The following is a 113,636-nucleotide window of genomic DNA, read 5'->3' as shown; positions in this document are numbered from 1 at the left end:
CAGATAGGCGAATTTCTCGTCCTCGAAGGGCGCGTCGGCGCCTTTGAGCAGCTTATGGTCGCGCGAGCGGGCGAGCCGCACCGAGAAATGGCACCAGTCCGGCGGCTGCAGCGGGCAGGGCGCCGAATGCGGGCAGGGCAGGGAGACGCGCGCGCCCGCGGCGACGAGCCGCGCCCGCATCCGCATCAGCCGCGCATGATCGCGCGGCGTGCCGGGCTCGACGAGGACCAGCGCGCCGGAGCAATTCGCCCAGGCGGCGTCCACGGCGCGGTCGAGGCTGTTTTCCGCGATCTCGGTCAGCGCATAGCTGGCGACGACGAGATCGAAAGGCGCGCCGAGATCGGGCGGCGCGGACAGATCGCCGGCGACGATTCGCGCCTTCTCCAACGCTGCGCCGGCGAGCCGGCTGGCGAGCGCGAGAAAGGGCTCGCTGCGGTCGAGCAGCGCATTCTCGTCGATTTGCGGCCAGATCGCGCGCGCGGCGAGGCTCGCGGTCCCGAGGCCCGCGCCGAGGTCCAGCATGCGACGCGGCGAAAAATCCGGCGCCCGTTCGGCCAGCCGGCCGAGAATATGAATGGTCGCGGCATAGGTCGCCGGAAGCCGATAGAGGGCGTAGGCGAGAGCGTCGTCCTCGCAGAGAATCGCCTGCGCCGTCGTTCCGCCGGAGCGATAGAGCGCGGAGATGCGCGCCGCCCGCTCCGCCAGCGCTCGGCGAGAGCGCTCGTCCAATAGGCGTTCCAGCGCCGCCGTCAGCTCCTGTGGCGGCGCCGTCGATATTCGCGTCACGTCGAAGGGACCTCCCGCTGGGGCGTCGGCGAGATTACATGCTTCCAAGCCGCCCATGTTGCGAGTAGAACAGCCTACCCGGTTCGGTCGAGGCCGAATTACGGTTCTTTTTACGGCTCGGAGCAGGAACGAGACAAATGGCAGGACGCCCGCGCACGCTCTACGACAAGATCTGGGACGATCATGTGGTTCACGAGCAGGAGGACGGCGCGTCCCTCATCTACATCGATCGCCATTTGATCCATGAGGTGACGAGCCCGCAGGCCTTCGAGGGGCTGCGCACCTCCGGCCGCAAGGTCCGCGCGCCGGGCAAGACGCTGGCCGTCGTCGACCATAATGTGCCGACGACCGACCGCTCGCTGCCGATCACCGATCCCGAGAGCAAGGCGCAGGTCGAGCAGCTCGCCATCAACGCCGCGGAATTCGGCGTCGAATATTACAATGAGCATGATTCGCGTCAGGGCGTCGTGCATATCGTCGGCCCGGAGCAGGGCTTCACTCTGCCGGGCACGACGATCGTCTGCGGCGACAGCCACACCTCCACCCATGGCGCCTTCGGCGCGCTCGCCCATGGCATCGGCACCTCCGAGGTCGAGCATGTTCTGGCGACGCAGACGCTGATCCAGAAAAAGGCCGCCAACATGCTGGTGCGCGTCGACGGCAAGCTCGCCGAGGGCGCGACAGCGAAGGATATAATTCTCGCCATCATCGGCGAGATCGGCACCGCCGGCGGCACCGGCCATGTGATCGAATATGCCGGCGAGGCGATCCGCGACCTCTCGATCGAGGGCCGCATGACCGTTTGCAACATGTCGATCGAAGGCGGCGCCCGCGCCGGCCTCGTCGCGCCGGACGAGAAGACCTATGAATACCTCCGCGGCCGGCCCAAGGCCCCGCAGGGCGAGGTCTTCGACGCCGCCGTCCGCTATTGGGAGACGCTGCGCTCCGACGAGGGCGCGCATTACGACCGCGTGATCGTGCTCGACGCCGCGGCTCTGCCGCCGACCCTCACCTGGGGCACCTCGCCCGAGGATGTGATGCCGATCACCGGCCTGGTGCCGACGCCGGACAGCGTCGCCAATCCGGCCAAGCGTCAGGCCATCGCCCGCGCGCTCGAATATATGGGCCTCGAGGGCGGCGAGAAGGCCAGCGACATCGCCATCGACCGCGTCTTCATCGGCTCCTGCACCAATGGCCGCATCGAGGATTTGCGCGCCGCCGCGGCGGTCATCGCCGGCAAGACGATCAACGCCAAGGTCAACGCCATCGTCGTGCCGGGCTCCGGCCTCGTGAAGGCGCAGGCGGAGGCGGAGGGGCTGGACAAGGTGTTCACCGCCGCCGGCTTCGAATGGCGCGAGCCGGGCTGCTCCATGTGCCTCGCGATGAACCCGGACCGGCTCGCGCCGGGCGAGCGCTGCGCCTCGACCTCGAACCGCAATTTCGAGGGCCGCCAGGGCTTCAAGGGCCGCACCCATCTCGTTTCCCCCGCCATGGCGGCGGCGGCGGCGATCGCCGGCCATTTCGTGGACGTTCGCAGCTGGAGGTAAGTCTCGCATGGCCTCGCCTCTCGACGATAGCGCTCTCGCCCAGCTCCGCGCCCCTTCGCTCGAGGACCTCGAGGTGCTGGCCGATGCGGCTTTCGCCTCGCTGCCGTCGCGCTTCACGCGGCTCTGCGAAGGTCTCGTGATCCGTGTCGAGGATTTTCCGGACGAGGAAATCCTCGAGGATATGGAATGCGAGACCGAGTTCGACCTTTTGGGGCTGTTCCGCGGCCAGGGCCTCGCCCAGCGCGAGGCCTCGGCGCAAACCGGCGAGCCACCCAATATGATCTGGCTCTATCGCCGTCCGATCATCGATTATTGGGCGGATGGCGAGGACACGCTGCAGGAGATCATCACCCATGTCCTCGTGCATGAGATCGGCCACCACTTCGGCCTCTCCGACGAGGATATGGAGGAGATAGAGCAGAAGGCGGGGTGAAAGCTCACTCCGGCGGCGCTGGGAAGCGCAGCTCGCAGCGCAGGCCCCTGTCGGCGCCGGGCTCTATGACAGCGGCGCCGCCGAGCTGCTGGCCGAGCGAGCGCACCAGCTTGTGTCCCGAGCCGAGGCCCATCGCTTCCATCGAGGCGGGGCCGACGCCATCATCTTCTACGGTGAGGGCGAGATCGTCGCCGTCGCGCGTCAGCCGCACCTTCACCGTTCCCGCGCGCTCTTCGGGAAAGGCGTATTTCAGCGCATTGACGACGAGCTCGTTGACGATCAGCGCGACTGCGCGGGCCTCGTCCACCTCGAGAGCGCAATCGGCGACCTCGGTCCGCAGCGCGATCGGCCGCTCGCCGATGAGCGCCAGCCGAAGATTGGCGCAGAGATCGTCGAGGAGCGGCCGCATCCACACATCGCGCCCCCCGTCATGCTGGAGCAGCGCATAGACGCGGCTCACCACGGCGACGCGGCTCGACGCCGCGAGCAAAGAGGCGCGCGCATTGTCGTCGTCGAGCGCGCGCGCCTCGGTCTGCAGCATCGAGCAGACGAATTGCAGGTCGTTCTTCGTGCGATGCGCCATCTCTTGGAGATAGAGGTTCTTCAATCGCTCGGTCTTGGTCGCCAGCGTCTGGGCGGCGGCGGCCTCGTTGTCGCTGCGATCGATCACGCCCGAGAGCTCCTGCATCACGAAGACGATGGCGAGAGCGACGGCGATGAAGAGCACGAGAGCGAGAGCTTCCGCTGGATCAGAGACGGCGAAGCCTTCGCCCGGAAACAGAAAATAGGCGGCGAGCGCCGCGCTGAAGGCCGTCGACCAGCCACCCGCCTCGCCGCCGAAGAAAAGCGCCGAGAACATCACGGCGGGAATGAAAAGGAGCAGCTGTCCCGGCGGCAATCTCTCATGCAGCAATGTCTGCAGCGCGAACGCGCCCAGGGAGAGGCCGGACGCTCCGAGAAAGCGCGTCCAAATGGGCAGAGCCCGCGAGCGCGCGGCCAGCGCGAAAAGGTCATGCATGGATGCTCGACTCATTCGTGAGCGCGGCCGTCAGCTCGGCAGCCGCATCGTCAATTCGAATGTAGCGCCCTGTAGCGGCTGCGACCGTGCGGTCAGCGTCCAGCCGTGGCGATCGGCGATCGTTTTGCAAATGGCGAGCCCGATTCCGGTGCCCGGATATTCGGCCTTGCTGTGCAGCCGCTTGAACGGCTCGAAAATGGCGCTCGCATATTTCGCCTCGAAGCCGACGCCGTCATCGGAGACGGACAGGCGCAGCAAAGAGTCCTCGACATGAGCGTGGATGACGATGCGGGGCGTCTCGCCCGGCCGGCGAAATTTTATCGCATTGCTGACGAGATTATGCATGAGCCGTGCGAATTGCGGCGGGTCCGCCTCGAACTCCACGCAGGGGGCGTCGAGGCTGACATCGGCGCCCGATTCCTCGATCAGCTCGGAGAGATCGGTCAACGCGGATTGAATCTCGACGCGCAGATCACGCCGCTGCACTTTGAGCGGCGCCTCGACGATGCGCGAATAGACGAGCAGATCCTCGACCAGCTCGCGTGCGCGCAGCGCCGAGCCGCGCATCACCTCGCTCGCATAGGAGATGTCCTTCTGATCGGAGGAGGCGACGGCGGCGTCGAGCATTTGCGAGAAGGCGACGATCTTGCGCAGCGGCTCCTGCAGATCATGCGAGGCGACATAGGCGAAGCGGGCGAGCCGCTCATTGACGCGCTCGAGCTCGACGATGCGCTGCTCCAGCGCGCGCTCGGCCGCGAGCCGGGCGGCTTCCTCACGTCGGCGTTCGGTCACATCCTGCGAATAGCCGTGCCAGATGGTGGAGCCGTCGGCCTGTCGCACCGGCTGCGCCTGCGTCTCCAGCCAGATCGTTCCCTTGGAAGGATGATTATAGCGGAACTCCTCGCGCAGCAGCGTCATCTGCGCCGCCGAGCGCGCGAAGCTCGCGCGCATGCGCTCGGCGTCGTCGCCATGGATGCGGCGGAGCATGGGCGCGGCGTTAACGCAAATCTCCTCCGGCGCGACGCCGAAGACATTGCGCACATTCTCCGCGAGATAGGGGCAGGAGCTGAAGCCGCCGGTGTCGAGCCGGAAGGAGAAGACAACTCCGGGCGCCGCGAGCGCGACATTGCCGAACTGCTCGACGAGCCGCGCATTCTGCGCCGCGAGCCGCTCCATCGCATGGCGCGTCTCCAGATTGTCGATATGGGTCAGCGTGCGTTGAAAGGCTTCGCCGCCGATGATGATGAACGCATCCGTCGTCAGAAAGGCGGAGAAGGCGAGCGCGTCCTCGAGGCCCTCGACGGGCGCGAGCCAGAATTGGATGACGGCGACGATGACGATGAGCGACGTCACGCCGGAAGCCGCGCCGCCGATGAAGGAGGCGACGAGCAGGGGAAGATGAAAGGTGACATAGAGATGGCCGCCGCTCTCGCCGGTGATGAGAATGCGCCAGACGATTGCGACCGCCGCGGCGAGAAGCCCGATGGCGATGCGCCAGGACAGCGGCGAGCGATACCAGCGCGCGACGCGCGGCGCGAGCGTGGCGATGAGCGCCCGCACGCGGCCATGCTCGGCGCGTGGGAGGTCGGAACTCGCCGCGGTCGGCGGCATTTTGAGGCTCGGCATGCTTCGGCTCGCTCGCATCCGCGGACATCGAAGCTCGCGCTTCGCTTTCGTGCGGGATGCGTCTTCGAGGGTCCTGCCGGGAATGGTGTTCCCGACGGAAAGGGCGCGGCGGGCGCCGGGCCTTCGCGCCCTATGCGCGCGCTCTCCGGCTCATTTATGACCGAAAGCGGCGCATGGAAGGTCCTGCGACGATAAGCGCGTCACACCGCGCGGCTTCCGGGCGTCTGGCCCTGCTCGTAATTGGTGCCGAAAACGTAATCCCACCAGATCGCATGGACGCCGAAGCCGCGCTCCGGATCGCGGAAATGATGCAGCATGTGAAGGCGGCGCACCAGATGGCCGAGCTTGGATTTGGGCTGGCCGTGATGCGTCCAATAATGCACGCAGTCATAGAGCACGTAGCCGGCGATGAAGCCCGCCAGCATGGGCCAGGCGAAATCGCCGCCGAAGACGAGGCGGATGAGCGAGAGCGCGATCAGCATGATCGGCGTCGACAGCAGCGGCGGCATGACGAGCCGCAGCGGATCGCTCGGATAGATGTGATGCACGCCATGGATGAGGAATTGGAAGCGCGGCCCGAGCCCGAAGGGCAGCGGAAACACCGTGTGGAACAGAAAGCGATGGCCGAAATATTCGGTCAGCGTCCAGGCCGCATAGCCGGCGACGAAGGCGAGGAGGATATAGCCCGCGCTCGCATAATTGCTCGCATAGGCGATGAGCCAGAGAATGATCGGCCCATAGACGAGCGGCGGGGTCAGATGATGGACGCGCGAATATTTGTCGAGAAGGTCGCTCTCGAAGAGGCGCGGCGATGCGTCGAGCGTCTCGTGTTCAGTGGCAGTCATGGGAAACTCTACTCCGCCGGGACGGGAACGAGCTGCGCGGCGCTGGCGGTCTCCACATTGGCGGAGCGCGTCTGCAGCGAATAGCGCGGGTCGAAGACGAAGGTGACGAGCAGGGCGAACCAGGAATAATGCGCGCCGAGCGGCTTGTAGAACTCGGGCGCCATCTCGGTGAGCTCCGGCAGGCGCCGCCAGGGAATCTCGTGAAAGTCGTGATGCTCGTTGTGATAGCCGATGTTGAGCGCGACCTTGTTGAGCGGGCCATAATAGTCGAACGTGCCCTGATTGGGGCCGAAGGCGAAATGCTCCTGCACCCAGCGCGCGCTCAGCGGATGCAGCCCGCCGACCGAGAACCAGAAGGACAGGATCAGATAGAGCAGCGCATTGGGGCCGAAGGCCCAGAGCACGAAGACGTCGAAGAGCAGGATGACGGCCGTGTTGATATAGGTCCATAGGCCCATGATCGGCACAGTGCCCTTCAGCCGCGAGAGGCGCGCCAGCTGGATCGCCGGGAAGAAGAACAGCCACAGCGCCTTGCGCCATGTGCTATTGCCCACCCACTCCACCTCCCAATGGCTCGGAATGTCGGCGTCGTAATCATAGGCCGACAGATGCGAGTGATGCTTGATGTGGTAGCAGCGAAAGCCCATCGCCGTCGGAAAGGCGTTGGGCAGATCGGCGAGCAGGGCGGTGAGCTTGTTGTAGAGCGTGTTCTCGAACACGCAATTATGGATCGCGTCGTGAATGGCGACGAAAGCCGCATGATTGGCGAAGGCGCCGACGCAAATGGCCAGCAGCAGGGTCAGCGGCCAATAGGAGAGGCCGAGCCAGCCGAGAATGGCGGCGATCGTCAGCTGGCCGGCGAATATGCCCGCGGTGATCTTGAAAGTGAGATCGTCCTTGCCGAACAGCGTCCTCACTTCCGGATGCGCCTCGAGAATGAGGCGGCGACGCTCGACATGCGAGCGATCGGCGGAGGACGTCGAAGAAATCGAGATGACATTCATGGCGTCGCCTCTTCTCTCACAGCCTCGGTTGCAGCGGGCGGCGCGCCCGCCACGCGCTTTTCATAGACGCGGTGAATCTTGTCGATCTTGCCGCCGAACATTTCGATCGGCTTGCGCATGCCCATATTGTCCTCGAGGACCCAGCCGGCCTCGAGGGCGACGATGCTGGCGTCGACGCAGCTGCGCCGGCGCATGTCCTCGATCAGCGACAGCAGGATCGCGCCGCCCGTGGCGCTGTTCTGCAGCGTCTTGCGCGTGCCGAGCAGCAGCAGGCGCGCGGTCGAGAATTTGTGCTTGCGAATGCGCGAGATCAGCTTGAGCCAATTGAAGGGCAGCAGCTTGCCGTCGAAATCGGCGGTGATTTCGTGCAGATTGGGCAGCGCCACCGCGAAGGAGACCGGCGCGCCGTCGAATTCGAGCACAATGCCGAATTCCGGCGGCATCACATATTTCATGAGGTCCGCGAAGCCGTCGAGCTCGTCCTTGCCGAGCGGCACGTAGCCCCAATTGCCGCGCCAGGCGTCGTTGAAGAGATCGGACATCAGCGCGGTTTCGCCCTGCTTCAGATGATCGCGATCGAGCTGGCGAATTTTCAAGCGGTTGCGCCATTCGGGGCGGTCGGCGATGCGGCGTTCCTTGCTGAGATCCTGCTCCGCGGAGAGATGCCGGTAGGAGATCAGATCCTTCGCCTTGTCATAGCCCAGCGCCTCGATGAGCCGCGACAGATAGGGAGGATGCCAGGGCATCAGAAACATCGGCGTCGCTTCGAAACCTTCGATCAGCATGCCGCTTTCGCCATTGATGTCCGGCGAGAAGGGGCCGACGATGGTCTCCGCGCCGCGCGCGCGCAGCCATTCCTCTGCGGCCTGCGTCAGCGCGCGCACCACCTCTATGTCGTCGATGGCGTCGAGCGAGCCGAACTGCCAGCGCGAGGTGGAGACGGGCTGAATCGTCTTATAGACCTGCGCGCCGATGCGGCCGACCCATTTGCCGTCCTTGCGCGCCAGGAACTCCTGCGCCTCGACATGCTGGAAATGTGGATTGAGCTTGTGGCTGAAGAGATTCCAGCGCTCGGCGTCGAGCGACGGCGCGAAGCCCTTGTGGCCCTTATAGATGAGACGCGGCAGCTTGCAGAAGGTCAGGAAGCGCAAAAGATTATCGACAGGAACAATCTCGATGCCGGCCATAGCGAACACCTATCGAGCTAGAGAAGCGAGCGAAAGCTGGCATATCGACGCGGGAGGGAAATGCGCGGGGAGCGGCCGTGGCTGCGCCCTCACAGGCTCGCGCCCGCCATCGCCTTTTTCACCAATTCATGCGCCTCCGCGGCCACCGGCGGCAGATCGCGCAGCGCGTCGAGCACGGCGCGAATCTCATCCTCGGAATGATTGGCGGAAAGGAAGAAACGCAGACGCGGCTGGTCCTTGGGCACGCCGATCTGCACGATCGGCGGCACATAGAAGCCGAGGCCGAGCAAATGCTGCGAGGCCCACATGGTCTCGACGCTGTCCTGGAACAGAATCGGCACCACGCCGCGGCCGATCGCCGGCCCGGTGCTCAGCCCATTGGCGTGGGCGTAATCGCGGAAGAATTCGGCATTGCGCGCCAGCTTGCCGACGCGCCAGCTCTCCTCCTGCATCAGCTGCAGGGCGGTGCGCGCCGAGGCGAGAATCACCGGCGACAGGCCGACGCTGTAGACGAAGCCCGGCAGAGTGTAGCGGAACCAGTCGATGACCGGCTTTTTCGCGCAGACGAAGCCGCCGCAGGAGGCGAGCGTCTTCGACATTGTGCCGACGACGAGATCGAGCCGGCCGGGATCGACGCCCTGCAGCTCGGCGAGGCCGCGGCCCGTCTCGCCCAGCACGCCGAGCGAATGCGCTTCATCGACCATCAGCCAAGCGTCGTGGCGGTCTTTCAGCTCCACGAGGCGCGGCAGATCGGCGGTGTCGCCGTCCATGCTGTATATGCCCTCGACGACGATGAGCACATGGCGGAAGTCCTCGCGCTTCTTGGCGAGGAGATGGTCCAGATGCTCGAAGTCGTTGTGGCGGAACTTGATGACCTCGGCCGGCGAGGCCTCGCAGCCGGCGACGATGCTGTTGTGGGCGAGCTCGTCGATGAACAGCGCATCGCGCTTGCCGAGCAGCCAGGAGATGGTCGTCACATTGGCGAGATAGCCGGAGACCAGCGTCAGCGCCGCCTCCATGCCGAGAAATTCGGCGATCTCCGCCTCGAAGGGCTTGTGAGTCGAGCGCTCGCCGCCGACGAGGCGCGAGGCCAGCGCGCCGACGCCGAGCCGATGCAGCTCGCGATCGGCCTCCTCCAGAATCTTGGGGTGATTGGCGAGGCCGAGATAGTCGTAATTGGCGAAGCTGACGAAATGCGTCCCCTTCGCCTCGAAATCGGCGCGAAGCCGATCGATCTGCGCGAAGAAGGGATCGTGATATTGGAGGAGCGCATTGCCGGCGAAACGAAATCGTCTCGATGCGTAGTCCGAAAGGCTGTTATGCTTCGCCACTTAGTGCGTCATCCCTCGAGTCTGCGGCCGCGCGCGCGTCTCGCGGCGCCGCATTGGAAGAGGACGCCCGATTCCTCGGAACGTCCGCGGTCGGCCCGCAGGCTTAGCACCCTTCGGCGCCAGAGCGCCAGCGAAAGCATCGTGGCGCGGGGGAAGTCCTCCTCCGCCGGCGCGCGGGAGGCGGGGATTTCCCCTGCCGCGGAGTTGCTCTATTGGCTCTGGCGATGACAGACATTCCGCATCCGCCCTCCCGTCCTCATGCCGAGCGCGCCTCCGCCCTGCGCCTGCGGGTGGAGGATCTCGCCGTCGCCCGCGGCGGGCGGCGCGTGCTCGCGGGCCTCGGCTTCTCCCTTTCGAGTGGCGAGGCGCTGATCGTCACCGGCCGCAATGGGGCCGGCAAATCGACGCTTTTGCGCGCGCTCGCCGGGCTTTTGCCGCGCCTTTCCGGCAGCGTCGCGATCGAGGGCGCCGCGGAGGCGGAGGAGCCGGCGACGCTGCTCCATTATCTCGCCCATGCCGATGGGCTGAAGGCGCCGCTCACCGCGCGTGAGAATCTGGAGTTCTGGGCGCAATTTCTGGGCGAGGAGCCGGATCGGCGCAGCCTCCCGCCGGCGGAGGCGCTGGAGCGCGTCGGGCTCGCCCATCTCTCCGAGACGCCGGTCGCCATGCTCTCCGCCGGGCAGAAACGCCGCATCGCGCTGGCCCGTCTGCTGGTGGTCTTCCGGCCGCTATGGCTGCTCGACGAGCCCACCAGTGCGCTCGACGCCGCCTCGCGGACGCGGCTCGCGCGGCTGATGACGGAGCATCGCGCGCTCGGCGGAATGATCATCGCCGCCACGCATGAGCCGCTCGGCCTCGAGGACGCGCGCGAGCTGGCGCTGGGAGCGAATTCGTGAATTCTCCGCTTGTCGCATTGTTCTTGCGCGATTTGCGCGTCGCCCGCCGCATCGGCGGCTCGGCGACCATGGGCGTCGTGTTTTTTCTGGTGATGGTGTCGATCGCGCCTTTCGCCATCGGACCGGACCCCAATCTTCTCGCCCGCATCGGCCCGGCGATCTTGTGGATCGCGGCGCTGCTGGCCAGCCTTCTCTGCCTCGATCGGCTGTTTCAGGCCGATCTCGAGGACGGCTCGCTCGATCTCTTTCACCTCGGCCGCGCGCCGCTCGAGCTGGCGGTTCTGGTGAAATGCGCCGCTCATTGGGTGACGACCGGCCTGCCGCTGACGCTGGCGGCCCCCTTTCTCGGCCTGATGCTGCAGCAGGAGGAGACGGCGCTCGCCGCCGTCACGATCACGCTTCTGGCCGGCACGCCGGCGCTGACGCTGATCGGCGCCATCGGCGCGGCGGCGACGGTGACGCTGCGCCGCGGCGGGCTACTGATGGCGTTGCTGGTGCTGCCGCTGACGATTCCGGTGCTGATTTTCGGAGTGTCGGCGGCGGAGGCGGCGACGGGCGGCACAGTGTCCTTCTTCGCGCCTTTCGCGATTCTATGCGCAATCAGCCTGGCGTCGCTGGCGCTGTGCCCATTCGCGGCGGCGGCGGCGTTGCGGAGCGCGGGGGAGTGACGATATAGCTGTTTCCGTTCGGCGGCTTCGTGATAGTCTTCGCGAATGGCGAAGCGAGACTATCCGATTGTCCGGCGCCGGTCCCTCATCTTGGGGCTGGCGGGCTTTTCGCGCATCAGCGCCGTCGAGGGCGTGCGTCTCGACGCCGACAGCAAGAGAATGTTCGCCGACTTCGAGCGTCGTGGCTTGACCGACGCGGAGCGTCGCCGCGCGATCTACGAAAAGCACGCGAAAAAAGCTTAAGGCGCCGTGTATCGCGCTATTGTCGATCCCTATTGCTATAGCGGAACGACCGTTCTCAAAAATCGCCTCGGACTTCGCACGCAGGCTGCTCTCGACGCATTCGAGGCCGAAGCGACGGCGCAACGGTTTTCTGAACCGTTGCCGATGGGACGCTTCGGCGTCCGACATTATTGCGCCATCCATCGCCATATTTTCGGAGACGTCTATCGCTGGGCCGGCTGTTTCCGTTCCGTGAGAATCGCCAAGGGCGCGAGCATGTTCTGCTACCCGGAGCATATCGCCGCCGAAATGGCGCGGATATTTGACGGGCTTCGAAACGACGGCCGTCTGCGGGACTTGCCCGTCGATCTCTTTGCCGCTCGATCGGCTCGTTTCTTGTCCGAGCTCAATGCCGTTCATCCGTTTCGAGACGGCAATGGCCGGGCGCAGCTCGCGTTTTTTGCGCTCCTCGCCGATCACGCGGGGCGCACGCCGAAGCTGCGCAGACTGAAGGCGGAGTCCTTCCTCGCCGCCATGATCGAAAGCTTTCATGGCCGTGAGGAGAAACTCATCGCCGAGATCGAGTGTCTGATATCCTGACGGAGCCCGCTTCAGTACAGCCCGCCGGTCCCGCTGCCCACCTGCTTGTCCACATCCTGCGCGGCGCCGGACTGGAGTCCACCGTCGCTGCCGGCCGGGGAATAGGAATCCGGCGGCGCAGTGCCGGGCTTGAAGGCCTCGAGGATGGAGCCGGACCCCTTCGAGCGCAGGCCCGAATGCGGATCGACCGAGATCAGCTTGATGCCCGGCGGCACACGGAAGGGCACGTCGGGCTTGTCCTTCAGCGCCACCGTCATGAAATCGCGGAAGATCGGCGCGGCATAGGTCGCCGCCTGCGCGCTCTTGCCCTCGCCGACGGGGCGGGGGCGATCGTAGCCGATATAGACGCCGACGGCGAGATCGGGCGAGAAGCCGACGAACCACAGGTCCTTGGCCTCGTTGGTGGTGCCGGTCTTGCCGGCGAGATGCTTGCCCACCGCCTTGATCGACTGGCCGGTGCCGCGCTCGATGACGCCTTCCATGATCGAGGTGATCTGATAGGCGGTCAGCGGATCGAGCACCTGCTCGCGCTTGTCGATCAGCTTGGGCTCGTTCTGGCTCTCCCATTTGGGGGCGTCGCAGCCCAGGCACTGGCGCTCGTCATGGCGATAGATCGTCTTGCCCCAGCGGTCCTGAATGCGGTCGATCAGCGTCGCCTTCACCCGCTTGCCGCCATTGCACAGCATGGAATAGGCGGTGACCATGCGCATCACCGTCGTCTCGCCGGCGCCGAGCGACATGGGCAGATAGAGCGGCATGTCGTCGTAAATGCCGAAGCGCTTGGCGTATTCGGCGATCAGCGGCATGCCGACGTCCTTGGCGAGGCGCACGGTCATCATATTCTTCGAGTGCTCGACGCCATAGCGCAGCGGATGCGCGCCAGTGCCATGGGCGCCTTCGAAATTCTCCGGCGTCCAGCTCTCGCCATTGGCCTGCACGATGGTGATCGGCTCGTCCAGAATGGAGGAGGAGGGCGTGTAGCCATTGTCGAGCGCCGTGGCGTAGACGAAGGGCTTGAAGGAGGAGCCCGGCTGGCGCAGCGCCTGCGTCGCGCGGTTGAACTCCGACTGATCGTAGGAGAAGCCGCCGACCATGGCGAAGACGCGGCCCGTATAAGGGTCCATCGCCACCATGGCGCCGGAGATTTCCGGGATTTGGCGCAGCCGATACTGCCCCGGCCGGCCGGCGAGCGGCTCGACATAGATGACGTCGCCCGGCGTCACCGCGGCGCGAATGCTGCGGCCGGCCCAGCGCATGCCCTCTTGCGCGAGCTGGCCGGTCTCGCGCTCGCGCGCCACCTCGCCGGATTTCTCGCGCCCGGGCTGCAGGCCGATGCGGGCGAAGCTGTCGTTCGTCTCCAGCACGACGGCGAGGCGCCAGGGCTTCACATCGCCGAGCGCGGGAATATCGGCGAGCGGCAGGCCCCAATCATAGGAGATGTCGATATGGCGCATCGGGCCGCGGAAGCCATGCGCCTCGTCGAAGCGCACCAGGCCGTCGGCCAGCGCCTTGCGCGTGATGGCCTGCATCTTGGGGTCGAGCGTCGAGCGCACGGAGAGGCCGCCCTCATAGAGCTTCTTATCCCCATATTTGTCGAGCAGCTCGCGGCGCACCTCCTCGGCGAAATAGCCGGCGACATAGGTGTTGGGCGAGGTCACGCGCGGATTGACGCCGAGCGGCTCGGTCTTGGCCTTGTCGCCGTCCTTCTGCGAGACGAAGCCGTCGGCGACCATGCGGTCGATGACGTAATTGCGGCGCTCGAGCGCGCGGTCGCGATGCTGGAACGGGTGGTAGTTGTTGGGCGCCTTGGGCAAGGCGGCGAGATAGGCCGCCTCCGGTATCGTCAGCTCATAGACCGATTTGTTGAAATAGTTCAGCGCCGCGGCGGCGACGCCGTAATTGCCGAGGCCGAGATAGATCTCGTTGAGATAGAGCTCGAGGATGCGGTCCTTGGGATAGGCCGCCTCTATGCGGAATGAGATCAGCGCCTCTCTGATCTTGCGCTCGAAGCTGCGCTCATTGCCGACGAGGAAGTTCTTGGCCACCTGCTGGGTGATGGTGGACGCGCCCTGCATATGGCGCCCGCCCTGGGCGAGGATCGAGGCCGCGCGGGCGATGCCCTCGAAATCGACGCCATTATGCGTGTAGAAATTCTTGTCCTCGGCCGAGATGAAGGCCTGCTTGACGAGCGGCGGAATCGCCGAGGTCGGCAGGAACAGCCGGCGCTCGCGCGAATATTCGGCGAGGATGGAGCCGTCATTGGCGTGGATGCGCGTCGTGACCGGCGGTTCGTAATTGCGCAATTGCGCCGTGTCCGGCAGATCCTTCGAGAATATGTAGACGACGCCGGCCGCCGCGGTCACGGCGATCAGGAAGACGATGGCGCCGGTCGCGAAGAGGAAGCCGAAGAACCGGACGAGCAGACGCATGAAGGATGATCCTCGAGGGAGACGCGTTGCTGTGAAATCTGGCGCGCTGCGCGCCGAAGGCGTCCCGTTTAGAGCATATTTTGTCGTGACGGAAACCGAATCGGCCTCCCGCCATCCCCATCCTTAGCCCAATTTTTATGTTTTATTGTGGGCGTTGCGTCGTGGCCACGGCCTGAGAGGGCGCGCTGGCCTGAAGCTGCGCCGGCTCCCGGCGCTCGTCGAAATAGCGCTCGATCGCCAGCGCCGTGGCGTCCGCGGCGCGCTCGCGCCATTCCGGCGACAGCATGCGCGAGAGATCGCGCGTGCTGGACAGATAGCCGAGCTCCAGCAGAACGGACGGAATATCGAAGGCTTTCAGCACGACGAAGCCGGCCGAGCGGCTCGGATTCTTGTTGAGATGGCCGACGGTCTGCCAATAGGCGATCAGCGTGCGGGCGAAGACATGGCTATAGGCGCGGGTCTCGCGGCGGGTGAGATCGTAGAGAATGTCGCCGACCTCGCCCGCCTCCTCGGATTTGCGCTCCAGCCCGGCGGCGCGATCGGCGAAATTCTCCTTCTCGGCGATCTTGGCGGCCTCCGAGTCGGAGGCGCGGGCGGAGACAGTGTAGACCGTCGCCCCCTCGACGCTGGTCTCTCCCAGCGTATCGGCGTGGATCGAAAGGAACAGCTCCGCCCCGGCCTGGCGCGCGACGCGCACGCGCTCGTCGAGCGCCATGAAGGCGTCCTCATTGCGGGTGAGCAGCACGCGCAGCTTGCCGTCTGCCTCGAGCTTGCCCTTCAGCGTGCGGGCGAATTCGAGGACGATGGTCTTCTCCTGCTCGCCATGCGGGCCGGCGGCGCCGACATCGACGCCGCCATGGCCGGGATCGATGACCAGCAGCGGCTTGGCGTCGGCCACGGGGGGCGGCGCTTCGGCCGCGGTTCTGGCGGCGGGGGCAGGGGCGAGCCGGGCCGCCTCGGCGGCGAAGCTCGCCGCATCCGTGGGCTCGAGCTCGATGACGAGGCGCGGGGTGTCGAGCTTCGCATCGCTCGCGGCGCGAATGATCTTGGCCGGCCGCGCGAGATCGATGACGATTCGCGAGCGTCCGGGCGCGAAATGGCCGAATCGGAAGGAGGTCACGAGATCGTCGCCGCCGCGCTTGTTCTTGGCCGGGCGGCCGACCTCCGGGTCGAGACGGAAGGCCATTTCGGGGAGATCAACGACGATTCGATAGGGGTCGGCGACCGGAAAGACCGTCGGATTGACCTCCGCCGTCGTCTCGAAGACGAGACGGGCTTGGCCCTTCTGCTGCTCCATGCGGACGGCGATGGCCGAAAGGGGCTCGGGCGCGGCCGATCCGGCCGCTGCGGGCGCGCCGGTGAGGGCGAGACAGAGGGCCGCCGCCGCAAATCGCCGCGCAGGCGCACGTCGCCCGCCTCTCCGCGAAGGCCCGGCCCCCGTCGGTCGCATCTCGTCCATGTCCTGAATCGCCCCGCTCGCGCGTTCGCCCGTTGATAATATGGCGCGGCTCGCGCATGCGCGCGACCCCGAAATCTTTCTGAGGATATCTGGTTAACGCGACGTTAGAGCGCGTTCCCATCGAACCGAATTCGTTCGATCGATCAGAATTCGCTCGACAAAGAGAAGGATGGCGCGTTCCAATCGAACGGGTTCGTTCGATAGATCGGAACTCGCGCCCCAAAAGCGATCGATGGCGCGGAATCGTCCGATCGGTCGGAATTCGCTTCGAAAAAAAGAGAATTGCGCGCTTTTTCGGCCATTTCGGGCGCCGGCCTGTGGGCGGAGCCTCCTGCCAACTTGCGGTGTCGCCTTCGAGACATTATGTATGGAAACGTTCCGTGGAAGGGTTCGAAATACGCCTCGCGCAATTTCGGCATTTTACGGCGCCGGGAACCGTCTCGGGACGGGCGGCGTTTTTTCCGCGGAACGAATTACGTTCGAATGCACGCCTCGCGCGCGGGTTCTGGACGGGCGGGCGCCGCCGTAAGGCGCTGTGACATAAGGTTTTTGTGACGAGCTCATGGCGAAGTCCATGACATGCCGCCAATCGAGGCCCCGCTCCGCGCGAGAGTATCGCGCGCCGGGGGGCGTATCGATTCGCGCTGTCGCGCCGAGCCGTCGTCACTTCGGCTCCTGGTCGGTCCCGCTTCGGCGGCCGGTCGGGCCTCTCGCCCAGTTCGCCGGCGGTCGCGCCGGTTCGCGTATCCGATGTTTCGCGATCGACACCAACTCCCAGAAGACACGCGTCGACGCTCCGACGCTTCGCCGGACCGCGGTCGCATCGTCCCTCACGGGACGTTCGCTCGAGACCGCCGGCGTCGCCTCGCGTCGCGCCGCAAAGAGTTTCTCATGGCCAACAAAATGCTCATCGACGCCTCCCACCCGGAGGAAACCCGCGTAGTCGTGCTACGTGGCAATCGCGTTCAGGAATTCGACTTCGAAGCCGCCGACAAAAGGCCCCTGCGCGGCAATATCTATCTCGCCAAGGTCACGCGTGTGGAGCCATCGCTCCAGGCCGCCTTCGTGGATTACGGCGGCAATCGCCACGGCTTTCTGGCCTTCGCCGAGATTCATCCCGATTATTATCAGATTCCCGTCGCCGATCGGATCGCTCTGCTCGAGGAGGAGAGCCGCGTCCATCAGCAGGAGGACGAGGAGCCGCGCTCCCATGGCGGTGGCGGAGGTCGTCGCCGCTCGCGCCGCCGCCATTCGGACGGCGCCGAGAAGCGCGCCAATTCCGACGAGGTGATTTCCGAGAGCGCTTCCGAGAGCGAGGAGACCGACGCCGCCGAGGCTGTGACGGCCGAGGCGCCGGCGGAAGAGATCCGCGCCGAGAGCGCGGAGCCCGAAGCGCTCGCCGAGAGCCCTTCTGCCGAGGCGAGCCCGCAGGAGGCCGTCGAGGCCGAGCCGATCTCCATCGATCCGCAGGGTTTCGGCGTCGTCGAGGCCGGCCATGCCGAGGAAGCGCCGGCCGAGCCGGCCGAGGCCGATCACGAGGTCAAGGCCCGTCGCCAGGACGAGCGCGATGAGGAGCATGAGGCCGAGCGCGAGGAGGCCGAGGCCCGCCGCCGCGACGACGACCATGACGACGAGGAAGAGCACGAGGACGAGGAAGAGCACGTCGAGCATATCGGCGGCGACGCGATGGAAGAGGTGCCGCACCGGCCCTCGCGCTCGCGCCGTCAATATAAGATCCAGGAGGTCATCAAGCGCCGCCAGGTTCTGCTCGTGCAGGTCGTCAAGGAGGAGCGCGGCAACAAGGGCGCGGCGCTCACCACCTATCTCTCGCTCGCCGGTCGTTATTCGGTGCTGATGCCCAACACCGCGCGCGGCGGCGGCATCTCCCGCAAGATCACCGACGGCGCCGATCGCAAGCGCCTGAAGGAGATCGTGCAGGAGCTCGAGGTGCCGGAGGGCATGGGCGTCATTCTGCGCACCGCCGGCGCCACACGCACCAAGGCCGAGGTCAAGCGCGACTTCGAATATCTGCTGCGCATGTGGGAGAGCGTGCGCGAATTGACGCTGCGCTCCAGCGCGCCGACCCTCGTCTATGAGGAAGGCTCGCTCATCAAGCGCGCCATTCGCGATCTCTATGGCCGCGACGTCGAGGAGGTCATCGTCTCCGGCGAGGAGTCCTATCGCGAGGCCAAGGACTTCATGCGCATGCTCATTCCGAGCCACGCCAAGAACGTCCGCCTCTATCGCGATCCCAATCCGATCTTCGCCTCGGCCGGCGCGGAGGCGCAGCTCGACGCGCTGTTCTCCAATCAGGTGACGCTGAAGTCGGGCGGCTATCTCGTCATCAATCAGACCGAGGCGCTGGTCGCCATCGACGTGAACTCGGGGCGCTCGACGCGCGAGCACAATATCGAGGACACGGCGCTGCGCACCAATCTGGAGGCGGCCGACGAGGTCGCCCGCCAGCTGCGCCTGCGCGATCTCGCCGGCCTCATCGTCGTCGATTTCATCGACATGGAGGAGAGCCGCAACAATCGCTCGGTCGAGCGCCGCCTCAAGGACGCGCTGAAGAACGATCGCGCCCGCATTCAGGTCGGCCGCATCTCGCATTTCGGCCTGCTCGAAATGTCGCGCCAGCGCATTCGCGCCGGCGTGCTCGAGGGCTCGACCGTGCCTTGCCCGCATTGCGCCGGCGCCGGCACGGTGCGCTCCACCGCCTCTATCGCGCTGCATGTGCTGCGCGTGCTCGAGGATGCGCTCATCAAGAGCGCGGCGCATGACATCATCCTGCGCACGCGCACCGTGGTGGCGCTCTATATTCTCAATCAGAAGCGCAACCATCTGCAGGCTTTGGAGCGCCGTTTCGGCGTCGCCATCACCGTCTCCGCCGACGACAGCCTGACCGGCACTTCCTATCATGCGCTGGAGCGCGGCGAGCCTGCCACCGGCGTGCGCGAGCTTCCGGCCCAGACCGCGCTGCGCGTCGATTCGCTCGCCGATCTCGAGGATGAGATCGAGGTCGAGGCCGAGGCGTCCGCCGAGGAAGACGAGATCGTCGAGCGCCGGCCCGAGGTCGCGCGTCGCGAGGAACGCTCGGCGCGTCCGCCTTTCGGCGAGGAAGAGGGCGAGGGCGAGGACCAGCCGCGGGCGCGCCGTCGGCGTCGTCGGCGCGGACGCGGCGGCGGGCTCTCCGGCGGAGAAGCGCCGGCGCCGGGCGCCGAGCAGCCGTCCGACGAAGGCCTCGCCATTGTCGCGGAAATCGACGGCGTTCCCACCGCGCCGGCCAATGAGGTTCCGCGTCCCGCCGAACGCGGCAGCCGCGGCGGACGCGGTCGCCGCGCCGGCCGTTGGACGCGCTCCTCGCCGCTGGCGCCCGAATTTCGCGAGCAGGGCGCTTTCCCGCTCGACGAGGGCGTCGCCGAGGCGGCCGTTTCCCCGGCCGAGGCGCATATCCCGCCTTATGAGGCGAGCGAGGCGGCTCCGGCTCCCGTATTGACGGAGGCGGCTCCCGCCGCTCCGATCGCCGAGGCTCCGGCGCCGGCCGAATCGGCTCCGTCGGCCGAGGCCGTCGCTCCGAGCGCGCCCGCGCCCGAGGCTCTTTCGGCGGCTCCCGCTCCTGCGGCTCCTGCTTCTGCCGCCCCTGCGCCGGAGCCGGCGGCTCCGCCTGCGCCCATCGTGCATGAGGCCGCCGCGCCGCCGCGCCAGCCGACCGAGACGATCATCACCGAGGCGGATCCCAATCGTCCCAAGAAGGGCGGCTGGTGGACGCGGGCCAAGGCCTCGCTCGGCGGCGAGTGACGAAAAGCACATGACAAAAAAGCGCGGCGGGTCGCCAGCCCGCCGCGCTTTTCCTTTTTAGATCTGCTGATTGCGGTCAGGTCGTCGGTCTCGGCGCGCCGAGCCATGCCGCGAGACGGTCGAGGCCGAGGCGCACCTCGCTCTCCGGCCCAGCGTAGGAGAAACGCAGCATGCGCTTGCCGCGCGCGCGATCGAAATCGATTCCGGGCGTGACGGCGACGCCGGCCTCCTCCAGCATGCGCTTGCAGAAGGCGGCCGAATCCGCGGAAAAGCGTGAGATGTCGGCGTAGATGTAGAAGGCGCCGTCCGGCGGCGCGAAATCGCTGAAGCCCAAGCGCGGCAGACGCTCCAGCAAGAGCGCGCGGCTTCGCGCATAGCCCGCCTTCACCGCCTCGAGCTCCGCCTTCGCCTCGAAGGCCTCGAGCGCGGCGATCTGCGCGAGCGTCGGCGCCGAAATCGCGAGCGATTGTTGCAGCCGCTCCATCGGCCGCACCAGGGATTCGGGCGCGACCAGCCAGCCGAGCCGCCAGCCGGTCATCGCATAATATTTGGAGAAGCTGTTCACGACGATGGCGTTGCGCGAATGCGCCAGCGCCGTCTCGCAAGCGCGCTCATAGGAGAGGCCGTGATAGATCTCGTCGGAGACGAAGAGAATTCCGGCGTCCGCGCAGAAGGCGCAGATTTTTTCGAATTCGTCGCTCGGAATCATCGCGCCGGTCGGATTGGCAGGGCTCGCCAGCAGCGCGCCATCGAGACGCTTTGCGCGATGCGCCGCCGCGAGCAGAGTGGCGGTCGGCGAATAGAGAGTCTCTGCGCCGACATCGATCAGAACGGGCTCGAGGCCGAGCGAGGCGAGAATATTCGCGTAGGCCGGATAGCCCGGCGCCGTCATGGCGATGCGCGCGCCCGGATCGAAACCGGCAAGAAAGGCCAAGAGAAATGCGCCCGACGATCCCGTCGTGACGATGACGCGCTCCGGCGAGACGTCGACGCCATAGGCCTCGCCATAATGGCGCGCGATGCGCTGGCGCAGCGCTGGGCGGCCGAGCGCCTCCGCATAGCCGATGGCGCCTTGGGCGAGCGCGCGCGCCGCGGCCTCGCGCACGGCGAGCGGCGCCGGCGCGCCGGGCTCGCCCAGCTCCATATGGACGATGCGGCGGCCCTGCCGTTCGAGCTCGCGCGTTTCGCTCAGCACATCCATCGCGATGAAGGGCGCGATGGCGCTGCGCTTGGAAGGGGATGGAGGCGTCGTCATGCGAACAGCATAGCGGCGACGAATATGACATTCGTGGGGCGCGCCGCTGCGCTCTCGTTCGGCTAACGCGCGAAGCCGCGCTGGCGCAGCAGCGCGTCGACATTCGGCATGCGGCCGCGAAAGGCCACATAGGCGTCCGCCGGGTCCTGCGTTCCGCCGGCGGCGTAGATGTGACGGCGCAAGCGCTCCGCAATGTCGGGCGCAAAAGGATCGCCGGCCTCGAGGAACGCCTCATAGGCGTCGGCGTCCAGCGTCTCCGCCCAGAGATAGGAGTAATAGCCGGCCGAATAGCCGTCGCCGGCGAAGACATGGGTGAAATGCGGCGTCCTGTGCCGCATGATGATCTCTTCCGGCATCGATATGCGCGCGAGGCTCGCGCGCTCGAAGGCAAGCGCGTCGAAGCTCTCGTCGATCGCGCTTTCGTGCAGATCGAGATCGACATAGGCGGAGGCGCAGAATTCGACGCTGGCGAAGCCCTGATTGAAGTGCCGCGACTTTTGGATGCGCTCGAGCAATTCCTCCGGCATTGGCGCGCCCGTCTCGGCGTGGCGCGCGAAGCCGCGGAGAATTTCCGGCTCCAGCAGCCAATGCTCATAGAGCTGCGAGGGCAGCTCGACGAAATCGCGCGCGACATTGGTGCCGGCGACGAGCGGATAGGTGACGTCCGACAACATGCCGTGCAGCGCATGGCCGAACTCGTGAAACAGCGTGCGCGCGTCGTCGAGGCTGAGCAGAGTCGGCGCGCCATCGGGCGCGCGCGAGAAGTTCAGCACATTGAAGATGATGGGACGAATGCGTTCGTCGAGATTCTCCTGGCCGCGAAACTCGGACATCCAGGCGCCGCCGCGCTTGGAGGGCCGCGCGAAATAATCGCCGAGGAAGAGCGCGACATGCTCGCCCTTCGCATCGCGAACGTCGAAGGCGCGCACGCTCGGGTGATAGAGATCGAGGCCTTCCACCTCGACGAAGGAGAGGCCGAACAGTCGTTTCGCGACATGGAAGGCGGCGGCGATCATCTGATCCAGCTGGAAATAGGGACGCAGCTCCGCCTGGTCGAGATCATAGCGCTCCTTGCGCACGCGCTCGGCGTAATGGCGCCAGTCGGCGGCGCCGATCGCGACATTGGCGCCGTCGCGTTCGGCGAGCGCTTGCAGATCGTCGCGCTCGGCCTTCGCCGCCGCGAGCGCCGGCGCCCAGACGCGATCCAAGAGCTCGCGCACCGCTGTCGGCGTCTTCGCCATCGTATCGTCGAGCTTATAGGCGGCGAAATTCGCAAAGCCATTGAGCCGCGCGCGCTCCTCGCGCAGGCGCAAGATCTCGGCGATCAGCGCGCGATTGTCGGTCGCGCCGCCCGTCTCGCCGCGGCCGGCCCAGGCGCGAAAGGCGGTCTCGCGCAGATCGCGGCGCGTCGAGCTCTGCAGAAAAATCTCGACGCTCGAGCGCGCGAGGGTGACGCCATATTTTCCCGGCGCGCCGCGCTCTTGCGCGACTTGCGCGGCCGAGGCGCGGAAGTCTTCCGACAGCCCGTCGAGATCGCTCTCGTCGAGCAGCAGCAGGTAATCGGCCTCGTCGGCGAGCACATTCTGCGCGAAGGATGTGGTGAGATTGGCGAGGCGCTCGGATATTTCCGCCATGCGCCGTTTCGCCGTCTCGTCGAGCTTGGCGCCCGCGCGCAGGAAGCGCTTATGCGTCAGCTCCAGCACGCGCGCCTGCTCGTCGGTCAGCGCCAGCGCGTCGCGGCGCTCATGGAGCGCATCGACGCGGGCAAACAGCGCGGCGTTCAGCAATATCTCATTCTCGTGCCGCGCCAGCGCGCCTGAGATGTCGCGCTCGATCTCCTGCAGCTCGGGCGTCGTGTCGGTCGCGGCGAGATTCCAGAAGACGCCGCCGACGCGCGCCAGAAGGCGGCCGGAGCGCTCGAGAGCGGCGATCGTGTTCTCGAAATCGGGCGGCGCGGGATCGTCGGCGATGCGCGCGATCTCCGCCAGATTTTCCGCCATGGCGGCCGCGAAGGCGGGGCGATAGTGCTCGGCCTTCAGCGCGCCGAAGGCCGGCAGGCCGAAAGCTCGGGTCGAGGCAAAGAGCAGCGGATTTTCGGTCGTCATCGGTTCCCTCGGTCTTCGCGGGAGATTTAAGGGCTCGGACGCCGCCGCGCCAGCCGACTCGGCGGTTGTCGTCGATCCTTTAGTAGTGTAGTAGATTTATAGACTGAATATAATGAGGCGACGGTCTCCGCCGCCTGTCGAAGGAGCGGCGCGGTGACGGAAGCAAAGCAGGGGCCGCATGCAGGAAACGGGTCCGAGCTCAGCGGCTTTCCGCAGCTCGGCCGTATCGTCGCGGAGCTCGGCGAATTGCGCCGCGCCTCGCAGAAGCGCCGCTATCGTGATGGCCGTCTGCCCGAGCTGCCCTCGCGCGACGCGACGATCGAGATTATCGAAGGGCTCGCGGCGAGCCTCTATCCGCGGCATTTCGGTCCGCCGGAGCTGACCACCGACAGCGCCGACGGCTTCGTGCTCTACACGCTGGACAAGAGCCTGCGCGCCCTGCGCGAGCAGGTGCGGCGCGAGCTGCAATTGCTGGCCAATGGCTCGGATGACGGAACCATCGACCATCGCCCGCGCGCGCATGAGATCGTCGACGCTTTCGCGCAGGCGCTGCCACTGATACGCGCGCTGCTCGACACCGATATTCGCGCCGCCTATGAAGGCGATCCTGCGGCCAAGAGCCTCGACGAGGTGGTGTTCTCCTATCCCGGCCTTTCGGCGATCATTCGCCACAGGCTCGCGCATCGTCTCTATCTGCTCGGCGCGCCCATGCTCGCGCGTCTCGTCTCGGAGATCGCGCATTCGGCGACGGGAATCGACATTCATCCGGGAGCGGAGATCGGCGAAGGCTTCTTTATCGATCACGGCACTGGCGTCGTCATCGGCGAGACCGCGGTCATCGGCAAGAATGTGCGGCTCTATCAGGCGGTGACGCTGGGCGCGAAGCGATTCGAGGTCGATGAGAATGGCGCGCTGGTGAAGGGCGGCGCGCGTCATCCGATCATAGAGGACGATGTGGTGATCTACGCCGGCGCCACAGTGCTCGGCCGCATCACCATAGGCCGCGGCTCGGTGATCGGCGGCAATGTCTGGCTGACGCATGGCGTGCCGGCGGGCAGCAATGTCACGCAGGCGAAGCCGCTGAGCGAATCCTTCACCTTCGGCGCCGGCATCTGATCGTCACGGCGTCAGCGCGGCGGCGCTCGCCGCCGGCGCCTCCTTCGCTTCTATGTCGCCCATCGGCGCGCGATTGCCGGAGAGCGCCGAGCACAGCGCCGCCGCATTGTCCCATGTGCAGGTGGTCGCGCCGATTCCGCGCGTGCATGTGCATCGGTAGAGCACGCCCGCCACGCATCGCGTGGCACCGGAGTCGCTCGTCGATCGACAATCCTGGGCCGCGGCGGCGCTCGCGGCGATCACAATGGCGGCCGTGAGGCTCCTCATCGGATGAATCATGACGGGTGCTCCGAAGATGTCTGCGGATCGACCACGGGCTATCTATCGCGTCGCCGAAGGGGTTCAATACGCGTCGACTCGTCGCGCCCGCGACCGCGCGAATCGTGTCCCCCTGCCGCGAGAGAGGAGACGCCATGATTCGCGATTATGTCAGCCATGCCGCCAATGAGCGGACATTTCTCGCATGGGTTCGCACCGGCGTCGCGATCATGGCGCTCGGCTTCGTGATCGAAAAATTCGACCTTTTCGTGCATACGATCAGCATCACGCTACCAGAGGTAGAGCGCGGTCCGATTCTGCATCGTCTCGACAAATTGTCGGGACCATTGACGAGCGGGGGAGGCGGCGGCCTATTGGCGCTCGGGGGCGTCGCGCTGATTGTCGTCGCGACCGTGCGTTTCATTCACACGCGGCGTCTCATCGCCGATGAGGCGCAGCATGGCTTCGACGCGGGGACAGCGGAGCTCGTCGTGCTCGCCGCCCTGCTGCTGCTCGGCTCGGGATTCGTCGTCTATCTCGCGATCGGCTGATGCGGCGCGACGATCGCGCTCTCAGCGACCGTTTCACCGACCATGCGTGCCCGTCGCCGGGAGGTCTTCCTCGAGCGGCGCGATCGGCGCCGGCGCCTCCGGCTGCTGCGGCGCGCGCCGCGGCCGGCCTTCCTGCTCGGCGCGGCGGAACGCCTCGAATCCCTCATAGATCGGCGCGAGCAGGCCGTTGCATTCCGAGCGGTACAATTTCGTCTTGTGCATGAGCATCTCGACGATGCGCTCCTGCTCCTTTTGCAAATGCCGCAGCCGCATCGCCGTGACCGATTGCAGCTCCTCGAAGATGGAGTAGCTCAGCCGCTGCTTCTCATCCTCGGAGAGCGAGGCTGTATAGTGCGTCTTGTGCATGAAGGACTGCGCCAGACGAAAGGCGGTGCTCATATTGCGGTCGTCGACGCCGTCCTGCGGCGGCGCGCCGAGGAAGATGTGCTCGGCGATTCGCGGCGCCAGCGCGCGCATCGCATGCAGCGCATCCTTGTCGGCCGGCGTGGCGAGATCATTGATGAAATGGGCGACGCCCTTCTCTTGCTCGAATTGAACATCGGCGAGCCAGAGATCGGAGCCTGTGCGCCCCGATCCGCGAAACAGCGAGACGCTCTGCGTGCGCAAGCCGCCGGTCGCCGAGATCAGCATGATGCCGGCGGCGCGCGTCGCCGTGCGGCGCCGTCCCGACGTGTCTGGATCGGCAGGGGCCATGCGCTTGCTGACGGCGCGGCGCAGGGCGCGCGCCGCCTTCTCGGCGCGCTGGCGTTCGGCCTCGACACGCTGCTGCTCGCGTAGCGCTGCGAGCGCCTGCTCGCGCGCCGCCATCGCCTCCGCATCGATCGTCGACGTCTCCGCCTTGCTCGGCTTCGTCTTGCGTCGCGTATGCGCGATATAGGTGCCCACGCCGCTCCTCCGCAGAGCGCTCGGCCCATCGATCGCGATCTCGAGAAATGTCGCGAGCGTCCGAGGCGCAGGAGAAACGCTAGCGCCGAAGACGACGGCTTCGCGATTGTGGAGATTCCCCTTGGGGCCAGCACGCAATCCTGCGCGGGGAGGGGCGCGGCCGGCGCGGCGGCGCTCGGCGTCCATCGCCCTGCGACGGCTGGGAAAAGCGGATATATTCCTATTTACCTAGTCGTGTTTATCAACTAAATTTCGCGGCGATTTTTTCCTGATTTCGCCGTGGGCGGAACCGCCGCCGCGGCCATTCAGCGCGAGGCGGAGCGTCCCGAATGTCGAAATTGCTCTTTCTGCACCGATGGGTGGGCGTCGTATTGGCGCTGTTCATGCTCGTCTGGTTCTCGACCGGATTTTCCATCGCCTTCATCGGCTCGCCGACGATCGATCGCGCGCAGCGGCTGGCGCATGCGCCGGCGCTTCTTCCGCAGGACGGCTGGCTCTCGCTGGGCGAGGCGCTGAGCGTCAGCGCTGTGGCCCGCGCGCAGGCCGTAAAGGCCGGTGACGAGGCTGCCGGCGGCGGCATGGGGCATGGCGGAGGCGGCGGCCGTCACGAGCATGGCGGCGGCGCCGAGGCGCAGCGCGGCCTCGCCGACGCGCGGCTGCTGCGGCTGGGCGAGGAGCCGATCTGGCTCGTCGAGGACGACGCCGGCCAGCGCTTCGCCCTTTCTGCGACCAATGGCGCGTTCGTCGATTTCGATCCTCAGGCGGCGGAGCGAATCGCCCGCGACTGGCTCGGCGGGTCCGCGCTGCTCTATCTCGACACGGTGGATGCGGCCGTCGGCGTGCGCAACGCCGAGTCGCTGAAGCCGCTGCATCGATTCGCGACGGGCGACGCCGCGGGCACGCAGATCATCGTCTCGGCGCGCACGGGCGAGGTCGCGCAAGTGTCGACGCGAGTCGAGCGCGCTTTCATCTACGCCGGCAATTGGCTGCATCTTTTCCGCTGGCTGGATGCGCTCGGCGCCGGCGATTATCGCCGCGACGCGCTGACCTATGTCGGATTTTTCGCCGCCATCGGCGCCTTTACGGGCATCGTCATCGGCTGGATCAAATGGAAGCCGGGGTTTTTCGGCCGTCCGACCTATGCGCGCGGACGCTCGCAGCCCTATCGCGAGACCTGGCTGAAATATCATTTCTGGGCCGGACTCATCGGCGGGACTTTCGCTTTCTTCTGGGCGGCGAGCGGCTTTCTCTCCACCAATCCGGGGCAGATCTTCTCGCAGGCGACCGCGAGCCGCGAGGAGCTGGCGCGCTATCGCGGCGCCGCGCTTCCGCAGGCTTTCGTCGATTGGCGGCCCACAGCCGCGCTCGGCCTCGCCGCTGACATCGTCGAGCTGTCCTGGAGCCGGCTCGGCGAGGAGGCGCTGCTGCTCGCGCAATCGCGTGACGGCGCGCGCCGCGCCGTCGCCGTTCCGGGCGCCGTCGCCGGCCTCGGCGAGCAATCGCTTCTCGCCGCCGCGTCTCGGCTGAAGGAGGGCGTCGCCATCGCCGGCGCCGAGACGCTCGCTGATTACGATTCCTATTATTTCGCCAATCATCGGCAGACGGCGCTGGACAAGCCCTTGCCCGTGCTGCGCGTCGATTTCGCCGACGCCGAGCATACGTCTCTCTATGTCGATCCGACTGACGGCCGCCTGCTCGCGAAATTCGACACGAGCCGGCGTATCTATCGGTGGGTCTATTCGGCCGTGCATCATTGGGATTTCGGCTGGTTCCGCAATCATTGGCTCTGGTGGGGCTGGATGGGCGTCTGGGTCTCCTTCGGCGTCGCGCTGAGCGCCAGCGCCGTGGTGCTGGCGTGGCGGCGCCTGCGGCGCTCCATTCCCGTCCCAGAGGCGGCGAGTGGCGAAAGGCGCGCCAGACGCGCCACGCAAACCGCCTGACCGGCGTCCGCTCCGGCCGGAACTCTCTATTTTCATCATAGGGTTGAGAGAAAAAATGCCCCGTCTCCTCGAGGAGGCGGGGCATTTTTTTGCGCGCGCGCAATTTCCCTGTTGCAGGGGCGCCACAGGCGATGCGCGAAAGGCCGCCGCTCGCCGGCAAGGGCGAGCGAAGCTGTTGACGTCCCCTACGAAATCTACGTAGTCTATAGATATTATACGTAAGCGCGCCATGGGGGAGCGCTGCGTAGACCGTCGCCGTGGCTCCGCAAGGGGCCGCGTACGACGGGACATGGGGAAACTGTGGTGATGTCGAGAGCGAGTGGAGCAAAGAGAGAGTCGCGTGCGAATCTGTTGCGCAGCGTCGGCTTCGCCTCATTGGCGGCGGCGGGCGTTCTGGCCTTCGGAGTGGGTTCTTCGGTCGGCTCGGCCGCGGCGCAATCGGCGCCTGCGCCGGTCCCGGATCCGGTGGTCGGACAGGCCGGCGCCGCCCCGGCCGCCAATGCGCAGGTCGACGATGTGACCGTCACCGCGCGCAATCGCGAGGAAAAGGCCCAGGACGTTCCTCTGCCCGTCAGCGTCGTCGGCCCCAAGGCTGCCGAGCGCGAGCGTCTGGAGCGTCTTTCCGACTTCGCCGAGAAGGTCCCCAATTACCGTCCGAACATCTCCAATCCGCGCACCTCGGGCACCGCGATCCGCGGCGTCGCCGGCGGCACGGGCGCTTCGTCCGGCGGCGCCGACGGCTCGGAGGCGTCGGTCGGCTATATCGTCGATGATGTTTTCTACACCCATGTCGGCTTTCAATGGCAGGACTTCGTCGATCTGCAATCCTTCGAGGTCGCGCGCGGCCCGCAGGGCACGCTGCTCGGCAAGAACACGACGGTCGGCGCCGTCGTCATCCGCACGCAGCTCCCGGCCTTCACGCCTTCGGCGACGATCGAGACGGCTTTCGCCAATTACAATCGCTTCATCGAGAAGCTCAATGTGACCGGCCCGATCATCGACGACAAGCTCGCCTATCGCGTCACTTTCTATCTCGACAAGAGCGACGGCTGGATTCGCGACGCCGTCACCGGCGCGAGCTATCTCAACAATGATCGCTGGGGCGTGCGCGGCCAGCTCTATTATGTCGGCGACGAGATCACCAACCGCCTCATCTTCGACCGTTCCACCGCGCATGAATATAATAATTCCGGCAGCGGCGTGATCGGCAATTCGGTTCCGCTCTTCGCCAATGGAACGCTCGGCGCCTCTTACGCGACGACGCTGGCCAATCGTCTCGGCAAGCCGATCCTCACCTATGATCCCTACACGCGCTTCCAGACGCGCGTCGGCACGCTCGATCAGCGCACGATCGGCGTCTCCGACACATTCAATTGGAACATAGGCGAGAACACGCTCACTTCGATTTCCGCCTGGCGCGAGTTCCGCCTGCATCCGCGCAACTCGCTCGGCGAGCAGCTCACCGAGACCACCTCCAACGCCTATGACGTCACCGTCGATCAATTCTCGCAGGAGATTCGCCTCGCCTCGCCGAAAGAGCAGACCTTCGAATGGCAGACCGGCCTCTACTCGCTCTATGAGCGCGTCTGGTCGCTCAATCATTTCGATTTCGGCTCCGATGCGGGCCGCTGGTTCAACTCGGGCAACTCGGCGACCGCGATCGCGCAGCGCAATTCGCTGCTCAACGGCTTCAAGAATCATCGCGACGGCAAAGCGACGACCTTCAGCGTCGCGGCCTTCGGGCAGGGGACCTATCACATCGACGAGCAATGGGCGCTGACCTTCGGCCTGCGCGACACTTATGAGATTCGCGAAGGCTCGGTGTTCGCCTGGGAAGAGGCTTGGGGCGTCGGCCTCAATCCTGCTGTCGTAGACGCCGCGATCCGCGGCGGCGGCGGCGTCGGCTTCTACGACACGGGCGCGGTGACGAAATATTTCAACTCGCTCTCCGGCCTCTTCAATCCGTCCTATCGCTACAATGAGAATGTCCTCGTCTATGGCTCGGTGGCGCGCGGCGAGAAATCCGGCGCGACCAACACCGATGCGCAACCGATCCTCGACGACAAGAACAATTTCAAGCAGTTTCAGCCCGTCATCACCAAGCCGGAAGTGTCCTGGGACTATGAGCTCGGCGTCAAGACCAACTGGCTGGACAATAAGCTCATCGTCAACGCCAATGTCTATTGGAACGATATCTTCAATTACCAGGCTCAGCTCGTCAATACCGACTATCTCGACAGCTCGGGCCAGGTCCTGCGCCGCAACTATCTCGGCAACATCGGGCATGTGCGTCTGCGCGGCATAGAGCTCGACGCGCGCTGGAGCCCGGTCGAGCGACTGTGGCTCACTCTGAACGGCGCCTATGCCGAGGCGCGCTATGTCAACTTCGACAAATCGCCGTCGCCCTCCGATTGGCTGTGGCCGACGGTGGCGGGCCAGCCGGTTGCGCCGGCCTCGCTCAATCGTGATAATTCTCGTTTCGAGAACTTCCCGCTGTGGTCGTTCAACGCCGGCGCCAATTACGAGCATCCGCTCGGCAATCTCTTCGCGGATATCGGCGGCTGGGCCAATCGTCCGGTGACCGGAATCTTCTATGCGAATCTGTCCTGGCGCGACAAGCAGCGGCTCACCAATCCTTATTCCATCTTCCAATACTGGCAGCCGGCCTATGCGCTGGTGAATGCGGGACTGGGCCTGCGCGCGGATGACGAGAGCTGGCAGGTGATGATCTGGACGAAGAATCTTTTCGATCAGCGCTATGTCACCACTTGGAGCCCGGGAACAGTCACCACCGCGGCGACCGCGACGCTGCCAGCGCAGCCGCGAACATTCGGCGGCACGCTGACTGTCAAGCTCTATTGACGTTCATGTTTCTCCTCGTCGTGCGGCGAGGAGAGTTCGAGGAGTGGACCATGCGAATTGTGAATGAAAAACTTCGGCTGATCGCCGCCCTCGCGGCGGCGATCTCGGCGGGCGGCGCGTCAGCGGCGGATCTGCCGTCGACCAAAGCGGCGCCGGCCCCGCCGCCGGCGCCGGTCTTCAGCTGGCAGGGCGCCTATATCGGCGCCTATGCCGGCGCCCTTCTGGGCGAGGGGACCTTCACCTATTTCCGCGAGACGCCGCTGCGCGGCGCGGGCTTCGTCGGCGGCGGCACGCTCGGCTATAATTGGCAATGGACGCCGACCATCGTCCTCGGCCTCGAGGCCGATTTCGGCTATCGCGGCGCGATCAACGCCGAGACGGGCGGCTTTAACACGCCGAGCCCGACAGATACGGGCGTGTTCGGCACATTCCGCGGCCGCGCCGGCTATGCCTTCACGCCGAAATGGATCGTTTATGGAACGGCTGGCTTCGCCTATGGGACAGATTTCGCTCCCACCGGCTTCACCTCGAGTCTTCCCGTGACGTTCGGCCAGCTCTCCACGGGCACGACCGTTCGCGCCGGCTGGACCGCGGGCGCCGGCTTCGAATACGCTTGGTCGGACAAGATCTCGGTGAAGGGCGAATATCTCTACACGCAGCTCGCCGACTCGGGCGTCAGCTATTCCACCAATTTCGGCGCCGTGCCGCTCAATGTGAAGAGCGCCGGCCATATCGTGCGCGGCGGCCTCAATTATCACTTCACGACGCCTGCCGCTCCCACGGTCGCGCCGATCGTGACCAAATAAGGCGTCGGTCCTCGCCGAGCCCGCGGCCTCTCCCGGCCGCGGGCGCGTCAATGAAGGGCCGCGCCGCTCCATTCGGCGCCGAGCATGGCCAGCACCGACATCAGCAACAGAACGCCGGCGAGACGCGAGAGATTGCGGCTCGCCGCCGGCTCCGGCGTCCAACGCCGTGCGCCATAGCTCGCCGCATGGGCGAGCCCGGAATAGAGCGTCAGGCACAGGAAGCTCGTGGTCCAGCCATAGACGAGCGCATGCCGCCAGAACGGTCCGTCCGCGGCGTCGAAAAACTGCGGCAGTATCGCGAAATAGAACAAGAGCCCTTTGGGGTTGAGCAGGCTGGTGCCGACGCCGGCCGAGAAGGCCGCCCAATCCGTGCGCTCTCGGCTGCGGCTCAGCGCCCCGAAGCCGCCGTCCGAGCGGATGAGCCGAAAGGCCAGCCAGGAGAGATAGGCGACGCCGATATATTTGAGGGCGAGGAACAGCGCCGGAAAGGCCGCGAAGACGAGCTGAAAGCCGGCCGCCACCAAAAGAGTGAGCAGCGCATAGCCGAAGGCTATGCCGGCGGCGGAGAAGCGTCCTGCTCGCGCTCCCGAGGCCAGGGCGCGGCCGAGCACATAGAGCATGTCCGGCCCCGGAACCGCGATGAGGCTGACCACGGTCGCCACGAAAACCAGATAACGGCCGCTCACGTCCTCACGCGCCTCCTTAGAGCTCCCCGCATGAGCCCCGCCGCCGGCGCTCGCGTCAAGGGACGCCGCCGGCGCGACGCTTCCGGCGGTTGACAAAATTTCCCAAGGGCCGTTTGTGGACAAGAGCGGCGTGCTGGGTCACTGATCCTCGAGGCGGCGGCAAGCGCGCAATTTGTCGCAGCGACGCGAAGGCCGCTTGCGGTCTCACGCCAAACTGCTCAAAACAAGCGCGCCCTTTGCGGATGGATTTGTTTCTATTCGCGTTGCCGAGGCAGGGGTCAGGGTCGAACTCGCGAGAGAGGTTCCAGAAAGTGAGCAATGCGACAAAGGCGGAGCCGAGCCGCCGGGATATTTTGTTCCTCGCCACGGGAGCGGCGGCGACGGTCGCAGCGGGCGCCGCCGTATGGCCGTTGATCGCGCAGATGAATCCGGACGCTTCGACGCTGGCGCTGGCCTCGACGGAGCTCGACATCGCAGCCATTCCCGAGGGGCAGATCGTCACTGTCAAATGGCGCGGCAAGCCCGTCTTCGTGCGGCACCGCACCAAACAGGAGATCGAGGCCGCGCAGAACGTCCCGCTGACCGAGCTCCCCGATCCGCAGGCCGATTCGGCGCGCGTGAAAAAAGCGGAGTGGCTGGTCGTTGTCGGCGTCTGCACGCATTTGGGCTGCATTCCCACCGGCCATGAGGGCGAGTTCCACGGCTGGTTCTGCCCCTGCCACGGCTCCACCTACGACACCTCCGGCCGCATTCGCAGCGGTCCGGCTCCGAGCAATCTCGAAGTGCCCGATTACGCCTTCCTGAGCGACACCAAGATCAAGATCGGCTGATCGCGGCCCCCGTCGCCGTCCCAACCTCCGAGACGACATTCATGACCGGACATTCGACTTACACGCCGAAGAGCGGCTTTGCGCGCTGGCTCGAGCGGCGCCTGCCGATCCTCGGCTTCATCCACGAATCCTTCGTCGCCTATCCCGTCCCGAAGAATCTCAACTATCTTTGGACCTTCGGCGCGATCCTTTCGTTCATGCTGGTCGCGCAGATCGTGACCGGCATCGTTCTGGCGATGCATTACACGCCGGAGACGACGCTCGCCTTCGATTCGATCGAGCACATAATGCGCGATGTGAATTGGGGCTGGGCGCTGCGCTATGCGCACGCCAATGGCGCCTCCATGTTCTTCCTCGCCGTCTATATCCACATCTTCCGCGGCATGTATTACGGCTCCTACAAGGAGCCGCGCGAGGTGCTGTGGATCCTCGGCGTCGTGATCTTCATGCTGATGATGGCGACCGGCTTTCTGGGCTATGTGCTGCCCTGGGGCCAGATGTCCTTTTGGGCGGCGACGGTGATCACCAACCTCTTCACCGCCATTCCCTATGTGGGCAATTCCATCACCACCTGGCTGCTCGGCGGCTATTCGGTCGACAACGCCACGCTCAACCGCTTCTTCGCGCTGCATTACCTCCTGCCCTTCGTCATCGTGGCCATCGTCGGCCTGCATGTCTGGGCGCTGCATGTGACGGGGCAGAACAATCCGACCGGCGTCGAGGTGAAGGACATAAAGAAGGAGACCGTGCCCTTCACGCCCTATGCGACGCTGAAGGACGCCGTCGGCCTCGTGGTCTTCGTCGGGCTCTTCGCCTGGCTCACCTTCTTCGTGCCGAATTACACGGGCCATCCCGATAATTACATCGAGGCCAATCCGCTGGTGACGCCGCCGCATATCGTGCCGGAGTGGTATTTCCTGCCCTTCTACGCGATCCTGCGCGCCATCCCCAACAAGCTCGTGGGCGTCATCGCGCTCTTTTCCTCCATCCTCATCGTGGCGGCGCTGCCCTGGCTCGACACATCGAAGGTGCGCTCGGGCGTCTATCGTCCGGCCTTCAAGAAGTTCTACTGGGTCTTCGTCTTCGTCGCGGTCGGCCTCGGCTATCTCGGCGCGCAGCCGGCGGAGGGCGTCTATCTCATCGCCGCCCGCATATTGATGGCCTATTACTTCCTGCACTTCCTCGTCGTGCTGCCGCTGCTCGGCAAATATGAGCAGACCCTGCCGGAGCCGCGGTCGATCGCCGCTTCCCTCGGCGAGGCCGCCACGGAGGAGAAGCCCCATGCGTGACGCGCGACAGAGAGCATCGATCATGAAATCGATCATTATGGCGGCGGCCCTCGCCGGCGCGGCGGGCGTCGCTGTGGCCGAGGAGGGCGGCGCGCATTCGCAGCCCAAGCCGCCGCGGCAGGAATGGAGCTTCGCCGGCGCCTTCGGCCATTACGACAATGCGCAGCTGCGCCGTGGCTACAAGGTCTATAGGGAGGTCTGCTCGAGCTGCCACTCGATCTCGCGCCTCGCCTTCCGCAATTTCGCCGAGAAGGGCGGGCCGGAGATCTCCGAGGCGGAGGCCAAGGCGCTGGCCGAGAGCTATAAGATCAAGGACGGCCCCAACGACGCCGGCGATTATTTCGAGCGTCCCGGCCGGCTCAGCGACCGCGTGCCGCCGCCCTTCCCCAATGAGCAGGCGGCGCGGGCGGCGCTCAACGGCGCCTATCCGCCGGACATGTCGGTTCTCGCCAAGGCGCGCGGCTATTCGCGCGGCTTCCCGCTGTTCCTCGCCGACGCTTTGCCCGGCTTCTCCTATCAGGAGCATGGCGTCGATTATATCGTCGCTCTGCTCACCGGCTATGTGGATGCGCCGCAGGGCGTCGAGCTGGCGCCCGGCCAATATTACAACCTCTACATGCCCGGCCGCCGCACCGGCATGCCGCCGCCACTCTCGGACGGCGCCGTGACCTATGACGATGGAACGCCGCAGACGGCGGCCCAATATGCGAAGGATGTCAGCGCTTTCCTGATGTGGGCCGCCGAGCCGCATCTCGAGGAGCGCAAGTCGATCGGCTTGAAGGTCGTCGGCTTCCTGATCGTGCTGTCCTTCCTGGTCTATTTCACCAAGCGCAAGATCTGGGCGAACGTCCACCACTGACGCGACGTGGCGACACGATCCCGCGAGATCGCGTCGCCGCTCACCCTTGCAGAAACGCCCGCGCGCCATCGGCGACGAATTGCACGGCGAGGGCGGCGAGCAGCACGCCCAGCAATCGCGTCAGCACGACATTGGCCGCCGTGCCGAAGAATTGCGCCACCTCTCCCGCGATCAGGCAGAAGACCAGACAAATCGCCATTATCGCGGCGATTACCGCGAGCAGGCTCGCGATGAGCGGCACATCGCCATGCGCGTCGCCGGCGAGCAGCACGGTCGCGGTGATGGCGCCGGGGCCGGCCATCAGCGGAATGGCCAGCGGATAGGCGGCGATGTTGTGCACATGCTCGGCGAGCGCTTTTTCCGCCGCCTTGGAGTCGCGCTGTATGCGCACGCCGAACACCATTTCCGAGGCGATGGAGAAGAGCAGAAATCCCCCGGCGATGCGAAAGGCCGGAATGGAGATGCCCATCGCCGCGAGCAGCCTCTGGCCGATCAGCGCCGAGCCCGCCAGAATCGCGAGCGCATAGACGCTGGCGCGAAAGGCGATGATGCGCTTGGTCCGCGCCTCCAGCCCCGATGTCGCGGCGACGAAGACCGGCGCGAGGCCGAGCGGCTCCACGACGACGAGCAGCGTCACAAAGGCCGAGACGAGATAGTCGAGATCCATCCCGGCCTCCGGTGGGCGAGCGTCGCGGAGGCAGATAGCGCCCCGCGGGCGATGCGCCAGCAGGCGCTCCCGCCGCGCTTTCGCTCGCGAGCCGAAGCCTGCGCCGCCGATTGTTCGCGCCCCGCCACTCTGCTAAGACGCAGACCTCCACGAGGGAAAGGACCGCGGACGAGAGGATGCTCTTTTACGAACCGCTGTTCCTGTTTCTCTTCGCGCCCGCGGTCTATGGCCTCTATCTGCTCGTCGGCGGCAATCGCGGCGCGCGTCTCGCCATTCTGCTCGCGGCGAGCCTGTTCTTCTACGCCTGGAGCGAGCCGCTCTTCGTCTTCGTCGTGCTTGCATCGGCCTTCGCCGATGTCTTCATCGCGCGCCGCATAGCCGCGCTTCCGCCGGACGATAAATCGCGCAAGCTCTGGCTCGCGCTCGGCGTCTCCGCCAATCTCGGCCTGCTCGTCTATTTCAAATATGCGGGCTTTCTCGTCGCCAATCTCGACGTGATCTTGCGCGCGCTCACAATGCCGGGGCTCGCCTTCGCCTCGATCGCGCTGCCGATCGGCGTCTCCTTCATCGTCTTCGAGAAGATCACCTTTCTCGTCGACGTGCATCGCGGCGTGACCAAACCGGCGCAGAGCCTCTCGCTCTACGCTTTCTATGTGTTCTTCTTCCCCAAGCTGCTCGCCGGGCCGATCGTGAAATATCACGATATCGCCGAGCAATTGGCGCGTTTCCGCCATGCGACCAGCGAGGATTTCACGGAAGGTTTCGCGCGCTTCATGCTCGGCGTCGGCAAGAAGCTGCTCATCGCCGACACGCTCGCCGGCGGCGCCGATCTCGTCTTCTCGCAAGAGGCGTCGCGCATCGGCTTTCTCGACGCATGGGCGGGCGTGCTGTTCTTCACCTTCCAAATCTATTTCGATTTCTCCGGCTATTCCGACATGGCGATCGGCCTCGCGCGCATGTTCGGCTTTCGTCTGCAGGAGAATTTCGACATGCCCTATGTGGCGGCGAGCGTCACCGAATTCTGGCGCCGTTGGCACATGTCGCTCACCTCCTGGATCCGCGACTATCTCTACATTCCGCTCGGCGGCAATCGGCGCGGCGAAACGCGCACGCAGGTCAATCTCTGGCTCTGCTTCCTCGCCTCGGGCCTGTGGCACGGCGCAGCTTGGACCTATGTCGCCTGGGGCGCCTATAATGGCCTCTTCCTGGTGCTCGATCGGCTGTTCCTGCTCGATTGGCTGAAGCGCCGCCCGGTCTTCCTCGCCAATCTCCTCACTTTCATCGTCGTGACGATCGGCTGGACCGTGTTTCGCGCTTCGTCGCTGGAGCAGGCGGGCGCCTTCTATCTCGCAATGGCGCGGCCTTTCGCGGACGGCGCCGAGCCGGTCGCTATTCCCGCCTATCACTTCGTCGCGCTCGCCATTGCGGCGGCGATCTGTCTTTCGCAGCGGCTCTATCTCTCCTTCGGCGACAGGCTCTCCTCGAGCCTGCTGGCGCAGCGTCACGCCTTCGCGCTCAACGCTGTTCTGGCGCTGCTCTTCGTCTGCGCCGTCGGCAAGGGCCTCGCCGATCCGTTCAAGCCCTTCATCTATTTCCGGTTCTGAACGATGCGCCGCACGCTCCTGCATCGCTGGCCCCTCTACGCCGCCGCCGGCGCCGTCCTGTTCTTCTTTCTCGCGAGCCTGTGGAATTACGCAGTCGAGCGCGACTATCCGAAATTGCGGCTGCGCAGCGCAAATCCGCTCGCCGGCGTCGCCAAGCCGGCGCCGACGCAGGTTTCGCTCGAGAAAATCCTCTCCGGCGAGACGCAGAAGAGCTTCTCCGACAATCTCGCGCAATCGTTGCCGGTGTTTCCCTTTGCGGTGCGCGCGCGCAATCAGCTGCTCTATTCGCTGTTCGGCGCCTCCGGCGCGAGCGGCCTCGTCATCGGGCGCGACGCGCAATTGTTCGAGCGTTTCTATATCGATGAATTCTGCCGGCGCGGCGCGCCGCCGAGCGAGACGACGTTGGCGCGCTGGGCGCAGCGCGTCGCCGAGAATGAGGCCGCCGCCCATGCGCGCGGAAAAGGCTTCGCCTATGTGATCTCGCCGTCCAAGGCCTCGCAATATCCGCAATATTTTCCCGCCGGGATGAAATGCCCGGCGCAGGCGCGCGGAACGATCGACAAGCTCGCGCCCTATCGCGCAGCGCTAGAGGCGCGCGGGTTGCGCTTCGTCGATTCGCCGGCGCTGCTCGAGGCGCGCAAAAAGGATTTCGACATCGATTTCTTTCCGCGCGGCGGCACGCATTGGAATCTGCTCGGCGCTGCGCTGGCGACGCGCGAGGCGACGCGTCTCATCGGCGAGGAGGCGGGCCTCGGCCTCTTCGATTTCGATTGGCGCCGCGACAATGTCGCCATGGGAACGGATCGCGATCTGCTCGATCTGCTCAATCTTCTCTGGCCCGATCCGCATTATCCAGTGGCGACCATTCTGCGCGCGCCCGATGCGAAAGCCCAATGTGCGCGCACGCCAAAGCTGCTCGCGCTCGGCGGCAGCTTCGTGCGCGAGATCATTGTTTCTCTCGCGCAGGCGCCGTGTCCGCCGCAGATCGATTATTGGTTCTCCATGCGGCTCGCCAATGACGACTTCGATCTCGTGCGCTATCACACCGCGCCCGGCGAGACCGGCAATGGCGAGCGGCGGCCGGCCGATCTCGCTGAGCTGCGCGCCAGCGCGGAAGAGGCCGACGCTATTCTGCTCGAGGAGAACGAGGCCAATATCGGCACGCTGAGCCAGGTGGAAAATCTCTGGCGCGCGCTGCACCCGGCGGAGGTGGCCAAGTAGCGAATAGAGAGTAACGAATAGTAAGAAGCTCTACTCGCTATTCGCTACTCGCTATCAGCTCCTCACGCGCGCCCCGCGATGCGCGCATATTCGCCAAAGACGATCTCGCGGCCATAGGCGCGCTCCAATCGCCGCACGGTGAAGTGTCCGCGCGCCAGCGATTGGAAATGCCGTGTGAAGGCGATATTGACCGCCGCGCCGCCCAGAGCGCCGAGAATGGGCGTCGCCTGCGCCGCCGCCTTTTGCGAGACGACGACTCCGAAGCGCGTCGAAATTTGCGCGATGAGCCGCGCCAGCACGGGCGCCGTCTCGTCGGCGACGGCGGTCGCGGCGACATAATGCGCGGCGTCGCTCACCGTTTTGGCGAGCAGGCCGCGAATGGCGAGATAGCCGCCCTCGAGGAGATTGCCTTCCTCCGCATGGCCGCCGAGCGCGAAGACCTGGAGACAGGCGATCGTCGCCTCCGGGGCGGCGAGGTCCTCGCCCTCGCTGCGGGCGATGTCGGCGATCGAACGCAGCATGATGACGGTGGAGACCGGCAGCTCGATCGGCAGGCTGGCGAGGCCGATGGCGCCGCCGATCGCGCCGCTCGCCGCGGCGAGGCGTAGATGCAGCCGCGAGGCGTCGCGCGCCGGGGCGGCGGGATCGAGGCTCGAGATGGCGACGCGCAGGGCCGATTTGATGCCGCGGCGGGTCGCGCTCGCTGCCACTTCCTGCAAGGCTGTGGGAATGATGCGGCCGGCGAAGCCGATCTGCCGTCCGGCGAGCGCGGTGAGCCGCTGGGCGAAGCTCTCGCGCTCCAGAATTTCGACGGCCGCTTGCAGGGCGGCGCGGTCGGCCTCCGTCATCGGCCGCTCGATCACGACGGGAAGTCCCTGCGACACGCTTGCTTTTCCTCTCCGATCGCTCCCGCCCCGGCCGCTAAGATCGGATGAAAAAGCCTGCGCCGCAAGGGCGAGCGCGGCCTTGTGCGGGGGCGCACTTTCAGAGCGCCGTCGCTGTCCTTATGTGACGGCGAAGCACAAGACGGGCTTTCGAAAGCGCCGCGCATATCGTCCCGCTGAGGGCGGGGGGAGCGGCGAAAATTGGGAGGTGGCTATGACGAATTATCTGAAGACGCTCTTTCGCGTGGCGGCGGCGCCGGTCGGCGTCGCGGCTCTGTTGGCGACGCTCGCGCCGGTCTCCGCCTCGGCGCATGGCCGCGCCGGCGTGCTGGAATGCAAGCTCTCCGGCGACAAGATCGCCATCGTCGTCGAGGAGCGGACGGTCGATTGCCTCTTCGAGGATGAGAGCGGCGCGCCGCCGGTCCATTATGTCGGCAGCGTCACCAATGTCGGCGCTGTGATCGGCGTCGGCGGTCCGGGCGAGCTCGCCTGGGGCGTTCTGGCGGCCAGCGGCGCGACGGGGCCGGGCGCTCTCGCCGGCGATTATGTCGGCGCGCATGGCTCTTTCGCGCTCGGCGTCGGCGGCGGCGGCTCGGTGCTCGTCGGCGGCTCCAATGAAACTGTGACGCTGCAGCCGATTTCGGTCGAGGCGAACACCGGCCTCATTCTCTCGGCCGGCGTCGGTCATCTCAGCCTGCGCTACGCGCCGGAGCCGGCCGGTCGCCACGGCCGCCATCACGGCCGCTTCTGCCACCGCCATCACCATCATCACCATAACCATCATCACCACCACCACCACCATCACCATCACTGAGTGTGAGGCGGAGCGGCGTGGGCGCCTTTCGGGCGCTCACGCGAAATCGATGACGCTGTCGGTCGGAAAATCGTAGAGCTTGCCGGTCTCGGTCCAATCCGGGCGGCACAGAGCGACGAGCTTGGGCGCCAGATCTTCCGGCGTGCGCAGCGTCATCGGATCCTCGCCCGGCATTGCGGCGGCGCGCATCTGCGTGCGCAGCGGGCCTGGGTTGGCGAGCATCACCTTCACTTGCGAGGTGTTCTGCGTCTCGGCGGCGTAAGTGCGGCCGAGCGCGTTCAGCGCCGCCTTGGTGACGGCGTAAGGCCCCCAATAGGGCTTGATGCGATGCGCCGCGCCGGAGGTGACGAAGACCGCGCGTCCCGCGTCGGACGAGCGCAAGAGAACGTCCATCGCGCGAATGAGCCGCCAATTGGCGGTGACATTCACGTCGAAGAGACGGCTCCATTGCGGCGGATCGACATGGGCGAGCGGCGTCACCGGGCCGAGCAGACCGGCGTTGCCGACCAGAATGTCGAGCTTCTTCCAGCGCTCGTGAATGCAGGCGCCGAGCCGGTCGAGATTGTCGAACTCGGTGACGTCGAGCGGAACGATGGTCGCCTGGCCGCCGAAGCCGGTGATCTCGTCATAGAGGAATTCGAGCGCGCCTTGCCCGCGCGCCAGCGCGACGACATGCGCGCCCTCACGCGCGAGAGCGACGGCGAGCGCGCGGCCTATGCCGCGCGAGGCGCCGGTGACGAGGGCGACGCGGCCTTCCAGTGTCATGCGAAAATATCCTTCAGCGCGAGGTCGAGGCCCGGCGGATCGAGCCTTATCGACCCTTCGGTCACGGTCTCTTCCCGCATCGCCGCCGCGCCGTCACGGCGGCAATGCGTCACGGCGCGGCGGGCGAGGTCGATGATGAGATAATGGGCAAGGCTCGCCACGCGGAAATAGCCCTTCCGCTTGATGCTCTCGGCGGCTGCGTCGGAGGAGGGGCCGAGAACCGTGACGGCGACGATGGGGGCAGGGGCGAGCATGTCTTCCGTCGCGATGGGAGCGCCGCAATTCACCAGAATGTCGGGCTCATAGACATTATGCGCATCCACCGCGACGCCGAGGCCGCCGACATAGGCCTCGCAGGGCGCCCCGGCGCGGAGCAGAGCCTGCGCGATCACGCGCCAGATCTTGCCCTTGGCCGTGACATGGTCAGACGGCTCGCGCGGCAGAGGAATGATCTCGCCATCGATGAGCTCATAGCGGCCTTCCTCATGCCGCTCCGTCCAGGCGAGGAAGTCCGCTATCGTCATCGGCTCGCAGGCGGGCGCTGTCATGAGCGCCTATCTAGCACGGAGCAGGCGAAACACGAGGGTCAGATTATTGGCCGGCATTTCCGCGATGCGCGGCTCGGAAAACCCGTTTTTCTGCGCGCAGGCGATCACCGTCTCTATATCGCGCACGCCCCAGGCGGGATTGCTGGCGCGCAGGCTCGCGTCGAACTCCTCATTGCTCGGCGCGGTATGGGCGCCGCCGCGCTTATAGGGGCCGTAGAGGCAGACCGGCGCGCCCTCGGGAAGCATCGCCGCCGCCGTGGCGAAGAGGCGCTCCGTCGACTCCCAAGGCGAGATATGGATCATGTTGATGCAGACGATCGCATCCGCCTTCGTGACCGGCCAGGGCTGCTGCGTCGCATCCAGCGCGAGCGGCGCGCGGAGATTGGGGAGCCCCATCGCCGCGACCCAGGCGGCGACGCTCTCCCTCGCTCTCTCGTCGCAGTCCGTGGGCTGAAACACGAGCCCCGGCAGATTGGCGGCGAAATGCGCGGAATGCTCGCCCGTGCCGCTGGCGATCTCCAGCACGAGCCCTTCCGCCGGCAGCTCCTCGCGCAGCACGTCGAGAATAGGCCCGCGATTGCGCGCGGCGGCGGGGGCGTAGAGGCGCTTGTCGTCTGCTTCCGGGGTCATGAGAGCCCTTTCGAGCGCGTGCGAAGCAAGAGCGGGGCCGAGCGGTCTCGGCCGAGATGTCATCAGGCATACACGAAGGAGCAATAGGGGCAACCGAGCGGCAAAGCTTCAGGCACTCTCCAGAGGAAGCCCCTAAAATGAAAAGACGTCTCTTGGCCTCGGCGGCGTTCGCCGGCGCCTTCGGCATTGCGCCGTCCGTCGCCATGGCGCAATCGGCGACCAATATCGCCAACGCCAATCTGCTCTCCGGCTTCAGCCTTCTCGGCAACACGCCGGCCGGCGTGACCGTGCTCAATCAAAATCTCGCCACCGCGATCGGCGTCAACAATAATTCTTCCGCCGCGGTGCGGGCGCAGGCGATCTCCGACAATACGATCGCCGCGCTGGTCGGCTCGATGCAGAACGGCATGTCGGTGGCGGATGCGCTCGGCTCCAATCTCTTCGCGACCTTCGCGACGAAGAATTCCGTCGCCGCCAATTTCTCCGCGACCACCCTCTCGACGAATTTCTCGAGCCTCTTCACCCAGATCAACACGCTGATCACGGCGGGCGACTCGGCATTCACCAAGAATTATTTCGCCAATGGCAGCACGGATGGAAATCCCGCGCATCAGGCGGTCGGCGTTTCGCTACCGGCCGGCGGCCAGTTCAATGTCTATGACAAGGCCTATAATCCGCTGCCCGCCAACGCCAACACGGTGGGCGACAGCCGCCCGGCGCAGGTCGCGCCGACGCAGATTCAGACCTTCGTCGCCAATGACTATTTCGGCGTCTCGACCAATTCCGCCACGGCCATCATCCCGACGCTCAAGAGCAACGCCTCCTTCCCGAGCGGCCATTCGACCTATGGCTTCACCTCGAGCCTGCTGCTCGCGATCATGGTTCCCGAGCGCTATCAGCAGCTCATCACGCGCGGCGCCGAATTCGGCAACAGCCGCATCGTGCTCGGCGCGCATTATCCGCTGGACGTCATCGGCGCGCGCATCCAGACCTATTATGATCTGGTGCAGATATTGAACGGCAATCCCGCTTACGCCAATCGAACCGTCCCGGGCCTGCTCGGCGGGACCATCACCACGACCAGCGATTTCCCGGCGCTCTTTGCCGCGGCGCAGAGCGATCTTCGCGCGCTGCTGGGCGCATGTTCCGGCGGGATCGCCGCTTGCGCGACGACATCGGCGACCGATCGCTTCAGCAGCATTTCGACGGACAAGGCCAATTACACCTATTGGCTGACCTATGGCCTCTCGCCCGTCGGCGCCACCAATCTGGCGCCGGTCGTTCCCGTCGGCGCGGAAGTCCTCATTGCCAGTCGCTTTCCCTATCTCACCACGGCGCAGCTGCGCGACGTGCTGGCGACGACGGAGCTCGCCTCCGGCCAGCCGCTCGACGACGGCTCGGGCTATGCGCGGCTCAATCTCTTCGCCGCGGCGGATGGCTATGGCTCCTTCGGCTCGCTGGTCTCCGTGACGATGAATGCGGCGCTCGGCGGCTTCAACGCGAAGGATTCGTGGAACAACGATATTTCCGGCGTGGGCGGCCTCACATTGAACGGAACCGGCCGTCTGACGCTCACCGGAGCGGACACTTACACCGGCCCGACCATCGTCAATGGCGGCGTGCTGGAAGTCGCCGGCTCCATCGTCTCGGCGAGCACGATCAATGCGGGCGGCGTGCTGGCCGGCGCCGGAACGGTCGGCAATGTGACGGTGAATTCGGGCGGAACGCTCGCGCCCGGCGCTGTAGACTCCATCGGGGTGCTGACCGTCAAAGGCGCGCTCGCCTTCCAACCGGGCTCGATCTATTCGGTGCGCGCGACGCCGCTGCTCGCGGATCGCGCCAATGTCACGGGGACGGCCTCGCTCAACGGCTCGGTGAATGTTCTCGCCGGCTCCGGCCTCTATCTGCCGAGCACGTCCTACACCATCCTCAACGCCCAGGGCGGCGTTACGGGGGGCTTCTCCAGCGTCGGAACCAATCTCGCCTTTCTGACGCCGCGGCTCGGCTATGACGCGAATAATGTCTATCTGAGCTTGAACCGCAATGATCTCGCCTTCGGCGCGGTGGCGGCGAGCGCCAATCAGCGCGCCGTGGCCAATGCGCTGACGGCGGCGAGCGTCGGCCCCTATGGCGCAACGGGCGCGAGCCTGTTCAACACGCTCTATCTGCAGACGGCGCAGGGCGCGCGAGCGAGCTTCGATGCGCTGAGCGGCGCCGGCCTCGCGGGCGCGCAATCGACGGCGATCCATGTCGGCGCTCTCGCGAGCTCTGCGATCGCCGATCAGGCCGCTTTCTGGCGCTCCGGCGAGATGAACGACGTCACCGGAATCACCTCGCGCGAGAGCGTCGCCGGCGCGCTCGGCTATGCGAAGCTCGAATCGCGCAAAGGCCCCATCGTCGTTAAGAGCCCGCCGGTCTTCACCCGCACTTGGCGCGCCTGGGGCTCCTTCTTCGGCGGCGCGGTGGACACCTCGGCGGACGCCGGCCTCGGCGCGCCTTCCGCCAAGGCCAATTACTTTGGCGGAATCATCGGTCTCGATTATCAGATCGATCCCGATTGGCTCATCGGCGTCGCGGCGGGCGGCAGCTCATCGAATTTCTCCGTCGCGTCGCAGCAGAGCAGCGGCGAGATCACGGCTTTCCACGGCGGCGTCTATACGAGCCGTCTCTTCGGCCGCTCCTATGTCGAATTGAGCGAGACTTTCAGCGTCTTCCAGAATTCGACGACGCGCACGGCCGGCGGCTTCGGCCTCCTGCCTTATGACAAGCTCACCGCGGATTTCTCCTCGCGCGAATATCGCACGCGCGGCGAGATCGGCCATGGCTATGACATCGGCCGCGTGAAGCTGACGCCCTTCGCCGCGGCGGAGGTCGCCTTCTACGAATCCGACGCCTTCACCGAGAAGGGCCTCAATCCGGCGAGCCCGCTGGCGCTGACAAACAGAGGCCAGTCGACGACCTCGCTGCCGACCTTCCTCGGCCTGCGCTTCTCCGACAGCTTCCGCCTCGACAATGGCTGGCGCGTCACGCCCACGGGCAGCGTCGCTTGGGTGCATGAGTTCTTCCCGCAGCGACGCCTCGCCAATACGCTGGTCGCGCTGCCCGGAGCGAGCTTCTCCGTCTTCGGTCCGCGGGAAGCCTATAATCTCGCGCAGATCAAAGCCGGCGCGCAGCTCTATCTCGAGGATCGCCTGGCGCTATTCGTCGATTTCCAGGGCGAGTTCTCTGACGTCACTCGCAGCTATGGCGGCAAGGGCGGGCTGAAGTACAGCTGGTGAATGATCGGCTGCGCCTCTCCCGACATGTCGGGAGAGGCGACTTGCGCGCGCGAAACGCTAGCGTCTCATTCATTCCAAGGATTCGTGACCTCGACGTCGAGGTCGGCGAAATCGCGGATATTGCGTGTGACGAGCCGCGCGCGATGGGCGAGAGCAATGCCGGCGATCTGTGTGTCGCGGTGGTCGACGGTCGTTCCATTGCGGCGGCGTGCGGCCGCGAGCCGGCCGGCCACCTCAGCGGCCTTCAAGTCGAAAGGCGCTATGCGGTCGCCGAATGTCGATTCCGTCAGCCGGGCGAGCGCAGCGGACAGTTCCGCCTTCCTGCGGCTCGCGTCGAGAAGCTCCAAGCCGAAATGCAACTCCATCACCGAAATCGAGGATATCCAGACCGAAGAGAGAGGATGGCGATCGAGCCAGGCCAAGACTTGGGGATGAGGTCTCGCTCTCACGAGCTCGGAGACGACATTCGTGTCGAGCAGGATCACTCGAATTCGGCCGGCCGCGCCGCTCCGCGGAGCTCAAAAGCGCTCGCCTCGTCATCGGAGAAGCCGAATTCGGAGAATTGCGCAGAGAGGCGAGACGCCCATCCATAGTCTTCGGCCGCTTGGCCGCCGACTGCCGCCTCTATGATGCGGCGCGCCTCCTCCTCCATGCTGCGCCCATGCTCCGTCGCGCGACGCCGAAGCTTTTGCTTCACGTCGTCGGCGAGATTGCGTACGAGCAGCTGAGCCATGCGGAACGTCCAGGTGATATCAATGATATCATAGCGCGGCCCACACAGGCGTCAATTCATTTGCGCCTCAGCTCGCCTCCGCGAGCAGCGACAGCTGCGTGCGCACGCGCTCTTCGGTCACATCGGTGAGCGTCGTCGGATAGTCGCCCGTGAAGCAATGGTCGGTGAATTGCGGCCGCACGGGATCGCGCTTGTCCTCGCCCATGGCGCGGTAGATGCCGTCGATCGAGAGAAAGGCGAGGCTGTCCGAGCCGATATATTGCCGCATCTCCTCGAGCGTATGCGTCGCGGCGAGCAGCTTCTCCTTCTGCGGCGTGTCGATGCCGTAATAATCGGGATTGGTGATCGGCGGCGAGGAGATGAGGAAATGCACCTCGCGCGCGCCGGCGTCGCGCATCATCTGCACGATCTTGACCGAAGTGGTGCCGCGCACGATCGAATCGTCGATCAGTATCACCCGCTTGCCGGCGACGACGGAGCGATTGGCGCTGTGCTTCAGGCGCACGCCGATCTCGCGCACGGTCTGCGTCGGCTGAATGAAGGTGCGGCCAACATAGTGATTGCGGATGATGCCGAGCTCGAAGGGAATGCCCGACTCGCGAGCATAGCCGAGCGCCGCCGGCACGCCGGAATCGGGTACGGGCACGACGACGTCGGCCTCGATCCGGCGCTCGCGCGCGAGCTCCGCGCCCATGGCCTTGCGCACCTCATAGACCGGCCGGCCGTGGACGATGGAATCGGGACGCGCGAAATAGATATATTCGAAGATGCAGGGACGCATCGGCTGCGACGGGAAGGGCTTGACGCTCTCCAGCCCATCCTCCGAGATGATGACGACCTCGCCATTCTCGACGTCGCGGACGAAGCGCGCGCCGATGATGTCCAGCGCGCAGGTCTCCGAGGCGAGAATATATTTGCCGTCCAGCTCGCCGATGACGAGCGGGCGAATGCCGAGCGGATCGCGCGCGCCGATCAGCTTCTTGTTGGACAGCACCACCAGCGCATAGGCGCCCTCTATGGAGCGCAGCGCCTCGATGAAGCGCTCGACCAGCCGCGTCTTGCGGCTGCGCGCTACGAGATGGAGGATCACCTCCGTGTCGGAGGTCGATTGGAAGATCGCGCCTTCCTCGATCAGATCGCGGCGCAGCGTATGGGCGTTGGTGAGATTGCCATTGTGGCCGATGGCGAAGCCGCCCGTGTTGAGCTCGGCGAACAGCGGCTGCACATTGCGCAGGATCGTCTCGCCGGTCGTGGCGTAGCGGACATGGCCGATCGCCGAATTGCCGGGCAGGCGCTTGATCGTGCTCTCATGCGAGAAATGATCGCCGACGAGGCCGAGGCGGCGCTCCGAGTTGAAGCGCTTGCCGTCGAAGGCGACGATGCCCGCCGCCTCCTGTCCGCGATGCTGTAGCGCATGCAGCCCGAGCGCGGTCAGAACCGTCGCCTCTGGATGATCGAATATGCCGAAGACGCCGCAATATTCGCGGAGCCGGTCGCCGTCGAGATCATCGTCGGACATGGTCGACATGGAAGGACGTTCGCCGCCGCCGCCCAGGTCAGAACCGTTCATTCGTCGCTTCTCCTCAGGCGTCGTCACGTCGACGCGTTACGCTCACCGCGCTTTTCGCCCCGAGACCAGGGCGTCGAGCTTTTGCTGGTCGTTCGAGCCATATGTGGCGACGGACGGCCGATTTGTAAGATCGCCGCGCTTTTCGGGCGCGGTCTCGGCGTCGCTCTTGCCGGCGTCGCCGTCGGACTCGGCCGGCGGCTCTTCCGCGCCGACGCCCTTCTTCGTCTTGATCTTGGCGACCAGCCCCTCGATGTCGTCGGGCAGATATTCCCGCAGCTTGTCGCCGGAGGCCTGCAGCACCGGCTTGGTGCGGGCGTTCTTGATCCACTCCGGCTGGCTCGCGTCCGGAACCAGCCAAGCATAGAACAGGAAGGCCACCACGGCGAGCAGCAAGCCGCGCGCCGCGCCGAAGAGGAAGCCCAGCGTGCGGTCCAGCGCGCCGATCTTGGAGTCGAGAATGACGTCCGAGAGCTTCACGGTGAACAAGGACACGACCACCAGCGTTGCGAAGAACACCACCGCCGCCGCCGCCAGCAGGGCGATATTATCCTTCGGCACATAGGGTTTCACATAAGGCACGAGCAATGGATGCAAGTAGTAGGCCGCCGCCGCGGCCGCCACCCAGGACAAAATGGCCAGCACCTCGCGCGTGAAGCCGCGCAGCAGCGCGAGCAGGCCCGAGACCAGCACCACTATGGTGACGGCGAGATCGAGATAGGACGGCATGTGCAAGGCCTCTCGTTTTTCATCTTCTCTAGAGCGCGGTCGCGCGCTCTAACGTGAATCCCTTGGGTCGCGCTCGGCGCTCGGGCCGCGCTCCGAAAGGCGCAGCTGAAGCTCGAGGCCGGCGCGTTCGTCATCGCCGTCGGAATCTCGGCGCAGAGTATAAGGGAGCGGCCCAAATTCGTCACGTCCCGGCGCGGGCGGCGCTGTTTGTCCACAAGCGCGCGCGATGCGCGCTACAAACCCCGCGATTGCGGCATTTGCGAGAAGGTGGCGCGGGAGGCGTGCGGAGGAAGCGGGGCGGCCGCCGCATGGGATCAGGCGGCGCGGCGAATCTCTCCCAGAGTCGAGGCGGCGATCATCAGCGCCATGCCGTGCAGGCGGGCCTCGTCGCGGCCCTGCCATCGGCGCAGGATCACGCGGAAGAGCTCGTCCATCACGGTCTCGTCTATGGCCTCGAGCGAGCGCTCTTCTATATTGGCGCGGCGGGCGAGCAGAACGAGATCGTTGCGGGCGTCGCGCGCCAATAGCGGCTCGCCCTCGAGCAGGCTGCGCCACATGCGGCAATGCTGCCGTCCCAGAGCGTCCCACATCTGTCGACGTCCTCGAAACCAGGCCTCATAGACACTGAATATTCGATCCGCGACTAATGGTTCACTCCAGCGGGCGATTTCTCTGCTCGTCTCCGCAAATTCCCGAGATTGCATTGGTCGGCCTCGTGGAAACTTGAAAAACGCGTGATTCGCTGAATGAAATCATTATTGCGCGTGGTTAATTTTCTGCAACCATCCCCGGCGGGCGCTGCACCGATTATTCTGCGTCTACGTCGTCATTCCTGTGATGTTTGTTGAGGTAGACAAGTAAAAACACCTATTTGTCAGGGCGTGACTACGTATTCTGAGAGGAGGGGAAAGAGGTTCACGCGGCCGCGCGGTCGTTCGAGCGCACGAAAAAACCTCTTCTGGCGGCTTCAGCTCTGCCGCTGTGGGCGTCCACGCTCGCGCGCGCCGACCGAATCTTTCGCAATATCGGCGACCAGCGCGGAGACATGGCCGCAATGCGACAAATCGACTCCCGACGCTTTGTCGTCTTCGCTCGTCTGCTGCGCCTGCGGCAGCACCGCGCGGCGAAAGCCGAGCTTGCCGGCTTCTTTGAGACGCGCGCCGGCGTGAATGACCGGCCGCACCGCGCCGGAGAGCGCAATCTCGCCGAAAAACAGCAGCTCGGCGGGCAAAGTGGCGCCGGTCAGCGAGGAGACGAGCGCCGCCGCAGCGGCGAGATCGGCGGCCGGCTCATCGGCGCGCAGCCCGCCGGCGACATTGAGATAGACGTCGTGCATGCCGAGCTTCAGCCCGGCATGGGCCTCCAGCACGGCGAGAATCATCGACAGCCGATTCGAATCGAAGCCGACGACGGCGCGGCGCGGCGTGCCGAGCGAGGTGGGCGCGACCAGCGCCTGAATCTCCACCAGCATGGGGCGCTGGCCTTCCATGCCGGCGAGCACGGCGGCGCCCGGAGCGGCGGCGTCGCGCCCGGCGAGAAACAGGGCGGAGGGGTTGGCGACCTCGGCGAGGCCGGCGCCGGTCATCTCGAAGACGCCGATCTCGCCGGTCGCGCCGAATCGGTTCTTGGAGGCGCGCAGCATGCGGAAGTGATGCGCGCTGTCGCCCTCGAAGGAGAGCACGGCGTCGACCATATGCTCGACGACGCGCGGGCCGGCCACCTGGCCGTCCTTGGTGACATGGCCGACGAGAATGACGGTGGAGCCGCTGAGCTTGGCGTGGCGCAGCAGCGCCTGGGCGCTGGCGCGCACCTGCGTCACCGTGCCGGGCGCCGAATCGGCTGCCTCCGTATGCATGGTCTGGATCGAATCGATGACGATCAGCGCCGCGCGCTTGCCGGCGGAGCAGGTGGCGAGAATATCCTCGACCTGCGTGGCGCCGGCGAGCTCGACCGGCGCGTCGGAAAGGCCGAGCCGCTCGGCGCGCAGCCGCACCTGCGCCGCGGCCTCTTCGCCCGAGATATAGATGACACGCTCGCCCCGCCGCGCCAGCGCCGCGCAGGCCTGGATCAGCAGCGTCGATTTGCCGATGCCCGGCTCGCCGCCGAGCAGCGCCACCGAGCCCGGCACGAAGCCGCCGCCGGTTACGCGGTCGAATTCTTCTATGCCCGTGGCGATGCGGGGGGCGGGGCTTGCGTCGCCGGCCAGCGCCTCCAGCGCGAAAGGCCGGCCGCGCCCGACGCGCGCCGTCGGACCGAAGCCGCCGCCGGCGCCGCCATTCTCCTCGACGATCGTGTTCCACTCGTTGCAGGATTCGCAGCGGCCTTGCCAGCGGTTCGTGACCGCTCCGCAACTCTGGCAGATGAAGCTCTGGCGGGCTTTAGCCATTACGCGCTTCGCCCTCTCTCGACATGCCCGGCAGAAGCGCCAGCGGCGCCAGAGCGGCGGCGGCGGCGCAGCCATAGGCGAAGCCTTGGCCGCTCGCCTCGGCCAGCGCGCCGAAGGCGACATTGCCGGCGATCACCGCCACGGCGTTGGCGAGGCCGAAGACGCCGAAGCCGGTGGCGCGCAAATGCGCCGGCGCGGCGCGGGCGATCAGCGCCGAAAAGGCCACATGCGCCAGTGCAATATGCAGACCCCAGAGCGCGATCCCGACGAAGACGAAGGAAAGGTCCTGCGACGCCGCGAGCGCGGCCTCCGAGATCGCCAGAGTCACGCTCGCGGCGACGAGCAGACGGCGCTCGCTCCAGCGATCGACGAGCTTGCCGGCCGGATAGGCGGCGATCATGGCGACGAAGGACATGGCCACCAACGTCAGCGGCGCGAAGGCGATGCGCAAGCCCGCGCCCGTCGCCCGCAGCACGAGAAAGGCTTCGCCCACGCGCGCGGCGGCGAGCAGGGCGCCGAATGTGAGCAGCAGCCAGAAGGCGCGCGGCAGATCGGAAAATCCGGCGAGCAGCGCCTTGCGCCCCGTGGCGGGCGGGCGCGTCTCCTCTGGCTCGTGAACGAAGACGGCGAGAACCAGCACGCAGATCAGCGCCGGCAGGCAGGCGATCCAAAAGACGAAGCGCGTGTCGTCATGCGTCGCCAGCATCAGGCCGATCGCCGCCAGCGGGCCGATGACCGCGCCGACCGTGTCGAGCGTCTGGCGCAGGCCATAGGCGGCGCCGCGCTGCTCCGGCGTGGTGACGTCTGCGATCAGCGCATCGCGCGGCGCGCCGCGCAATCCTTTGCCGACGCGGTCGAGCACGCGCGCCGCGATCACCTCCGCCGCGCCGCTGGCGAGCGGAAAGATCGGCTTCACCGCCGCGGCGAGGCCGTAGCCGAAGAGCGCCAGCCCTTTGCGGCGGCCGATCATGTCCGAGACGCGGCCGGAGACGACCTTGACGGCGAGGGCCGTCGCTTCCGCCGCGCCTTCGATCCAGCCGATCTCGGCGATGGCGACGCCGAGCGTTCCGGCGAGATAGACCGGCAGCAGCGCATGGATCATCTCGGAGGAGAAATCCATGAACAGCGAGGTGACGCCCAGCGCCCAGACAGCGGTGGGCATGGACGCTCGCTCGACCGTCTGCGCAGAGTCTCTGGCTCGCTCGCTCATGGCGCGCTTCTACGTCGCGGATCGATGGCTCGGCAAGCGAAACGATCCGGCGTCGCTCGACGAGAAGCGCTAATCCTCTGCGTCGTGACGCCCATTGATGCGACCACGCAGCACATTGGACGCTTTGAACATCACGACGCGGCGCGCGGTGATCGGCGCCGAGGCGCCCGTCTTCGGATTGCGCCCGACACGCTCGCCCTTGGAGCGAATATGAAAGGAGCCGAAGGAGGAGAGCTTCACATCCTCGCCGGAGACGATGGCGTTGAAAATCTCCGACAGCACGGCTTCGACGAACTCGCCGGACTCGGCGCGCGAGAGGCCGATGCGGCGATGTACGGCGTCCGCGAGATCGGCGCGCGTCACCGTGTGATGTCCCTGTGAGGTTGGAATCTCGGAAATGACGTTTTCGTCCCGGGAAAGGTCTTCGATTGCCGGCGGGGTTTTTTCTGAAACATTTTGCGACATGATCGGCCTTATCGATTCAAAACGAAACTAACATCGTCGAGCTCGACTTCTTTTTCTGGCTTGTGACAACTCTCGCGCGAGGCGGGTTCGTCGCGGACGATCGCAACTGGGCGCCGCAGGTCCCGTTCGCGAGGAGCGAAAAACTCAATTTGATTATTTTTCAGAAACTACGACGAAAATCAAGCGCAGGTTGCAGTTTCACGACCGGGATTTCGTGGCGCCTCACCAGCGGATGAGCGCAGAGCCCCATGTGAATCCGCCGCCGACCGCTTCGAGCATCACGAGATCGTCACGCTTGATGCGTCCGTCGTCGCGCGCGACCGACAGAGCGAGCGGAATGGAGGCGGCCGAGGTGTTGCCGTGCAAATGCACTGTGGCGACGACCTTTTCCGGCGCGATTCCGAGCTTCGTCGCCGACATGTCGATGATGCGGCGATTGGCCTGATGCGGCACGAACCAGGAGAGATCGGCGGCCGTGAAGCCGGTCGCAGCAAAAGCGTCGGTAACGACATCCGTCACCATGCCGACGGCGAAGCGGAACACTTCCTTGCCTTCCATGCGCAAATGGCCGACCGTTCCGGTCGAGGAGGGGCCGCCGTCGACATGCAATTTGGCGCGATGGCGTCCGTCCGAGCGCAAATGCGTGGTCAATATGCCGCGCTCGGCGAGCGAGCCTTCGCTCTCGCGCGCCTCGAGCACGATGGCGCCGGCGCCGTCGCCGAACAGCACGCAGGTGGTGCGATCGTTCCAGTCGAGAATGCGCGAGAATGTCTCCGCGCCGATCACGAGCGCGCGCTTGTGCGAGCCGGAGCGAAGAAACTTCTCCGCCGTCGTCAGAGCGTAGACGAAACCCGAGCACACGGCCTGAAGATCGAAGGCGGCGCCGTGCGTCATGCCGAGCGCGGCCTGAATCTGCGTCGCCGTGGAGGGAAAAGTATAGTCGGGCGTCGATGTGCCGACGATGACGAGATCGATATCCTCCGGGCCGAGGCCGGCGTCGGCCAGCGCGGCGCGCGCTGCTTTCTCGCCGAGCATGGAGGTGGTCTCGCCGGGCGCGGCGATGTGACGCTCCTTAATGCCGGTGCGCTGGGTGATCCATTCGTCGCTGGTGTCGACCTTGGCGGCGAGCTCCTCATTGGTGAGGATGCGGCTCGGCAGATAGCTGCCGAGGCCGACGACGACAGAGCGCAGAGGGCGCGGGATAAGAGTCACTGAGCGGCTTCCTGGTCGTCGCGGCGGCTCGAGGCCAGCATGTCGCGGATCTTGGAGAGCAGGCCTTGATGCGCCATCTCATAGCCGATCTCGACCGCGCGGGCGAAGGCCAGCGCATCGGCGCCGCCATGGCTCTTGATGACGATCCCCTCGAGGCCGAGAAACACGCCGCCATTGATGTTGCGAACGTCGATCTTGTCGCGCAGCTCGCGAAAGGCGCCGCGCGCCAGCAGATAGCCGATCTTGGCGAGCCAGCTGCGGCCGATCGCCTCGCGCAGATAATTGGTGATCTGAGTCGCCGTGCCTTCGGCGGTCTTCAGCGCGATATTGCCGGAGAAGCCCTCCACCACGACGACGTCGACGACGCCCTTGCCGATCTCGTCGCCCTCGACGAAGCCGTGATAGTCGAGATCGGGAAGCTCTGCCTCCTTCAGTAGGCGCGAGGCGGTCTTGACCTCCTCGACGCCCTTGATCTCCTCGACGCCGACATTGAGCAGGCCGACGCTCGGCCGCTCTATGTCGAAGAGCGAGCGCGCCATAGCCGCGCCCATGACGGCGAGATCGACGAGATGGCGGGCGTCCGCGCCGATGGAGGCGCCGACGTCGAGCACGATGGAATAGCCGCGCGCCGTCGGCGCCGGCCATAGGCAGGCGAGCGCCGGACGCTCGATCTTGGCCATTGTGCGCAGGCAGACCTTGGCCATGGCCATCAGCGCGCCCGTGTTGCCGGCGGAGATGGCGACATCGGCTTCGCCCTTCTTCACCGCCTCGATCGCCTGCCACATGGAGGAGACGCGGCGGCCGGAGCGCAGCGCCTGGCTCGGCTTGTCGTCCATGCGGACGGCGACATCGCAGTGACGGACGGTCGCGACATGGGCGAGGCGCGGATGCGCGGCCAGCTCGGCGCGAATCTGCCCTTCGTCGCCGAACAGCAGGAAGCTGCTGTCGGGATGACGATCGTGAGCGATGGCGGCGCCGGCGATGGTGACTTTCGGACCATGATCGCCGCCCATGGCGTCCAACGCTATGCGAATGGGCTGCGCCATTCTGCCTCGTCTCCCGAGCTGAATACGAATTGCGAATGTCCGCGCGGCCCGCAACGCTCCGCCCCACGGGGCCGCCGGACGCGCGAAAGATGCGGCGAAGCGAAGCCGCTATGGCTCGCTTTTGCCCTCGGTTCCGAGCGATTTCTCGTCAGGGACCGGGCTCGCCGCCGGCCCAAGGCGCCAGCGGCTGACGAATTGCCATTTGCGCGGCGCCAGCGCAAGAGCAATTCCTGCCGTCGCTCCAGCTTCCCACGAGCGAGCCGGTCACGGCGCATCGTCGCATGTCGCCGAATCTACAGGCTCTCCGTCACGCTCTTGCAAAGCCGGGCTCAGTTTCTGCGTCCCTTGCCGAGCGCGTCGCGCAGGCCGGCGAAGGGAGAGACTTTCGCCGGCGGCTTCTCTTCCTCCGCCTTCTCTTCGGGCGGAGTGAAGAGCGCGCCCGGCTTGCGCGGATAGGGATCGAGCGCCAGCGCCAGAAATTCCGCGACGATAGCGCCGAGATCGATTCGCCCATCGACGAGCGGATCGGGCGCATCCTCGTCGAGATCGGCGATGTGCCGGCTCGCTCTCGGCTCTTTCGGCTCCTCCGGCTCGGCCTCGCGCCGGCGCCGGGACATGCGTTCCGTCGGGGGCGGGGCGGCCGGGGCGGCTTCCGGCGCGAAGGACAGGTCGATGGGCTCGACGACGCGGGAGTCGAATTCCTCGAGCGTCACCACGCAGGTTTGGCGAATGTCGGCGATGAACTCGCCGACGACGCGCAGGCCGCCGCGGCCCGCGCGCGTCACTTTCAGCTTCGCCTCGAGGCGGCTCAGCGCGGCGAGATCGTCCGCCTCGGCGAGGGCCGCGCGCTCGGAGGCGTCGGCGGAAATGGTCAGCTCCAGCCCGTCCTCGGGAATATCGACGGCGGCGATCGGGCGTGAGAATGGGGTTTCGGGCAATTGCAGATCGTCGCTCATTCGCCGCTCCTTCTCCTCGGACGTCGCCGCCTCGGCCGACAATATGAAATATAGATGGGCGCCGCGCCCATTGGTCGAAGCTTCGCCATTTTCCGGCCATTGATACGGTCGAAGAGGCGCCGACGCCAGCCCGAGGGTTGCGCCGGAGGCGTCGCTGCTTGCTTTCGCGCAGAGCGAGAGTTAGGCAAGCTCGAACATTGTCGCGATAGAGGTCGGCCTCGGGAGAGGCGCAGCGCGGAGAGAAAAATGCGGTCTCGGGTTTCGCTCGTCGTCTTCTCGCGGCAGGCCCGCCGCCTCGCCGCCCTCGCGCTGCTGGCCACGCCGCTCGCCGGGTGCCTCGGCTATGACGGCGTCATCAATCGCGGCGCCGTCATCGAGGAGCGCAAGGTCGCGCAGGTGAAGGTGGGCCTGCCGGCTCCGCAAGTGCTGGCTCTGCTCGGCACGCCTTCGACGACATCGACGATCGGCGGCGACGCCTGGTACTATTTCAGCCAGCGCATCGAGCGCGAGCTCGCCTTCCTCCCGCCCGAGGTCGCCGACCAGCACATTCTCGCGGTCTATTTCGATAAAGGGAAAAAGGTCCAGCGCATCGCCGATTATGGGTTGAAGGACGGCAAGGTCGTCGATTTCGTCAGCCGCACGACGCCCACGGCCGGGGCCGAGTTCAATTTCATCCGCAATATGCTGTCGAAGCTGACCAGCTTCTGACGATTCGGAAAAAATCCTAGCTTTTTCAATCGCAAGCGTGGCTGTGTCGATTCGGCGCAAATGTGGCGGGCGAATCGGCCGGCCGCCTCCGTACGTAGCCGATCGCTTCATTTTTAAGGGTTTGTGGGAACTACGGCCCCGCCCGAATGTGACGCGCGCGTGACGCGCGCAGTCGATTTTTCGCCCCTCGCGGTTGCTAGCCTCTGTCTCGTCCAAACAACAGCGAGGAATGAAACAGAGTGTCTTTCGAAGCGATAGCTCCTGCCGTTCGCGGCGAAGCGTCGGCGCCGAAATGGTCGCGCTTTCTGCCCGTGTTCGACCGCGCAGACGCGGACCGCCCCCTCGCGGGGGCCGACGGATCCGTTCACATGCTCCTTCGCGCTTTCGCCATAGCGACGGCTCTCGCCTTCGCCCTGGTGGCCGCGTTGCTCTCGATGCCGGATGGCTGGGGCCGGTTCAGACTGTCGGAGGCCTCGCGCGCCGGCGCGCGCAGCCGCCCGGCGCCGCCGCCCTTGTTCTTTCTGACCAATCGCGGCCTCACCGATCAGCCGCTCGACGCCGACGCCGCCGAAGCGATGGGCGAGGCGGTGAAGGCCTGGTCCGGCGCCGCCGACGTCGCCAATGAGGCGCAGGCGAGCCTCTCCGGCGCCGCCCCGGCGGTGCTGCAATTCGGCCCGGTGCGCGTCGCCCGCGCCATTGTCGAGCATGTGGTGCAGGCGGCCAAGACCACTGGCTCCGATCCGGCCATGCTGATGGCGATCGCCGACAAGGAGTCGAGCTTCGCGCCCAAGGCCAAGGCCAGCACCTCCTCGGCGAGCGGGCTGTTCCAGTTCATCGATTCGACCTGGCTGAAGGCCGTGCGCATGTTCGGCCGCAGTCATGGCCAGGAGGCCGCGGCGGAGGCGATCGGCGGCGACTATCGCGTCGCGCCGCAGAAGCGCTCCGAGATTCTGGCCATGCGCAACGACCCCTATCTCTCCGCGGTCTTCGCCGCCGAGATGCTGAAGCATGACGGCGAGCGCATCGCCGAGCGAATCGGCCGTCCGCTGACCGTGGGCGAGACCTATCTCATCCACTTCCTGGGGCCGGACGACGCCGCCCGCTTCATGGCGAAGGTGGAGGAGGCGCCCAACACCCCGGCCGCCAAGCTGCTGCCGCGGCCCGCCCGCGCCAATAAGCCGATCTTCTTCGCCCGCCAGGGCAAGAAGATGAAGCCGAAGTCGGTGAGCGAGGTTCACGAAGCCTTCGAGGCGATGATGGGCCAGCGCTCCAATCGCTACAAGGGCGTGGAGCAGCAGCTGCCGGGCGGGGCGCTCGCCTATACGGAGTGAGATTCGTCCGCAGAAAATGAGAAAGGCGGCCCCAGCGGCCGCCTTTTTCGTTTGTCTCGGCCGCGTTCAGGCGGTCGAAGCCGTCACTTGTTCCAGCGTTCGGCGGCGGCATCGTCCTTGGCCTTGGCCTCGACCCAGTCGCCGACGCTGCCGTCCGCGCGATGCTCCTTCTTCCAGAAGGGGGCTCTGGTCTTCAGATAATCCATCAGAAATTCCGCTGCGGCGAATGCCTCGCCGCGATGGCGCGCGGCCGTGACGACGAGCACGATTCTCTCGCCCGGCAAAATGCGCCCGTGGCGATGGATGACGGTAAGCGCAGATAGCGGCCAGCGGGCGAGCGCCTCCTCGGCGACGCGGGCGATCTCCGCCTCGGCCATGCCGGGATAATGCTCGAGCTCCAGCGCCGCGAGCGTCCCGTCCTCGTCGCGGCACAGGCCGGTGAAGGAGACGATCGCGCCAATGTCGCGGCGGCCGTCCTCGATCAGCGCGGCTTCATGAGCCGGATCGAATGGGGCGGATTGGATGCGGATGGTGGGCATAGCAAATAGCCGGAGGGGGAGTCAGGGAAGACCGGCGAAGAACTCGACCGATCGCTTCATGCAGAGCGCGGCGGCGGCGGCGTCATAGTCTGGGAGATCGCGGTCCAAAAAGTAATGTCCGACATTGTCGTAGCGATACAATTGCAGAGCCGCGTTTTCCGCCGCTTTCGCCCATTGCGCGAAGAAGCTCTCGTCGTCGAAAGGGTCCGGCCGAGCGATATGGGCCGAGACCGGAAGACCGCATCTCGGCGGCTTCATCCATGGCGCCGTTCCCGCAATGAGCAGCGCTCCGGGCATATGGGGACGGCTTTTCCAGACGCGGCCGACTAGAAACGCTCCGAAAGATATCCCGGCCAAAACAGCGTCCGCCGGCGCGTCCTCGAGCGCTCTTTCTGCTCTTTCGAGGATGAGCGCGTCGCCGATTTCGTCCTTTATCCGGAATCCGTCCTCATAGCTTTTCGCTACGCGTCCGGCGAAGAGATCGGGAAGAATGACGGACAGCCCCTCGCGCTCGAAGGCGTCGGCGATCTCGCGCTCCGCATGTCGGAGGCCGAGAATGGAATGAAAAAGCACGACGCTCTTTTTGACGGACATCCCGATTCTCCGCCCGCTGTCACGGGCTGTGGCGCGAGAAATTGCGCTGGGTCGAAGACCGGCGGCGCGCTCGCTCGTCGAGCGGCAAATCTCTCACCCTCCGGTCATCGGCGGGAAAAAGGCGATCTCGCGCGCTCCGGCGATCGGCGTCTCATGGCGTACATGGGCCTTGTCGATCGCCGTGCGAATGACGGCGGCGTTCTCGAAAGCCAGAGCATAGGCCTCGTCGCGCGACTTCAGCCAGGCGATCAGCTCGCCGACGGTCGCCACCTCCGGGGGAGGGGAGAGCTCTTCCTCGGCGCGGCCGATTCGCTCGCGCACCCAGGCGAAATAGAGAGCCTTCATCGCGCCTCATCCGTTCCGAAATGCGCCCAGCCGGCTCTCATATAGTCATAGCCGGTATAGAGCGTCAGCAGCGCGGCGATCCACAGCAGCACGCTGCCGATGTTCACCGTGCCGGGCAGCACCAACTCGCCGGCCGGGCCGGCGATGAAGAAGCCGAGCGCGAAGAGCTGCAGCGTCGTCTTCCATTTGGCGATGGCGCTGACCGGCAGCGGCACTTTCAGCTCGGCGAGATATTCGCGCAGGCCGGAGACCAGAATCTCACGGCACAGGATGATGAGCGCCGCCCAAATGGTGACGCCGGAGATGGTCTGATCGGCGACCACCATCAGCAGAGTGGCGGCGACGAGCAGCTTGTCGGCTATGGGGTCGAGCATGGCGCCGAGCGTCGATTGCTGCGCCCAGGCGCGGGCGAGATAGCCGTCGAAGAAATCGGTGATGGCGGCTGCGGTGAAGACGCCGAGCGCCGTCCAGCGCATCCAATGCTCGTCCGGCCATTGCAGCAGGCCCGCGACCACGGGTACGGCGACGAGCCGGCCATAGGTCAGAATATTGGGCAGGGAGAGCGCGCGCCCGTGGCGCGGCGGAATGGCCGTCGATGTCATGCCGCGAAGGAACATGGCGAGCGCCTCCCTTGTCAATAGAAGAGACGGGCGCCTCGCCGCCGCCGCGCGCCTCCACAGCCGGTCCGATCTCCCGCGCGGCGACGGGAAGCTTCGGCAAAACCGGCATTTTGCCGCTCGGCGCGGGTCGGCGGGAGCATCGCCGAGCCGCGCACAAATTTTAGACGTTAGCCGTTTCAGCCGCGCTGGAAATGGTCGAAGACGAGCCGCGCCGTCGCCTTGTTGACGCCCGGCACATTCTCGAGGTCGCAGAGCGCGGCTCCGGCCACCGCCTTGGCTGTGCCGAAGGCGAGCAGCAGCGCCCTTTTTCGCGCCGGCCCCACGCCCGCGATCTCGTCCAGCGGGTTCTTGGCGAATTCCTTCTTGCGCCGCGCGCGATGCGTGCCGATGGCGAAGCGATGCGCCTCGTCGCGCAGGCGCTGGACGAAATAGAGCGCGGGATCATGCGGCGGCAGGCGGAAGGGCTCGCGGCCCTCGACGAAAAACATCTCGCGGCCGGCGTTGCGGTCGGCGCCCTTGGCGATGGAGGCGATGGTCACGCCCTCGAGGCCGATCTCCGTCGCCACCGCGCGGGCGGCGTCGAATTGTCCGCGGCCGCCGTCGATGATCACGAGATCGGGCTTGGACGGAAACGCGTCCGGCGCCTCTTCCTCCGGCTTTTCCGCGTCCTTCGCGATGCGGGCGAAGCGGCGCGCCAGCACTTCCCGCATCATGCCGTAATCGTCGCCGGGCGTGATCTCGGCGCTCTTTATGTTGAAGGTGCGGTAATGCGTCTTCATGAAGCCGGTCGGCCCGGCGACGATCATCGCGCCTATGGCCTGCTGGCCGCCCGTATGGGAATTGTCATAGACCTCGACGCGGCGCGGCGGTTTCTCCATGCCGAACATCTCGCCGAGGGCGATGAGCAGCTTCTCCTGGCTCGCGTCCTCGGTGAGCTTGCGCGTCAGCGTCTGCTTGGCGTTGGTTTGCGCATGCTCGACCAGCTCGCGCTTCTCGCCGCGCTGGGGCGTCGCGATCTCCACCTTGCGGCCGAGCTTGTCCGACAGCGCTTCCGTCAGCAGCTCGCGATCCTCGATCGCATGGGAGAGCAGCACCAGAGGCGCCGGCGGATGCTCGCCATAGAATTGCGCGAGGAAGGAGCCGAGCACCTCTTCTTCCGAAAGGCTCTGATCGGCGCGCGGGAAATAGGCGCGGTCGCCCCAATTCTGAAAAGCGCGGAAGAAAAACGCCTCGATGCAGAAGCGCCCCGCCTCCTTGGCGATGGCGAAGACGTCCGCCTCCTCGACGCTGCGCGGATTGACCCCTTGCGTGCCTTGAATGAGCGATAGCGCGGAGATGCGGTCGCGTAGCCGCGCGGCGCGCTCGAACTCGAGCTTCTCGGCCGCCGCGGTCATCTCGGTCGCGAGCTGCTCGCGCACGGAGCGGCTCTTGCCGGTGAGAAAGTCATGCGCCTCCTGCACCAGCACGGAATAATCCTCGATCGAGATTTCGCCCGTGCAAGGGCCGGCGCAGCGCTTGATCTGATAGAGCAGGCAGGGCCGCGTGCGATTCTCGTAGAAGGAATCGGTGCAGGAGCGCAGCAGAAACGCCCGCTGCAGCGCATTGAGCGCGCGCCCCACCGCGCCGGCGTTGGCGAAGGGGCCGAAATAATCGCCCTTGCGCGAGCGCGCGCCGCGATGCTTGGCGATCTGCGGCGCATCATGATCGCGCGCGATGAGAATATAGGGAAAGCTCTTGTCGTCGCGCATCAGCACGTTGAAGCGCGGCTTCATCTGCTTGATGAGATTGGTCTCGAGCAGCAGCGCCTCGGTCTCGGTCTCGACCGAGATGAACATCATAGAGGCGGTGGCCGAGATCATGCGCGCGATGCGGTTCACATGGCCGGCGAGGCGCGTGTAGCTCGCTATGCGCTTGCGGACATTCTTGGCCTTGCCGACATAGAGAACCTCGCCATTCTCGGCGATCATGCGATAGACGCCCGGCCCGTTGGGCGCGTTCTTCCAATAAGATTTGATGACCGAGACGCCGCGTTTGACGCTCTCCGGCGTGTCGGCCGCGAGCTCGGGCGGAGCGGCGCCTTCGGCCTCCTCCGCGAGGTCCTCTTCCTCATCGAGGGTTTCGGGAAGGTCGGGCGTATCGCTCATGCGGCGAGATTTATGCCCGGCGCGCGCGAATGGGAAGAGCGCATGACGAGGCCGTGGGCTGTGGCGCGCGCCGGCCTATTTCTCCTCGCATAGGGAGGAGGCCACATGCCCAAAGGCCATGCGCCACGCCTGATCTTCTGGGTCGCGGTTCTGCTGTTCGCTCTCGCGGCGGCGCTGTCGCTCTTTTATTACCTGTCGCCGCGAGCGACCTTGCGCATCACCACCGGCCCGGCGACGTCGCCGTCCCAGCGCGCCATCTCCACCTTCATTCATGTCGTGTCCGGGACGCATCCTTTCCTCCGCGTCGAGGAGGTCCCGGTCGCCGATCTTGCCGCCAGCTCCAAGGCGCTCGAGGACCGTAAGGTCAATCTCGCCATTGTGCGCACCGATGTCGCGGCGCCCTCCAATGGCCAGACCATCGCCATTCTGCGCCGCGACGTGGTGGCGATCGTGCTGCCGCATGGCTCGCCGATCAAGGACGCCGCCGGCCTCGCCCGCAAGACCATCGCCGTGCCGGAGGGCGCGTTGCAGACGGAAAATCAGCATGCGCTCGATGAAATCCTCGCCTATTTCGACGTTCCGGCGGCGAGCGTGAGGCGCCTCGTCCTGCCGCTCGCCGAGATCGGCCCGGCCCTGCGCGTGGGCCGCGCGGCGGCGGCGCTGGCGGTCGGGCCGATTGGGCCGGGGCAGGCGGTCGATGTCGTCGCCTCCATCGCCAAGGCGATGAAGAGCCCGCCCCAGCTCCTGGCGATGGATCAGGCGGACGCGCTGGTGAAGCGATTTCCGGGCTTCGAATCTGTGGATATCCCCGAAGGCGCCTTCAAGGCGCACCCGCCCGTGCCCGACGATACGGTGAAGGGCCTCGCCGTCACCTATCGGCTGGTCGCGCCTTTCTCCATGCTCAATGTCGTGGCGGGCGCGATTGGCCGCTCCATTTTCAAGACCAAGGCCAAGCTCGCCGCCCTGTCGCCGGGCGGCGCGCAGATCGAGGCGCCGGATCTCGATTCGCAGAATCCGCTGCTGCCGGTCCATCCCGGCGTCGCCGCCTATCTCGCGAGCGGCGATCAGAGCTTTTTCGATTCGCTCCAGCAATATTTCTACATTATCGGCATTCCGCTGAGCCTTTTGGGCTCGCTCGTCGCCGTGCTGCTCGGCCTATGGAACAATCGGCGGCTCGTGCAGGATCAAAATCGCGTCTTTCGCCTGCTGACCCTCGCCGACGAGGCGCTGACCGCCGACAGCGCCGGTCTCGAGCGAATCGAGACGGAGTTTCGCGCGCTCGTCGCCGAATGCGTCAACAAGCTCGCCGATGGCGAGACGGCGGCGGATCAATATCCCGTGTCCTCGCTGGCCATAGACCATGCGCGGCGCTCGATCGAATGGCGGAAGACCCAGCTCCGCGCGACGCCGGAAGCCTTGCAGTCGACACGAATTGCGTAATACTCGGAGCTGTTTTTACTCGTTCGCCGATGGGCCTCGATGCATGCGCGGAAGCCGCGCCGCGAGGAAATTCGACCGTCGTCGCTTTTCGAAGAGGAGTCGTCATGGCCCAGTCATGGTTGCGTCCCGGGCAGCTGCTGAGTTTCGGATGCCGAGGCTCGGAGGTCTCGCACGCCCAGCATTATCTCAACGCCGCTCCTCCCTCATTGCTCGATGGTCTCGCTGTCGATGGAGTTTTCGGACCGCTGACCAAGGGCCGCGTCATCGAGTTTCAGCGGAGCAGGGGCTTGATCGCCGATGGCGTCATCGGCCCGCATACCGCTCCGGCCTTGGCGCTGACCTTGGGAGAAATCGACGAGGCGATCAAAGACATGCGGAAGATGTTGGAGCTGGCCGGCGTCGAAAATCGCCAATTGAACGAATTCGATCGCAGAATCGCGAAATATGTCGGTGATCTGGTTCCCGTCACAGGCGGCGCGGTGGTGGCGATCCCTGTTATCCTCATATTGATCATTCTGATGTACGTGGCGCTGGTCGCGATGCTGAACGCCAACCCACGCGCGCGGCAAGACTTCGATCGTTTCATGAACCGTAAGGTCGACGAATTGCGCGAGGCGCTGAATCTTCCCTCACCCGGGCAAGTGCTGCAGCGCGTTATCGAAAATATACGTGAGATGGTGACGGAGTTCATCAAGCGGCTCGCGCAGGAGCGCGCCAAATGCAACCCGACCCCCGAGAAAATGACGAAATGCTCGAAGGAGAGCATGGCGGTCGCCGTGGCGACGCAAAACCTCATCCATAAGCTCGGCCAGCTGACCTTCGTCGGGTCGAGAGGGTTCAGGCTGGAGGATCTGGTCAAGGGCATTCTGGCGTCTTGCGGGGCCTTGATCGCCGCCTATGCGGAGCTCGGCAAATGTCTCGATTGCGAGTTCATCAAGTTTCTATGATGGGGTGATCGGCGCGGCGCGCCTGCCGCGCGAGGTTCGCCGGAGGATTTGGATCATGCCTCACGCATCCCGAAGCTTCACCTGCGCCTGCGGGCGCGTGCGCTGCGAGGCGGTCGGCGAGCCGATCGTCAGCGCCGTCTGCTATTGCTCCGATTGCCAGGAGGGCGGCCGCAGGATCGAGGCGCTTCCCCATGCGCATCTCCTGCGCGATCCCGACGGCGGCACGCCTTATCTCACCTATCGCGACGACCGTTTTCGCTGCGTCGCGGGCGAGGAGCTGCTCGAGGATCACAGGCTGAAGCCCGATTCGCCGACCCGAAGGGTGGTCGCCTCCTGCTGCAGCACGGGCATGTTCCTGAAATTCGACCCCGGCTTCTGGGTCTCCACCTATCGGCTGCGCTTTGCCGGCGATCTTCCGCCGATCGAGATGCGGACCAAGGTCGCGCGCCGCCGCTCGGCGCTGCCGCTGCCGCAGGACGCGCCGAGCTTTCGCGGCTTTCCGCTGCGGCTCATCGGCCGGCTGATCGCGGCGCGGCTGGCCATGGCGCTCGGGCGGTAGGCGGAAACGCAGCCTTGGGCGTGAAACCATTGCCGATCCGCGCTATGTTGTCCGGGGGGAGGCGCGTCGCAGCGGCGGGGCGCGAAAAAATTGGGGATAGCTCGGTGATCGAGGACCAGCGCGAAGCGTCCGGCCGGCGGCGGCTGAACGCGACACTCATCGACTTGATCATCCGGCTGGGCGCGCTGGGCGCGCTCGCCTATTGGTCCTTTCTGCTGGTGCGGCCCTTCGTCACCATCGTGACCTGGAGCGCCATTCTCGCTGTGGCGCTCTATCCCGTCTTCGAATGGATGACCGCATGGCTCGGCGGACGCCGGCGGCTGGCGGCGACGATCATCACCTTTCTCGGCCTGCTCTTCGTCATCGGGCCGGCGACTTGGCTCGGTCTCGGCGTCGTCGATGGGCTGCGCTCCCTCGCCGATCGAATCGACGCTGGCGGCGTCTGGGTGCCGCCGCCGCCCGAGACCTTGCGCAGCTGGCCCTTCATCGGCGCATCGGCCTATGAATTCTGGGAGCTCGCCTCCACCAATCTGCGCAGCGCGCTCGCGCAGGCGCTGCCGCAGCTCAAGCCCTATGGCGAGATCGCGCTGGACGCGACCAAGAACGCCGGCGCCGGCGTGTTCAAATTTCTGATTTCGGTCATCATCGCCGGCTTTCTGTTCGCGCCCGGACCGGCGCTGGTGCGCGCGATCAAGACCGCGGTGACGCGCATCGATTCGAAACGCGCCGAGCATTTCGTCGAGCTCGCCGGCTCGACGATCCGCACCGTCTCGCGCGGCGTCATCGGCGTGTCGCTGCTGCAGGCGGCGATCGGCGGCCTCGGCCTGCAGCTCGCCGGCGCGCCCGGCGCGAGCCTGCTGACCCTGTGCATATTGGTGCTCGCCATCGTCCAGATCGGGCCGCTGATGGTGGTGGTGCCCACCATCATCTGGGCCTGGACGGAGATGCACACGCTGCCGGCTCTGCTCTTCTCCTGCTGCATGTTGACGGTGACGCTGGTCGATAATGTGCTGAAGCCCATCGTCATCGCGCGCGGGCTCACGACGCCGCTGCTGGTCATTATCGTCGGCGTCATCGGCGGCGTGCTGGTGCATGGAATCATTGGTCTTTTCGTCGGTCCGGTGGTGCTCGCCGTCGCCTGGGAGCTGCTCAGCGCCTGGGCGGGGGACGGCAAGGGCGGCGCCCTCGTCGCGACGCCGGCGGAGGACGCTCCCGAGCCGCGCGTGATCGAGCCGCCCGCCGCCGGCTCGATCGTCCACGCCCCGGAGCGCTGAAGCGCGCGACGGAGCGAAAGGCAAGGTTCACAAATCAGCCGTACTCGATTAGGGTCCGGCGCGGATTTGCGCGTCCCGGCTTCGATCCCATATTGATGAGCGCCCGCTTCGCAAGCGGGCCTTTCGCTATCCGAGGTCCGCCGCGGCCTCTGAAGAAGGAACCACATGGCCAAGGAAGAACTGTTGGAGTTTCCCGGAGTCGTCACCGAGCTGCTGCCCAGCGCGATGTTTCGGGTCAAGCTCGAGAACGAGCACGAGATCATCGCCCATACGGCCGGAAAGATGCGTAAAAACCGCATCCGCGTGCTCACCGGGGACAAGGTTCTCGTGGAGATGACGCCCTATGACCTCACCAAAGGGCGGATTACCTATCGTTTCAAATAATTTCGATTTATGGCGGAGCCGATCGTCTTGACGTCCCACCCGACCGATACGCGGCCCAAGCTGGTGCTGGCCTCGGCCTCGCCCCGCAGGCTCGAGCTGCTCCAGCAGATCGGCCTCGACGCCGACGCGCTGTTGCCGACCGACATAGACGAGACTCCGCAGCGCAATGAGCTGCCGCGCAGCCTCGCCCAGCGTCTCGCCGGCGAGAAGGCTGCGGCGGCCATAAAGACAAGGGCCTATCAGCCCCAGCTCGAGGGCAGCTATGTGCTCGCGGCCGACACTGTGGTGGCGGTCGGCCGGCGTATTCTGCCCAAATGCGAGGACATAGAGCAGGCCGAGGATTGCCTGCGCCTGCTCTCGGGCCGCCAGCACCGGGTTTTTACCGGCGTCACTCTGATCACCCCGCGCGGGGCCGAGCGCCGCCGCCTGGTCGAATCGCGTCTGCGCTTCAAGCGCCTCTCCTCGACCGAGATCGACGCCTATCTCGCTTCCGGCGAATGGCGCGGCAAGGCCGGCGGCTATGCGATTCAGGGACTCGCGGGCGCTTTCGCGGTGCGGCTCATCGGCTCTTATTCGGCCGTCGTCGGCCTGCCGCTCTATGAGACCGCCGCTCTGCTGGCCGGCGAGGGCTATCCGGTGCTGGCGCCCTGGTTCGAGCGGGCGTGAGCGCTCACCCGCCGATATAGACCCGCTCATAGCGCCGGCCGAGCCGGGTTAAAATCTCATAGCCGATGGTCCCGCAGCGCAGCGCCAGCTCGTCGACCCCGATCGTCTCGCCCAAAAGCTCCGCCGTCTGGCCGCGATAGACGGCGCCTTCGGGGACGTCGGTCACATCCAGCATGACGAAATCCATCGACACGCGGCCGACGATCGGGCAGCGCCGCCCGGCGACGATCGCCTCCGGGGCGGGCCGGCCCGGGCCGGCGACGGCGGCCGGAAAGCCGTCGCCATAGCCGAGGCCGAGCGTCGCCAGCCGTGTCGGCCGCGTCGCCGTCCACACGCCGTCATAGCCGACGCTCTCGCCGGCCTCGATCCAGCGCGTCGCCAGAATCGGGGCCTCGAGCCGGGCGACGGTTCGCATCGGATTGGGCGCCGCCGGCGTCGGATTGCCGCCATAGAGCGCATAGCCGGGGCGTAGCAGATCGTAATGCGGCTTCTGCTCCAGGAAGATTCCCGAGGAATTGCTGAGCGAGGCCGGCACGCCGGGGAAGGCGCGCCGTGCCGTCTCGAAAGCGGCGATCTGCCCCGCATTGCGCGGGTCCTCGGCCCATTGCGCGCAGACGAAATGGCTCATCGTCAGCGTGAGATCTATATCCTGCGCCGCCGTGGCCGCGGCCTCGGCGTCGCGCAGCGAAAGTCCCAGCCGATTCATGCCGGTGTCGAATTGCAGCGCTGCCGGCAGGCGGCGGCCGATGGAGCGGCCGAACGCCGCCCAATCGCGGATTTCCTCGAGCGAGGCCAGAACCGGGCGCAGCCGCCCGGCGGCGAGCGCGCGGGCGCCGCCGGGCGGCAATCCCTCGAGCACATAGACAATGGCGCGCGGGGCGACGGCGCGAATGCGCTCGCCTTCCCCGGCGGTGGCGACGAAAAAACTGCGGCAGCCGGCGGCGGCGAGCGCCCGCACGGCGGGCTCGGCGCCGAGGCCATAGGCGTCGGCCTTGACCACGGCCGCGCATTCGCTCTCGCTCGCGCAAGCGGCGAGCCGACGCCAATTGGCGACGAGGGCGGCAAGGTCGATGGTGAGCGTCGCCCCCGCGCGCGCCTCGGCGGGGGCGGTCTCATTCAGGGGCGCTCGGGCCGAACGGTCGAATCTCATGAGGCAATATTCTAGCGCCGGAGCATGGCGTTCGCATGGCCAATAGCATGCGCCATGCCCCGGCGTCGTTAATTTTGGCGATTTGCCGCGTCCAGCGCGTCAGCGGCGGGGCAGATTCGCCCCCGAATCGACCATCTGCCGCGGCGCCGGCGTCCCGAGGCGGGCAGTCGGATCGGCCGGGGGCCGCGGCGCGCCGAGGCGGACGGCCGGATCTGGCCGGGGCGCGCCCAGCGAGATTCGCACGAGATCGGCGACGCTCTTGACGCGCATCTTGGTCATGATGTGCGAGCGATGCGTCTCCACCGTGCGGGCGCTGATGCCGAGCTCATGGGCGATGACCTTGTTGAGCTTGCCCTCGACGAGGCCGGCGAGCACGTCGTTCTCGCGGTTGGTGAGCGTGGCGAGCCGGCCGGGCGTGGTCCGCGCGCGTCCGCGATAGGCGCGATGGTCGATGCGGCGGGTCAGCGCCTGCTGCACGGAGGCGAGCAGCTTCGCCTCATTGACAGGCAGCTCGAGCAGATCGAACGCGCCTTCCTTCATCACCTGGATCGCGCCGCGAACATTGGCTTGCGCGGTGATGACGATGATCGGCAATTCGATCCGCCGCGCCTTGGCGTCTCTCAATAGTTCGATCCCGATCATATCGGGCATATCCACATAGATGATGACGCAGCCGCGGCTGTCGGTCTCGACGGCTTCGAAGAAGCGTCCCGCGTCCTCATGGAGGCGGAGGTGGAAATCCGCCTTGTCCAAAGCGCTCGTCAGAGACGAGCGGATGATCGGATCGACGTTCAAGATATGGATGGTTTCACTGTAATTCATGAATCGCTCGCGAGATGAGTTGACGAAAAAGTCATTCGACGAGACCAGCGAACTCAAGCCGCCGACAAAATAGTCGGCAGTCCGACGTCACGGCAACACGACGCTTACTCGGGGCGCCGACGCAACATTACGAACTCTCGAGCACGCAGACCGACCATGACGCTCAACGCTACTCGACACGTCCGCAGCCGGTGAGAAAAAAGCCGGCTCCGAACGACGATGCGCCGGCTGGTCCCGGGCAACGTCGGCGGGCGCATGTTAACAGATCGTAACGCACGCGCCACGTTTTTCGACTCGAATCCTACGCATCGGCGCATCGATTGCGTCGGGCGTCGCGACGCGTTACGTAAGTCGTGCGTCTTTTCGCCGCTCTGCACGAGTCGTGAAATGCCCAGAACCTTATGTCGGGTACGTGTGTTGCAGCGGCGACGCGATTGAATTATCAGTCCTAGCCGAGCCTCGAGCGGAGAGAAACCTAAAATGGCCGACGCCGATCCCGTGAGCGAGAGCCTCGCCGCCGCGCGGCCGCTCTCTCCACATCTGACGATCTACAAGCCCATTCTCACAATGGCGATGTCGATCGCGCATCGCATCACTGGCGCCGCGCTCTATGTCGGCGCGCTTCTGCTCGCGCTCTATCTCTTCGGATTGGCGCTCGGGCCGTCGGCCTTCGACGCCGTGTCCTGGATCGTCAATTCCCTCGTCGGGCGAGTCTTCGTGCTGCTGTTCAGCTGGGCGTTGTTTCATCATCTGCTCGGCGGCGTGCGTCACGCGATATGGGATCGTGGCCTCTATCTCGATCGCGATGGCCGCGAGCTGCTGGCCAAGGCGACCTTGGGCGGCGGCGTGGCGCTGACGGCGCTCTTGTGGATTGCATCCTCGCTCTTCGGCTGAGCCTGCGGCGGCGCTTATCGCGCTATAATCGAACTAGATCGATGGAGAAACCGATATGTCGAGATTTGAGAGCGGCCGCAGCGGCAAGGGAGACGCTTTCGTCTCTGATCGCTCCGGCTCGCTGCATGCGCTCGCCATGCGTCACAGCGCGCGCGCGCTGGCGCCGCTCGCCGTGCTCTCGATCTGGTATCTCGTCGGCCTCGTCGGCAAGCCCTATGAGGCCGCGCGCGCCGAGATCGGCAAGCCGCTGCCGGCGATAGCGCTCATCGCCTTCATCGTCGTCGTCGCCTATCACGCGCGGCTCGGCGTGGAGAACATCATCGAGGATTATGTTCACGACGAAGCGCTGAAGGCGAAGGCGCTCATCGTCAACAAATGGCTGGTGATCGCGATCGCCGCGATCTGGACGCTCGCCATAATGATCATCGCCGCGCCGCGCTGACGCGCGTTCGCGCTCGGGCGCTCTTTATCGACGAGGATTGGGAATGGCTGCGAACGGCAAGACGACGGTGAATATCGGGGGCAGGGCCTATCCGATCGTCGATCATACATTCGACGTCGTCGTCGTCGGCGCTGGCGGCGCGGGACTGCGCGCCGTCGTCGGCTGCGCCAAGGCGGGGCTGAAGGCCGCTTGCATCACCAAAGTATTTCCGACGCGTTCTCATACAGTCGCAGCGCAGGGCGGCGTCGCCGCGGCGCTGGCCAATATGGGGCCGGACGATTGGAAATGGCACATGTACGACACCGTCAAGGGCTCCGACTGGCTCGGAGACCAGGACGCGATCGAATATCTCTGCCGCAACGCTCCGCAAGCTGTCTATGAGCTCGAGCATTGGGGCGTGCCTTTCTCGCGTACCGAGGACGGACGCATTTATCAGCGGCCCTTCGGCGGCATGACGACCGATTACGGCAGAGGCCCGCCCGCGCAGCGCACCTGCGCCGCCGCCGACCGCACCGGCCATGCGATGCTGCATACGCTCTACGGGCAGGCGCTGCGTCACGACACGGAATTCTTCGTCGAATATTTCGCCATCGACCTCATCGTCGATGCGGAAGGCGCCGTGCGCGGCGTCGTCTGCTTGAAGCTCGACGACGGCACGATCCATCGTTTCCGCGCCGCGCTCACCGTGCTGGCGACGGGCGGCTATGGCCGCACCTATCTCTCCGCGACCTCGGCGCACACATGCACGGGCGATGGCGGCGGCATGGCGCTGCGCGCCGGCCTGCCCTTGCAGGATATGGAATTCGTGCAATTCCATCCGACCGGCATCTATGGCGCGGGCTGCTTGATTACCGAGGGCGCGCGCGGCGAGGGCGGATATCTCACCAATAGCGAAGGCGAGCGCTTCATGGAGCGCTATGCGCCGTCCGTGAAGGATCTCGCGCCGCGCGACATGGTCTCGCGCGCGATGACGGTGGAGATTCGCGAGGGCCGCGGCGGCGGCAAATTGAAGGATCACATCCATCTGCATCTCGAGCATTTGGACCCCGCGATCCTGCACGAGCGCCTGCCGGGCATTTCCGAGAGCGCGAAGATTTTCGCTGGCGTCGATGTGACGCGCGAGCCGATTCCGGTGCTGCCGACGGTGCATTACAACATGGGCGGCATACCGACGAATTTTCACGGCGAGGCGCTGCGCCGCGTCGGCGACAATCCGGATGTGGTGGTGCCGGGCCTGATGGCGATCGGCGAGGCGGCTTGCGTCTCCGTGCATGGCGCCAATCGCCTCGGCTCCAATTCGCTGGTCGATCTCGTCGTCTTCGGCCGCGCCGCCGGCCAGCGCGCCGCCGAGCTGGTGAAGCCCGGCCAGCCGCAGCCGGAGCTGCCAGCCGACTCCGCCGAGCTCGCGCTGTCGCGTCTCGACGCGCGTCGCTTCGCCGCGGGCTCGATCGCGACCGCCGATCTGCGGCTCGAGATGCAGCGCGTGATGCAATCGCATTGCGCCGTCTATCGCGCCGGCGAGGTGCTGGAGGAGGGATCGCAGGCGATCCATGCGGTGTGGAAGAAGAGCGACGACGTCAAGGTTTCGGATCGCTCGTTGATCTGGAACTCCGATCTCGTCGAGACGCTGGAATATGACAATCTCATCGTCCAGGCCGTGGTGACGATGGATTCGGCGAAGAACCGCACCGAATCCCGCGGCGCCCACGCCCGCGAGGATTTTCCCAATCGTGACGACGCCGATTGGATGAAGCACACGCTCTCGACGATCGACGAGGCGGGCAAGAGCGTCGCGATCGACTACCGCCCGGTGCACAGCTACACGCTGTCCAATGAGGTGGCTTATATCGAGCCGAAGGCGCGAGTGTATTGAAGGGCGTCTGATGGAGCCGTGACATGGGTAAATTGGCGATCGACGACGAAGTGCTCGCAGAAGTCGCGGCTGCGGCGCGTGCGCGCGGCGTATCGAGTGAGAGCCTCGCGCGTGAGCTTCTCTTGGAGGGGCTGCACGGCAGCAAATCCAAGGAATCGCTCCGCCGGTTGATGGAATCGATCGCTTCCATGACGCCGCGAGACGTCGAGCAGACGGATTCTGTTGATCTGCTACGAGAGGATCGCGACCGTTGATCGTTATCGATGCTTCCGTCGCGGTCAAATGGTTTGTCCGCGAGGCGCATCATGAGCGCGCGCTCGACGTTCTCGACCAGGAATGGGAGCGGATCGCTCCTGATCTAATCCTTCCAGAAGTGGCTAACGTCCTCAGAAAAAAACTGAGAAACAGAGAAATTTCTCAGGATCAGACGGCCGTCGGTCTGGAAAGCGTGTCCGTGGCGATTCCCCGCCTTGTTCCGTCGAGCGAATTGGCGAACGACGCGATGGCGCTTTCTCTCGAGCTCGATCATTCGGTCTACGACTGCTTCTATCTGGCCTGCGCGTTAGGGCGTGGCGTTTTATTGTCTTCCGACCTGAGATTCATTCGCAAATGCGTCGAGCGAGGTTATCGCGAGTCTGTCGCGATTCTCGAGGAAGTGGATTTCGAACAGCTCGGGACCCGAATTTCCGTCTCCTCGGTGACTCCGCATACGTTCGAATCGATCGAGCGGCTGTCGAAAAAGATAAAAGGCACGGTCCAGGCATTGACTGACGCCGCTCGCGCTTCCAGCGCTTCGCCGATGAATATGATCAGCACCGAGAGCCTCAAACCCGTATTCAGTTCTCCCGCCTACCGGCGCCTCGCTAGCGAACTCGAGCGGCTCGACGTCGATCAACTGGCCGTCGTCGTCGCTTTAGGATGGTTGGGCCGTGGTCATTCGGCGACCGAGTGGACAAATTTGTACGAGAACGCGCGTCATATGACGGCTCGCGGGTTTAGCGCGCATCGCGCCTACTTCATGGCCCAAATGTCGAATGTCCCAGGCGGATTGACAAAGCTGAAGACTTATCTTCAAGACGCGTCGTCTGCTGGCCCCAACGGAGTATGAGGATCGATCATGGTCGAATTCGTCCTTCCCAAATCCTCCCGCCCCGTCGAGGGCAAGGTCTGGCCGCGGCCCGAGGGCGCGAGCCGGGTGAGGGAGTTCCGCATCTATCGCTTCGACCCCGATGAGGCGTCGAACCCGCGCATAGACACTTATTACGTAGATCTCGATGATTGCGGGCCGATGGTTCTGGACGCGATCATCTGGATCAAGAACAACATCGATCCGACGCTCACCTTCCGCCGCTCCTGCCGCGAGGGCATTTGCGGCTCCTGCGCGATGAATATCGACGGGCTCAACACGCTCGCCTGCACCAAGGGCATGGACGAGATCGATGGGGCGATAAAGCTCTATCCGCTGCCGCATATGCCGGTGGTGAAGGATCTCGTGCCCGATCTCACCGATTTCTACGCCCAGCATGCCGCCATCGAGCCCTGGCTGCAGACGGTGACGCCGGAGCCGGAGAAGGAATGGCTGCAGGCGCCAGACGATCGCCGCAAGCTCGACGGGCTCTATGAGTGCATTCTCTGCGCCTGCTGCTCCACCTCCTGCCCGAGCTATTGGTGGAATTCCGACCGCTTCCTCGGCCCGGCCGCTCTGCTGCAGGCCTATCGCTGGGTGGTGGACAGCCGCGACGAATCGACGGCCGAGCGCGTCGCCTATGTCGACGACGCCTTCCGCCTCTATCGCTGCCACACGATTCTGAACTGCTCCAACGCCTGCCCGAAGAGCCTGTTGCCGGGGACCGCCATCGCCGAGCTCAAAAATCTGGCCATCGCGCGGACGACCGGCGAGTGAGGCAGCCGAGGAAAGCGGAGCCGGCGCCGTAATGGCGCCCGCTTTTGTGCGCAATCTTTGCCTCGGGATCGTCGGAACTTGTCTTTTTTCCGGCGTGGGAGCATTTTGGAGCTGATGCTCGAGGAGTAGCCGCCATGCGATCGCGCCTTCTTCTGGTCGCCGCTATTTTCGCCTTTTCGTCCGCGCTGCCGTTCTCTGCGGGGGCCGAGGACGCGCTCGACCCCAGCCGGCTGGACACGTCCGCCGCCGGAACCGTCAAGGCGAAGCCGAAGAAAAGCAAACAGCAGCAACAGGCTACGGCTGGTCAGCCGGCCGCGCCCGGCAAGCCGCCGGCCAAGGCCGAGAACCGCCAGTTCGGTGAGCTCGAGGGCTGGTCGCCGGGCAAATCCCCGCCCAAGAAGAAAGAAAAAGAGGACGAAGGCTCGCGTTTCGGCGGCCGTGCGCCGGTGAGCATGGGCAATAACGGCAATATGTCGGTCGGCATGCCCTTCTGAGCCCCGTCTGCCGCGGCGCCCGCCGCCGTGGCCGAGCTGCGAGATCGATACGAAGCCGCTCCGTGGCCGAAGGGCCAGCGGGGCCGCTTCGCTATTCTCGTCCATTCCCTCGACAAAAGGCGCGCCCGCCGTCATAAGCGGGCAAAAGGAGTTCCATCCCATGGGTTACAAGGTCGCCGTCGCGGGCGCCACGGGCAATGTGGGCCGCGAGATGCTCGACATTCTGGCGGAGCGCCGCTTTCCGGTCTCGGAAGTGGTCGCGCTGGCTTCGTCCCGCTCCATCGGGACGGAAGTGTCGTTCGGCGACAAGATTCTCAAATGCCGCCATCTCGACACTTATGATTTCTCGGATACGGACATTTGTCTGATGTCGGCGGGCGGCGACGTTGCGCGCGAATGGGCGCCGCGCATCGGCGCCAAGGGCTGCGTCGTCATCGACAACAGCTCCGCCTGGCGCATGGACCCGGATGTTCCGCTGGTGGTGCCGGAGGTCAACGCCGACGCCGCGGCGGGCTTCACGAAAAAGCACATCATCGCCAATCCCAATTGCTCGACTGCGCAGCTGGTCGTGGCGCTGAAGCCGCTGCACGACGCCGCCAAGATCAAGCGTGTCGTCGTCTCGACCTATCAATCCGTCTCTGGCGCCGGCAAGGAGGGCATGGACGAGCTATTCTCGCAGACGCGCTCGGTCTTCGTCTCCGATCCTCTGGAATCGAAGAAATTCCCCAAGCGCATCGCCTTCAACCTCATTCCGCAGATCGACGTCTTCATGGAAGACGGCTTCACCAAGGAAGAGTGGAAGATGGTGGTGGAGACGAAGAAGATTTTGGATCCCAAGATCAAGCTCGTCGCCACTTGCGTGCGCGTGCCGGTGTTCATCGGCCATAGCGAGGCGATCAATATCGAGTTCGAGAATCCGCTGTCGCCGGAGGATGCGCGCAATATTCTGCGCGAGGCGCCCGGCGTGCTGGTCATCGATAAGCACGAGCCCGGCGGCTACATCACGCCGCATGAGGCGGCCGGCGAGGACGCGACCTATATTTCGCGCATTCGCGACGATCCGACCGTCGAGAACGGCCTCGTTCTGTGGTGTGTCTCCGACAATCTGCGCAAGGGCGCGGCGCTGAATGCGGTGCAGATCGCCGAAGTGTTGGCGAACCGCAAGCTCATCACGCCGAAGCAGAAGGCGGCTTGAAGGCGCGGCTCCTGCGCGCGACGAGCGTGGGAGCCTCGATCTTCGAGGCGACGGCGTTCGGCGCGAGCGCTTTCGTCGCCTCGTCGACGCTGCGAAACAAGCGTCCTTCGCCGAGCGTCTCCATCACGCCGAAGCGCGTCAGCGCCTCATGTGCGCGCACGGATTCCAGCCGCGCCATGGCGAAATCCGCGCCCGCCGCGCGGCTATCCTCGATCGCCTGTCGCAAAATGCGCGCCGCCGTATAATCGATCTCGACGATATTGCTCGCCTCCAGCACGACGAGCTTCGGCTTCTCCTCGATCGCCTCGCGCAGATCGCTCTGGAAACCATAGGCGTTGAGGAAAGACAGCGGCGCCTGAAAGGCCGCGACCAGCACGCCCTCGAGGCGCTCGCCATAAGGCTCGGCGCCGCTGGATGCGCAAGGCCACCACACCGAGCTTCCCGGCAGGCGCGCGAAAGTGATGAGGCGCGAGCGCGTCGTCGTCCACACGCCATGCAGCAGCGACGCCAGAATGGAGAGCGACACGCCATTTTGCACCGGCAGCGCAACGACGGCCGCCATGGTCAGCGCGACCAGCGCGAACTCGCCATGCGTCTTCGCAAAAATGTCGCGCATCACATGCAGGCGGAAAATGCGCGCGGCGATGAACATCAATACGCCGGCGAGCGCGGCGTTGGGCACATGCTCGAGCAGCGCGGCGCCGAACAGCAGCAGGGCCGCTATGACCAGCGCCGCGACGATCGACGAGAGCTGTGAGCGCCCGCCGGTGGCGGAGACGATCGCCGTGCGCGGCGGCGAGGCGTCGACGGCGAAGGCGCCGACCAGCCCCGCCAGCAGACAGCCCGCGCCGACGCCGAGATAATCGCGATCGACATCCGGCGCGCGGCCCTCCTCATTGGGAAAGGAGCGTGAGGTCGCCGCCGTCTGCACCATGATGACGACCGAGATGATGATGGCGAGGCCGACGATATGGGGAAGATCGGCAGGCGCGATCTCGGGAAAGCGCGGATGCGGAAATTCCGCCGAGACCTTGCCGAGCACGGCGACGCCGCTTTCCTCGAGATGGAAATAGCGCACCGCGAAAGCGGCGCCGGCGAGCGCGATGAGCGCGGCCGGCAGCTTGGGGCTGATCTTCTCGCCGATGACAATGGTCGCGAGCGCGCCGAGACCGATGGCGATGGCGGCGGGATTGGCCTCGCGCCAATGCTTCGCCATTTCGGCGACGCGATAGAATTCGCTGCCTTCGACGCTCGGCAGGCCGATGAGCGCGGGCAGATGCGAGATGAAGATGTGAATGGAGATGCCGGCGAGAAAGCCTGTCGTCACCGGAACGGAGAGGAGATCGGCGACCCAGCCGGCGCGCAGCAGAAAGCCGAGCGCGAGTATGCCGCCGACCAGCAGAGCGAGAAAGGAGGCGAGCGCCATGAATTGCGGCGAGCCGCGCGTCGCCAGCAAAGCGAGAGCGCCGGCGAAGATCGGCGCGATGGTCGAATCGGCGCCGGAGGAGAGGAAGCGGTTGGAGCCGAAAGCGGCGAAGGCGAGCGAGCCGGCGAGAAAGGCGAAAAAGCCGATCTGCGGCGGAAAGCCCGCGAGCCGCGCCGTCGCCATCTGCTCCGGTATGGCGATAGCCGCGAGCGTCAGCCCGGCCGCGACGTCATAGCGCAGCACGGCCTGCGGCAGGGAGGGGAAGAACGGCCAGGAGCGTTGCCGCCGAGACGGGTTTTGCTGAGACATTGATGAAATCCGGGGCGAGCCTTCCCCGAATCTAGGGCGTGACGCTCGAACCGTGAGGCTGGACGAGGCGCGATTGTCGCGCTCATCGAGTTCCGGCGGAATTTTTTTAAAAAACGCCGAGGGCGCGCAAAAAAATGCCTCGCCTCGCGAGAAGCTCGAAGCGGCCGTCCGAGCCGGCCCCACGAAAGGTCGCTTTCGGTCGCCCCTCCGCTATCGATCGACTCGGTTGACGAGAATGGCGCAACCGACCGAAATGGACGGTTCGGGTAGGTTATCGCATCGCCTGAAAGGGTAGGCATTGGGCAGGTTGCCGAGCCGCGCCCGGAAACTGCGCAGCGATCACGCTCGCCGTCAGAGCGCGCATTTGGAACAGCGGGCGCGAGACGGTCGGGGTGGAGGCCGCGGCCTCTCGCCGCCCATGCGCAGGGGGCGGCCGGCCGCGCCATCGGCTATTTCGGGCGAGAGGCTCATGCGCGGCTCTGTCGGACGGCTGCGCGGCTTGCGGCCGGCCTGCGCTGTGCGCTCCGGCCTCGCGACGCGGCGCTTCGTTCAATTCGGCCTCCGCCGCCCTAAGAATTGACGCGCCGCGTCAACGATGCGCGCGTCCGGCGCTTGACGAGCCGCGACTCAAAATGCTCAACGTGCGCGAGCGGCGTCCGCCGGCGCCAGCCCGACCAATCAGGAGAACGATATGACGACGGAGATCGTGATCGTTTCCGCGGCGCGCACTGCTGTGGGATCGTTCAACGGAGCTTTCGGTTCAACGCCCGCCCATGAATTGGGCGCGGTCGCTGTCAAGGCCGCTATCGAGCGCGCCAAATTGGAGGCCGCCGACGTCGACGAGGTCATCCTGGGCCAGGTGCTGGGCGCCGCGCAGGGACAGAACCCGGCGCGTCAGGCCGCTATCAAGGCGGGCGTGCCGCAGGACAAGACCGCTTTCGGCATTAATCAGGTGTGCGGCTCCGGCCTGCGCGCTGTGGCGCTCGCCGCTCAGCAGATTCAGTCGGGCGACGCGAGCATCATCGTCGCCGGCGGCCAGGAGTCCATGTCGCTGTCGCAGCACTCGGCTCACATGCGCGCCGGCACCAAGATGGGCGATGTGAAATTCGTCGACACGATGATCGTCGACGGCCTCACCGACGCCTTCAACAATTACCACATGGGCATCACGGCCGAGAACGTCGCCGCCAAGTGGCAGATCAGCCGCGCCGAGCAGGACGCTTTCGCCGTCGCCTCGCAGAACAAGGCCGAGGCGGCGCAGAAGGCCGGCAAGTTCAAGGACGAGATCGTCCCCTTCACCGTCTCCTCCCGCAAGGGCGATGTGATCGTCGATCAGGACGAATACATCAAGCATGGCGTGACGCTCGAGGGCGTCGCCAAGCTGAAGCCGGCCTTCACCAAGGACGGCACGGTGACGGCGGCCAACGCTTCCGGCCTCAATGACGGCGCGGCGGCGCTCGTCATCACGACGGCGGCGGAAGCCGCCAAGCGCGGCCTCACGCCGCTCGCCCGCATCGCCTCCTGGGCGACCGCCGGCGTCGATCCGTCGATCATGGGCTCCGGCCCGATCCCGGCCTCGCGCAAGGCGCTGGAGAAGGCCGGCTGGAAGATCTCCGACCTCGATCTCGTCGAGGCCAATGAGGCTTTCGCCGCGCAGGCTCTCGCCGTGAACAAGGACCTCGGCTGGGATCCGGCGATCGTCAATGTCAATGGCGGCGCCATCGCCATCGGCCATCCGATCGGCGCCTCGGGCGCGCGCATTCTGACGACGCTGCTCTATGAGCTCGGACGCCGCGGCGGCAAGCGCGGCCTCGCCACGCTCTGCATCGGCGGCGGCATGGGCGTCGCCCTGACGATCGAGCGCTAAATATATAAATAGGACCGCGAGCCTTCAGGCTCGCATCATGGGCTGCGAGCCTGAAGGCTCGCGGTCCAGTTTTCCAAAAATTCGATGAAGGAGGACGAGGTGGGCAGAACAGCGGTTGTGACGGGCGGCACGCGCGGCATCGGCGAGGCGATTTCCAAGGCGCTGAAGGCGGCCGGCTATAATGTCGCCGCGACTTACGCCGGCAATGACGAGGCGGCGAACAAGTTCAAGGCGGAGACCGGCATTCCGGTCTATAAGTTCGACGTGTCGGACTATGACGCCAGCGCCGCCGCCATTGCGCAGATCGAGAAAGATCTGGGCGCGGTCGATGTGCTCGTGAACAATGCCGGCATCACCAAGGACCGTCTGTTCCACAAGATGGAGCTGGCGCAGTGGCAGGCGGTGATCAACACCAATCTCAACTCGCTGTTCAACGTCACCCGCCCGGTCATCAACGGCATGCGTGACCGCGGCTTCGGCCGCATTATCGTCATCTCGTCGATCAACGGCCAGAAGGGCCAGGCCGGCCAGACGAACTATTCCGCCTCCAAGGCCGGCGACATCGGCTTCGTCAAGGCGCTGGCGCAGGAGAGCGCCTCCAAGGGCGTCACCGTCAACGCCATCGCGCCCGGCTATATCGCCACGGAAATGGTGAAGGCCGTGCCGCAGGACGTGCTCGACAAGCACATCATTCCTTACATCGCCGTCGGCCGCCTCGGCGAGCCGGAGGAGATCGCCCGCGCCGTGGTGTTCCTCGCCTCGGACGACGCCGGCTTCATCACCGGCTCGACGCTGACCATCAATGGCGGCCAGTATCTGACCTGACCGGAGCGTTCCAGCTCGTCTTGCGAATCGCCTCGCGCCATTTTCGTCTTCTTCCTTCTCCCCGCAGGCGGGGAGAAGGCGAGGACGAGGGGCTCGGGGCGTTTTCCGTCTGTGGCCCCGGGCGGCCGATCACTCGTCGTCCGGCTCCTCCAGCCGATCATCGGCCAGCGGCAGGGTGAAGCTCAGACGCGCGCCGCCGCCGGGGTTCTGCTCCGCCCACAGCTTCCCATAATGCGCCTCCACGATCGCGCGTGAGACCGCGAGGCCGACGCCGAGCCCGTGCTTTTTCGTCGAGGTGAAGGGCTCGAACAGCTCATTCGCCATTTCCTCGGCGAGGCCCGCGCCCGTATCGACGATATCGGTGCGGATCATGCCGCTCTCGTCGAGCCGGGTCGAGATGACGAGCTCGCGCTTCTCGGAGCCCTGCATCGCCTCCAGCGCATTGCGCTTCAGATTGACCAGCACCTGCCGAATCTGCACGCGATCGACGATCACCGCGTCATCCTCCGCCGCGAGATCGAGCGTGGTGACGACCTTGACATGGTTGCGCGCCATATCCGTGAAGGCGCATGCGTCGCGGATGATGTCGTGCAGCCGCTGCTGGGTCTTGTCCGGCTCGGCGCGCGTCACGAAGCCGCGTAAATGGCTGATGATCTGCGCCGCGCGCGTCACTTGGGCGACGGCGCTGTCGATGATCGGCTCGAGATCGGCGGTCGCGGTCTCGGCGCGTCGCAGCACGCGGCGCGCGGCGCTGAGATAGGTGGAGATCGCTGAAAGCGGCTGATTGATCTCATGGGCGACATTCGCGGCCATTTGCGCCATCAGATCTAGCCTGTCGGCGCGCAGCTTGCGCATCTGCGCCTCCGCCCGGCGGCGGTCGGTGAGATCGCGCAGGAACAGCACGAGCAGCCGCTCGCCGTCATGCGCCGCCTCGCTGACGGAGAGCTCCAGCGGAAACAGCGCGCCGTCCTTGCGGCGGCCGATGCGCTCGGGCTCCTCCTCGGCCGGCGCCGCCCCATCGGCGCCGAGCGTCGCGAAACGCGGATCGTGGAACGGCTCCGGGAAGAGAATATCGACCGGGCGTCCGATCGCCTCCGCCGCCTCATGGCCGAAGAGCCGCGTCGCCGCGGAATTCACGGCGTGAATGACGCCCTCGCCGTCGATGATGACGATCGCGTCGACCGCGCCTTCGACGATCGCGCGCAGGCGCGCCTCGCTCGCGCGACGTTCCTGATCGGCGCGCGATTTCTCGCTGAGATCGCTGAGCATCACCGCATAGCCGTAGAGATTGTCGGAATCGTCGCGCAGCGGGGCGATCAGCTCCTCGGCGGGAAAGATCGAGCCGTCCCGGCGCCGGCGCGGCTCCTGGCGCTTGACGACGCTGCGCGCCACGAGAGCGCCGAGTTCCTCCTGCGTGTCGGACGAATGGAGGATCGACAGGCGGCGCCCCAAAATCTCGTCGCGGCTCCAGCCGGTGATGCGTTCGGCCGCCTCGCTCCAGGCGACGATGCGCTCCTGCCGGTCCAGCGAGAAGATCGCCGAGGCCGGCGCGCCTTCGGCCAGCAGACGAAAATGCTCCTCGCTCTGCCGCAGCGCTTTGCGCGCGCGCTCATAGTCGAGGCTCTTGATCGTCTCCCAGCGGCCGGCGCGACGAATCAGCGCGAATTCGTGCCGGGCGATCACCTCGACGATCTCGGGCGCGCCGATCAGACGCAGCGAATAGGAGCAGAGCGTCAGCATGCGCACGGAGCCGTGCAAGGCGGCGAGGCCGGTCTCATAGGTCATGAAGATCGACCAGGCCGTGGCGTCCGCCTCGAAGGCGTTGCCGCTGGCGCGCAATCCGTCGAAGCCGGCGCGCAGCGCCGCGTCATGGGCCGAGCGCCAATCGTCCAGCAGCCGGTTCTCGTCCAGCTGGCCGGCGCGAAGATACCACTCTTCCGGAGAGAGAATGTCGATGCGCCCCAGCGTGAGATCGGCCTCGAGATCGGGAACGAGAGTCGCCAGGCGCGTCTTGGCGGCGGCGACTGTCAGCGGCGGCGAGGCGACCCAGATGCAGCGCTCATTGGCCGCGAGGCCGGCCGCGAAATAGGGCGCGACAATGTCGAGCAGATCGTCGACATCGTCGAAGAACTGGCAGAAATGCGTGCCCCACGGCAAATCTCCTGCGCCCTCTATTCCCGAAGGGCGCGACAGCCGCTCGCTCCGCGACCGAAGAGTCACGAATTCTGTCGCGGTCTCAGCCTGCATCTATTCATTCCAGTATGGACCGTCGCCATCTCCGGGTTGCAGGGCGCGCCCGCTCGCCATCGATCCGCCAATCGGATGGGACCAAATGCGAACATTGCCAAATTGGGACAATGTTTCGTCGTCACCTGTGCCGATCAAGAACCGCGCCACAGGGACCCGTCCCGAAACGAGCCGAAGCTTCGCCATTCAGTGGCTGGCGGCGCTACGCGCGGCGACGACCTCATGCGCTTGGCGCCCGACCACCTCGGTCAGATGATCGAAGTCGGCCTCGAAGAATCCCGCGCCCGAGGTGGCCGAGCGCAGCTCGACGATCAGATCGCCGATCTCCGCCTCCGGAATGAGCGCGTCGAGCTCATCCCAGCCCTCCCATCCCGGGCGCGGGCCAAAGCCCAATATCTGCCCGCGCCGCGCCGAGACAATGCCGGTCGCGCGAGAGACCGCCTCGCTCGGCGCGAATATCGCCACGGAGAGCATGGGCTCGAGCAGAACCGGCTCCGCTCTGCCCAGCGCCTCGATCATGCCGATGCGCGCCGCCGTGCGGAAGGCCATGTCGGAGGAGTCGACGCTATGATAGGAGCCGTCGACCAGCACCGCCTCCACATCGACGACGGGAAAGCCGAGCGGCCCGCGCGCCAGCGCGTCGCGGCAGCCGGACTCGACCGAGGAGAAGTATTGTTTTGGCACAGTGCCGCCATGGACGCGCTCGGTGAAAGCAAAGCCTTCGCCGCGTCCGCGCGGCGCGACCTCCAGCACCACATCGCCGAATTGCCCATGGCCGCCGGACTGTTTCTTGTGGCGGCCGCGCACGCTCACCGCATGACGGATCGTCTCCTTATAGCCGATGGCGGGAGCGTGAGTGGAGACGGTCACGCCATAGCGCGTGGCGAGGCGTTCCAAAGCGACACGAATATGCATCTCGCCCTGGCCGAGCAGCTTCATCTCGCCGAGCGCTTGGTCATGCACGAAGACGAGCGAAGGGTCCTCGTCGATGAGCTTGGCGAGCGCGGCGGCGAGGCGCATCTCGTCCTTGCGATCGCCGACCGACAGCGCCAGCGCATAGACGGGGCGCGGCGCGGCCAGCGGCGTCGGGGCGGGCGGCGCGCCGGCGCGGGCGTCCTGCAGAGCCTCGCCGGCGGCGATCCCGTCGAGCCGGCCGAAAGCCACGGTCTCGCCCGCCTCGGCCTTGGCCTGGCGCGTCGCCGTGGCGCCGAGCAGGGAGGAGACGCCGCTGATCTTCTCCTCCGCGCCGGACGAGCCGATCACCGTCTGACCGTCCGAAAAGGAGCCGCGCAGCACGCGCGCCAGCGACAGCTTGCCGCCATGCGGCGTATGGATGGAGCGGAACACATGGGCGAGGGCGGGGCCGGTATCGGCGACGCCGAGCCGCGCTCTGGTCGCGGCGACGCTCGGCGCCTCGTGGCGCAGGGCTTTCAGCAGCCGCGTCACGCCGGCGCCGCGTTCCGCCGCGCCGATGAACACGGGCGCGACATGGCCGAAGCGCAGCTCCTTGGCGAGATCGTCGAAAATCTGGTCGCGCGGCGGCTCTATGTCGCTGAGCAATTCCTCCATCAGCGTGTCGTCGTAATCGGCGAGCCGCTCCAGCATGGAATAGCGCGCCTCCTTCTCCAGCACGGCGTCGCCGTCTTGCATTGCGACGACCTCGGAGGGGGCGTGCTCGCGATAGACATAGGCGCGCTCCAGCGCGAGATCGATGAAGCCGATCGCAATGCCATTGTTCCAGAGCGGGATTTGCCGCAGCAGCAGCGGCGTGCGCGAGGCCGATTGCAGCAAAGCGAGCGAGTCGCGCAGATTGCCCGTGGCGGAGTCGATCTTGTTGAGGAACAGAAAATGCGGAACGCGCGCTTCCTCCACCGCGCGCAGCGCGAGCTGCAAGGCGGGCAGCTTGCGCGGATCGGATTCGGCGACGACGATGGCGGCGTCGGCGACGGCGAGGACGCGGCGCTGCTCATGCGCGAATTCGACCGAGCCGGGACAATCGACGAAAGTGTAGCGATCGCCGAGATAATCGGCGCGGCCGATGTTGCATTCGACGCTCATCGCATGGGCGCGTGCTTCCGGCGAGGCGTCGCCGATGGTGGAGCCGTCGCGCACCAGCCCTTGCCGCTGCACTGCTCCGCAGCGCGCGAGCAGGCATTCGAAGAGGCTGGTCTTGCCGCTCTGAAAAGGGCCGACAAGCGCGATCAGTCGCGCGCCTTCGGCTCGCGCCGCGCCGGACGTTCTCGTTTCACTCATGTCCCGCTCCCGTTCCCGGCGCCGGCGAGTGGAAACCTTGTCGGCTCCGTCGAGGTTGATGCTCCCACCACATGGGTCGCCGCGCAAGCGCTGAAAAGCGATGCAGCGCCACATAGATGCGCGGGAGCCGAGAGCTCAGGCGAGCCGAGGCGAGCCGGCGCCGCTCCACTCGATCCAGCGACCGTGGAAATCGGCGCGGCCGAGCGCAAAGCTTTCGCCGTCTGGCCAGAGCGTCAGCGTGAGCGCGGCGGAGCGCGTATCGCCGTCGGCTTCCATTTGCAGCCGCGCCAGCGGCGCCTCACGGCGCGCTGCGGCGCCCGCCGCCTCGAGAGCGGCAGTGGCGCGGCGCTTGGTCTCGAGCGGCAAATATTGCCAGACGACCGTGTGATAGACGAAGCGCGCGACATTCGGGGTCGGGGGAGCGGCGAGTCGCGCTGCGAGCCAATCGCCGGCGTCGGCGCGCGCGACGCGCTCGCGATGCAGAGCGGCGAGGGCGAGCGCTGTCTCCATGCGCGTGAGACGTTCGCTCTGATCCGGCCAGACATAGGCGAGCAGCCGCGCGCGATGCTCGGCGTCGCCGGGATCGAGCGGATCGACGTCGCAGCCGGCGCGCGAAACGATCTTCAAAGGCGCGTCGAGCGACGGCGCCGCGCCGCGCCAATCGCAGGCGAGGCGAAGAGGCGCGGCAGCATCGCCGACAGCGCCGACGCCAAGATCATATCCATAGCGATCGAAATGCAGATTGAGGCCGGCGCTGGCGCCGATCTCGAACGTCTCCAACGGCAGGCCCGTCGCCGCGGCGACGATCAGCGCGCCGCCCAAAATGACGCTGGAGCGCCCTGTTTCATTGGTCTGCGGCGGGCGATCGAGAAAGCCCGCCAAAAAATCATCATGCGCCTCTATCGCGCGGGTGATCTCGCGCGCGAGCCGCGCTTCGTCGAGCGCATGGGGCGGATAGGCGGCGGCGAGCCACGGCGCTTTTCCCGATCGCGCCAGAAAATGCAGCGCGCCGCAAGCGCGCAGCGCCAGCGCATCGGCCTTGGCGCGCGAACCCCAAGATGAAATTCTGCGGCCGAAGGCGCTGCGCTCGTCGAGCCCGGCGGCGAGCGCCTCGCAGAGCGCGGCGGTGAAGGGCGAGGCGAGATCGCGGCACGCCTTCGCTTGAAAATCAAAGGCGTCGGCGATCTCATCGGGCAGGCGGGAGTGGCGTTTCATCATCGCTCGAAGCTTTTTCTCGCAATTTCGGACAGAATCCGCCCGGCTTCCACTCGCGGCCGAACCGCGTTACTAAGGCCGCTTCTCTAGCAAGGAGCCTTCATGCGGCCGAGCAAACGCGCGCCAGACGAAATGCGTCCCGTCAGCTTCGAACGGGGCGTCGCCCGCTACGCCGAGGGCTCGTGCCTCGTCAAATTCGGCAACACGCATGTCCTATGCGCCGCGACGCTCGAGGACAAGCCGCCGCCGTGGCTGCGCGGGCAGGGGCGGGGCTGGGTGACGGCGGAATACGCCATGCTGCCGCGCGCCACCCATACGCGCACGCGCCGCGAGTCGACATCCGGCAAGCCCTCCGGCCGCACGCAGGAGATTCAGCGCCTCATCGGCCGCTCGCTGCGCGCCGTCACCAATCTGCCGGCGCTCGGCGAGCGTCAGATCGTCGTCGATTGCGATGTCATCCAGGCGGACGGCGGCACGCGCACAGCCTCCATCACCGGCGCCTGGCTGGCGCTGCATGATTGCTTCCAATGGATGCGCTCGCGCTCCATCATCAAGGACAATCCGCTGCGCGATCATGTCGCCGCCGTCTCCTGCGGCGTCTGCAATGGCGCTCCGGTGATCGATCTCGATTACACGGAGGACTCGACCGCCGAGACCGACGCCAATTTCGTCATCACCGGCTCGGGCGGGCTCGTCGAGGTGCAGGCGACGGCGGAAGTCGCCGTCTTCTCCGAGGACAATCTCGGCTCCATGCTGACGCTGGCGCGCGGCGGCGTCGAGCAGCTCGTGCAATTGCAGAAGGCGGCGCTGGCGTGACGCGCAGAATCGAAGGTCGTCTCGTCATCGCGACGCATAATCCCGGCAAGCTCTGGGAGCTGCGTCAGCTGCTCGAGCCGCATGGCGTCGACGCCGTTTCCGCCGGCGAGCTCGGCGTCGCCGAGCCGGAGGAGACGGAGACGACCTTCGCCGGCAATGCGCTTTTGAAAGCGCGCGCCTCCTGCGCGGCGACCGGCCTGCCGGCCTTCGCCGACGACTCGGGTCTCTGCGTCGATTCGTTGGATGGCGCGCCGGGCGTCTATTCGGCGCGCTGGGGCGGCGACAATCGCGACTTCGCCGCCGCCATCCGCCGCGTCGAGCGCGAGCTGAATGAGCGCGGCGCGACGGCGCCTTTCGCCGCGCATTTCATCTGCGCGCTCGCCATCGTCTGGCCGGACGGCCATACGGAAGAGTTCGAGGGGCGCGTCGATGGCGTGCTGGTGTTTCCGCCGCGCGGCGAGAAGGGCTTCGGCTATGATCCGATCTTTCTGCCGGACGGATTGGAGCGCACCTTCGGCGAGATGATGTCGGCAGAAAAGCATGCGCTGCCCGGCGACGGCTCGCGCGCGCTGTCGCATCGCGCCCGCGCCTTTCAGGCTCTGGCGCGGGCCTGCCTCGCCTGACGCGGAAAGACCCTGCGCGCTGCAGCGGGTAGGGGCTTCGCGAAGGGCGCGCGCGAGCTTTGCGCGCGTCAGTGCTTCTGATGCGAGCCGCCGCCGCTCTTGCCGCCCTTGTGGCCGGCTTCCGAGGCGAGGCCCTTGTCCTTGGAGAAGCTGCGCTCTTCCGCGGAAGCGCTCTCGCCGCCCTTGCGGCCGGCTTCCGAGGCGAGCTCCCTGTCCTTGGAGAAGCTGCGCTCCTCGGCCGGCACGCTGTGGCCGCCCTTGCGCCCGGCCTCCGCCGCCAGCTCCCTATCCTTGGAGAAGCTGCGCTCCTCGGCTGGGACATTATGGCCGCCCTTGCGTCCCGCCTCGGCCGCCAGCCCCCTGTCTTTGGAGAAGCTGCGCTCCTCGGCCGGCACGCTCTGGCCGCCCTTGCGCGCGATCTCATGCTGCTTGGCTTCGTCCATGGAGGCGAAGCCGCGTTTGGAGGTCTCGTGTGACTCGGTTCTGGGCATGGAAGCCTCCGTTCGACGTCTGTCCGCCGACAACAATGGCGTCGATCCAAGGTTCCATCGCATTTTGAAGAGATTTGAGCGGAGCGGCGAGGCCGCCGTTCGCGCCGAAGCTCCGACAAAAGCGGGCGCATCAGCGCAATAAAATCTCCACCCGCCGGTTCTCCGCCCGGCTCGCAAGATCATCGCTTGCGACGATGGGCTGCTCGTCGCCGACGCCGGCGCTGGTCAGCCGCTCGCGCGAGACGCCGATGCGGCGCAGATAGTCGAAGACCGCGCGAGCGCGACGCTGCGACAAGTCGCGCTTGTCCTCGGGCGAGCCGACCGAATCCGAATGGCCGCGCAGCTCGAGCGCCGCCTCCGGGCATTGTTTCAGCGCGCCGGCGAGCCGCGCGAGGAATTTCTCCGCCCCCGCGCCGAGCGCGACGCTCTTGGCCGAGAAGCGGATTTTCTCCGAGGCGGCGAGCGCCGCCAGCGCCGCGCGGCACGGCGATGTCTCGGCGGCGGCCGCGGGCGGCGGCAGGCTCGGCCCTTCCGGCGCCGGCAGCGTCGGATCATTGGGGCTGTTCCAAACCAGCGTCGCGGACGGCGGCGGCGCGGCGGGGGACGCAGAGCGCTCGGCCGAACGGCCTTCGGCGATCTTGTCCTTGCGGCTTTTTTTAAGGGGCGGCGCTGCGACCGTCGCGGGCCGCGCGGCCGAGGCGGCGGCGGTGCGCTCCAGCTCGCGCTCGGCCCAGACGGCTGCGGCGGCGCGATGGGCGTCCTGCTCGGCGGAGGCGGCGCCGAGCGCCTCCTCGCGCTGGGCGGCGGCCTCCGGCGAGAGGGAGTCGACGCGCCAGACTACCCGCACGCCGGCGGCGCTCGCCAGCCGCTCGGCCAGCGCCCGATGGCCGGAAGCGTCGGCGGGCAGAAAGACGTCGCGGCCGCTGACCTCGAAATTCAGAGGGTCGCCGCCCTCCCGCTGCACCAGCGAGCCGAGGCGATGCCCCAGCGCATCCTCGAGGCTCTTGGCCGCCTCGCTATTGGCGAGAATGGCGATGACGGCGACCACGCCGGCGCCGATGCGCCAGCCCGGATGATCGCGCGCGATCGGCCCCGACCACAGCGCGACCGCGCCGAGCCCGGCCAGAAAGGCGACGTAGAGCGCGAACACGCCTTCGAGATAGAGCGCGAAACGGCCGAGCGCGGCCTTGGCGAGAATAGCGGCCAGGCACAGCGTCAAGGCGAGCAGAAAATCTCCCTCGCGCAGGAGCGAAGGATCGTCGCCCGCGCGGCGCAGGCTGGCGAGGCCGGAGAGGGCGCCGACGAGGAAAGCGCTGGCGAGCCAAAGTCCATAGAAGCTGAGGAAATAGGTCATGTGTCGAGAATCGTCGGCTGGAGCGAGCGACCGGAGCCGACGTGTGACGGCGAGCAGAATCGCCGCGGCTCGCCCGGCAATTAACGTCGAATCGGCTCGTTTCAAGCTTTCGGCGAGACCGTCGCCTTTCGCGGCGCGGGCGTGGCGAGAGGAAGAGGACGAGACTGAGGCTCGGTGATGGAAATCGAAGCGCGAGACATGCAACGAAAGCTCGGCAAATTCATGCATATTCTGGCGTAATATCGGTTTTTACTTAGTGAAGAACCCTCGCGCAATGGGCGTCAAATGCTATATTTTAGAAAATACCCGTAATTTCCAGGAACCTAGATGAACGTCCACGCCGCGCACGCGCTGAAGGCCACCGTCACGCTGACAGGAGCGAATTGTGACCAGCTGAGGCCGTCTGGAATAAAAGGGCTGGGAGATGTCCCCTGGGGGGCGCATCTCTGCCAGTTCTATGACAGCGACGCCGAGCTGCTGGATATATTGGTCCCTTATTTCGCCGCCGGCCTGGCGTCGAATGAATTCTGCATGTGGATCACCTCGGAGACCATCAGCCGGAGCCGGGCAATCGAGGCGCTGCAGCAGGCGGTTCCACATCTGCCGCGCCTCCTCGACGAAGGGCGGATGCAAATTCTCGACTTCCGCGAGTGGTACAAGCTCACCGACAATTTCGACTCCAGCCGTGTGTGCCTCGGCTGGAGCGGCAGATATGAGGCGGCTTTGGCGCGCGGCTTCGAGGGGATGCGCATCTCCGGCGACACCTCCTGGCTGAACGAGGACGAATGGGACGATTTCGTTCACTATGAGGATCGGGTCGATCCCCTTGTCGGCTCCTCGCGCATCATCGCGCTCTGCACCTATTCGGTCTCGGCTTGCGACACGACGAAGACCTGCGAGGTCTTGTCCAGTCACGATTGCGCGCTGGTGCGGCGGGGCGGCCATTGGAAAGCGATCGAGAGCTATGGCCGCCGGCGCGCCGAACAGGCGCTTCGCGAGAGCGAGGTCAGGCTTCGCGCCACGATCGGGAGCGCCAATGACGGAATCATCACGGTCGACGAGAGCGGCGAGGTGACGTTGGCCAATCCGGCCGCGGCGGCGATGTTCGGCTATTCGCTGGAGGAGCTGCTCGGCGAGAGCATCGGCCTGCTGCTCGAGCGCGGTCGCGGTTCGCGCCAACGTCGGGCGGCCGATCTCTTGAAGATCGCCGATCGCGGCTATTTCGGCAGACGGCGCGAATTCGGCTGGCGCCACAAGGACGGCTCGATGGTGCCCGTCGAATGCGCTGTCAGCGAGATCGAGCTCGATCGTCCTCGCCGGCTTTTCGTGATCTGTCTGCAAGATCTGACGGAGCGCCGCCGAGCCGAAGCGCGAATTCGCGAGCTGCACAGCGACCGGCTGCTCGCTATGGGCGGCATGGCGACGGCGCTGGCTCACGAGATCAATCAGCCGCTGACCGCGACGGCCGCCTATCTGAACGCCGCAAGGCGCACCATCTCGAAAGTGAGCGACGGCCGTGCGCGAGACGCCGAGGAGGCGCTGGAGCGGGCCTGCGGCCAGGTCCTGCGCGCCGGCGGCATCATCCGCCACATGCGCGAGTTCATCGCGCGCAGCGAGCCGAACAAGACGCGCGAGCGTCTCCACGATCTGATCGCGGCCGCCTGCGAGCTGACCTCCGCGACAGCGAGCCACGCTGACGTTCGGCTCGTCCTCGATCTGCGGGCCGAGCGAGACACGGTCATCGGAGACGCCGTCCAGCTGAAGCAGGTGATCGTCAATCTCGTCCGCAATGCGATCGAGGCGCTGCGCGCGGCCGGGGTCCGGCGGCTCACGATCTCCACGGCGGCGGTCGATGCGGGCATGATCCGCATCGACGTCGCCGACACCGGGCCAGGCCTGTCCGAAACGTCGAGAGCGCGACTGTTCGAGCCATTCAAGACGACCAAGACTCATGGGCTGGGAGTCGGCCTCGCTCTGTCGCGCTCGATCATCGAGGCCCATTATGGGACGATCTGGGCGGAGCCGAACGACGGCGGCGGGACCGTGCTCCGCTTCACCCTGCCCTTGGCGGAGTAGGCGGCCTCGCTTCATGGTCGGGACAGCGTGACCTTCTGAGCCTGGCGTGGCATAAAGCCCCCATGGCTGCGACGATTCGAAACGCGTTCGACCCGGGCTTCGGCGTCTATGTGCACTGGCCGTTCTGCCTGTCGAAGTGCCCCTATTGCGACTTCAACAGCCACGTCCGCAAGGGCGAGGTCGATGAAGATCGCTTTGTGGACGCCTTTCGCACGGAGATCGCCCATCGCGCCGCGCTGGCGCCGGGACGCGAAGTGCGCTCGGTGTTCTTCGGCGGCGGCACGCCCTCGCTGATGCTCCCATCCACGCTGGAGGCGATCCTCCGGGCGATCGCCGATCATTGGCCGATGGCCGCCGATTGCGAGGTCACGCTCGAGGCCAACCCCACCAGCGTCGAGGCTTCGCGCTTCCGCAGCTTCAAGGCGGCCGGCGTCAATCGCGCCTCGCTCGGCGTGCAGGCGCTCAACGACATAGAATTGCGGGCGCTCGGCCGTCAGCATTCGGTGGCGGAGGCGCTCGCCGCGCTCGATGTCGCCAATAAGATTTTCGAGCGCACCTCGTTCGATCTCATCTACGCCCGTCCGCAGCAGACGCCGGCGGCCTGGCGCAAGGAGCTCGAGCTCGCTCTGGGGCGCGTGACGGAGCATGTCTCGCTCTATCAGCTGACCATAGAGCCGGAGACGATGTTCGAGCGCATGGCGGACGCCGGCAAGCTCGATCTGCCGGACGTCGACACGCAGCGCGCGCTATGGGACGTCACGCAGGAAGTGACCGCCCGCGCCGGCCTGCCGGCGTACGAGGTCTCCAACCACGCGCGGCCCGGCTCGGAATGCCGGCACAATCTCGTCTATTGGCGCTATGGCGAATATGCCGGCGTCGGCCCCGGCGCGCATGGGCGGCTCATCACGCCGCGCGGCCGCCGCGCTCAGGCGACCGAGAAGCATCCGGAAATGTGGCTCACCTGCGTCGAGACGGAGGGCCATGGCCTCGTCGAGGACGATCTGCTCTCCGCGGAGCAGGAGGGCGACGAGTTTCTGCTGATGGGCCTGCGCCTGCGCGAGGGCATAGATCCGGCGCGCTTCTTCGCCCTCACCGGCAAGAAGCTGTCGCAGTCGCGCGTCGCCGAGCTGATCGGCGACGGGCTCGTGGAGCTGACCCGCGACGATCGCATCCGCGTGAGCTCGGAAGGGTTTCCCGTGCTCGACGCGGTGGTGGCCGATCTCGCGGCGTGACGCCGCGCCGCCTCAATAGAGCTTCACCAGCAGGCTGCCGCCGAAGCTGCGCGGCTGATTGGTGAAGGCCATCGTCGCCGGCGTCGTCGCCGTGCCCGGCGTCCAGCCATTCGTGTTGGGGCCGGCGTTGGTGATCTCACGGCGGTCGAGAAGATTCTTCACCCAGAAGGACAGGCTCCAACGCTCGTCGTCGGTTCGCAGACCGAGGCCGGCGTTGATCAGCGTGAACGGCGACTGCCAATAGGTGTTGGTCGAGACCGGGCTCGTGAAGAGAATCTTGTCCGACCAGCTCGCATTGACATAGCCGAAGGCGGTGACCGGCTGCTTGCCCCATTCGCCCAATTCGGCGAAGGCGGCGCCGAGCGGCTGCTCGTAATTGGCGCCGAGGTTGAAGGCCCAGATCGGCAAATTCTCCCAGCGCGTGTTCGATCGGGAGATGGTGAGCGGCGCTCGGACTCCGTTGATATTGGTCGTCCATATCCAGTCTGCCGGCGGCGCTGCGTTGTCCCAATCGACATAGCGCGCCTCGGTGAATGCGCCCGAGGCGTTGATCCACAATCTCTCGATCGGATTCCAGCGTCCGTTCACTTCGACGCCCTTCAGTCGGACATGCGGGATCGAGCCGAGATAGGTCGCGCGGATCGGCGTGCCGGTGGCGTCGACGTAGCTCGTGTCGGTCTGATTGGCCTGGAAATTATAGAGATCGTTCCAGTAGAAGTTCACATTGGCGATGAGCTTGCCGTCGAGCCAATTGGTCTTGGCGCCGATCTCATAGTCCCAAGAGACCTCGCGCTTCGTCAAAATCGGCTGGAATCCTTTGAAGGCGTTGGTCGAATCATAGATCGGCAGGGCGAAATTGATGGCGGCGGCCTTCTCGCCGCGCCCGACGAGCCCATAGAACAAGATATTGTCGTTGTAGCGATAGGAGGGGTTGAAGATTCCAGTCAGCAGATTGGCGCCTTTCGACGTTCCGCCGGTGTCGAAGAATTGCTGTGTCGAGGTCGCCCCGCGCACGGCGTTGGCCAATTGCTGCAAGGTGAAATTGCCGCTGAGATAGCCGGGCTGTATCCAGCCGAAATTCGAGCCCTCCTTCACCTCATAGCCGTTGCGCAGACCGAAGGTGAGCGCGAGCTGCTCGTCGACGTGATAGGTGGCCTGCCCATAGGCGGCGCCGTTGATCGTCAGCGCCTTGCCGTCCGTATGATAATCGACGCCCCAGAGCAGCCCCTTGCTCGTCGTCGGCGTGCCGAACCATTGCGCGGCGTCCGAGCCATATTCCGTCTCGCTATAGTTGAAGACCTTCTCATAGAGGCCGAAGAGTCCGACGGTCCATTCGAGCGGCTGATCCTTGGGCGAGGAGAGGCGGAACTCCTGCGAAAATTGATCGGTCCATTGATTGGTGTGGCCGTCGCTGACGTCGATCAGCTGATTGCCGGTATTATTGTAGGGCAGCAGGCGGAACTCGCCCCAGGCGGAGATCGAGGTGAATGTGTTCTCGCCGAGCTGCCAGTTCAATTCGTTCGAGACGGTGATCGTGCGCGAGCTCAGTGTGCCGAGATGCGTGTAATAGGGCTTGTAGCGATCGAAGGTCAGAATCTGCTTGCCGAGCCGCCGGAACACGGTCGTCGCATAATTGGTCGCGATCGTGCCGTTGGCGAATATCTGCAGTGAGTTGGAGAAGGGGCCGTTGTTGTTGTTGTTGTATTCCGCGGAGCGCGCATAGCTGAAGATCAGCCTGTCCGTCACATCCTCGCCGACGTAATATAATTGCCCGCGCGCGCCCCACCGGTTGGCGTTGGAAATGCCCGCGCCCGTGACCTGGTCTTTCACAAAGCCATTGTCCTTGTCGTAGAAAAAGGTGACGCGATAAGCGAGCTTCTCGTCGATGATCGGCCCGGTCACATTCAGCTTCTCGATGAGATGCGTGTGATTGCCGAAGGAGGTCTCGAATGTCGCCTTGCGCTCGAAGGAGGGCAGCTGCGTGCGCACGATGATGTTGCCGACTGTGGTGTTCTTGCCGCCGGCGGTTCCCTGCGGTCCGAGGCCGAGCTCGAAATTCTCGATCTCGACGAAATCGGACCATTGGAAGCCGACGGCCTTCCAGAACACATTGTCGATGATGAAGCCGGTGTCGTTCTCCGAGCCATTGCCGGTGCCGGCGCCCTGGCCGACGCCGCGAATGGCGGGGCGGGACGTCTGCGGGTTGGAGACGTTCGGACGATAATTGGGAACGAGCTGGGAAAAGTCCGATAGCCGCTCCAAATGCTCGGTCTGCGCCTTCGGGCCGCTGATGAAATCGCCCGAGCGCGGCGTCTTGACGAGGACTTTCTCCTCCTGACGCGTCAGTCCTGCCTCATTGACCTCGGCGCCGACGCGCACGTCCTGGATTTGCGCAGTTTCCGGCGCCGCTTGGGCCAGCGCGGCGTCGCGTGAGGCGGAAGCCGCGAGAATGAGAGCGAGAACGAGCTTGGAAGCCTCGAGCGATGGACTGCGTCCGACAAGCCGCTTAGGATGCATTACTGCCTCTAACATACTAGGAAAATGGTATTTTGGCGCCTGCCGAGCAGCGCAACTGCGTAGTTCTACCTAGAATATAGCCACAGTCTCGGCTGTGCCGCAATAATTAATCTAGATGTGGGATATACTTACGCGATAGCCTAGCTGGGCCACGGCAGCTCGCCGTCGCCGCGATGGAGCGCCTCGGCCTCTGGCGTGAAGGCGCCGTCGGCGCCATGCAGAATCAGCGGCGGGTAGAGCGCCAGCGGCGCCTTCGAGCCTTTGACGCCGCGCAGCAGAATGCGCGTCGCCGCTTCGCCCTCGCGCGGTGAGATCGGCAATAGCGCGAGCGCGCCGAGCCGCGCGCCGACGCCGGCGAGGCACTCCTGCAACGCGTCGGCGCGATGGATCATGACGAAGAGCCCGCCCGAGCGCAGCAAGGCGAGACAGGCGCGCAGCCAGGGCTCGAGCCCCGCCGCGCTCATATGAGCGAGGGCGCGACGCGGATCGGGCGAGACGCGTGTGCGGCCCGGCGTGAGATAGGGCGGATTGGTGAGAAGGATCTCGGCGCTCTCATTCTCGAGCCCGCCGGCCCGACGCGCCGCGATCGAGAGGAGATCGGCCTCGTGGACGCATATGCGCGCCGCGAGCGCGTTGTCCGCGATATTCTCGCGGGCCAGCGCGCAAGTCTCCGGATCGATCTCGACGAGGCCGAGCGTGGCGGCGGGCGCGCGCAGCGCTGCGGCGAGGCCGACGGCTCCAGTGCCCGCGCCAATGTCGAGAATGAGACCGCGCGTCTGCGCCGGCGTCGCCGCCGCGAGAAGGACGGCGTCGGTTCCGGCCCGATGGCCGCGCGGCATTTGGCGCAGACGCAAGCGTCCCCCGAGAAAGGCGGCGGCCTCCGACCGTTTCTCCTTTGTGTTCGGGGGAACGTTCATTCGCGGGAAACGTTCATCGCACTGAAAAAATGTCACAGCTTCTCGCATCGAGCAAGCTCTCGCATCGAGCAATCGGCTTCCGCTCTTTTGGAAACGCCCTGAACGTTCTGGCGATGCGGCTGGAGGTCGGTCGCGTCGTCGTCGAGGAGGAGATGCGATGAAATCGATGAACGCCACGATCCGTTTTCTCGCCGCAGGGGCGATCTTGTCGGCCTTTGCCGAAATCGGCGCGCCGGCGCCCGCGCTCGCGCAATCGGGCGCTTTCTCCTGCGACCAGCTCTGGCGAGAACGCAACGCCATCTATGCGCGCGCCGGGCATTGCTTCCAGACCACGCGCGGGCGCTCGGCTTTCGGCGGGGGCTGCTTTCCGCCCTATGGCCGGCTGAGCGGCGCCGAAGCCCGACGGGTTCGGCAGCTCCAGTCCTTGGAGCGCCGGAACGGGTGCTGAATTCTCACGCAGAACAGTGTCGGATCGGCCAGGGGAGGGCGCGCCCTCCCCGGCTTGCCGCGCGCGCTCCGAAGCCTTAAGTTCGCCCCAGCATTCCAAGACAAGCCAAAGGGGTCTACGTGGGCATCGTCATACCGCTGGAGGAAAAGGAAAAGAAGTCCGCCGGCCTCGATAATCTCCTTTCGCTGATCGGCCCCGACCTGCATCGCGTCAATCAGCTGATTCTGCAGCGCACCGGCTCCGACGTGACGACCATCCCCGAGGTCGCCAATCATCTCATCTCTGCGGGCGGCAAGCGCCTGCGGCCGATGCTCGTGCTCGCTACTGCGGGCATGTGCGGCTATGAGGGCGACGGCCATATCAAATTCGCCGCCGGCATCGAGTTCATGCATACGGCCACTCTGCTGCACGACGATGTCGTCGACGAGAGCGACATGCGCCGCGGCAAGATCGCCGCGCGAATGCTGTGGGGCAATGAGACCTGCGTTCTGGTCGGCGATTTTCTGCTCGGCCACGCCTTCAAGATGATGGTGGAGCCCGGCGTGCTCTCCTGCCTCTCCGTCGTGTCGCAGGCCGCCGCCGTCATCGCCGAGGGCGAGATTCTCCAGCTCAACGCCGCCAAGGACACGCAGACGACGGAAGACGCCTATATGGCGGTCATCCGCTCCAAGACGGCGGAGCTGTTCGCCGCCGCGGCCGAGGTCGGCCCCATGCTCACCGGCCGCTCCAAGGCGGACGAAGCCGCTTGCCGCAGCTATGGCATGAATCTCGGAATCGCCTTCCAACTCATCGACGACGCGCTGGATTACGGCGGACAATCCTCCAAGCTCGGCAAGAATGTCGGCGATGATTTCCGCGAGGGCAAGATCACGCTTCCCGTCGTGCTCGCCTTCCGTCGCGGCACTGAGACCGAGCGCGAATTCTGGCGCCGCACGCTGGAGAAGGGCGAGATCAACGACGGCGACGTCGAGGCCGCCTGCGCGCTGATGAAAAAGCACGACGCCATCAAGGACACGGTCGAGCGGGCGAGCCATTACGGCGCCATCGCGCGCGACGCGCTGGAGATTTTCCCGGCCTCGCCGTGGAAGTCGGCGCTGCTCGAGGTCGTCGATTTCTGCGTCGAGCGCGCCTATTGACTTGACGCGAAAACGCCCCGCAGGCGAATGCCGTGCGGGGCGTCGAGGGGGCGCTTTAGAGGATTGGCCGAGGGAAGGCCTCAGTCGTGCTCGGGACCGCCGTGCGGGCCGCCCCATTCATGGCCGTGATGCGGGCCTTTGGCGATCGTATGCAGCAGAATGGCGAAGCGGCGCTTCTGGGCGTCGTCCAGGCTGTCGAAGAGCGGCTTGGCCGCCTCGGCGAGCTTCTCCGACTCGGCGGCGCGCGCATGCAGCGCCTTGGAGTGCAGCTGCAAGCCTTCGATCACGCTGCGATGCTCGTGGATGTCCTTGATCTTGTCCTTGGCCTCGGCGAAGCGGGCGGCGCGCGCCTTGGCGATGTCGCGCAGCGAGGCTTCCACCGCCGGCCAGTTCTTCTCCTGGGCGGGCGTGAGCTTCAAGCCGGCCTTCAGAGCGGCGATCTTGGCGTCGGTGAAGGCGGCATGATCCTCCGGCGAGAATTGGTGATGATGATGCTCGCCGGGAGCCGGCTCTGCAAAGACTCCGCCCGAGAGCGGAAGGGCGAGAGCGACCACGGCGACGGCGGCGAGGAGATGTTTCTTCATGAGCGTTCACCTGGGAGAATGGGTGGACTTGACGCTTAGACAATTCGTTCTCGGCGGCCGAAAAGCAACTTAATGTTTGGTAATGTCCAGCCTCAGAAATCTTTTGTTTACATAAGCTTTTACGTATTCGACCGGATAGTGGCGGCGCAGCGCGTCGCGTCTCGATCACAGAGGAGACAAAAGAGTGAGCGCATTCACCGCCATACGCATCGACAAGGACGAGGCCGGCTATCGCGCAGCCTATGCCGAGCTGGGCGAGAGTGAGCTGATGGAGGGGGACGTCGACGTCGCGGTTACGCATAGCACGGTCAATTACAAGGACGGCCTCGCCGTCACCGGCAAGGCGCCGGTGGTGCGGCGCTTTCCGATGATTCCCGGCGTCGATTTCGCGGGCGTCGTCACGCGCTCGAGCCACCCCGATTTCCGGCCGGGCGAGCAGGTGATCGCCGGCGGCTGCGGGCTCGGCGAGCAGCATTACGGCGGCTTCTCGCAGCGTGCGCGGGTCAGCGGCGATTGGCTGGTGCATTTGCCGCAAGGACTGACGCCGCATCAGGCGATGGCGATCGGCAGCGCCGGCTACACGGCCATGCTCTGCGTGATGGCGCTGGAGCGACAGGGGCTCGAGCCCTCGCGCGGGCCGGTGGTGGTGACGGGCGCGGCGGGCGGCGTCGGCTCCGTGGCGGTGGCGCTGCTGGCGGCGCTGGGATGGCGGGTCGTCGCATCCACTGGACGTCCCGAGGAAGAAGCCTATCTGAAAGATCTGGGCGCGTCGGAGATCGTCGATCGCGCCGAGCTCTCCACCCCCGGCAAACCGTTGCAGAAGCAGCGTTTCGCTGGCGGCGTCGATACGGTGGGCTCGGTGACGCTCGCCAATGTTCTGGCGCAGACCTCGATCGACGGCGTCGTCGCGGCCTGCGGCAATGCGCAGGGAATGGAGCTGCCGACGACTGTCGCGCCGTTCATCCTGCGCGGCGTTTCGCTCATCGGCGTCGAAAGCGTTCGGCCCAGCCTGCCCTTGCGGCGCGTGGGCTGGGAGCGTCTGGCGCGCGATCTCGACAAAGGTTTGCTCGCCAGAATGACGGAGACGGCGCCTTTCGCGCAGGCGCTAGAGCGCGCGCGATCGATCGTCGCCGGCAAGATCAGGGGCCGGCTGGTGATCGAGATCGGCTGACGCGCAGCGGCGTCGAACAGGACATGATGATATGAGCAGCGCTTTCACCAAAGAGCAGGACGACGACGAGCTCCGCCAGGAGCTGCCCGATCGTCCCATCAGCCCGCATCGCAATCTCGTGACGCCGGAGGGCCTCGCCATGATCGAGGCGGAGCTGGCGCGGCTGCACGACGAGCTGGAGGCGGCGCAGGCGCGGGACGACAAGGGCGCCGTTGCGCTGGCGGCGCGCGATCTGCGCTATTGGTCGGCGCGGCGGGCCACGGCGGAGGTCGTGCGGCCGATCGCCGATCACGAGCTGGCGCGCTTTGGCCATCGCATCGTCATAGAGGACGAGACCGGCAAGCGTCAGAGCTTTCGCCTGGTGGGCGAGGACGAGGCCGATCCCGCCAAAGGGCTCATTCCCTATGTCGCGCCGCTCGCCAAGGCGCTGCTCGGCAAGAGCGTCGGCGATGGCGTCGAGGTGATCCACCACAGCGCCAAAATCGTCGAGATCGGCTGACTCTCCGGCGAGGAACCGCGCGGCGACCGCGCGGTTCGTTTTTGCGTCAGGCCGCTTTCTTGACCGCGGGCTTGGCCTGCGGCTTGGCTTTCTCGGCGGCGGGCTCGGCGGCCTGCTTGCGCGCCGGAGGCTGCTCCTGCTTGGCCACGACCTTCTCCGCCTTGGCGGCGGGCGCGACCTTCTCGGGCGCTTTGGCGGCGACCTTGGCCGCGGGCTTCGCCTCCGCCTTGGCCTCGACCTTGGGTTCTGTTTTGACTGGCTTCGCCTCGACCTTGGCGGGAGCTTCCGCCTTCGGCTCCGGCTTGGCGACCGCCGCGGGCGTGAAGCCCTTCTTGAGGCGGCGCTTCACCGACTGCCACAATTCGCGCATCTCCTGGGCGGCGACGCCTTCGGGATTGAGCTCGCAGACGCCGAGGCCGAGGCGAGCCGCCTCCTGATAATCGACGCGCGCCGAGACCATGGGGGAGAGCAGCGCGCCGATCGACTGCAGCGCTTGCGCGCCCTGGTCGACGCGGGCGTTCTGCTGCGCGGGCGGGCATTGGTTGAGAAGAAAGGCGTAATCCTTCTTCTTGTCCTTGATGCTGGCGCGGGTCAGCTCGCAGGCCCAGAGGTCGAAGACATTGGGACGCGCGGGGATGATGCAGAGATCGGCGACGCGAATGGCGGCGTCCGAATATTCGCTGTCGGCGCCGGGCGCGTCGATGACGACGAGAGTCACGCCCTTTTTCTCGAGCGCCGCCAGCGCCTTGCCGAGCTTGGCCGGCGGCACATGCTCGACCGGAACGTCGGTCGCCTCACGCGCCCTCGACCATTTGACCAATGATTGAAGCGGATCCAAATCGATAATGAAAACGCGCTCGCCTGCGCTACTGGCGGCGACGGCGATGCTGCTGGCGAGCGTGCTCTTTCCGGCGCCGCCCTTCTGCGTGACGAATGCGATAGTGCGCATGCTGATCGACCTGTGTTTGAAAGTTGGGCTCCTACGCCGCCAGGACGCCACGATAGAACAGGGGGGTCGGTAGAATTTTACAGAATCGTAATAGCCTGGGAATGGTTAACCGCTGGTTAAACGAGCCCCGGCAAAGGTAAAGGTTCGGAAACTACGAACAACGGACTGGGTCGGGCGCGCTCGCCGGCGATCCGCTATAAAGGCGTCCCATGAGTGATTTGTTCGCCGCCGCCGGGCTCGATCGCAATGCGCCGCATCCGCTGGCCGACCGCCTGCGTCCGCAGCGGCTGGAGGAGGTCGCCGGCCAGGACCATCTCGTCGGCCCGGACGGGGCGCTGACGCGCGCGATCCGCTCCGGCTCGATCGGCTCGCTGATCTTCTGGGGGCCGCCCGGCACCGGCAAGACGACGGTGGCGCGCCTTCTCGCCCATGAGACCGATCTCTCCTTCGTGCAGATTTCGGCGATCTTCACCGGCGTCGCCGATTTGAAGAAGACCTTCGAGGCCGCGCGCGCCCGCCGCGCCATGGGGCAGGGCACGCTGCTCTTCGTCGACGAGATTCACCGATTCAACCGCGGCCAGCAGGATTCCTTCCTGCCGGTGATGGAGGACGGCTCTGTCACGCTGATCGGCGCGACGACGGAAAACCCCTCCTTCGAGCTCAACGCCGCGCTCTTGTCGCGCGCCCGCGTTCTGACCTTCAAATCGCTGGGCGCCGAGGCGATCGAGAAGCTGCTGCAGCGCGCCGAGCAGGCCGAGGGCAAGCCCCTGCCGCTGGACGCGGATGCGCGCGCCGCTCTCGTTGCGATGGCCGATGGCGATGGCCGCGCCTCTCTGACCCTCGCCGAGGATGTCTGGCGCGCGGCGGGGGAGGGCGAGGTCTTCGATCGCGCCCGGCTCGCCGAGATCGTGCAGCGGCGCGCGCCCATCTACGACAAGGCGCAGGAAGGCCATTACAATCTCATCAGCGCGCTGCACAAATGCGTGCGCGGCTCCGACCCGGACGCCGCCCTCTATTATTTCGCGCGAATGCTGGTCGCCGGGGAGGACCCGCTGTTCCTGGCGAGGCGAATCGTCCGCATGGCGGTGGAGGATATCGGCCTCGCCGATCCACAGGCGCTGGTCGTCGCCAACGCCGCCAAGGACGCCTATGATTTTCTCGGCAGCCCGGAGGGCGAACTGGCCCTCGCGCAGGCCGTTCTCTATGTGGCCAGCGCGCCCAAATCCAACGCGGGATACGTCGCCTATAAGGCGGCCCGCCGCCTCGCCGAGGAGAGCGGCTCGCCCATGCCGCCCAAGACCATCCTCAACGCGCCGACCAAATTGATGAAGAGCGAAGGCTATGGCGAGGGCTATCGCTACGATCACGACGAGCCGGACGCTTTTTCCGGCCAGGATTATTGGCCGGAGGCGCTCGGCCGTCAGAGCTTCTACCGGCCGGTGGAGCGCGGCTTCGAGCGCGAGATCGCCAAGCGCCTCGACTATTGGGAGCGGCTGCGGCGCGAGCGGCGCGGCGGCTGACGGCGCGCGAGCGACGCGATTCCAATGCACGCAAGTCATTGAAGAAGATTCGGCTTCGCGCGTCGAATCGTCGCTGCGACATGCCGTATGCGCAACGAATGCTTGTCGCCGCGCCTCTCATCTTTGACAGATTCCTTGGCTCGACGGCGCGACGCATCGTGGCGAGGCCGCTGACGGGCCTCTCGCCAATGGCTCTGCAGCGATCAAAATTTGAATTATAACATTGATTTTACATTATAAATTCGACAATGGCGGCGGTGCGTCGATTCGCCTTTCGTCCGCAATTCGTTCGCCGAGTCAATCGTCTAATTTCGAGAAGCGAGTATTTACTGTCGCTCATTTGTCACAGTGTGAATAAAAATGCTTTAGAGCCCAGCAGGCGGAGCGTTGAGCGTTGACGTAGCTTTGCGCCGAGGCGTAGTACGCGCTGGATCGGCAACACCGAGCGGCTGCTCGGACTATTCGGCGTCGGGGGGCGCCGGTCACGACGGCCGCATTGATCGAGTGAGGAAATCCATGAAGACATTTTCCACTGTCAGCGCGCTGGCGCTGGCTCTCGCCGCGGCTCCGGCTTTCGCCGCCGACCTTCCGTCGACCAAGGGCGCGCCGGCTTTTGTCGCTCCCCTCGCTCCCGCCTTCAGCTGGACCGGCCTCTACGCCGGCGTGAACATCGGCTACGGCTTTAACGCCGGGGGCAACGCCACTGGATCGCTCTTCTCGCCGCTCGCGACTCCGAGCGTCTCCGTTTGGAGCCTCGGCCAGAACCTCGAGGGCGTCACCGGCGGCGGCCAGATCGGCTATAACTATCAGGTCAATCCCTGGCTCGTGGTCGGTCTCGAGGCCGACTTTCAGGGATCCGACATCAACTCGAGCTCCAGCGCCTTCGTGAAGGGCTTCTTCCTCGGTGACGTCACCGGGATTTCCTCGACGAGCAGCCTCAACTGGTGGGGCACGGTCCGTGGCCGCGTCGGCGTCACGCTGCCGTCGGTGCCGAACGTGCTGGTCTACGGCACCGGCGGCTTTGCTTACGGCGAGGTCGACAAGTCCGTCAGCGTCGTGAACTTCCCCATCCCGCCGGCCGGCTCGTCCCAGTTCGGCCGCTCGGCGTTCAGCCAGACCGCGACGGGCTGGACGGCCGGCGGCGGCGTCGAGTGGGCGCCCGCCGCCTTTCCGGGATGGTCGGTCAAGGTCGAATATCTCTACACCGACCTCGGCGCGACGAATCAGTCCTTCGGCAGCTCCGCCATCGGTGTCGGCGTTCCCTTCGTCGCCGCCCACGCCTCGCCGACCCAGTTCCACACGGTACGCGCCGGCCTGAACTATCGCCTGAACCTGTTCGGCGCCGCGTCCGCCCCGGTTATCGCGAAATATTGAGGTCTCCGCCGCTCGGAGAGAGGCGCCCGGCGCGTGTCGCCGGGCGTTCTCGTTTTTCGGGCGCCGGCGCGCTCGAGACTTGGGCGCGGCGCCCGCTTTTCCGACGCGCCGGCGTGGACGCGGCCGGCCGTACGGGTTAAAGAAGTCTCGAGATGCGACTGCGAGACTTGGCCCATATCCTCCGCCGATTGGCGGCGTCCGATGTCGTTCCCGCCGACGCGGGGGGGCGGCCGCCGAGCTTCATTCCAGTTTGGAGCACTTCTAATTCGGGGCGCTCGCGCGCTCTGCGGCTCGTCGCCGCGCTGCTGGCGAGCGCCATGCTCGGCTCGCTGTTTCCGCAAATTTCCGCGCCGATTCGCGCTCTGCTCGGCGCTGGCGAGAAAGCCGCCGAGGCCGACGCCAAGGGCGTCGATGGCCTCGTCAAGCTGACGGCCGAGCAGATCGCCGCCGCCAAGATCGCCACGGTCGCCGCCGTCCCCGGCGTGCTGACGCGCGATGTGGCGGCGCCCGCCGTCGTCTCTGTCGATCCCGACCGCATCGGCCGCGTCGCCGCCAAGGTCGTCGGCGCGGTCGCCGAATTGCGCAAGAGGCTCGGCGATCCGGTCGAAAAAGGCGAGGTGATCGCCATCATAGAGAGTCGCGAGGTCGCCGACGCCAAGAGCGAATATCTCGCCGCCAAAGTGGGCCTCGATCTGCAATCGGCGCTGTTCCAGCGCGAGAAGGGGCTCTTCGACAAGAAGATCTCCGCCGAGCAGAATTTCCTGAAAGCCCGCGGCGCCTATGAGGAGGCGCGGCTCCGAGTCGAGCTGGCGCGGCAGAAGCTCGCCGCGCTCGATCTCTCGGAAGGCGAGATCGCCGCTCTCGCCGGCCAGCCGGTCGGCGAATTGCGCCGCAAGGAGATTCGTGCGCCCATCGCCGGCAAGGTGATCGAGCGCCGCTCCGATCTCGGCCAGCCGGTCGGCGGCGATGCGCAGATCTATGTCGTCGCCGATCTTTCGACCGTCTTCGCCGATGTCGCCGTCGCCATCGCCGATCTTCCCTCCGTGCGCGAGGGGCAGAGCGTGCGCCTCTCGCATGACGGCGAGGAGGAGGCCGAGGGCCACATCGTCTTCATCGGCCCCATGCTCGACCATGAGACGCATTCGGGCCGCGCCGTCGCGTCTTTCGCCAATGCGGATTTCGCGCTTCGTCCCGGCACGGCGATGACGGCGCGCATCACCCTCGAGGAGAAGAATGTGCGCCTGCGCCTGCCGCGCTCGGCGCTGCTCACATTCGAGGGCGAGACGGTCGTCTTCGTGCGCACGCCGGAAGGCTTCGTGAAGCGCAAGGTGGAGACGGGCGCGAGCGACAATGAGGCGATCGAGATCGTCGCGGGTCTCGAGGAGGGGGAGCAGATCGCCGCGACCAATGTCTTCGTGCTGAAGGCGGAGCTCGGCAAGTCACGGCTCGAAGGGTTGGACTGACCGCCCGCCTCGTCGATGACGGCGGCGCGCGACGGGAAATGTGTGACAATAGATGATCGAGCGTTGCATCGCCTTTTCGGTCCGCCAGCGCTGGCTCATCGCGCTGCTGACTCTGCTCGCCTGCCTCATCGGCGCCGCCTCGCTCGATCGCCTGCCGATCGACGCCGTGCCGGACATCACCAATAATCAGGTGCAGATCAACGCCATCGCGCCGGCGCTGTCGCCGACCGAGGTCGAGAAGCAGATCACCTTCCCCATAGAGAATGCGATCGCGGGCATTCCGGGCCTCGAATATACGCGCTCGCTCTCGCGCAACGGCTTCTCGCAGGTGACGGCCGTCTTCGCCGAGAAGCTCGACATTTATTTCGCGCGTCAGCAGGTGAACGAGCGGCTCGCGGAAGCGAAGGAGAATTTCCCCGTCGGCGTCGAGGCGCGCATGGGGCCGATCGCGACCGGCCTCAGCGAAATCTATATGTGGGCGATCCGCTATGCGCCGAAGACGCCGGGCCGCAAATATCTGGACGGCGAGCCGGGCTGGCAGAATGACGGCTCCTATCTGACGCCGGACGGACAACTCCTGCGCAGCGAGCTCGAGCGCTCGGCCTATCTGCGCACCGTGCAGGATTGGATCGTCAAGCCGCAGCTCAAAGTGGTGCCAAATATAGCGAGCATCGATTCGCTGGGCGGCTTCGTGAAGCAGTTCGACGTGCGGCCGGATGCGATGAAGCTCTATTCGCTCGGCCTCTCCTTCGGCGATGTCGCCACCGCGCTCGAGCGCAATAATCAGAGCCGCGGCGCCGGCTATATAGAGCGCAATGGCGAAGGCTATGTGGTGCGCAGCGGCGGCCGTTTGGAGACGATGGACGATATAGAGCGCGTCGTCGTCTCGACGCGCAATGGCGTGCCTTTGCGCGTGAAGGACATTGCCGAGGTCGGCGTCGGCCGCGAGATGCGCGTCGGCAGCGCCAGCATGGATGGTGAGGAGGTCGTCATCGGCACGGCGCTGATGCTGATCGGCGGCAACAGCCGCTCGGTCTCCGCCGCCGTCGGCGCCAAGCTCGACGTCATAAGGGCGTCGCTGCCGCCGGGGATAGAGGCGAAGACGATCCTCGACCGCACCGTGCTCGTCGACGCGACGATCCGCACGGTCGCCTCCAATCTCGCCGAGGGCGCGCTGCTGGTCATCGTCGTGCTGTTTCTGCTGCTCGGCAATTTCCGCGCGGCGCTCATCACCGCGCTGGTCATTCCCGTCACCATGCTGCTGCTCGCCACCGGCATGGTCTATGGCCGCATCAGCGCCAATCTCATGAGCATGGGCGCGCTGGATTTCGGCCTCATCGCCGATGGCGCGGTGATCATCGCCGAGAACAGCCTGCGTCATCTCTTCGAGCGGCGCCATGCGCTCGGCCGCGCGCTCTCGCTCGAGGATCGGCTGCAGACGGTCATCGCCTCCGCCGTGGAGATGATCCGCCCCACCGTCTATGGGCAGGCGATCATCATTCTCGTCTATGTGCCTCTGCTGTCCTTCTCCGGCGTCGAAGGCAAGATGTTCCATCCCATGGCGCTGACGGTGATATTGGCGCTCGCCGCCGCCTTTATTCTCTCGCTCACCTTCGTGCCGGCGATGATCGCCATTCTCGTCTCCGGCCGCATCGAGGAGAGCGAGAACAAATTCATCGCTTCATTGAAGCGCGCCTATCTGCCGCGCTTGCAGAGCGCCATTGCGGCGCCGCGCCGGCCCATCGCCATAGGCGCCGGCGCTTTTCTGCTGGCGCTGCTGCTCGCCTCGCGCCTCGGCCAGGAGTTCATCCCGACGCTGGACGAGAAAAACCTCGCCATGCAGGCGGGCCGCATTCCGAGCGCCTCGCTCACCCAGTCGCAGGCGATGCAGAACGAGGTCGAGAACGCCATTCATCGCGCGCCCGAGGTCGCCTATGTCTTCTCCAAGACCGGCACGGCGGAGGCGGCGACCGACCCCATGCCGCCCAATCTCACCGACACCTATATTTTCTTGAAGCCGCGCGAGGGCTGGGCCGATCCCAAGCTCCCCAAGGAGGAGCTGATCCGCCGCATCGGCGCGAAGGTCTCCGAGCTTCCCGGCAATCTCTATGAATTCTCGCAGCCGATACAGCTGCGCTTCAACGAGCTGCTGGCCGGCGTGCGCGGCGACATAGCGGTGAAAGTGTTCGGCGAAGAATTCGATTCGATGGCCAAGGAGGCGGAGCAGATCGCCGGCGTGCTGCGCGGCGTCTCCGGCGCCGAGGATGTGAAGGTCGAGCAGATCGCGGGCCTGCCCTTCCTCGAGATCAAGATCGACAAGACCGAGATCGCGCATCTCGGCCTCAGCGTCGCGGAAGTGCAGGACGTCATCGGCGCCGCTGTCGGCGGCCAGCGCGCCGGCGTCGTCTTCGAGGGCGATCGGCGTTTTCCCATCATCGTGCGTCTGAAGGACGAGTTGCGCCACGACATTCGCGCGCTCGAAAATCTTCCCGTCTCCGTGCGCGGGCATGACACGGGGCAGACGCGCACCGTGCCGCTGAAGCAGGTCGCCTCCTTCTCCTTTCATGAGGGGCCGAACCAGATCTCGCGCGAGAATGGCAAGCGCCGCGTCGTCGTCACCGCCAATGTGCGCGGCCGCGACATCGCCTCCGTCGTCGCCGACGCGCAGGACAGGGTGAGAGCGAAAGTCACGCTCGCCGCCGGCGATTGGCTCTCCTGGGGCGGACAGTTCGAGAATCTCGCCGCCGCGCGGCAAAAGCTCGTGCTCGTCGTGCCGCTGTGCTTTTTCCTCATCTTCCTCTTGCTCTATTCGGCGCTGGGCACGGCGCGTGATGCGCTCATCGTGTTCAGCGCCGTGCCTTTGGCGCTGTCCGGCGGCGTCGCCGCGCTCTGGCTGCGCGGAATGCCCATGTCGGTCTCCGCCGCTGTCGGCTTCATCGCGCTCTCCGGCGTCGCCGTGCTCAATGGCCTCGTCATGCGCAGCTATATTCTGCAGCTGGTGCAGCAGGGCCGCGCGCCGCGCGACGCCATTGTCGAAGGCGCGATGACGCGCCTGCGTCCTGTCGCCATGACCGCGCTCGTCGCCTCGCTCGGCTTTCTGCCCATGGCCTTCGCCACAGGGACGGGCGCGGAAGTGCAAAAGCCCATAGCGACGGTCGTCATCGGCGGTCTGGTCAGCGCGACGGTGCTCACGCTTTTCGTGCTGCCGGCGCTCTATGCGCTGTTCGGCCGCGATGAGGCAGTCGTCGCGGCGGAGGAGGATGTCGTCGCCGAGCCGCGAGGCGCCGACGCATGAGAGCCGTTTCCGTCTTCGCTCTCGGGCTCGCGCTGCTGACGCCCGCCGTCGCTTCGGCGGAAACGCTCGCTAGCGCGCTGGCGCGCGCCTATGAGCTCAATCCGACCATCAATTCCGCACGCGCAGGACAGCGCGCCAATGACGAGAATGTGCCGCGCGCGCTCGCGCAATTTCGCCCCAGCGTGAGGACAGACGCCTTTCTCGGCGTCGAGCGGCGCCGCTCGGTGCAGAAGTCCTTCGAATACGACAATGGCAATTACCTCGATCCGATATGGGTCGAGAGCATTCAGAACAATCGCGGCGGCGGGCCGCCGCGTTCCGCCGTGCTCAGCGTCGAGCAGCCCTTGTTCGACGGCTTTCGCACGCAGAACGCCGCGCTCGCCGCGCAGACCAATGTGCATGGGGGACGCGAGCGGCTGCGGCTCATGGAGCAGCGGGTGCTGTTCGAGGCCGTCTCCGTCTATATGAACGTGCTGCGCGACACCGCTGCGCTGCGCTTGCAGCAGAACCATGTTTCCGTGCTCGAGGAGCAGCTGCGCCAGACCAAGGAGCGCTATGCGGCCGGCGAGATCACGCCGACCGATATTGCGCAAGCCGAGGCGCGCCTCTCCGCCGGCCGCTCGCAAGCCGCGACGGCGCGCGCCGAGCTCGACGCCGGCCTCGCGCGCTATGCGCAGATCATGGGCGCGGAGGCGAAGCGTCTCGCGCCGGCCGAGCCGATCGATCGCCTGCTGCCGAAATCGCGCGAAGCGGCGGAGCGCATCGCGCTCGCCGAGCATCCGGTGGTGCGCGCGGCGCAGCATGACGCCGAGGCCGCCGATCTCGACATAAGGGTGATCGAGAGCGATTTCCTGCCCAGCCTCTCCATGGTCGGCAAGGTCTACACCGAGTCCGATATCGACGGCCGCGGCAATCGCGCCGTCGGCGCGCAACTGCTCGGCAAATTATCGGTGCCGATCTATTCGGGCGGCGGGACGTCGGCGCGGCTGCGCCAGGCGAAAGAGACGGCGGGACAGAAGAAATTCGACGTCGACGCCGCGCGCGCCGAGCTGATGGCGCTGACGCGCGCCAATTGGGGAGGGCTGCAGGCCGCCAAGGCGCAGATCGCCGCCGCCAGCGCGCAGATCGCCGCCGCCGAGCGCGCGCTCGAGGGCGTGCGCGAGGAGGCCAAGGCCGGCAAGCGCACCACGCTGGAGATTTTGAACGCGCAGCAGGAGCTGCTCGGCGCGCGGCTGGCGCTGGTGGTCGCGCAGCGCGACCGCGTCGTCGCTTCCTACGCCGTGCTGGCGGCGATGGGCCGATTGTCGGCGCAGCAGCTCGGCCTCTCCGTCGCCGCCTATGACGCTTCCGCGCATTTCGATGCCGTCAAGGATTCCTGGGGCGGAATCGAAACGCCCGGCGGCCGCTGAGAGCGACGCCGGGCGGTTTTGAATTCGTGGCGCGGGATGCGAGCCTGAAGGCTCGCGGTCCGATCCGCGCCCTGGACCGCGAGCCTTCAGGCTCGCAAATCCATTTCTCGTCAGTCGCGGCCGGCGGAGCGGCGCTGCTCGCTGTCCGCGGCCTTGTCGCCCTCGGCCTTCTCGCCGGCGGGCGTCGCACTCGCGGTGGCCGGGAGCGTCCCATTGCCCGCGGCGGCGAGCACCGCCTCGCGGAAGGCGCCTTCGACCGAGACGACGAAATTGTAATTCGACGTCGAATAAGGCCCGATGCGCGAGGGATCATTGCTGCGCCAGCCCACGAGAATGGCGCCGAGCTTGGCGCGCTGCTCGCCCGCGAGAACCGCGCCGCCGGAGGCGCCGTCGCCCGTGCCGCAATCGAAGGCGAACTCGCGCGCGCCGCCCTTCAGCTGATTGGTCTGCGCGCGCAGGCGGCAGGCCTCGAAGGACATTGTCTCGGCGTCGCGCCAATCGGAATGGCCGCGCGAGACGAACTCCACCGTCTGCTCGACGGCGAGCTGGTCGGCGAGCTCATAGGGCTTCACATCGTCGAGCGGCTGCGCGAGCCGCGCCACCGCCCAGTCGTTGATCGCCTTGACGGCGTAGGGCTTGGCCGAGCCGGCGACGATCGACGACATATCCACGGCGATGCGACGCTTCTTGCCGTCGACCTCGGTGACGAATTGGCAGACGCGCGCGCGCTTGGCGCCGCGCTCGTCGAAGAAGACATGCGCCGCAGTGGTGATGACATTGTTGGAGAGCGTCAGCTGCCCGGCGCCATGCGCGCGTCCGCATTGGATGAGCCCGGAGGCGGCGTGCGACTGCTTCAGCGCGCCGGCGTCGAGCTTTTGACGCGCGGCGTATTGCTCGGCGTTGGCGCGACGCTCGGAGCCGAGCACCAGCACTTTCGTCGGCTCCAGCCGCGCGGCCGCCGAGAATTTCACCTGCTGGGTGACGCCGGCTTCCGCGGTGGAGGTGGCAAATGGCGCAGCCGCCAAGCAAAGGGCGGCCGCGAAAAGACGATATTCGACGTTCTTCATCGCGTCCTCTTGTCTCGTTCGCGATTAGGACTATGCGAGGCAATTGCGGTTCACAAGCTTGGCAGTAAGCAAAAACACGGACTTCGCCGGAATACCTTCGAAGCGTCACAGAGTCGCCACGCGCGGGCGCGGCCGCCGCGAAATCGCCGCCGTCTGCGGCGCGCGACAGGGGCGGGCGCTTGCGCTATTCACATCGAGACGAGGCGGAGGAGCGCTGTGATGCGAGCGAGGATGAGACGAGCGGCTTTCGCGGGGCTCGCTTTTCTGTCGGCGGCGCCGGCCTCGGCGCGCGCGCCCTGGCCGGATGATTTCGTCGGCCGTCTCGAGGCGCTGGCGCTGATCGAGACGCTGAACGCGGAGCTGCTCGCCGGGCGCAGCGCGACATTGGTGCTGGAGAAATGGTGCGCCGACCATCACATGGCCGCGGAGCCGAAGATCGTCGCCCAAGTCGCGCCGGGCGCCGCCGCCGCGCCGAGCGCGGAGCAGCGCGAGCGATTGGCCGTCGGCGCGCAGGAGCCGGTGAAATATCGCCGCGTGGCGCTGCGCTGCGGCGCGCATACGCTTTCGGAAGCCGATAATTGGTATGTGCCTTCGCGCCTCACGCCGGAGATGAACCGCGCGTTGGAGGCGAGCGACGCGCCCTTCGGCAAGGTGATCGCGCCGCTGCGGCCTTTCCGCCGCACATTCTCGGCGGAGATGCGCTGGTCGCCGCTGCCTGTGGGTTGGGAGAGCGAGACGCGCGAGGCGATCATGCGTGCGCGGCCGAAGAAGGTGGACCTCGATCCGCCTCGCGCGTTGTTCGAGCATCGCGCCATCGTGCATGGCGGCGATGGGACGCCGATCTCGGAAGTGCGCGAGACCTATACGAACGAGCTGCTGGATTTCGACGCGGCGGCCGTGCGGGAGTGAATGAGAGCTTCGGGGAGCGCCCGCCTCACTCCTCCTCTTCGTCGAACATTCCGAATTGCGCCGGCGGGCGCGACGGCTCGGCGAGGCCGAGATGCCGGAAGGCGTGCGGCGTCAGCAGCCGTCCGCGCGGCGTGCGTTGCAGAAAACCCTGCTGCAGCAGGAAGGGCTCGATGATGTCCTCGATCGCGTCGCGCGGTTCGGAGAGGGCGGCGGCGATCGTCTCTATCCCCACCGGGCCGCCGCCGAAATTGACGGCCACCATTTCGAGATAGCGGCGGTCCATCACATCGAGCCCGATGCTGTCGACCTCGAGCAGAGCCAGCGAGCGATCGGCCAGCTCGCGCGTCACCTGTCCCGCATTCTCGACAATGGCGAAATCGCGCACGCGGCGCAGCAGGCGGCCTGCGATGCGTGGCGTGCCGCGCGAGCGCCGCGCGATCTCGCGCGCGCCATCCTCGCTCATGGCGACGCCGAGCACGCGCGCGCCGCGCCGCACGATCAGCTCCAATTCTTCCGCCGTGTAGAAATTGAGCCGGATCGGAATGCCGAAACGATCGCGCAGCGGCGTCGTCAGCAGGCCGGCGCGCGTCGTCGCGCCGACGAGGGTGAATTTGGCGAGATCGATCTTCACCGAGCGCGCCGCCGGGCCTTCGCCGATGATGAGATCGAGCTGAAAATCCTCCATGGCCGGATAGAGAATTTCCTCCACCGCCGGATTGAGCCGATGAATCTCGTCGATGAAGAGAACGTCGCGCGGCTCGAGATTGGTGAGCTGCGCCGCGAGATCGCCGGCCTTGGCGATGACCGGGCCGGAGGTGGAGCGGAAATTGACGCCCAGCTCGCGGGCGACGATCTGCGCCATGGTCGTCTTGCCGAGGCCGGGCGGGCCGACCAGCAGCACATGGTCGAGCGCCTCGCCGCGCGTCTTGGCCGCCTCGATGAAGATCTTGAGATTCTTGCGCGCCGCCTCCTGGCCGGTGAAATCGCCGAGCGAGAGCGGACGCAGCGAGGCGTCTGGATCGTCCTCGCGCTTTTCGGGCGTCACCAGCCGGCGGGGAGGGGTGGTCAAAGAATCGGGCTCCGATTGCGTCGATGCGCGGGCTGCCGCGTTATGCTAGACTATGCGCCCGGAGAAAAGCCCGTGAGCCGCCCCTCGTCGCAATATGAGCATATGTCCCTCGATGACTTCGAGGAGCTTCTCGCCGACAAGCCCGCGAATGAAAAGTGGGAGCTGATCGGCGGCCGCGTCGTGCGCATGATGGTCGGAGCGCGCTGGGAGCATAATTACATCAT

102 protein-coding genes (2 of these 102 only partly in view) are annotated in these 113,636 nt (G+C 66.0%); 53 read left to right on the top strand and 49 right to left on the bottom strand.

All coding sequences use genetic code 11. From position 1 onward, the window contains the following. Positions 1-786: the 5' portion of a small ribosomal subunit Rsm22 family protein gene (locus K369_RS13050; protein WP_245278194.1), read on the bottom strand. Its footprint begins 216 nt before the window's first position; the window shows 786 of its 1,002 coding nt (coding positions 1-786); it begins with the start codon at positions 784-786; its stop codon lies beyond the left edge, outside the window. A gap of 137 nt (positions 787-923) precedes the next feature. Between K369_RS13050 and leuC the strand changes: the two genes are divergently transcribed. Beyond that, positions 924-2,333 (top strand): 3-isopropylmalate dehydratase large subunit, encoded by a 1,410-nt coding sequence (gene leuC, locus K369_RS13045; RefSeq protein ID WP_036291750.1) that lies wholly within the window; start codon positions 924-926, stop codon positions 2,331-2,333. 7 nt (positions 2,334-2,340) lie between these two features. After that, positions 2,341-2,766, top strand: a complete 426-nt coding sequence (locus K369_RS13040; protein WP_036291748.1) for a metallopeptidase family protein — start codon at positions 2,341-2,343, stop codon at positions 2,764-2,766. A 4-nt stretch (positions 2,767-2,770) separates the two neighbouring features. On the opposite strand, the gene K369_RS13035 is transcribed toward K369_RS13040, so the two are convergent. The 6 genes from K369_RS13035 to K369_RS13010 form a co-directional block, all read right to left on the bottom strand. Then, positions 2,771-3,784 carry a sensor histidine kinase gene (locus tag K369_RS13035; RefSeq protein ID WP_036291746.1) on the bottom strand — a complete coding sequence of 338 codons (1,014 nt, stop codon included), beginning with the start codon at positions 3,782-3,784 and terminating at the stop codon, positions 2,771-2,773. A 30-nt stretch (positions 3,785-3,814) separates the two neighbouring features. Beyond that, positions 3,815-5,410 carry an ATP-binding protein gene (locus K369_RS13030; protein WP_036291744.1) on the bottom strand — a complete coding sequence of 532 codons (1,596 nt, stop codon included), beginning with the start codon at positions 5,408-5,410 and terminating at the stop codon, positions 3,815-3,817. A 200-nt stretch (positions 5,411-5,610) separates the two neighbouring features. Then, positions 5,611-6,255: a sterol desaturase family protein gene (locus K369_RS13025; protein WP_036291742.1), complete on the bottom strand. Its 645-nt coding sequence runs from the start codon at positions 6,253-6,255 to the stop codon at positions 5,611-5,613. 8 nt (positions 6,256-6,263) lie between these two features. Then, positions 6,264-7,259, bottom strand: a complete 996-nt coding sequence (locus K369_RS13020) for a fatty acid desaturase (RefSeq protein WP_036291740.1) — start codon at positions 7,257-7,259, stop codon at positions 6,264-6,266. After that, a complete protein-coding gene (locus K369_RS13015) occupies positions 7,256-8,446 on the bottom strand; it encodes a hypothetical protein (RefSeq protein WP_036291738.1) in 1,191 nt (396 codons plus the stop codon). Before K369_RS13015 ends, K369_RS13020 begins: the two co-directional genes overlap by 4 nt. Before the next feature lie 89 nt (positions 8,447-8,535). Beyond that, on the bottom strand, positions 8,536-9,777 hold the full coding sequence (locus tag K369_RS13010) for an aminotransferase class I/II-fold pyridoxal phosphate-dependent enzyme (protein ID WP_036291736.1): 1,242 nt from the start codon (positions 9,775-9,777) through the stop codon (positions 8,536-8,538). 224 nt (positions 9,778-10,001) lie between these two features. Between K369_RS13010 and ccmA the strand changes: the two genes are divergently transcribed. The 4 genes from ccmA (at position 10,002) to K369_RS12990 (ending at position 12,163) form a co-directional block, all read left to right on the top strand. Then, on the top strand, positions 10,002-10,673 hold the full coding sequence (gene ccmA / locus K369_RS13005) for a heme ABC exporter ATP-binding protein CcmA (protein ID WP_198033114.1): 672 nt from the start codon (positions 10,002-10,004) through the stop codon (positions 10,671-10,673). Further along, positions 10,670-11,341, top strand: a complete 672-nt coding sequence (gene ccmB / locus K369_RS13000; protein WP_036291734.1) for a heme exporter protein CcmB — start codon at positions 10,670-10,672, stop codon at positions 11,339-11,341. Before ccmA ends, ccmB begins: the two co-directional genes overlap by 4 nt. Positions 11,342-11,386: 45 nt before the next feature. Further along, positions 11,387-11,584: a hypothetical protein gene (locus tag K369_RS12995; protein WP_036291732.1), complete on the top strand. Its 198-nt coding sequence runs from the start codon at positions 11,387-11,389 to the stop codon at positions 11,582-11,584. Between the two features lie 144 nt (positions 11,585-11,728). Further along, entirely contained in the window at positions 11,729-12,163 is a 435-nt protein-coding gene (locus tag K369_RS12990; RefSeq protein WP_371033324.1) for a Fic/DOC family protein, read from the top strand. Between the two features lie 11 nt (positions 12,164-12,174). On the opposite strand, the gene K369_RS12985 is transcribed toward K369_RS12990, so the two are convergent. Both K369_RS12985 and K369_RS12980 read right to left on the bottom strand, forming a co-directional pair. After that, the gene (locus K369_RS12985) at positions 12,175-14,592 is read right to left on the bottom strand and encodes a penicillin-binding protein 1A (protein ID WP_036291728.1); all 2,418 of its coding nucleotides are present in this window, start codon (positions 14,590-14,592) and stop codon (positions 12,175-12,177) included. 142 nt (positions 14,593-14,734) lie between these two features. Further along, positions 14,735-16,051 carry an N-acetylmuramoyl-L-alanine amidase gene (locus K369_RS12980; protein ID WP_245278193.1) on the bottom strand — a complete coding sequence of 439 codons (1,317 nt, stop codon included), beginning with the start codon at positions 16,049-16,051 and terminating at the stop codon, positions 14,735-14,737. Positions 16,052-16,942: 891 nt separating this feature from the next. Here K369_RS12980 and K369_RS12975 point away from each other — a divergent pair. After that, positions 16,943-19,849 (top strand): ribonuclease E/G, encoded by a 2,907-nt coding sequence (locus K369_RS12975; protein ID WP_036291724.1) that lies wholly within the window; start codon positions 16,943-16,945, stop codon positions 19,847-19,849. 76 nt (positions 19,850-19,925) lie between these two features. Here the strand turns inward: K369_RS12975 and K369_RS12970 are convergent, their stop codons facing one another. Together K369_RS12970 and K369_RS12965 are read right to left on the bottom strand one after the other, a co-directional pair. Next, positions 19,926-21,104, bottom strand: a complete 1,179-nt coding sequence (locus K369_RS12970) for a pyridoxal phosphate-dependent aminotransferase (RefSeq protein ID WP_036291722.1) — start codon at positions 21,102-21,104, stop codon at positions 19,926-19,928. Positions 21,105-21,166: 62 nt separating this feature from the next. Then, positions 21,167-23,209, bottom strand: coding sequence for a M3 family metallopeptidase (locus K369_RS12965; protein ID WP_036291720.1), 2,043 nt, complete (start codon positions 23,207-23,209; stop codon positions 21,167-21,169). A gap of 153 nt (positions 23,210-23,362) precedes the next feature. On the opposite strand from K369_RS12965, the gene epsC reads away from it, so the two are divergent. Continuing rightward, positions 23,363-24,325 (top strand): serine O-acetyltransferase EpsC, encoded by a 963-nt coding sequence (epsC, locus tag K369_RS12960; RefSeq protein ID WP_036291717.1) that lies wholly within the window; start codon positions 23,363-23,365, stop codon positions 24,323-24,325. 3 nt (positions 24,326-24,328) lie between these two features. Here epsC and K369_RS12955 read toward each other — a convergent pair whose 3' ends face one another. After that, entirely contained in the window at positions 24,329-24,604 is a 276-nt protein-coding gene (locus tag K369_RS12955) for a hypothetical protein (protein ID WP_036291715.1), read from the bottom strand. Between the two features lie 134 nt (positions 24,605-24,738). Here K369_RS12955 and K369_RS12950 point away from each other — a divergent pair, with 134 nt between their 5' ends. Next, the gene (locus K369_RS12950) at positions 24,739-25,134 is read left to right on the top strand and encodes a YidH family protein (protein ID WP_036291713.1); all 396 of its coding nucleotides are present in this window, start codon (positions 24,739-24,741) and stop codon (positions 25,132-25,134) included. Positions 25,135-25,167: 33 nt separating this feature from the next. Here K369_RS12950 and K369_RS12945 read toward each other — a convergent pair whose 3' ends face one another. Next, entirely contained in the window at positions 25,168-26,040 is an 873-nt protein-coding gene (locus K369_RS12945) for a hypothetical protein (protein ID WP_051949527.1), read from the bottom strand. Between the two features lie 329 nt (positions 26,041-26,369). On the opposite strand from K369_RS12945, the gene K369_RS12940 reads away from it, so the two are divergent. The 3 genes from K369_RS12940 to K369_RS12930 all read left to right on the top strand — a co-directional run bounded on the left by K369_RS12940 (position 26,370) and on the right by K369_RS12930 (position 31,648). Next, positions 26,370-27,980: a PepSY domain-containing protein gene (locus K369_RS12940; protein ID WP_036291704.1), complete on the top strand. Its 1,611-nt coding sequence runs from the start codon at positions 26,370-26,372 to the stop codon at positions 27,978-27,980. A gap of 306 nt (positions 27,981-28,286) precedes the next feature. Further along, positions 28,287-30,842, top strand: a complete 2,556-nt coding sequence (locus K369_RS12935) for a TonB-dependent receptor (RefSeq protein ID WP_084570666.1) — start codon at positions 28,287-28,289, stop codon at positions 30,840-30,842. 5 nt (positions 30,843-30,847) lie between these two features. Next, positions 30,848-31,648, top strand: coding sequence for an outer membrane protein (locus tag K369_RS12930; RefSeq protein WP_245278192.1), 801 nt, complete (start codon positions 30,848-30,850; stop codon positions 31,646-31,648). Positions 31,649-31,695: 47 nt separating this feature from the next. Here the strand turns inward: K369_RS12930 and K369_RS12925 are convergent, their stop codons facing one another. Then, positions 31,696-32,334 carry a LysE family translocator gene (locus K369_RS12925; protein ID WP_036291702.1) on the bottom strand — a complete coding sequence of 213 codons (639 nt, stop codon included), beginning with the start codon at positions 32,332-32,334 and terminating at the stop codon, positions 31,696-31,698. Positions 32,335-32,645: 311 nt separating this feature from the next. On the opposite strand from K369_RS12925, the gene petA reads away from it, so the two are divergent. From petA to K369_RS12910, 3 genes are read left to right on the top strand one after another with little or no spacing between them, the layout of a single operon-like run. After that, complete coding sequence (gene petA, locus K369_RS12920; RefSeq protein ID WP_036291700.1) at positions 32,646-33,164, top strand: ubiquinol-cytochrome c reductase iron-sulfur subunit; 519 nt, start codon at positions 32,646-32,648, stop codon at positions 33,162-33,164. Between the two features lie 41 nt (positions 33,165-33,205). Continuing rightward, the gene (locus K369_RS12915) at positions 33,206-34,453 is read left to right on the top strand and encodes a cytochrome b/b6 (RefSeq protein ID WP_036291698.1); all 1,248 of its coding nucleotides are present in this window, start codon (positions 33,206-33,208) and stop codon (positions 34,451-34,453) included. A 22-nt stretch (positions 34,454-34,475) separates the two neighbouring features. Beyond that, positions 34,476-35,312 (top strand): cytochrome c1, encoded by an 837-nt coding sequence (locus tag K369_RS12910; RefSeq protein WP_245278191.1) that lies wholly within the window; start codon positions 34,476-34,478, stop codon positions 35,310-35,312. Between the two features lie 40 nt (positions 35,313-35,352). Here K369_RS12910 and K369_RS12905 read toward each other — a convergent pair whose 3' ends face one another. Beyond that, complete coding sequence (locus tag K369_RS12905) at positions 35,353-35,979, bottom strand: MarC family protein (RefSeq protein WP_036291695.1); 627 nt, start codon at positions 35,977-35,979, stop codon at positions 35,353-35,355. 176 nt (positions 35,980-36,155) lie between these two features. Between K369_RS12905 and K369_RS12900 the strand changes: the two genes are divergently transcribed. Both K369_RS12900 and K369_RS12895 read left to right on the top strand, forming a co-directional pair. Further along, complete coding sequence (locus tag K369_RS12900; protein ID WP_036291693.1) at positions 36,156-37,583, top strand: MBOAT family protein; 1,428 nt, start codon at positions 36,156-36,158, stop codon at positions 37,581-37,583. 3 nt (positions 37,584-37,586) lie between these two features. After that, positions 37,587-38,804, top strand: a complete 1,218-nt coding sequence (locus K369_RS12895) for an alginate O-acetyltransferase (protein ID WP_036291691.1) — start codon at positions 37,587-37,589, stop codon at positions 38,802-38,804. 62 nt (positions 38,805-38,866) lie between these two features. Here the strand turns inward: K369_RS12895 and K369_RS12890 are convergent, their stop codons facing one another. Further along, positions 38,867-39,652, bottom strand: a complete 786-nt coding sequence (locus K369_RS12890) for an EcsC family protein (RefSeq protein ID WP_051949525.1) — start codon at positions 39,650-39,652, stop codon at positions 38,867-38,869. A 250-nt stretch (positions 39,653-39,902) separates the two neighbouring features. Here K369_RS12890 and K369_RS12885 point away from each other — a divergent pair, with 250 nt between their 5' ends. Then, positions 39,903-40,502: a DUF992 domain-containing protein gene (locus K369_RS12885; RefSeq protein ID WP_036295120.1), complete on the top strand. Its 600-nt coding sequence runs from the start codon at positions 39,903-39,905 to the stop codon at positions 40,500-40,502. Between the two features lie 36 nt (positions 40,503-40,538). On the opposite strand, the gene K369_RS12880 is transcribed toward K369_RS12885, so the two are convergent. The 3 genes from K369_RS12880 to K369_RS12870 are packed head-to-tail and all read right to left on the bottom strand — an operon-like array spanning position 40,539 to position 42,445. Then, complete coding sequence (locus tag K369_RS12880; RefSeq protein ID WP_036291687.1) at positions 40,539-41,267, bottom strand: SDR family NAD(P)-dependent oxidoreductase; 729 nt, start codon at positions 41,265-41,267, stop codon at positions 40,539-40,541. Further along, positions 41,264-41,815, bottom strand: coding sequence for a Uma2 family endonuclease (locus tag K369_RS12875; protein ID WP_036291685.1), 552 nt, complete (start codon positions 41,813-41,815; stop codon positions 41,264-41,266). The genes K369_RS12880 and K369_RS12875 overlap by 4 nt, the downstream gene beginning before the upstream one ends. 6 nt (positions 41,816-41,821) lie before the next feature. After that, positions 41,822-42,445 carry a DUF938 domain-containing protein gene (locus tag K369_RS12870; protein WP_036291683.1) on the bottom strand — a complete coding sequence of 208 codons (624 nt, stop codon included), beginning with the start codon at positions 42,443-42,445 and terminating at the stop codon, positions 41,822-41,824. A gap of 137 nt (positions 42,446-42,582) precedes the next feature. Between K369_RS12870 and K369_RS24710 the strand changes: the two genes are divergently transcribed. Beyond that, a complete protein-coding gene (locus K369_RS24710; protein WP_051949267.1) occupies positions 42,583-45,723 on the top strand; it encodes an autotransporter domain-containing protein in 3,141 nt (1,046 codons plus the stop codon). A gap of 65 nt (positions 45,724-45,788) precedes the next feature. Here K369_RS24710 and K369_RS12860 read toward each other — a convergent pair whose 3' ends face one another. The 11 genes from K369_RS12860 to K369_RS12810 form a co-directional block, all read right to left on the bottom strand. Next, positions 45,789-46,208, bottom strand: coding sequence for a type II toxin-antitoxin system VapC family toxin (locus K369_RS12860; protein WP_036291681.1), 420 nt, complete (start codon positions 46,206-46,208; stop codon positions 45,789-45,791). Next, entirely contained in the window at positions 46,205-46,456 is a 252-nt protein-coding gene (locus tag K369_RS12855) for a hypothetical protein (RefSeq protein WP_036291680.1), read from the bottom strand. The genes K369_RS12860 and K369_RS12855 overlap by 4 nt, the downstream gene beginning before the upstream one ends. Before the next feature lie 67 nt (positions 46,457-46,523). Next, complete coding sequence (gene purF / locus K369_RS12850; RefSeq protein WP_156968038.1) at positions 46,524-47,984, bottom strand: amidophosphoribosyltransferase; 1,461 nt, start codon at positions 47,982-47,984, stop codon at positions 46,524-46,526. A gap of 84 nt (positions 47,985-48,068) precedes the next feature. Next, on the bottom strand, positions 48,069-48,752 hold the full coding sequence (locus K369_RS12845) for a CvpA family protein (protein ID WP_036291678.1): 684 nt from the start codon (positions 48,750-48,752) through the stop codon (positions 48,069-48,071). 314 nt (positions 48,753-49,066) lie between these two features. Further along, the gene (locus K369_RS12840) at positions 49,067-49,342 is read right to left on the bottom strand and encodes a hypothetical protein (RefSeq protein WP_108918117.1); all 276 of its coding nucleotides are present in this window, start codon (positions 49,340-49,342) and stop codon (positions 49,067-49,069) included. Positions 49,343-49,719: 377 nt separating this feature from the next. After that, positions 49,720-51,138 (bottom strand): DNA repair protein RadA, encoded by a 1,419-nt coding sequence (gene radA / locus K369_RS12835; protein ID WP_036291676.1) that lies wholly within the window; start codon positions 51,136-51,138, stop codon positions 49,720-49,722. Continuing rightward, positions 51,131-52,300 (bottom strand): MFS transporter, encoded by a 1,170-nt coding sequence (locus K369_RS12830; protein WP_036291674.1) that lies wholly within the window; start codon positions 52,298-52,300, stop codon positions 51,131-51,133. The genes radA and K369_RS12830 overlap by 8 nt, the downstream gene beginning before the upstream one ends. A gap of 117 nt (positions 52,301-52,417) precedes the next feature. Beyond that, positions 52,418-52,813, bottom strand: coding sequence for an integration host factor subunit alpha (locus K369_RS12825; protein WP_245278190.1), 396 nt, complete (start codon positions 52,811-52,813; stop codon positions 52,418-52,420). 222 nt (positions 52,814-53,035) lie between these two features. Beyond that, positions 53,036-54,025 (bottom strand): beta-ketoacyl-ACP synthase III, encoded by a 990-nt coding sequence (locus tag K369_RS12820; protein WP_084570663.1) that lies wholly within the window; start codon positions 54,023-54,025, stop codon positions 53,036-53,038. Beyond that, positions 54,022-55,071, bottom strand: a complete 1,050-nt coding sequence (plsX, locus tag K369_RS12815) for a phosphate acyltransferase PlsX (protein ID WP_036291672.1) — start codon at positions 55,069-55,071, stop codon at positions 54,022-54,024. The genes K369_RS12820 and plsX overlap by 4 nt, the downstream gene beginning before the upstream one ends. Positions 55,072-55,400: 329 nt before the next feature. Then, a complete protein-coding gene (locus tag K369_RS12810) occupies positions 55,401-56,027 on the bottom strand; it encodes a DUF177 domain-containing protein (RefSeq protein WP_036295110.1) in 627 nt (208 codons plus the stop codon). Between the two features lie 246 nt (positions 56,028-56,273). Between K369_RS12810 and K369_RS12805 the strand changes: the two genes are divergently transcribed. Then, positions 56,274-56,735, top strand: a complete 462-nt coding sequence (locus K369_RS12805; protein ID WP_036291670.1) for an outer membrane protein assembly factor BamE — start codon at positions 56,274-56,276, stop codon at positions 56,733-56,735. Between the two features lie 368 nt (positions 56,736-57,103). Beyond that, entirely contained in the window at positions 57,104-58,066 is a 963-nt protein-coding gene (locus tag K369_RS12800; RefSeq protein ID WP_245278189.1) for a transglycosylase SLT domain-containing protein, read from the top strand. Positions 58,067-58,149: 83 nt separating this feature from the next. Here K369_RS12800 and K369_RS12795 read toward each other — a convergent pair whose 3' ends face one another. From K369_RS12795 to uvrC, 5 genes are all read right to left on the bottom strand, one after another. Further along, positions 58,150-58,605: a molybdenum cofactor biosynthesis protein MoaE gene (locus tag K369_RS12795; protein ID WP_036291666.1), complete on the bottom strand. Its 456-nt coding sequence runs from the start codon at positions 58,603-58,605 to the stop codon at positions 58,150-58,152. Between the two features lie 21 nt (positions 58,606-58,626). Next, positions 58,627-59,199, bottom strand: a complete 573-nt coding sequence (locus K369_RS12790) for a dienelactone hydrolase family protein (protein WP_036291664.1) — start codon at positions 59,197-59,199, stop codon at positions 58,627-58,629. Between the two features lie 93 nt (positions 59,200-59,292). Continuing rightward, on the bottom strand, positions 59,293-59,544 hold the full coding sequence (gene moaD / locus K369_RS12785) for a molybdopterin converting factor subunit 1 (RefSeq protein WP_024880614.1): 252 nt from the start codon (positions 59,542-59,544) through the stop codon (positions 59,293-59,295). After that, a complete protein-coding gene (gene pgsA, locus K369_RS12780) occupies positions 59,541-60,161 on the bottom strand; it encodes a CDP-diacylglycerol--glycerol-3-phosphate 3-phosphatidyltransferase (RefSeq protein WP_245278188.1) in 621 nt (206 codons plus the stop codon). Before pgsA ends, moaD begins: the two co-directional genes overlap by 4 nt. A 179-nt stretch (positions 60,162-60,340) precedes the next feature. Further along, the gene (uvrC, locus tag K369_RS12775) at positions 60,341-62,308 is read right to left on the bottom strand and encodes an excinuclease ABC subunit UvrC (protein WP_036291662.1); all 1,968 of its coding nucleotides are present in this window, start codon (positions 62,306-62,308) and stop codon (positions 60,341-60,343) included. Between the two features lie 105 nt (positions 62,309-62,413). Here uvrC and K369_RS12770 point away from each other — a divergent pair, with 105 nt between their 5' ends. The 6 genes from K369_RS12770 to K369_RS12745 all read left to right on the top strand — a co-directional run bounded on the left by K369_RS12770 (position 62,414) and on the right by K369_RS12745 (position 67,578). Next, positions 62,414-63,748 (top strand): TAXI family TRAP transporter solute-binding subunit, encoded by a 1,335-nt coding sequence (locus tag K369_RS12770; protein ID WP_051949263.1) that lies wholly within the window; start codon positions 62,414-62,416, stop codon positions 63,746-63,748. Positions 63,749-63,852: 104 nt separating this feature from the next. Beyond that, on the top strand, positions 63,853-64,695 hold the full coding sequence (locus K369_RS12765) for a peptidoglycan-binding protein (RefSeq protein WP_198033113.1): 843 nt from the start codon (positions 63,853-63,855) through the stop codon (positions 64,693-64,695). A gap of 55 nt (positions 64,696-64,750) precedes the next feature. Further along, the gene (locus tag K369_RS12760; RefSeq protein ID WP_036295104.1) at positions 64,751-65,254 is read left to right on the top strand and encodes a GFA family protein; all 504 of its coding nucleotides are present in this window, start codon (positions 64,751-64,753) and stop codon (positions 65,252-65,254) included. Between the two features lie 104 nt (positions 65,255-65,358). Continuing rightward, entirely contained in the window at positions 65,359-66,528 is a 1,170-nt protein-coding gene (locus K369_RS12755; RefSeq protein WP_036291658.1) for an AI-2E family transporter, read from the top strand. A gap of 165 nt (positions 66,529-66,693) precedes the next feature. After that, a complete protein-coding gene (gene infA, locus K369_RS12750; RefSeq protein WP_018266249.1) occupies positions 66,694-66,912 on the top strand; it encodes a translation initiation factor IF-1 in 219 nt (72 codons plus the stop codon). A 9-nt stretch (positions 66,913-66,921) separates the two neighbouring features. Further along, a complete protein-coding gene (locus K369_RS12745) occupies positions 66,922-67,578 on the top strand; it encodes a Maf-like protein (protein ID WP_051949262.1) in 657 nt (218 codons plus the stop codon). Positions 67,579-67,582: 4 nt separating this feature from the next. On the opposite strand, the gene alr is transcribed toward K369_RS12745, so the two are convergent. Together alr and K369_RS12735 are read right to left on the bottom strand one after the other, a co-directional pair. Next, complete coding sequence (gene alr / locus K369_RS12740) at positions 67,583-68,728, bottom strand: alanine racemase (protein WP_051949261.1); 1,146 nt, start codon at positions 68,726-68,728, stop codon at positions 67,583-67,585. 99 nt (positions 68,729-68,827) lie between these two features. Continuing rightward, positions 68,828-69,550: a response regulator transcription factor gene (locus K369_RS12735; RefSeq protein ID WP_036291657.1), complete on the bottom strand. Its 723-nt coding sequence runs from the start codon at positions 69,548-69,550 to the stop codon at positions 68,828-68,830. A 480-nt stretch (positions 69,551-70,030) separates the two neighbouring features. Here K369_RS12735 and sdhC point away from each other — a divergent pair, with 480 nt between their 5' ends. The 8 genes from sdhC to K369_RS12695 all read left to right on the top strand — a co-directional run bounded on the left by sdhC (position 70,031) and on the right by K369_RS12695 (position 76,351). Beyond that, positions 70,031-70,444: a succinate dehydrogenase, cytochrome b556 subunit gene (gene sdhC / locus K369_RS12730; RefSeq protein WP_036291655.1), complete on the top strand. Its 414-nt coding sequence runs from the start codon at positions 70,031-70,033 to the stop codon at positions 70,442-70,444. Between the two features lie 55 nt (positions 70,445-70,499). Continuing rightward, positions 70,500-70,886, top strand: a complete 387-nt coding sequence (gene sdhD / locus K369_RS12725) for a succinate dehydrogenase, hydrophobic membrane anchor protein (protein ID WP_024880603.1) — start codon at positions 70,500-70,502, stop codon at positions 70,884-70,886. Between the two features lie 43 nt (positions 70,887-70,929). Next, entirely contained in the window at positions 70,930-72,759 is a 1,830-nt protein-coding gene (gene sdhA, locus K369_RS12720) for a succinate dehydrogenase flavoprotein subunit (RefSeq protein ID WP_036291653.1), read from the top strand. A gap of 32 nt (positions 72,760-72,791) precedes the next feature. Beyond that, on the top strand, positions 72,792-73,013 hold the full coding sequence (locus tag K369_RS12715) for a hypothetical protein (protein ID WP_156967876.1): 222 nt from the start codon (positions 72,792-72,794) through the stop codon (positions 73,011-73,013). After that, positions 73,010-73,867 carry a PIN domain-containing protein gene (locus tag K369_RS24705; protein ID WP_051949260.1) on the top strand — a complete coding sequence of 286 codons (858 nt, stop codon included), beginning with the start codon at positions 73,010-73,012 and terminating at the stop codon, positions 73,865-73,867. Before K369_RS12715 ends, K369_RS24705 begins: the two co-directional genes overlap by 4 nt. A 9-nt stretch (positions 73,868-73,876) precedes the next feature. Then, positions 73,877-74,662, top strand: a complete 786-nt coding sequence (locus tag K369_RS12705) for a succinate dehydrogenase iron-sulfur subunit (RefSeq protein ID WP_036291649.1) — start codon at positions 73,877-73,879, stop codon at positions 74,660-74,662. A 134-nt stretch (positions 74,663-74,796) separates the two neighbouring features. After that, on the top strand, positions 74,797-75,156 hold the full coding sequence (locus tag K369_RS12700) for a hypothetical protein (RefSeq protein ID WP_036291647.1): 360 nt from the start codon (positions 74,797-74,799) through the stop codon (positions 75,154-75,156). 160 nt (positions 75,157-75,316) lie between these two features. Further along, on the top strand, positions 75,317-76,351 hold the full coding sequence (locus tag K369_RS12695; RefSeq protein ID WP_026191433.1) for an aspartate-semialdehyde dehydrogenase: 1,035 nt from the start codon (positions 75,317-75,319) through the stop codon (positions 76,349-76,351). Here the strand turns inward: K369_RS12695 and K369_RS12690 are convergent. Beyond that, positions 76,326-78,086 carry a SulP family inorganic anion transporter gene (locus tag K369_RS12690; RefSeq protein ID WP_245278187.1) on the bottom strand — a complete coding sequence of 587 codons (1,761 nt, stop codon included), beginning with the start codon at positions 78,084-78,086 and terminating at the stop codon, positions 76,326-76,328. The genes K369_RS12695 and K369_RS12690 overlap by 26 nt on opposite strands. Before the next feature lie 691 nt (positions 78,087-78,777). Between K369_RS12690 and K369_RS12685 the strand changes: the two genes are divergently transcribed. Beyond that, positions 78,778-79,953, top strand: coding sequence for an acetyl-CoA C-acetyltransferase (locus K369_RS12685; RefSeq protein WP_036291645.1), 1,176 nt, complete (start codon positions 78,778-78,780; stop codon positions 79,951-79,953). Positions 79,954-80,052: 99 nt separating this feature from the next. Further along, entirely contained in the window at positions 80,053-80,778 is a 726-nt protein-coding gene (phbB, locus tag K369_RS12680; RefSeq protein WP_036295094.1) for an acetoacetyl-CoA reductase, read from the top strand. A 129-nt stretch (positions 80,779-80,907) separates the two neighbouring features. Here the strand turns inward: phbB and K369_RS12675 are convergent, their stop codons facing one another. The 3 genes from K369_RS12675 to K369_RS12665 all read right to left on the bottom strand — a co-directional run bounded on the left by K369_RS12675 (position 80,908) and on the right by K369_RS12665 (position 86,493). Next, positions 80,908-83,025: a PAS domain S-box protein gene (locus K369_RS12675; RefSeq protein ID WP_245278186.1), complete on the bottom strand. Its 2,118-nt coding sequence runs from the start codon at positions 83,023-83,025 to the stop codon at positions 80,908-80,910. Positions 83,026-83,211: 186 nt separating this feature from the next. After that, positions 83,212-85,278, bottom strand: coding sequence for an elongation factor G (locus K369_RS12670; RefSeq protein ID WP_036291643.1), 2,067 nt, complete (start codon positions 85,276-85,278; stop codon positions 83,212-83,214). A gap of 135 nt (positions 85,279-85,413) precedes the next feature. After that, complete coding sequence (locus K369_RS12665) at positions 85,414-86,493, bottom strand: DUF2332 domain-containing protein (protein WP_051949523.1); 1,080 nt, start codon at positions 86,491-86,493, stop codon at positions 85,414-85,416. A 102-nt stretch (positions 86,494-86,595) separates the two neighbouring features. Between K369_RS12665 and rph the strand changes: the two genes are divergently transcribed. Further along, positions 86,596-87,309 (top strand): ribonuclease PH, encoded by a 714-nt coding sequence (gene rph / locus K369_RS12660; RefSeq protein WP_036291641.1) that lies wholly within the window; start codon positions 86,596-86,598, stop codon positions 87,307-87,309. Further along, the gene (gene rdgB / locus K369_RS12655; protein WP_036291639.1) at positions 87,306-87,932 is read left to right on the top strand and encodes an RdgB/HAM1 family non-canonical purine NTP pyrophosphatase; all 627 of its coding nucleotides are present in this window, start codon (positions 87,306-87,308) and stop codon (positions 87,930-87,932) included. Before rph ends, rdgB begins: the two co-directional genes overlap by 4 nt. A 68-nt stretch (positions 87,933-88,000) precedes the next feature. Here the strand turns inward: rdgB and K369_RS27975 are convergent, their stop codons facing one another. Both K369_RS27975 and K369_RS12645 read right to left on the bottom strand, forming a co-directional pair. Next, on the bottom strand, positions 88,001-88,423 hold the full coding sequence (locus tag K369_RS27975; RefSeq protein ID WP_084570661.1) for a general stress protein: 423 nt from the start codon (positions 88,421-88,423) through the stop codon (positions 88,001-88,003). A gap of 130 nt (positions 88,424-88,553) precedes the next feature. Further along, on the bottom strand, positions 88,554-89,777 hold the full coding sequence (locus tag K369_RS12645; protein WP_036291637.1) for an OmpA family protein: 1,224 nt from the start codon (positions 89,775-89,777) through the stop codon (positions 88,554-88,556). 327 nt (positions 89,778-90,104) lie between these two features. Here K369_RS12645 and K369_RS24700 point away from each other — a divergent pair, with 327 nt between their 5' ends. Together K369_RS24700 and hemW are read left to right on the top strand one after the other, a co-directional pair. Then, a complete protein-coding gene (locus K369_RS24700) occupies positions 90,105-91,853 on the top strand; it encodes an MEDS domain-containing protein (RefSeq protein ID WP_051949259.1) in 1,749 nt (582 codons plus the stop codon). Between the two features lie 62 nt (positions 91,854-91,915). Next, a complete protein-coding gene (gene hemW, locus K369_RS12635) occupies positions 91,916-93,085 on the top strand; it encodes a radical SAM family heme chaperone HemW (RefSeq protein ID WP_018266227.1) in 1,170 nt (389 codons plus the stop codon). A 12-nt stretch (positions 93,086-93,097) separates the two neighbouring features. Here hemW and K369_RS12630 read toward each other — a convergent pair whose 3' ends face one another. Beyond that, positions 93,098-95,602 carry a TonB-dependent receptor gene (locus K369_RS12630; protein ID WP_036291635.1) on the bottom strand — a complete coding sequence of 835 codons (2,505 nt, stop codon included), beginning with the start codon at positions 95,600-95,602 and terminating at the stop codon, positions 93,098-93,100. Between the two features lie 140 nt (positions 95,603-95,742). After that, positions 95,743-96,519, bottom strand: a complete 777-nt coding sequence (locus tag K369_RS12625; protein WP_036291633.1) for a tRNA1(Val) (adenine(37)-N6)-methyltransferase — start codon at positions 96,517-96,519, stop codon at positions 95,743-95,745. A 29-nt stretch (positions 96,520-96,548) separates the two neighbouring features. Here K369_RS12625 and K369_RS27970 point away from each other — a divergent pair, with 29 nt between their 5' ends. The 3 genes from K369_RS27970 to K369_RS12615 all read left to right on the top strand — a co-directional run bounded on the left by K369_RS27970 (position 96,549) and on the right by K369_RS12615 (position 98,103). Beyond that, positions 96,549-96,680 (top strand): hypothetical protein, encoded by a 132-nt coding sequence (locus tag K369_RS27970; protein ID WP_256380990.1) that lies wholly within the window; start codon positions 96,549-96,551, stop codon positions 96,678-96,680. Next, complete coding sequence (locus tag K369_RS12620) at positions 96,677-96,967, top strand: YARHG domain-containing protein (RefSeq protein ID WP_051949258.1); 291 nt, start codon at positions 96,677-96,679, stop codon at positions 96,965-96,967. The genes K369_RS27970 and K369_RS12620 overlap by 4 nt, the downstream gene beginning before the upstream one ends. 125 nt (positions 96,968-97,092) lie before the next feature. Continuing rightward, the gene (locus K369_RS12615) at positions 97,093-98,103 is read left to right on the top strand and encodes a polyprenyl synthetase family protein (RefSeq protein ID WP_371033323.1); all 1,011 of its coding nucleotides are present in this window, start codon (positions 97,093-97,095) and stop codon (positions 98,101-98,103) included. A gap of 80 nt (positions 98,104-98,183) precedes the next feature. Here K369_RS12615 and K369_RS12610 read toward each other — a convergent pair whose 3' ends face one another. Beyond that, complete coding sequence (locus K369_RS12610; protein ID WP_036291630.1) at positions 98,184-98,687, bottom strand: Spy/CpxP family protein refolding chaperone; 504 nt, start codon at positions 98,685-98,687, stop codon at positions 98,184-98,186. Between the two features lie 184 nt (positions 98,688-98,871). On the opposite strand from K369_RS12610, the gene K369_RS12605 reads away from it, so the two are divergent. Both K369_RS12605 and greA read left to right on the top strand, forming a co-directional pair. After that, entirely contained in the window at positions 98,872-99,858 is a 987-nt protein-coding gene (locus tag K369_RS12605; protein ID WP_036291628.1) for an MDR family oxidoreductase, read from the top strand. Between the two features lie 31 nt (positions 99,859-99,889). Then, positions 99,890-100,357 carry a transcription elongation factor GreA gene (gene greA, locus K369_RS12600; protein ID WP_036291626.1) on the top strand — a complete coding sequence of 156 codons (468 nt, stop codon included), beginning with the start codon at positions 99,890-99,892 and terminating at the stop codon, positions 100,355-100,357. Between the two features lie 46 nt (positions 100,358-100,403). On the opposite strand, the gene K369_RS12595 is transcribed toward greA, so the two are convergent. Then, positions 100,404-101,306, bottom strand: a complete 903-nt coding sequence (locus K369_RS12595; protein ID WP_036291623.1) for a division plane positioning ATPase MipZ — start codon at positions 101,304-101,306, stop codon at positions 100,404-100,406. Positions 101,307-101,515: 209 nt separating this feature from the next. Between K369_RS12595 and K369_RS12590 the strand changes: the two genes are divergently transcribed. From K369_RS12590 to K369_RS12560, 5 genes are all read left to right on the top strand, one after another. Then, positions 101,516-102,826, top strand: coding sequence for a replication-associated recombination protein A (locus K369_RS12590; RefSeq protein WP_036291621.1), 1,311 nt, complete (start codon positions 101,516-101,518; stop codon positions 102,824-102,826). A 516-nt stretch (positions 102,827-103,342) separates the two neighbouring features. Continuing rightward, a complete protein-coding gene (locus tag K369_RS12580) occupies positions 103,343-104,200 on the top strand; it encodes an outer membrane protein (RefSeq protein WP_036291617.1) in 858 nt (285 codons plus the stop codon). Positions 104,201-104,352: 152 nt separating this feature from the next. Continuing rightward, a complete protein-coding gene (locus K369_RS12570; protein ID WP_245278185.1) occupies positions 104,353-105,663 on the top strand; it encodes an efflux RND transporter periplasmic adaptor subunit in 1,311 nt (436 codons plus the stop codon). A gap of 52 nt (positions 105,664-105,715) precedes the next feature. Beyond that, positions 105,716-108,958 carry an efflux RND transporter permease subunit gene (locus tag K369_RS12565; RefSeq protein ID WP_036291613.1) on the top strand — a complete coding sequence of 1,081 codons (3,243 nt, stop codon included), beginning with the start codon at positions 105,716-105,718 and terminating at the stop codon, positions 108,956-108,958. Next, positions 108,955-110,367 (top strand): TolC family outer membrane protein, encoded by a 1,413-nt coding sequence (locus tag K369_RS12560; protein ID WP_036291611.1) that lies wholly within the window; start codon positions 108,955-108,957, stop codon positions 110,365-110,367. The genes K369_RS12565 and K369_RS12560 overlap by 4 nt, the downstream gene beginning before the upstream one ends. 110 nt (positions 110,368-110,477) lie before the next feature. Here K369_RS12560 and K369_RS12555 read toward each other — a convergent pair whose 3' ends face one another. After that, on the bottom strand, positions 110,478-111,434 hold the full coding sequence (locus K369_RS12555) for a trypsin-like serine protease (RefSeq protein WP_036291609.1): 957 nt from the start codon (positions 111,432-111,434) through the stop codon (positions 110,478-110,480). A 231-nt stretch (positions 111,435-111,665) separates the two neighbouring features. Here K369_RS12555 and K369_RS12550 point away from each other — a divergent pair, with 231 nt between their 5' ends. After that, on the top strand, positions 111,666-112,343 hold the full coding sequence (locus K369_RS12550) for a hypothetical protein (protein ID WP_245278184.1): 678 nt from the start codon (positions 111,666-111,668) through the stop codon (positions 112,341-112,343). A 25-nt stretch (positions 112,344-112,368) separates the two neighbouring features. Here the strand turns inward: K369_RS12550 and ruvB are convergent, their stop codons facing one another. Beyond that, a complete protein-coding gene (ruvB, locus tag K369_RS12545; RefSeq protein WP_026191424.1) occupies positions 112,369-113,412 on the bottom strand; it encodes a Holliday junction branch migration DNA helicase RuvB in 1,044 nt (347 codons plus the stop codon). A gap of 72 nt (positions 113,413-113,484) precedes the next feature. Between ruvB and K369_RS12540 the strand changes: the two genes are divergently transcribed. Further along, on the top strand, positions 113,485-113,636 hold the 5' end (the start) of the coding sequence (locus K369_RS12540) for a Uma2 family endonuclease (RefSeq protein ID WP_084570807.1). 433 nt of this gene lie beyond the right edge of the window; the window shows 152 of its 585 coding nt (coding positions 1-152); its start codon is at positions 113,485-113,487; its stop codon lies beyond the right edge, outside the window.

It is taken from the genome of Methylosinus sp. PW1, from assembly GCF_000745215.1.
In the GTDB taxonomy this organism is placed as follows: Bacteria; Pseudomonadota; Alphaproteobacteria; order Rhizobiales; family Beijerinckiaceae; genus Methylosinus.
This window is presented reverse-complemented; position numbering and strand designations above follow the sequence as displayed.

Bases quoted from the DNA above. Each gene is read 5' to 3' on its own strand.
- leuC (WP_036291750.1), top strand. From the start codon at position 924: ATGGCAGGACGCCCGCGCACGCTCTACGACAAGATCTGGGACGATCAT.
- K369_RS13040 (WP_036291748.1), top strand. From the start codon at position 2,341: ATGGCCTCGCCTCTCGACGATAGCGCTCTCGCCCAGCTCCGCGCCCCT.
- K369_RS13035 (WP_036291746.1), bottom strand. From the start codon at position 3,784: ATGCATGACCTTTTCGCGCTGGCCGCGCGCTCGCGGGCTCTGCCCATT.
- K369_RS13030 (WP_036291744.1), bottom strand. From the start codon at position 5,410: ATGCCGAGCCTCAAAATGCCGCCGACCGCGGCGAGTTCCGACCTCCCA.
- K369_RS13025 (WP_036291742.1), bottom strand. From the start codon at position 6,255: ATGACTGCCACTGAACACGAGACGCTCGACGCATCGCCGCGCCTCTTC.
- K369_RS13020 (WP_036291740.1), bottom strand. From the start codon at position 7,259: ATGAATGTCATCTCGATTTCTTCGACGTCCTCCGCCGATCGCTCGCAT.
- K369_RS13015 (WP_036291738.1), bottom strand. From the start codon at position 8,446: ATGGCCGGCATCGAGATTGTTCCTGTCGATAATCTTTTGCGCTTCCTG.
- ccmA (WP_198033114.1), top strand. From the start codon at position 10,002: ATGACAGACATTCCGCATCCGCCCTCCCGTCCTCATGCCGAGCGCGCC.
- K369_RS12995 (WP_036291732.1), top strand. From the start codon at position 11,387: ATGGCGAAGCGAGACTATCCGATTGTCCGGCGCCGGTCCCTCATCTTG.
- K369_RS12990 (WP_371033324.1), top strand. From the start codon at position 11,729: ATGGGACGCTTCGGCGTCCGACATTATTGCGCCATCCATCGCCATATT.
- K369_RS12985 (WP_036291728.1), bottom strand. From the start codon at position 14,592: ATGCGTCTGCTCGTCCGGTTCTTCGGCTTCCTCTTCGCGACCGGCGCC.
- K369_RS12980 (WP_245278193.1), bottom strand. From the start codon at position 16,051: ATGGACGAGATGCGACCGACGGGGGCCGGGCCTTCGCGGAGAGGCGGG.
- K369_RS12975 (WP_036291724.1), top strand. From the start codon at position 16,943: ATGGCCAACAAAATGCTCATCGACGCCTCCCACCCGGAGGAAACCCGC.
- K369_RS12970 (WP_036291722.1), bottom strand. From the start codon at position 21,104: ATGACGACGCCTCCATCCCCTTCCAAGCGCAGCGCCATCGCGCCCTTC.
- K369_RS12965 (WP_036291720.1), bottom strand. From the start codon at position 23,209: ATGACGACCGAAAATCCGCTGCTCTTTGCCTCGACCCGAGCTTTCGGC.
- K369_RS12955 (WP_036291715.1), bottom strand. From the start codon at position 24,604: ATGATTCATCCGATGAGGAGCCTCACGGCCGCCATTGTGATCGCCGCG.
- K369_RS12950 (WP_036291713.1), top strand. From the start codon at position 24,739: ATGATTCGCGATTATGTCAGCCATGCCGCCAATGAGCGGACATTTCTC.
- K369_RS12940 (WP_036291704.1), top strand. From the start codon at position 26,370: ATGTCGAAATTGCTCTTTCTGCACCGATGGGTGGGCGTCGTATTGGCG.
- K369_RS12935 (WP_084570666.1), top strand. From the start codon at position 28,287: ATGTCGAGAGCGAGTGGAGCAAAGAGAGAGTCGCGTGCGAATCTGTTG.
- K369_RS12930 (WP_245278192.1), top strand. From the start codon at position 30,848: ATGTTTCTCCTCGTCGTGCGGCGAGGAGAGTTCGAGGAGTGGACCATG.
- K369_RS12915 (WP_036291698.1), top strand. From the start codon at position 33,206: ATGACCGGACATTCGACTTACACGCCGAAGAGCGGCTTTGCGCGCTGG.
- K369_RS12910 (WP_245278191.1), top strand. From the start codon at position 34,476: ATGAAATCGATCATTATGGCGGCGGCCCTCGCCGGCGCGGCGGGCGTC.
- K369_RS12905 (WP_036291695.1), bottom strand. From the start codon at position 35,979: ATGGATCTCGACTATCTCGTCTCGGCCTTTGTGACGCTGCTCGTCGTC.
- K369_RS12900 (WP_036291693.1), top strand. From the start codon at position 36,156: ATGCTCTTTTACGAACCGCTGTTCCTGTTTCTCTTCGCGCCCGCGGTC.
- K369_RS12895 (WP_036291691.1), top strand. From the start codon at position 37,587: ATGCGCCGCACGCTCCTGCATCGCTGGCCCCTCTACGCCGCCGCCGGC.
- K369_RS12890 (WP_051949525.1), bottom strand. From the start codon at position 39,652: ATGACGGAGGCCGACCGCGCCGCCCTGCAAGCGGCCGTCGAAATTCTG.
- K369_RS12885 (WP_036295120.1), top strand. From the start codon at position 39,903: ATGACGAATTATCTGAAGACGCTCTTTCGCGTGGCGGCGGCGCCGGTC.
- K369_RS12880 (WP_036291687.1), bottom strand. From the start codon at position 41,267: ATGACACTGGAAGGCCGCGTCGCCCTCGTCACCGGCGCCTCGCGCGGC.
- K369_RS12875 (WP_036291685.1), bottom strand. From the start codon at position 41,815: ATGACAGCGCCCGCCTGCGAGCCGATGACGATAGCGGACTTCCTCGCC.
- K369_RS12870 (WP_036291683.1), bottom strand. From the start codon at position 42,445: ATGACCCCGGAAGCAGACGACAAGCGCCTCTACGCCCCCGCCGCCGCG.
- K369_RS24710 (WP_051949267.1), top strand. From the start codon at position 42,583: ATGAAAAGACGTCTCTTGGCCTCGGCGGCGTTCGCCGGCGCCTTCGGC.
- K369_RS12855 (WP_036291680.1), bottom strand. From the start codon at position 46,456: ATGGCTCAGCTGCTCGTACGCAATCTCGCCGACGACGTGAAGCAAAAG.
- purF (WP_156968038.1), bottom strand. From the start codon at position 47,984: ATGTCGACCATGTCCGACGATGATCTCGACGGCGACCGGCTCCGCGAA.
- K369_RS12845 (WP_036291678.1), bottom strand. From the start codon at position 48,752: ATGCCGTCCTATCTCGATCTCGCCGTCACCATAGTGGTGCTGGTCTCG.
- K369_RS12840 (WP_108918117.1), bottom strand. From the start codon at position 49,342: ATGTGGGACGCTCTGGGACGGCAGCATTGCCGCATGTGGCGCAGCCTG.
- radA (WP_036291676.1), bottom strand. From the start codon at position 51,138: ATGGCTAAAGCCCGCCAGAGCTTCATCTGCCAGAGTTGCGGAGCGGTC.
- K369_RS12830 (WP_036291674.1), bottom strand. From the start codon at position 52,300: ATGCCCACCGCTGTCTGGGCGCTGGGCGTCACCTCGCTGTTCATGGAT.
- K369_RS12825 (WP_245278190.1), bottom strand. From the start codon at position 52,813: ATGTCGCAAAATGTTTCAGAAAAAACCCCGCCGGCAATCGAAGACCTT.
- plsX (WP_036291672.1), bottom strand. From the start codon at position 55,071: ATGGCGCAGCCCATTCGCATAGCGTTGGACGCCATGGGCGGCGATCAT.
- K369_RS12810 (WP_036295110.1), bottom strand. From the start codon at position 56,027: ATGAGCGACGATCTGCAATTGCCCGAAACCCCATTCTCACGCCCGATC.
- K369_RS12805 (WP_036291670.1), top strand. From the start codon at position 56,274: ATGCGGTCTCGGGTTTCGCTCGTCGTCTTCTCGCGGCAGGCCCGCCGC.
- K369_RS12800 (WP_245278189.1), top strand. From the start codon at position 57,104: ATGCTCCTTCGCGCTTTCGCCATAGCGACGGCTCTCGCCTTCGCCCTG.
- K369_RS12795 (WP_036291666.1), bottom strand. From the start codon at position 58,605: ATGCCCACCATCCGCATCCAATCCGCCCCATTCGATCCGGCTCATGAA.
- K369_RS12790 (WP_036291664.1), bottom strand. From the start codon at position 59,199: ATGTCCGTCAAAAAGAGCGTCGTGCTTTTTCATTCCATTCTCGGCCTC.
- moaD (WP_024880614.1), bottom strand. From the start codon at position 59,544: ATGAAGGCTCTCTATTTCGCCTGGGTGCGCGAGCGAATCGGCCGCGCC.
- pgsA (WP_245278188.1), bottom strand. From the start codon at position 60,161: ATGTTCCTTCGCGGCATGACATCGACGGCCATTCCGCCGCGCCACGGG.
- uvrC (WP_036291662.1), bottom strand. From the start codon at position 62,308: ATGAGCGATACGCCCGACCTTCCCGAAACCCTCGATGAGGAAGAGGAC.
- K369_RS12770 (WP_051949263.1), top strand. From the start codon at position 62,414: ATGCCCAAAGGCCATGCGCCACGCCTGATCTTCTGGGTCGCGGTTCTG.
- K369_RS12765 (WP_198033113.1), top strand. From the start codon at position 63,853: ATGGCCCAGTCATGGTTGCGTCCCGGGCAGCTGCTGAGTTTCGGATGC.
- K369_RS12760 (WP_036295104.1), top strand. From the start codon at position 64,751: ATGCCTCACGCATCCCGAAGCTTCACCTGCGCCTGCGGGCGCGTGCGC.
- infA (WP_018266249.1), top strand. From the start codon at position 66,694: ATGGCCAAGGAAGAACTGTTGGAGTTTCCCGGAGTCGTCACCGAGCTG.
- K369_RS12745 (WP_051949262.1), top strand. From the start codon at position 66,922: ATGGCGGAGCCGATCGTCTTGACGTCCCACCCGACCGATACGCGGCCC.
- alr (WP_051949261.1), bottom strand. From the start codon at position 68,728: ATGAGATTCGACCGTTCGGCCCGAGCGCCCCTGAATGAGACCGCCCCC.
- K369_RS12735 (WP_036291657.1), bottom strand. From the start codon at position 69,550: ATGAATTACAGTGAAACCATCCATATCTTGAACGTCGATCCGATCATC.
- sdhC (WP_036291655.1), top strand. From the start codon at position 70,031: ATGGCCGACGCCGATCCCGTGAGCGAGAGCCTCGCCGCCGCGCGGCCG.
- sdhD (WP_024880603.1), top strand. From the start codon at position 70,500: ATGTCGAGATTTGAGAGCGGCCGCAGCGGCAAGGGAGACGCTTTCGTC.
- sdhA (WP_036291653.1), top strand. From the start codon at position 70,930: ATGGCTGCGAACGGCAAGACGACGGTGAATATCGGGGGCAGGGCCTAT.
- K369_RS12705 (WP_036291649.1), top strand. From the start codon at position 73,877: ATGGTCGAATTCGTCCTTCCCAAATCCTCCCGCCCCGTCGAGGGCAAG.
- K369_RS12700 (WP_036291647.1), top strand. From the start codon at position 74,797: ATGCGATCGCGCCTTCTTCTGGTCGCCGCTATTTTCGCCTTTTCGTCC.
- K369_RS12695 (WP_026191433.1), top strand. From the start codon at position 75,317: ATGGGTTACAAGGTCGCCGTCGCGGGCGCCACGGGCAATGTGGGCCGC.
- K369_RS12690 (WP_245278187.1), bottom strand. From the start codon at position 78,086: ATGTCTCAGCAAAACCCGTCTCGGCGGCAACGCTCCTGGCCGTTCTTC.
- K369_RS12685 (WP_036291645.1), top strand. From the start codon at position 78,778: ATGACGACGGAGATCGTGATCGTTTCCGCGGCGCGCACTGCTGTGGGA.
- K369_RS12675 (WP_245278186.1), bottom strand. From the start codon at position 83,025: ATGCAGGCTGAGACCGCGACAGAATTCGTGACTCTTCGGTCGCGGAGC.
- K369_RS12670 (WP_036291643.1), bottom strand. From the start codon at position 85,278: ATGAGTGAAACGAGAACGTCCGGCGCGGCGCGAGCCGAAGGCGCGCGA.
- K369_RS12665 (WP_051949523.1), bottom strand. From the start codon at position 86,493: ATGAAACGCCACTCCCGCCTGCCCGATGAGATCGCCGACGCCTTTGAT.
- rph (WP_036291641.1), top strand. From the start codon at position 86,596: ATGCGGCCGAGCAAACGCGCGCCAGACGAAATGCGTCCCGTCAGCTTC.
- K369_RS27975 (WP_084570661.1), bottom strand. From the start codon at position 88,423: ATGCCCAGAACCGAGTCACACGAGACCTCCAAACGCGGCTTCGCCTCC.
- K369_RS12645 (WP_036291637.1), bottom strand. From the start codon at position 89,777: ATGACCTATTTCCTCAGCTTCTATGGACTTTGGCTCGCCAGCGCTTTC.
- K369_RS24700 (WP_051949259.1), top strand. From the start codon at position 90,105: ATGAACGTCCACGCCGCGCACGCGCTGAAGGCCACCGTCACGCTGACA.
- hemW (WP_018266227.1), top strand. From the start codon at position 91,916: ATGGCTGCGACGATTCGAAACGCGTTCGACCCGGGCTTCGGCGTCTAT.
- K369_RS12630 (WP_036291635.1), bottom strand. From the start codon at position 95,602: ATGCATCCTAAGCGGCTTGTCGGACGCAGTCCATCGCTCGAGGCTTCC.
- K369_RS12625 (WP_036291633.1), bottom strand. From the start codon at position 96,519: ATGAACGTTCCCCCGAACACAAAGGAGAAACGGTCGGAGGCCGCCGCC.
- K369_RS27970 (WP_256380990.1), top strand. From the start codon at position 96,549: ATGTCACAGCTTCTCGCATCGAGCAAGCTCTCGCATCGAGCAATCGGC.
- K369_RS12620 (WP_051949258.1), top strand. From the start codon at position 96,677: ATGAAATCGATGAACGCCACGATCCGTTTTCTCGCCGCAGGGGCGATC.
- K369_RS12610 (WP_036291630.1), bottom strand. From the start codon at position 98,687: ATGAAGAAACATCTCCTCGCCGCCGTCGCCGTGGTCGCTCTCGCCCTT.
- greA (WP_036291626.1), top strand. From the start codon at position 99,890: ATGAGCAGCGCTTTCACCAAAGAGCAGGACGACGACGAGCTCCGCCAG.
- K369_RS12595 (WP_036291623.1), bottom strand. From the start codon at position 101,306: ATGCGCACTATCGCATTCGTCACGCAGAAGGGCGGCGCCGGAAAGAGC.
- K369_RS12590 (WP_036291621.1), top strand. From the start codon at position 101,516: ATGAGTGATTTGTTCGCCGCCGCCGGGCTCGATCGCAATGCGCCGCAT.
- K369_RS12580 (WP_036291617.1), top strand. From the start codon at position 103,343: ATGAAGACATTTTCCACTGTCAGCGCGCTGGCGCTGGCTCTCGCCGCG.
- K369_RS12570 (WP_245278185.1), top strand. From the start codon at position 104,353: ATGCGACTGCGAGACTTGGCCCATATCCTCCGCCGATTGGCGGCGTCC.
- K369_RS12565 (WP_036291613.1), top strand. From the start codon at position 105,716: ATGATCGAGCGTTGCATCGCCTTTTCGGTCCGCCAGCGCTGGCTCATC.
- K369_RS12560 (WP_036291611.1), top strand. From the start codon at position 108,955: ATGAGAGCCGTTTCCGTCTTCGCTCTCGGGCTCGCGCTGCTGACGCCC.
- K369_RS12555 (WP_036291609.1), bottom strand. From the start codon at position 111,434: ATGAAGAACGTCGAATATCGTCTTTTCGCGGCCGCCCTTTGCTTGGCG.
- K369_RS12550 (WP_245278184.1), top strand. From the start codon at position 111,666: ATGAGACGAGCGGCTTTCGCGGGGCTCGCTTTTCTGTCGGCGGCGCCG.